The following is a 111,601-nucleotide window of genomic DNA, read 5'->3' on the forward strand; positions in this document are numbered from 1 at the left end:
CGGCTGGAAAGAACGACTCCACCGCGAGCTCCTGCAGCGTGACGTCTACCGGCGTGCCGAAGATGGTTGTGGTGCTGATGAAGCTCAGCACGCCGTTGGGTGTGACCAGCTGAAAGGGCACCACGACGCCTGACAGTTCGGTGTTCGCGGCCGGCGCGTCGTGGCTCACCCTGGGCGTGGGGTAGGCCTCGAGCTCGTCGTGCAGCGCCTGCAGCACGGCATCGCCTGTCGCGGCAATCTGCTGCTGCAGCCGTTCGAGCAAGTGGGCACGCCATTGCGCCAGATTGGCGATGCGGGAGGCCAGCCCGTCGGGGTGCAGGCTCAGGCGCAGCACGTTGACCGGGGCTTGAACCAGTTCCGGCGCTGCGCCGGCCATCAGCATCGGCACCAGTGCGTTGTGCGCCACCAGGTTCCAGTGGCGGTCGACTGCCAGCGCGGGAAACGGCTCGTGGCCCTTCAGCACCAGGTCGACGGCGCGGCGCGCCGCGGCCAGGGCAGGGTCGTCGAGGGAGCGCTGCCGGTACATCGGTGCGAAGCCCGCGGCCACCAGCAGGGCGTTGCGCTCCCGCAGCGGCACTTCCAGTCGTTCGGCCAGGCGCAGCACCATCTCGCGGCTCGGTGCGGCGCGGCCGGTTTCCACGTAGCTCAGGTGGCGCGTCGAAACCTCGGCCTCTTGCGCGAGGTCGAGTTGGCTCAGCCGGCGGTGCGTGCGCCAGTGCCGCAGGTGCGCGCCGAACGGGTCGCGCGCGCCGGGCTGGCCAGCCTTGGACGAATGGGTGCGGGGTGTGTTCATGGCCCGCATTCTGGCGCGGCGCCGTCGGCACGCCATGACCTCCGAGGTTATCGACGCTGTGCCCGCCTTCCGAAATCATTGGGTCCAACGCGGCAGGACAGGCTTGCGGCGTACCACCCGAAGGAGATTCTCATGTCCGTCTTTGCATCCCCCCGTTTCCTCCCCAACGTCATGTGGGCGGACGCCGCTTCATGCGCCGCGACCGGCGCATTGCAGGTGGCTTTCACCGACGCGCTGGCGCGGCTGACCGGCCTGCCGGCACCGCTGCTCATGGGCACAGGCGTATTCCTGCTGGCATATGCGGCGGCCGCAGCCTTCATGGCCACCCGCCGCACGCCGCCCCGCACGCTCATCGGGCTGGTGGTCGTCGGCAACTTCGGCTGGGCCGTGGCCTGCGTGGCGCTGCTGATGAGCGGCCTGTTCGCGGTTACTGCATTGGGCATGGCCTGGGTGCTGGCGCAGGCGCTGTGCGTGGTGGTGCTGGCCGAGCTGCAATGGACGGGCCTGCGCCGGGCCCGCGGCAGCGCGAACATGGCCCTGGCCTGAGCGCAGCGGATGCCGGCAACACCCATTTACCCGGCATTTCTGGCCATGAGGAAGGTGGCACTTGGGGAGCGTTGCAGGGAAGACCGACTACAACAACTGACATCGATCCCTGCTATCTTTGAGGTGCTTCCACGAACAGATCGAACCAACAGGAGTTCCTCAATGGCCAAAGCACCGGCGCACGCCTTTGCGTCCACCCTCAAGACCTTCAAGACCCCGTCCGGCGCATCCGGCAAATACTGGTCCCTGAAGGAGCTGGCCAAGCAGTATCCCTCCGTGAACCGGCTGCCGGTGTCGATCCGCATCGTGCTCGAGTCGGTGCTGCGCAACTGCGACGGGCAGAAGGTCTCGCCCAAGCATGTCGAAGAACTGGCGCACTGGGCGCCCAATGCAGACCGCGTCGATGAAATTCCCTTCGTCGTGACCCGCGTGGTGCTGCAAGACTTTACCGGCGTGCCGCTCCTGGCCGACTTGGCTGCCATGCGCAGCGTGGCTGCCAAGCTCGGCAAGTCGCCCAAGACCATCGAGCCGCTGGTGCCGGTCGACCTGGTGGTCGATCACTCGGTGATGGTCGACTACTACGGCACGCCGAAGGCGCTCGACCTCAACATGAAGCTGGAGTTCCAGCGTAACAACGAGCGCTACCAATTCATGAAGTGGGGCATGCAGGCCTTCGACACCTTCCGCGTGGTGCCGCCGGGCTTCGGCATCGTGCACCAGGTCAATCTTGAATACTTTGCGCGCGGTGTCTACAAGAGCTCGAGCGACAACGCCGAGGTGCCGGTGTACTACCCCGATTCGCTGGTCGGTACCGACAGCCACACGACCATGATCAACGGCGTTGGCGTGGTCGGCTGGGGCGTGGGCGGCATCGAGGCCGAGGCCGCCATGCTGGGCCAGCCGGTCTACATGCTGACGCCCGACGTGGTGGGCTTCGAGCTCACGGGCAAGCTGCGCGAAGGCGTGACGGCCACCGATCTGGTGCTGTATGTCACCTCCATCCTGCGGGCCGAGAAGGTGGTGGGCAAGTTCGTCGAATTCTTCGGACCCGGCGCTGCGTCGATCGGCGTGCCCGACCGGGCGACGATCGGCAACATGGCGCCCGAGTACGGTGCCACCATGGGCTTCTTTCCGGTCGACGAGGCGACTGTCGCTTACTTCGAAGGCACCGGCCGCACCAAGGAAGAGGTCGAGCGCTTCGAGGCCTACTACAGGGCGCAGGGCCTCTTCGGCATGCCGGCGCCTGGCGACATCGATTACACCAAGATCGTCAAGCTCGACCTGGGCACCGTGTCGCCGAGCCTCGCAGGTCCGAAGCGGCCGCAAGACCGCATCGACCTGGGCCACCTGTCGACCAAGTTCTCTGAACTCTTCAGCAAGCCCAACGACGCCAACGGCTTCAACCAGCCGGCCGAGCGGCTCAAGCTGCGTTATCCGCTGACCACGAGCGGCCAGGGCGACGACAACGAAGCCGCGCCGCCGCCGCCCGGCGCACCGCGCGAACTGGTCGAAATGGTGGCCAACCGGTCGACCAAGGCCGCTGCCCATGTGAACGCCACGGCACCGGCGGCGCCCAAGGGCGGCGTGACCATCGGCAACGGCGACGTGCTGATCGCGGCCATTACCTCGTGCACCAACACCTCCAACCCGAGCGTGATGCTCGCGGCCGGCCTGCTGGCCAAAAAGGCGGTGGAGGCGGGCCTCACGGTCAAGCCGCACGTCAAGACCTCGCTGGCGCCCGGTTCCCGCATCGTCACCGAATACCTCGAAAAAGCGGGGCTGCTGCCGTATCTAGAAAAGCTCGGCTTCTACCTGGCCGGCTACGGTTGCACGACCTGCATCGGCAACGCGGGCGACCTCACGCCGGAGATCAACGACGCGATCATCAAGAACGACCTGGTCGGCGCCGCAGTGCTTTCGGGCAACCGCAACTTCGAGGCGCGCATCCATCCGAACCTGAAGGCCAACTTCCTTGCCTCGCCGCCGCTGGTGGTGGCTTTTGCAATTGCCGGCAACGTGATGGTCGACCTGATGACCGAGCCGGTGGGCAAGGGCAAGAACGGCAAGGACGTGTACCTGGGCGACATCTGGCCCACGCCGAAGGAAATCGACGAGAACCTGCGCTACGCGATGAATGCCAAGTCGTTTCGCGCCAACTACGACAAGGTCAAGACCGACCCCGGCAAGTTCTGGAGCAGCATCCAGGGCACCACGGGGCAGGTCTACGACTGGCCCACCTCGACCTACATTGCCGAGCCGCCGTTCTTCGCCGACTTCAAGATGCAGCCGCATGCATCGGACGCGGGCTTCAAGGGCGCGCGCATCATGGCGCTTTTCGGCGACTCGATCACCACCGACCACATCTCGCCAGCCGGCTCCATCAAGGAAAGCTCGCCCGCTGGCATCTGGCTCAAGGCGAACGGCGTGGCCAAGGCCGACTTCAACAGCTACGGCTCGCGCCGCGGCAACCACGACGTGATGATGCGCGGCACGTTTGCCAACGTGCGCATCAAAAACCTGATGATTCCGCCGGACATCAATGGCACGCAGGAAGAGGGCGGCGTCACGCTGTTCCAGCCTGGCAACCAGAAGATGTTCATCTACGACGCCGCCATGAAGTACATGGAGCAGGGCATCCCCACAGTGGTCTTCGGCGGCGAGGAATACGGCACCGGCTCATCGCGCGACTGGGCCGCCAAGGGCACGCAGCTCCTGGGCATCAAGGCCGTGGTGGCGCGCAGCTTCGAGCGCATTCACCGCGCCAACCTGGTCGGCATGGGCGTGCTGCCGCTGCAGTTCCGCGGCGCCGATTCATGGCAGACGCTGGGCCTGACGGGCGACGAGAAAATCGACGTGGTAATTGGCGGCGAACTCAAGCCGCAGATGGACGTGAAGCTGGTCGTGCATCGTGCCGACGGCTCCCACCAGGAAGTGACAGTGCGCCTTCGCATCGACACGCCGATCGAGGTGGACTACTACAAGCACGGCGGTATCCTGCCCTTTGTGCTGCGGCAGTTGCTCAACGACTGATGGCGCAGGGCGTCGGCTTCAGATCGACAAGGCAGGAATCGGCACCTTTTCTTTCAGCCGCTGCGTGAAGTAGCGGTCCTGGTAGTAGCGGATCTTGTCGCACTTGACCGGATGCGGAATGCCCTCGTAGAGGAAGACCTCCGTATCCGGCCCCATGGCCTTGAGCTCCTGCGGCAGCATCAAGGCGCGGCGCTCTTCCGATTCGCTGCGGCTGGTTTCTCTTCCCCGGCTGACGTTTTCTTTCTTGACCGTGGTGTAGCCCAGCATGTCGGAGTAGTCGTTGGCGTCCTGCTGCTCGCGCGGCGCATAGATGATCTGCAAGGCATGGTTCGTGATCAGGGTGCGCGCCACCTCCTTGCCATAGGTGGCGTCCAGCTGAGCCATGCTCTGGATGATGGGCAATAGCCGCATGTTGTAGCCCGCCATGTAGCTCACCGCATTGGCGATGATGTTCACCTTGCCGATGCTGGTGAACTCGTCCATCAGCAGCAGGCACTGGTGCTTGAAGTACATGGCGAGCAACATGCATCCGCCCGCACCCAGAAAGAAGGGCACGTAGGGCACGCCCATGAACATGGGCGGACGGGTGCAGCCGCGGAACATTGCGTTCTTATGCATAGTGGGCCAGCGACTGCACGATGCCGGCGAGTTGGGTCAGCGGGTCGGTCGCGATGCTTGCCGAGCAGCCGCTGCCGCCGCCGACCTTGGAGCTGTCGCCAAGGAAGAGTTTGGCAATCTGGGTGGCCGCGCCGATCAGCAGGGCGCCGATGAAGACTGGAGCAACGTCGCTGATGCGCTTGTGGGCGAATGCAATCTGGTAGCCCGAGAAAATGATGGCGATGGTGACCACCACGATGGATACGGCGTTAAGCACGCCGACGATGGTTTTGACCATCTTGCAGGCGGTGTCCCCGAGTCCGCCGTCTGCCGACCCTGACGTCTGAGCTATGGCCAGGCAAGGCAGGACGACCAGCGCGGCAATGGCGAGATCGCGCAGCGTGCGCGCGTGCGCGCTGCGGGCGGTGGTGTTCACTACGGAGTCCTCGTCGCGCTCCTTCTGGCGCATGTAGACCGTCGGAAAGTTGCCCGTCGGGAACTGCTTGAGGTCGCTCAGCTTGATATAGGTGAAACGGCTGTCGTCGTAGACGTTGACCGGAACCAGCCAGGCAGCGCCGGCGCTGCTGGTGGAAAAGTCATACTCGAAGTTGTAGCTCCGGTCCTTGAGCAGCGCCGTATTGAGCGCGGGGGCCTCGGCGACGCTCTTGGCTTCCTTGCCGAAGGTCATGTCGGCGGGATAGGTGAACTTGATCCGGTACTGGACGCCCGCATTGCGCGCCTGCTCCAGGGTGCGCCAGTCGGTGGCCACGACCTTGAGTTCGAAGATGTACGAATTGGTCGCGGTGCGGATCATCATGTTGGTGTCCACGTCGACGTTCTTCGGCTTCAGGTAGAAGACGTTGTCGCGGCGGCTGAGATCCCATCCGCTGCTGAAGCCCGTGCTGTAGTCGAGGATTTTTTCTTCGGGGCTCAATTCGATCTGGGTGCTGATGCCCAGGCCGGCACGCACGGGGTAGATGCGGTCGGGCTGGTACTCGTACATCTGTACGGTTTGCGCAAAGGCGCACGGCATGGCGCTGGCGACTACCGCGCACGCCGCGGCCATCAGCGCCCGTCGGCGGCGGTTGGACTGTTGTGATTTCATCGGCGACGCGTTCCCTGATTGGCACCTGTCGGCGCGATGGCTGGAGCGGTGGGCGCGGGAGCGCCTGGTACCCCGAAGCCGGGTGGAGGAGGAGTGGTCGGCATAGCGGTTTGCGCAGGCGGAGCCACTGCTTGCGCACTGCCTGCCGCGCCGGCAAGGGCATCGGTGCCCGGCGGGAGCGCCGCGCCGGGCATGGCGGGCATGCTTTCGGCGGGCTTGGGATTGCTCAGGACTTCTTCGGGCGGTGACGACGCGTAATCGGTATCGACGCGATAGTCGGTAACCTGGAAGCCGAGCGGGTTTTCGATTCGCTGCTGCTCGTCCATCGTGAGGTTCGACTTGTAGGTGAACGCCATCGTCACGATCTTGCTGTCCAGAGGCGCCGAGGAGCCGTTCTGCTTGTTGTAGACGTTGCGCTGGAAGCGCACCGTGGCGCCCTTGGGAACTTCACCGCCTCCGCCGCCGATCAGGGTGATGCTCAGGATGCGGACCCGAATGGCTTTGTCCTTGCCGTAGAGCGTGTACGGATTGGCGGGATTTCCCGACGAATACAGGTTGGTGTAGCCGCCGGAGACGTTGCCGGACGACATGGTCAGCACCGTGGTCCAGTCGCGCAAATTCGTGATCGCCAGGTCGTAGGATTCGCGGGCCAGTACGAAGTGGGCAACGTTGCTGCGATTGATCGCTTCGCTCGTGGTGATGCGTTGCAATGCGACGTCGTCCGTCAGGCGCGCGGCGGTGCTGGTGCCCGTGTACGCATCGGCGATGACCAAGTACGGCACTTTCTCTTTCAGTGGCAGCACGTAGAAGTAGCCGCCCAGCAGCACGAGCGACATGACCACCGCAGAGCCCGCAACCCACCAGGCGCGCCGCTCGCTGCGTCGCGCGATGTCCGCAACAGTGAGTTCGAAGTCGACCGATTGACCGATGGCTTCGTCGACGTTCGAAGCCGACGCTTTGTTCTTGAACATCAGCGCGGCTCGGGTGCAGCCGGCGCAGCAGCGCCTGTGGCCTGAACCAGGATTTGCTTGCCGTCCGCCGAAACGGATACGCCCTGCTGAGCGTAGATGGCGCTCAGCTCACCCATGGCAGATTGAAGGTCGTTGGTGCGAACCTTCGCTACGGGTTGGTGAAGGGTGAAGTCGGAACCTATCTGATAGGACAACTGCAGGCCGTTGTCCGACGCCCAGCGCTTCAGCATGGTCCTGAGCGTCGCGTCCATGGGCGAGGCGTAGAACGTATAGGCGGGCGAGAGCGGGATTTCGGTAGCCGCACTCTGGAACCGGTTGACCGGTGTCCAGGAGCCACCATATTCCTTGGGTGCGGGCGCACCGCACCCGACGAGCGTGGCGGCCAGAATGAACAAGGCCGTAGCCGCCGATAGGCGGTTTGTAGCGCGCACACGGGCGCCCCACGCAATAGCTTGCGTTTGGTTAAACACTGCGACTCCCTGAAGTCTTTTTTATGTCCGCCGATCTTAGGTAGATCAGGCGGTCGTGCCGTGCTGCGCTGTGCAGGAGTGCACGAATTGAACGCAATCAGACCGCATATCGTTAACACTTCGGAGCGCTGGCTTCTTCGCCGACAGCACGGGGTTCCTCGTTCTCGCGGATTCGGCGGAGCAGAGGCTTCAGGGGCGCAATTCGTCGACCTCGGGCGGGCAGGGATGGCCCACCGGGACCAGGGATGAGTCCGTTTCAATGATAATTGTTCTCATTGCTGATGATGAACGAGCTCCAACCCGCATGACCATCCCTCTTTCCGTGGCCGCCGCCCCTGCCCATGCTTCTATCCGTCTGGACGAATTACCCAGCCATCAGTGGGCAACGGTATTGGACGTCGCGCGGTCGGCCGACGCCGAAGGGCAAGAATTGGCACTGCGCCTGACCGAAATCGGCTTCGTGCCGGGCGAAGCGGTGCGCATCGTCGCTATCGGCCGTCCGGGTCGCGAGCCGCTCGCCGTCCGGCTGGGCCACACCACCTTCGCGTTGCGCCGCCACGAGGCCGCGCTGATCCATGTGGCACCGGGCCTGCCGGAGGGCGCAAACCATGGTTGAGGCGGTCATCCAGGGGCCGGGGCGCCTTGCCGCCACGGCCCAGCCCTCCCGCGTCGCGCTGCTCGGCAATCCCAACTGCGGCAAGACCGCGCTTTTCAACCTGCTTACCGGCAGCCGTCAAAAGGTTGCCAACTACGCCGGCGTTACCGTCGAGCGCAAGGAAGGCACGCTTCGCACCGCATCGGGCCGGCGCGTGTTCGTGCTCGACCTGCCGGGCGCCTACAGCCTGAACGCGCTCAGCGCCGACGAGGCCGTGACGCGCGACGTGGTCACCGGCAAGAGCAGCGAGCCCTTGCCCGACCTGCTGGTGTGCGTGACCGACGCCACCAACCTGCGGCTCAACCTGCGGCTGGTGCTCGAGGCCAAGCGCCTCGGCTTGCCGATGGTGGTGGCGCTCAACATGACGGACATGGCGAAGAAGCAGGGCATTGCCATCGACACGGCCGTGCTCTCGCGCGAACTGGGCGTGCCGGTCATCGAGACCGTAGGCGTGCACTCCGGCGGCGCGCAAGGCCTGCTCGAAGCCCTGGATTCGCCGGTGGCCGCCGCCGCGCCGCAGCCCTGGCAGGCGCCGGGGCTGGACGACGTGCTTGCCACGCAGCGCGAAGTGCGCCGCATCCTCGGCCTTGCCGTGCGCGAGCCGATGGGAAGCTTGGCCACCAGCGACCGCATCGACCGGGTGGTGATGCATCCCGTGTGGGGCATGCTGGTGCTCGCGGTCACCATGTTCCTGATGTTCCAGGCCGTGTTCAGCTGGGCCAATGTGCCAATGGACGCGATCAAGGCCGCGACCGAAGGACTTGGCGAGCTGTTGAAGACCCGCATGCCCGAAGGCATGCTGCAAAGCCTGCTGGTCGACGGCGTCATTGCCGGCGTGGGCGGCGTGGTCGTCTTCCTGCCGCAGATCCTGATCCTGTTCTTGTTCATCCTGGCGCTGGAAGATTCAGGCTACCTGCCGCGTGCCGCGTTCCTGCTCGACCGGGTGATGGGCACCGTGGGGCTCTCGGGCCGCTCGTTCATCCCGCTGCTTTCGAGCTTTGCCTGCGCCATTCCGGGCGTGATGGCGACGCGCACCATCAGCAACTGGCGCGACCGCATCACCACCATCATGATTGCGCCGCTCATGACCTGTTCGGCGCGCCTGCCGGTCTATGCGCTGCTGATTGCGGCCTTCATTCCGGCGCGCACCGTGGGCGGCGTGTTCAACCTGCAGGGCGTGGTGCTGTTCGCGCTGTATGTCTTCGGCATCGTCTCGGCAATGGCAGTGGCCTGGGTGATGAAGCGCTTCCGCGACAACAAGCAGCATTCGCCGCTCCTGATGGAACTGCCGGCCTATCGCTGGCCCAACCTGCGCAACCTGGCGCTGGGCCTCTACGAGCGGGCATGGATCTTCATCCAGCGCGTGGGCACGATCATCCTCACGCTCACCATCCTCCTGTGGTTCCTGTCGACCTTTCCTTCGCCGCCCGAAGGCGCCACGGGGCCGGCCATTCAGTACAGCCTGGCCGGCATGATCGGGCGCGGCCTGGAGCACATCTTCGCGCCCATCGGCTTCAACTGGCAGATCTCCATTGCCCTGGTGCCGGGCATGGCGGCGCGCGAAGTGGCGGTGGGCGCACTCGGCACGGTGTATGCACTCTCGGCCAGCGGCGACGACGTGGCAGGCCAGCTCGAGCCGCTGATCGCGGGCAGCTGGTCGCTCGCGACGGCGCTGTCGTTGCTGGTCTGGTACGTGTTTGCACCGCAGTGCATCTCGACCCTGGCGGCCGTGAAGCGCGAAACCGGTTCTTGGCGTTATGTGTGGATCATGGCGGGCTATCTCTTCGCGCTCGCCTACGCGGCCTGCTTCATTACCTACCGCGTTGCAGTGGCGCTCGGGGCAGGTTAAAACCTGCAGTGAAAGGTCTGGAAAAGATATGGCACAGCAACTGATCGTCGGTTTGATCGTCGCCGCTGCCGCGTTCTACGCGGTGTGGCGCTGGATGCCCGCGGGCTGGAGGCGCAGCGCCGCCCGCAAGCTCGCGGCCGGGACGCACCGCGCAGGCCTTGTCGATCAGGAACGCGCCGACCAGTTGGCGGCTTCGCTCGCCAAGACCTCGGGCTGCGGCTCTTGCGACAGCTGTGGCAGTTGCGGCCCAAAGGTCACCGACAGGAAAAACGCCGAAGAAGCCGGCCGCGGCCCGCTGTCCACGCACAGCCGCTGAAGGCCGATGCCCGCTCACATCCTCGTCGCCGGGGGCGGCATCGGGGGGCTCGCTACTGCGCTGGCGCTGTCCCGCGGTGGCCATCGCGTCGATATCTTCGAACAGGCGGCCGTGTTCGCCGAAGTCGGCGCCGGCATCCAGATCGGTCCCAATGTCACGCGGCGCCTCCGGCAGCTGGGCTTGGACAAGAGCCTCGATGCCATCGCTGCGCGTCCGGACGCGCTGGTGGTGCAGAGCGCCGGCAGCGGTGCCGAACTGGCCTGTCTGCCGTTGGGCGATGCCATGCACCAGCGCTATGGCGCTCCCTACCTCTGCGTACATCGCGCCGACCTGCATTCGATGCTGCTCGATGCCGTGCGATCGCAAGGCACGGGCACCCTGGTAACCGATGCCCGCATTGCGCAGGTCGAGATGAGCGACGACCTCGTCTGCGTATCGAGCAGTGGCGCGCGCGCCTGGGAGGGCGAGGCGCTGGTTGGCGCCGACGGCCTCTGGAGCGTGGTGCGGCAGCGGCTCGAATCTCCCTCGGCCGCCGAGCCGGCCCGCATCACGGGCCACACGGCCTGGCGCGGGATGGTCGCCCAGGCTGAACTGCCGCAGGCGCTGCGCCGTCGCCGCATCGATGTATGGCTCGGGCCGCGCCTGCATGTGGTGGCCTACCCTGTGCGCGGCGGCGACTGGCTCAATGTGGTGGTGATTGCCGAATCCGCCCCGGCAGGCGATGCGCGCGACTGGGACCAAGCCAGCAGCCTTGTGGCGCTGCAGCAGGCCACCGGCCGCAGCGGCCGCGCCCTGCAAGCCTTGCTCGAAGCAATGCCCAACTGGCGCGCTTGGACCCTCTGCGACCGTGCGCCGCTGACCTCTGCGGCGGACATGGCACACGAGCGCATCGCGCTGGTCGGCGATGCCGCGCATCCGATGGTGCCTTACCTCGCGCAGGGCGCGGGCATGGCCATCGAAGACGCCGTATCGATGGCCGAGGCGCTCGGCGACGGCGGGGCGGCCGACGTGCCGGCCGCCTTTGCCCGCTATGCCGAGGCTCGCTGGCAGCGCAATGCCATGGTGCAGGCAAGGGCGCGGCGCAACGGGCAAGTCTTTCATGCCACCGGACCCATGCGCCTGGGCCGCGACCTTGCCTTGCGCACGCTGGGTGCGCGGCTGCTGGACCAGCCCTGGCTGTACGGAGGCTGAAAGGCCGCTGCGCCCCGGGGCTCTCAGAGCCTGAATGTCTGCAGGTGTTCGATCCGTTCGGCCAACCCCTCGGGGCCGAGATAGTGACCCTGAGAACCGTCGCGCACCTCGAGCAGCGTGGCCTCTAGTTCCGCCAGCATCGCATCGCGCTCGGCGGCGAAGGCGGGCGCCACGTCGATACCGGCCTGCGTGCACGCATCTGCGATCAGGTGTGCGCTTGCGGGCGCGCCGCAGGCCGCGCACTTGACGATGGCGGCCACGTTCGGTTCTGCCCCGTTCGCGAGCAGCGCATGCGTGAGCTCGGGTGAAATCTGGCCGTCGATGTTGCGCAAGGCGTCGCGTGCCACGGGAGCCCCCGCGCGGACCAGCGCCATTGCCGCGGCAAAGGCGCCGTTGCCTATTGCAACGTCCGTGGCCAACGCGCTTCCCTGCTGCGGCCCGTCGAAGCTCAAGCCCGCGGCGGCGAGCTCGGCCACCAGGTCCGCGTCGTCGCTGGCAATGGCATGGTGCAGCGCCGCGCGCGCAGTGGCCGGCAGCCGGCGCAGCGTTCCGTTGGCCAGCGGTGTGCGCCAGTCGATCACCGCGCGGCAATAAAAGCTCACCAGCTTGTCCATCAGGTCGAGGTCCAGGCCGTGGTCCTGGTGCCGATCGTCGAGGTACTGGAGCAGTGCCTGGCCGGAAAAATAATCGCCAGTGGGTGCCAGCGGGTCTTCGTCGAGATGCAGTGCCCCAAAGGCGCTGTACAGGTCGGGCGCGATGGTGCTCACGCCGTCTTCATGCAGGGCATGCGTCCAGGCCGGCGGCAGCCCGTGCTTCCACGCGGTGATGTGGCCGTGCTCGGGTCCGGGCTCGACCACCGCATAAACCCGGTCCAGGTACTCGAAGCCGCCGAAGGGCAGGTGCGTGAGCTTGCCGCTCCAGTCGCGGCCATCTTCTTCGGCTGCCTCTTCGGCCAGCTCCTGCTCATGCTCGATCCAGCCCTGCAGATCGCGATAGCCGTCGCTGCCGTTCCAGAACAGCTCCGACCAGCTGACGGATTCGATGTTGCCGTTCATTGGCAGCGACAGGTCGTAGTCGAGGCGGCCGCCCGCCGTTTGTCGCCACAGTTCGAGCAACGGCTCGGGAACCGGGCCCGCGCACAGCGCCTGGACGGCGGCTATCTGCTGCTCAGGCATCGGTGGCTGCGCGTCGAAGATCACGCGGTCCGCGAACAGGACCACGCCATGTTCGCGCAGGGTAGCAAGCTCTTCGACCGAGAACTGGACATCTTTCATTGGCAGTGCCTCCGTTGATGCCAATGTAGCGCTTTGTGCAAATGGAGCAAGCACTTGCAAGCACTTGCATGGTGGCCCGCGCATGCGGCCCCGCATCAAAGGTCTGTACGCAGCTTCCAGATCTCGGGAAACAGCACCACGTCGAGCATCTTGCGCAGGTAGCTCACGCCGCCCGTGCCGCCCGTGCCGCGCTTGAAGCCGATCACACGCTCGACCGTGGTCACGTGGCGAAAGCGCCAGAGCCGGAAAGCGTCTTCGAGGTCGGTGAGCTTTTCGCCGAGCTGGTACAGGTCCCAGTGGTCGTGCGGATTTCTGTACACCGTGAGCCACGCGGCCTCGACGCCATCGCTCACTTCATAAGGCTGCGTCCAATCGCGCTCCAGATGATCGGCGGGCACCGCAAGGCCGCGGCGCGCCAGCAGCTTCAGCGACTCGTCGTAGAGCGAAGGCGAGCGGTAGGCTTCTTCGACCTGCGCCAGCAGATCGGCCCGGTGCGCATGCGGCTTGAGCATGGCGGCGTTCTTGTTGCCGAGCGCAAACTCGATGCAGCGGTACTGCGCGCTTTGAAAGCCGCTCGAGTTGGCCAGGTAGGGCCGCATGGCGGTGTACTCGGGCGGCGTCATGGTCGAGAGCACGGTCCATGCGCTCACCAGCTGTTCCATGATGCGGCTCACGCGGGCCAGCATCTTGAAAGCGTCGGCCAGTTTTTCTTGCGCGATGCAGGAGGTGGCGGCGCGCAGCTCATGCAGCATGAGCTTCATCCAGAGCTCGCTGGTCTGGTGCTGCACGATGAAGAGCATTTCGTCGTGCGCGGGCGAGAGCGGGTGCTGCGCGTTGAGGATCTGGTCGAGATGCAGGTAGTCGCCGTAGCTCATCGACGCGCTGAAATCCAGCTGCGCTTTTTCTTCGTGAACGATTTTTTCGGTGCTCATGATGCTTGCTGCCGGGTCATCGCCAGACCACTGCGGTGTAGGAAGGGCGGCCCGGTACCGAATCTTTTGCGGGATAGACGAAACGCACGACGTCGTTCTTGCGCTTGAACTCCTGGTAAGTCTCGCCGCCCGGAATGCGGCCCTTTTCGGCTGGCGCGTAGCCCGCGGCGCGCACCTCCTTCACCAGCCGCTCGAAGGCGGCCTTATCGGTCAGCGAGAGCTGGATGTTGTTTTCGCCGGCTCGGCTTTCCGCGTAGGTGGACTTCATGAAGCGGATCGTGTGGTCGTCGACCACCTTGTCGTATTCGATCATGCTGACCTCGGGGGTCACCGTCTTGTCGGCGTAGGAAAAACCTTGGCCCTTGACCTGTTGGCGGAACGCATCGGGCGTGAGGGCCACGAAAGCCTTGAGTTGGTCAAGCGTGTAGCTCGCCTGCTGTGCGAAGGCCGGTGCGGCCAGCATCAGGAGCGAGGCGAAGAGGGTGATCAATTTGTGTTTCATGGGTACGTGCTGCTCAGGTCACTGCATTCTTGCGATTGAATTCTTCGCGCTTCCACTCGCCTGCCTCCAGCACCTGCACCAGGTGCTCGACGGAGTTCCACACATCCTCGAAGCCCAGGTACAGCGGCGTGAAACCGAAGCGCAGGATGTCGGGCATCTGCGAATCGCCTGCGCGGTAGTCACCGATCACGCCGCGCGCAATCAGCGCCTGCACGATGGCGTAGGCGCCTTCATCGCGGCTCAGGCACACCTGCGAGCCGCGGCGCGCATGGTCGCGCGGCGTGACTAGCGAAAGGCCTTGCCCTGCACAGCGCTCTTCGACCAGCGCGATGAAAAGATCGGTGAGCGCAAGCGATTTGGCGCGCAGGGCCGCCATACCGCCCTTGCCGCCATCGAACGCCTCGGCCGCCAGCACCGTATCGAGCCCGCATTCGAGCCCCGCCAGCGCGATGATCGGTTGCGTGCCGCAGAGGTAGCGGCCCACGCCCGGCGCAGGCCGGTAGTGCGGCGTGAATTCGAAAGGCGCCGCATGGCCCCACCAGCCAGACAGCGGCTGCTCGAACTTGCCCGCATGCCGCGTGTGAACCCACACGAATGCCGGTGCACCGGGGCCGCCGTTCAGGTACTTGTAGCCGCAGCCAATGGCGTAGTCGGCATTGCTTTCGTTCAGCGCAACCGGCACCGCGCCTGCGCTGTGCGCGAGGTCCCACACCGTGAGCGCGCCGGCGGCGTGCGCGGCGGCAGTGATGGCCTTCATGTCGTGCATGGCGCCGGTGCGGTAGTTCACGTGCGTGAGCATCAGCACGGCCACGTCATCGGTCAGCACCGCGGGCAACTCGTCCGCGTCGATCAGCTTGAGCGTGAAGCCGCGCTCGCGGCACAGGGATTCGGCGATGTAGAGGTCGGTCGGAAAGTTGCTGCGTTCGCTGACCACCAGTTTGCGGCCGCTGTTCTTTTGCTGCGAGAGTGCCGCGAAGAGCACCTTGTAGAGATTGACCGAGGTGCTGTCGGTGCACACCACTTCGCCCGGTGCGGCGCCGATCAGCCGGGCCACCTTGTCGCCGAGGCGCTGAGGCAGGTCGAACCAGCTGGCCGTGTTCCACGAGCGGATCAGGCCCTGGCCCCATTCCTCGGCGACCACTTCGGCAATGCGTGCCGGCGCGGCCTTGGGCAGTACGCCGAGCGAGTTGCCATCGAGGTAGATCACGCCCGGCGGCAGGGTGAATTGGTCGCGCAGCGAGCGCAGCGGGTCTTGCGCGTCGAGCGCGCGGCAGTCTTCAAGGGTCGTCATTGGGCGGGGGTTCAGCGTGGAAGGTCGCGCAGCACGGCGCGAACGGGAGATGCGTCGGCGCTGACCAGCTTGAGCGGCAGCGCAATGAGTTCGTAGTCGCCCTCGGGTACATCGTCGAGCACAAGGTTTTCGAGCACGCGCAGGTTGAGGCGGCGAATGCGCTGGTGGCTTTCCAACGTCTTGCTGTCGGCCGGGTCGATGCTGGCTGTGTCGATGCCGATGAGCTTGACGCCCATGGCCGCAAGGCGCTCGACCGTGGCGGGCGCATAGGCCGCGAGCTGCGGATCCCACTGGGCGACGGGCATGGCGGCATAGGTGCGCACCAGCACGCGGGGCGGCAGGTCGCTCGCGATCGCATGCGCAATGTGCTCCCACTCGATGAGTGGGCCCTTGGCAATCGCGTGGATCACGCGGCAAGGGCCGAGGAAGGGCGTGAGATCGACGTGGCCGATGGTCTGGCCTTCGGGGTCGTAATGCAGGGGCGCATCCGCATGCGCACCCACGTGCGGCGAAAGCTTGATTTCGCTGACGTTCACCGGGCACCCCGGCGAGATGGTTGCGGCCCAGCGCTGTTGGTAGGGCGTGTCGCCGGGGAACACCGGCGTGCCTTCATGCACGGGCGGCGAGATGTCCCAGATGCGGGGTTGAGGTTGCAAAGAACGCATGGCGCAAAGTTAGCGCCGGGAGCGGGGTCGTGGTGTCGGTTATTTCCAACACACAACGTGACGAGATGATCGGCTCAGGAGGGCAGGGCTGGCAGCCCGTGCCTTGCGCGTGCGCGCTCGCAGGCGTCGCTACCGGCCTGCAGTTCATGGCACGGATTGGGCCGCCATTCGTAGATGCCGCAGGCCACCGAGTGGCCGATCTTGCCGGTCAGCGCGGCGCAGCGCATGGGCGTGTGGTCGGTGCCGCGCATGCGGCAGAGGGCGTCGTTCACTTCGACGGCAAGGCCCGAGGGCACCTTGCCACCGTTGTCGTCGAGTTCGTGGACGCTGAAGTCGACGCGGTAGCTGGCGCAGCAGGCGCCGCATTGCTGGCAATGAGACACGCGGCCGCGCCTTCAGCTTTTTTTCAGAGCCTGCCGAGCAGCAAGAACTCCATCAACGCCTTCTGCGCGTGGAGCCGGTTCTCGGCCTCGTCCCACACCACCGACTGCGGGCCGTCGATGACTTCGGCCTGCACTTCTTCGCCGCGGTGGGCGGGCAGGCAGTGCATGAAGAGGGCGTCCGGCTGGGCGACGCGCATCATGTCTTCGTCGACGCACCAGTCGGCAAAGGCCTTGCGGCGCGCTTCGTTCTCGGACTCGTAGCCCATGCTGGTCCAGACGTCGGTGGTGACGAGGTCGGCGCCGCGGCAGGCTTCCATCGGGTCCTTGAAGACCTCGTAGCTGTCGGCCGACCGCAAGCCAGCTACGGATTGATCAACCTCGTAGCCGCTGGGCGTGCTCACATGCACCTTGAAGCCGAGAATCTCGCTCGCCTGCAGCCAGGTGTTGGCCATGTTGTTGCCGTCGCCCACCCAGGCCACCGTTTTCCCTTGGATCGAGCCGCGGTGCTCGATGTAGGTGAAGATGTCCGCAAGGATCTGGCAGGGATGGAACTCGTTGGTCAGGCCGTTGATCACCGGCACGCGCGAGTGCGCCGCAAAGGTGTCGATCTTGGTCTGCTCGTAGGTGCGGATCATCACCAGGTCGACCATGCGGCTGATCACCTTGGCGCTGTCCTCGATGGGTTCGGCGCGGCCGAGCTGGCTGTCGCCGGTGGTCAGGTGCACCACGCTGCCGCCAAGCTGGTACATGCCCGCCTCGAAGCTCACGCGGGTGCGCGTGCTGGCCTTCTCGAAAATCATTGCCAGCGTGCGGTCGGTCAGCGGCTGGTGCTTTTCGTAGGTCTTGAACTTCTTCTTGATGATCGCCATGCGATCGAAAAGATAGGCGTACTCGTCGGCCGTGAAGTCCGAGAACTGCAGGTAGTGGCGGATGGCGTTCGGCGTGGTGGCGGTCGTCATTGCGCTGCTGGCTCCGACAGGAATGTTTTGACGATGGGCGCGAGGATGGCGACGATTTCGTCGGCTTCGGCAATGCTCAGGATGAGCGGCGGAACGAGGCGGATCACCTTGTCGGCCGTCACGCTCAGCAGCAGGCCGGCATCGCAGGCGCGGTTCAGGATGACGCCGCAGGGCCGGTCGAGCTCGATGCCCAGCATCAGGCCCTGGCCGCGGATTTCCTTCACGCCCGGCAGGCCGCCGATTTCGCGTTGGAGCGCGCTCTTCAGGTGCTCGCCGACCGTGGCAGCGTTTTCGAGCAGCTTGTGCTCTTCCATGATGCGGATGGTTTCCACACCCGCACGCATGGCAAGCGGGTTGCCGCCGAAGGTGGTGCCGTGGTTGCCCGGGCCGAAGATGTTGGCGGCCTTGGGGCCGGCCACCACCGCGCCGATAGGCACGCCCGAGCCCAGGCCCTTGGCCAGCGGCATCACGTCAGGCTTGATGCCGGCCCACTGGTGCGCAAACCACTTGCCGGTGCGGCCCATGCCGCATTGCACTTCGTCGATCATCATGAGCCAGTCGCGCTCGTCGCACAGGGCGCGAACCTGCTTCAGGTAGTCCACCCGCATCGGGTTGATGCCGCCTTCGCCCTGAATGGTTTCGAAGAACACGGCCACCACGTTGGGGTTGCCTTCGGTGGCTTTCTTGAGCGCCTCGATGTCGTTCAGCGGCACGCGGATGAAGCCCTCGACCAGCGGGCCGAAGCCGGCCTGCACCTTCGGATTGCCCGTAGCGGACAGCGTGGCGATGCTGCGGCCATGGAAGGCGGCCTCGTAAACCACGATTTCAGGCCGTTCGATGCCCTTGTCGTGGCCGAACTTACGCGCGAGCTTCAGCGCGGCTTCGTTGGCTTCCAGGCCCGTGCAGCAGAAAAAGGCGTTGGTCAGGCCCGAAAGCTCGGTCAGCTTGGTGGCCAGCTGCTCCTGGCCGGGCACGTGGTAGTAGTTGGAGCTGTGGATCAGCTTGCTGATCTGGTCCTGCAGCGCGGGCACCAGCTCGGGGTGATTGTGGCCCAGCGTATTCACGGCAATGCCGCCAAGGCCGTCGAGATACGCCTTGCCCGAGGTGTCCCAGACTCGGCAGCCCTGGCCGTGCGACAGCGCGATCGGCAGGCGACCGTAGGTGTTCATGACGTGGGGCGAGGTGGGCTGGGCGGTAGCGCTCATTCGGGTTCTCCAGATAGGGAACCGCGGATTCTAGGCGTCCGGTCGGGCAGCTTCATTGAGGATTCCGCATTACAGCAATGCCCTTGGGCCGAGCGGCAAAGTGGCGCGGATAGAATCCCTTGTTGCACTGCAGCACCTGCTTGCGGGCGCCTCATTCAACGATGATTTCCCCCACTGCCAAAGAAATCTTCATCCAGGGCATCACCCATGATGGCCGGACTTTTCGCCCGAGCGACTGGGCCGAGCGGCTGGCCGGCGTCATGTGCTCTTTTCGCCCCGGGGGCGCCTATCCCGGAAGCCACCTGAGCTATTCGCCGTGGTGCGTTCCCACCACCATCAACGGTGTGAAATGCGTGGTTGTGAACCGCGCCCTGCGCGATGCCGAGCCCATGGCCTGGGACTTCTGCGTCAATTTTGCGCGCGACAACGACCTGCAGGTGGCCGAGGCTTGCCTGGTTCCCGACGCGCCCGGCGCACCGCCCAAGACCTGAGCCGGCCCGCCCCGCTTCTTCCACAAAGCGAACGCCCATGAAAAAACCGCCCGAAGGCGGTTTTTTACACTTTGCTGCAGCGCACCCCGATCAAACGGCGGACCGGAGAATTCCGATCCGGGCTTGCCTGACAGGTGTCAGGCGGCTGCCTTTTCAGGCGCGAGGGCGAGGGCCTTGACCTTCGCCGACAGGCGGCTCTTGTCGCGAGCTGCCTTGTTCTTGTGGAAGATGCCCTTGTCGGCGACGGTGTCGACGATGCTCTGGGCCTTCGCGAAGAGTTCGCTTGCCTTGGTCTTGTCGCCGGCCAGAACGGCCTTCTCGACATTCTTCACGGCGGTGCGGTACTTGGAGCGCAGCGAGGTGTTCGCAGCGTTGAGTTTGGTGTCCTGGCGGACGCGCTTACGGCCGGAGGCGAGGCGCGGGTTCTTTTTCTTGGGCTTGGCGGATGCCATGATTTAGTTCCTTAGGTGTCTGAGGATGATGCAGCAAAGCCCTCCATTATAGGCCGGGTTGGGTTTTTCACCGAATCGGGGGCTTGCCGGGCCCTACACTCGCCCCGTGTCACTGCTCAAATCCGCCTCCACCGTTTCCCTTCTGACGCTCGCATCGCGGATCACGGGCCTCGTGCGCGACGTGCTTTTCGCCTCGGTGTTCGGCGTCAGCGCGCTCACCGACGCCTTCAACGTCGCTTTTCGCATTCCCAACCTGTTCCGGCGGGTTTTCGGCGAAGGCGCCTTCAGCCAGGCCTTTGTGCCGGTGCTGGCCGGGCACAAGACCGAGGCCGGGGAAGAGGGCGCCAAGGCGCTGATCGACCACGTGGCCACGCTGCTCACCTGGGCGCTGGTGGTCGTGTGCGTGGCCGGCGTGGTCGGCGCGCCGTGGCTGGTGTGGGCCATGGCCAGCGGGCTGGAGGGCTTCGACGCAGCCGTGGTCATGACGCGCTGGATGTTTCCGTACATCGGCTTCATGTCGCTCGTGGCGCTGGCGGGCGGTGTCCTGAACACCTGGCGCAAGTTCGCGGTGCCGGCCGCCTCGCCGGTGCTGCTCAACATTTCGCTGATTCTTGCCATCGTGGCCGGCGCACCGCTGTTCAGGCGCTACGGCATCGAGCCGATCTACGCGCAGTGCGCGGGCGTGCTGGTCGGCGGCGTGCTGCAACTGGCGCTGCAGGTGCCCGCGCTGCGCGCGCTGGGCCTCATGCCGCGTATCGGCGCAACCTTCGGAGCGCTCCGCGCCGCCTGGACCGACCCGACCACGCGCAAAGTGCTGAAGCTCATGCTGCCTGCCTTGCTGGGCGTGAGCGTGGCGCAGATTTCGCTGCTCATCAATACGCAGATTGCATCGCACCTTGCCACGGGCAGCGTCACCTGGGTGGTCAATGCGGACCGCCTGATGGAGTTTCCGACCGCCATGCTGGGCGTGGCGCTTGGCGTGGTGCTGCTGCCGCAGTTGGCCGGCGCGCGCGCCGCCAAGGACGACGAGCGTTATTCGGCGCTGCTCGACTGGGGCCTGCGGCTGGTGGTGCTGCTCTCGGCGCCGTGCGCCATTGCGCTACTGCTGTTCTCGCAGCCGCTGGTTGCGGTGCTTTTTCACAACGGCGCGTATGGCGCCGAAGACGTGAGGCGCACCACGCTCGCATTGATGGGCTACGGCGTCGGACTGGTCGGCATCGTCGCCATCAAGGTGCTTGCGCCGGGCTACTACGCCAAATACGACATGCGCACGCCGGTGATCATTGCGGTGTCGGTGCTGGTGCTGACCCAGTTGCTCAACGTCTTTCTGGTGCCGGTGCTGCAGCATGCCGCGCTCACGCTCACCATTGGCATCGGCGCGGTGGTCAACGCGATCTGGCTGCTGGTGGGGCTGGTTCGCCGCGGCAGCTACAAGCCCGAGCCGGGCTGGGGCAAGTTCATTCTGCAGGTGGCGGCGGGCACGCTGGTGCTGGCCGCGTTGCTGGCCTGGGGCTCGTACTACTTCGACTGGATAGGCCTTCGGGCACAGCGCTTGCACCGCATCGGGCTGCTGGCAGCGCTGATCGCGGGGGCGGGGCTGCTGTACTTTGCCGTGCTTGCCGCCGTGGGCGTGCGGTTGCGCAGTTTCATGCGCCGTTAAGCCGCAGGTACAACGGCTGACAACAAGGCCAGATCACACCGCCGCCGGCTTCTGCAGCCGCGGCGTTTTTCGTATTGCGCAAGCTGAAAACACCGCCTTGACGCTCCCCGAATGCTCCTCTACAAAGACACATGACGTTCAGCTTTCAGGTTCCCACGGCATTGGCGTATTTCGAGTCGCTGGTGCAGAGCGACGACCACTTTCCGCTGCTCGAGGCTGCCGCCAGCCTCGCGCAGGACGAATACCCCGACCTCGACGTGCAGCAGGTGCTCGGCGACGTCGACCAGTTGCTGGCTCGCCTCAAGCGCCGGCTGCCCGCCGACGCCGCGCCGCTCGCCCGGCTGCGCGCGCTCAACCAGTTCTTCTTCAACGACCTGAACTTCGGCGGCAACGTCAACGACTACTACGACCCGGACAACAGCTACCTCAACGCTGTCCTGCGCACGCGCCGCGGCATTCCCATTTCGCTGGCGGTGCTGTGGATGGAACTGGCGCAGGGCCTGGGCCTGCAGGCGCGCGGCATCGGTTTTCCGGGGCATTTCATGCTCAAGGTCACGCTGCCGAAGGGACAGGTGGTCATCGATCCCTTCACCGGCAAGTCGCTCTCGCGCGAAGAACTCGGCGAGCGGCTGGAGCCCTACAAGCGCAGCAACGGGCTGGTCGGCGATTTCGACGTGCCGCTGGGCCTTTACCTCCAGCCCGCCAGCTCGCGCGAAATCATCGGGCGCATGCTGCGCAACCTGAAGGAAGTGCACCGCGCCCAAGAAGACTGGCAGCGCGCCATCGCCGTGCAAGACCGCCTCATTGCGCTGCTGCCCACCGCCTGGGGCGAATACCGCGACCGCGGCATTGCGCATGCCGAGCAGGGCAACACCGCGGCCGCGGTGCGCGACCTGGAAACCTACCTGGAGCATGCGGAAGACGCGCTGGACGTCGACGTCATCGCGGAGCGAGTGGCTGCCTTGCGCCGAGCGGCCAACTGATGAGCGCGCGGAACGGCGTTGCCGACGCATCCGATCTCGGCACGCTTCACGAATTTCACGGCGTGCAGCCGGTGCTGCCGGTGTCCGACGTCACGCGCGCCGCGCGCTGGTTCCGGGACATCCTGGGCTTCGAGCTCGATTTCATCGCCGGCGAGCCCCCCAGCTACGCACGCGTGAAGAAGGGCGACCGCACCTATGGCGATCCGGTCTACCTGCGCCTGTGGCAATGCAACACGCGCGGCGCCGTACCCTGGCGCGGCGAAATCGTGATCCACGTGGGCAAGGACATCGACGGCCTGCACGCCGCCTATGTGAAGCGCGGCGTCACCGTGGTCGAGCCGCCCACGTCGCAGCCCTGGGGCCTGCGCGAGTTCGCGATCCGCGAACCCGATGGGCATATCCTGCGCTTCTGCGGCTATCTGTCCTGAATTTCTGAAACATAAATTCACAAACGGATCGGCGCGAACGTGTCGATCCGGCTTCCCCTCGTCCGACGTGTGAACAGGAGCGCGCAGTTTTCAACGCCTCCGGCTTCATTCATCAACCTTCAGGAGAAACGACATGCGATTCATGGTTCTGGTCAAGGCCAACAAGGATTCCGAAGCGGGCGTGATGCCCAGCACCGAAGTGCTCACGGCCATGGGCAAGTTCAACGAGGAACTGGTCAAGGCCGGCGTGCTGCTGGCGGGCGAAGGGCTGCATCCGTCTTCAAAGGGCGCGCGCGTGCGCTGCGAAGGCTCCAAGCGTACGGTGATCGATGGCCCCTTCGCCGAGACGAAGGAGCTGCTCGCGGGTTTCTGGCTGCTGCAGGTCAAGTCGAAGGAAGAAGCCATCGAATGGATCAAGCGCAGCCCGTTCCAAGAGGGCGAGATCGAGATCCGCCAGGTGTTCGAGGCCTCCGATTTCGGCGATTCCATGACGCCCGAACTGCTGGCGCAGGAAGACCGCCTGCGCGCCGAGACCGAGGCCCGCAGCAAGGCCGGCAACTGAATGAAACCGCATCAAGGAGACCTGCCATGCGATTCATGCTGCTGATGATTCCCCACGGCTACGAAACAGCCGCACCCGGCACCATTCCGGACGACGTCGAAGCGGTCGGGGCCATGATGGCCTACAACGAGTCGATGCAGAAGGCCGGCATCCTGATCAGCTGCGACGGCCTGCACCCGCCCTCGATGGGTGCGCGCGTGAGCTTTCCGGGCCGCAAGCCCAAGGTGGTCGACGGTCCTTTCGCCGAAGCCAAGGAAGTGCTCGGCGGCTACTGGATCATCGACGTGCCCTCGCGCGCCGATGCGATCGAATGGGCCACCCGCTGCCCCGGCAGCGAAAACGAAGTGATCGAGGTCCGCCAGATCCAGGAGATTGCCGATTACCCGCCAGACGTGCAGGCCCTGACGGCCGAGATGGCGTCGATGCAGGCGGTCAAGAAGGCATAGGGATGAGCGCTGCGGCCCGGGACGAGGCCGCCATTCACCGCACCATCGAGGCGGTGTGGCGCATCGAGTCCGCGAAGATCATTGCCACCGTTGCGCGCATGGTGCGCGACGTGGGCCTGGCCGAAGAGCTGGCCCAGGACGCGCTGGTCTCGGCCCTGGAGCAATGGAGCGAAACCGGCGTGCCCGACAACCCCGCCGCCTGGCTCACTGCCGTGGCCAAGCGCCGCGCACTCGACCGACTGCGCCATCGGCAAATGGCCGAGCACAAGGCCGGCGAGATCGGCCGCGAACTCGACGCACAGCACGAAATGGCGCAGGCCGATTTCGCCGAAGCGGTCGATGCCGCGCTCGACGACGATATCGGCGACGACCTGTTGCGGCTGGTGTTCACCGCCTGCCATCCGGTGCTTGCGACCGAGGCGCGCGTGGCGCTCACGCTTCGCCTGATGGGCGGCCTCACGACGGACGAAATTGCCCGGGCGTTCCTTGTGCCAGAGGCCACCGTGGCGCAGCGCATCGTGCGCGCCAAGCGCAGTCTTCTCGAAGCGCGCGTGCCCTTCGAAGTGCCGCGCCGGCACGAGCTCGAGGCGCGGCTCGCCTCGGTGCTCGAAGTGCTCTACCTGATCTTCAACGAAGGCTATTCGGCCACGGCGGGTGACGACTGGATGCGGCCCGCGCTGTGCGACGAAGCCATGCGGCTCGGCCGGATCGTGGCCGAGCTCGTGCCCGATGCGTCGGAAGTGCACGGCCTGGTGGCGTTGATGGAGATTCAGGCGTCCCGCACGGCGGCCCGTGTCGGCCCGTCGGGCGAGCCGGTGCTGCTGCTGGAGCAGAACCGCGCTCGCTGGGACCACATGCTGATTCGCCGCGGCCTGGCGGCACTTGCGCGTGCGGAGGCTCTTGGCGGAGCCTTGGGGCCCTATGCCTTGCAAGCCGCCATTGCCGCTTGCCATGGCCGCGCGCGAACGGCTGTGGAAACCGATTGGCCTCGCATTGCGGCGTTGTACGACGCGCTGGCCGAGCTTTCTCCGTCGCCTGTCGTCGAGTTGAACCGCGCGGTGGCGCTGTCCATGGCGTTCGGGCCCGCAACGGGGCTGGAGGTGGTGGATGCGCTGCTCGCCGAGCCCGCATTGCAGGGCTATCACTTGCTGCCGGCGGTGCGCGGAGACCTGCTCTTCAAGCTGGGCCGCCGCGACGAGGCGCGCAACGAATTCGATCGCGCCGCCTCGCTCACGCGCAACACGCGCGAGCGGACGCTGCTGCTTGCGCGGGCACGCGCCTGCCTTCTTCCGCCTGCCTGATTGCGCACCGAGCCGCTAGGCGGTCGGCGAAGACGCGGCAGCCGAAGGCGAGCCCGGCAATCCGAACTGATGCCACGCGCGCCGCAATTGCGTGTCCGAGCCGAAGCCCGAGATTTCCGCCGCCCGAGTCACGCTCGCGCCCGAGGCCAGCGCGAGCTGCGCCGCCGCCAGCCGCAGCCGGCGCAGATAGGCCAGGGGCGCCACGCCTGCGTGCTCCACGAACAGCCGCGTCAGGTGCCGCGCCGAGGTGTGGGCCACTTCCGCCATGCGAGGCACGTTCCAGTCGGCCTGGGGCTGCTCGCTGACGGCGTCCTGCACACGGTGCAGGGCGGCATGCAGATGGTTCCGGTAAGCCAGAAAAGGCGAAAGCTCCGGGTCGTGCGGGCCGCGCCGCTGCGCCACCACCATCGTTTGCGCCACTTGGGCCGCGAGCGCTTCGCCGCACACGTCCGCGATGCGGTGCAGCACCAGGTCGATGCCGGTCGTGACTCCCGCGCTGCTGTAGACGGGCGGGTCGATCACGAACACGCGGTTGGCGACCACGTCGCAGCGCGGCTCCACCGAGCGCAACTCGTCCAGGTGATGGTGGTGCGTGGTGGCGCGCCGGCCGGAGAGCGCGCCCGCATGCGCCGCCAGCAGGGCGCCCGCGCACACGGTGACCAGCTCGAGCCGGCCGCGTTCGAAGCGCTGGCCGCGCAGCCAGTGCAGCAGGTCCTGCGTCTCGGCGTTGTCGATCGCGATGAAGTCGCCGGGCAGCCCGACCAGCACCACCCACGCCGGCCCATGCCATTGCGCCGGCAATGGCGCAAGGTTGGCAAGCGCCACGCCCACCGAGCCGACGGAGGTAGGCCGCGGGCTGGCGAATTCGATCTCGAAGCGCTCCGGCTGGCCGGCGGCGCGCAGCCGCTGGTTGGCGATGCGCAACGCCTCGGCAGGCCCAGCCCAATCGAGCACCAGGCTGCCCGGCAGCAGCACGAACACTACGCGGATGGGTGGTTGCCGGAGTTCCATGCGTAGTCCATCTGGCGCGCCGTGCGTTCGGCCAGCGCGCGGCCGGCCAGCCGCTCGACCAGGTACAGGCTCATGTCGATGCCTGCGCTGATACCCGCGGAGCTGACGACGCGGCCGCTGTCGATCCAGCGTTCGCCTTCGCGCACGTCCAGGAGCGGGAACTGTTCGCGCAGGTCTGCAATGTCTTCCCAGTGGGTGGTGACGGCCTCTTGTGTGAGCACGCCGCTTTTTGCGAGCAGGAACACGCCGGTGCATACCGAGGCGACCAGCTGTGCGCCGGCCGCGCATTTCGCGATCCAGCGCAGGGTGGCGGGGCTTGCCATCGGCGCATCGACCACGCCGCCGGGCACGATCAGGAGGTCCGCCGTGGGATTGTCGGCCAGGTCGTGGTCCGCCAGCAGACGCAGGCCGGCACGTGCCTGCACGGGCTGGCCTGCGCTTGCGAGCGCCACGGAGGCGACCTCGAACGGCGCCTCCGTGCCGGGATTCAGGCGCTGGCTGACGCGGCTCGCCGTGGTGAACACCTCGAACGGGCCCGCAAAGTCGAGAGCCTCGACACCGTCGAAGGCAAGGATGAGTACCCGCAGGGTCATGCCGCCACTGTCTCGGCGGAAAGGGCGCCGGCGCGTTCGAGCGCCTGATCCACAGTGCAGACGGTGGCAAACCGGCCGTCCAGCACGGCTGCCGTGCGGGCTTTGATGTCAGCCGCGGCAAGCGGGCGGCCGTCGGGTTGCACCATGTCGAAAGTGAGCGTGGCCTCGGTCACGTAGTCGACCTCCCAGCCCAGGTCGGACGCATGGCGCGTGGTGGTTTCGCAGCATTGCTCGGTGCGGATGCCGCTTACGATGAGCCGGCCGATGCCCTGCTGCGTGAGCCAGATGTCGAGCCCGCTGTTGACCAGCGCGCTGTGGCGGTGCTTGGTGAATGTGGCTGCGGCTTCGAATGCCGCCAGGCCTTCGATCGGCCGCACCAGGCCCGACTCGACGGCGAAAGGGTGGCTTGCGACGGCAGGCTCATCGACATGGAAGACCCGCACGATCGGAATGCCGGCGGCCGCGCATGCTTCGATCAGCGCGTTCTGGGCGGCGAAATAAGGCCGCGCGACATCTTCGGACCAGTAGGCGCGTTGGCGGAAGGATTCCTGCGCGTCGATCACTATCAGACACGATTTCATGGGTATGGGGCTCGAAGGGCGGAGTGAATGATGCCGCCTATTCTTCTGCGCCGCCAGCCCGTGGTCCGCGCCAAAGCGGACCAGAACCGATCAAATCAGGACATCGGAGCTAGACCAGGCCGGCGGCCTGCAGCTCTTTCTTGAGGTAAGCGTAGAAAAGCGGCGCCGCCACCAGCCCGGCCGGGCCGAACACCGCCTCGGCCACGAACATCACCGCCAGCAGCTCCCACACCCGCATTTGCGTGCGGCTGCCGACCACCTTGGCGTTGATCACGTATTCCGCCTTGTGGATGATGATGAGGAACACCAGGCAGGCCAGCGCCGTGATCGGCGAGACGGACAGCGCCACCAGCGTGATCACCGCATTGCAGACCAGGTTGCCCACGATCGGCACTAAGCCGGCCACGAAGGTCAGCGTGATGAGTGCCGGCGTGTAGGGCAGGTGCGGCCCCCAGAGCGGCAGCAGGAACAGCAGGAAGATGGCGGTCAGCAGGGTGTTGAATGCCGCAATCCAGAACTGCGCCGCAACGATCTGCCCGAACGCCTCGCCGAAGATGGTGATGCGGCGGTAGAGCTGCGCGGCCAGGGGCCGGCGCTGCAGGGGAGGCGGCGCAATGGCGGCCAGCCCGCCCACGATGAGGCCCACATAGGCAAACAGCAGGCCGCCCAGCCAGGCGCGCCCCGCCAGCGCCAGCGAGCCGGCCTGCGCCCGGAGGTAGTTGGCGACCACGCGCTGCACCTCGGCCGCTCCTTCCGGCAGGTAGACCGCAATTTCGGGTGGCAGCTTGAGCCGCAGTTCCAACACCGTGCGGGCCGTGTAGTCGAGCAGTTCGCGGTACTGGTCGGGTGCGTCGACGATGTACTCGCGCGCTTGCGACAGCCCCACCGATATCAGCGCGATGGGCGCCAGCAGCACCAGCGTGACCGCCAGTACCCGCGCCAGCACATCGGCACGGGCTTGCGGCAGCCTTGCCCGGCCGAGGCCGCCGCCGATCAGGCGCGCAAAACGGCGGGTGGCGAGAAAGCCGATGCATACGCACAGCAGCCCGGGCAGCAGGTGCTGCCACATCACCAGCAGCAGGGCGGCCGGCATCAGCAGGTAGCTGGCCAGCACCACGTTGCGCGAGGCGGGCTGTGGCTTGGTGTCGATGTTGACGACGAGCGGTTTGGTCATCAGGGACCGGGTGCTGCGCTGGTTGCGAGCCTCGGAAAGAGGATCAACCGACCACCACGGCGGCGCCGGTGCCCCGCTCGGCGATGGTGCCGATCTCGTACACCGCTTCGCCGGCCGTGCGCAGCGTGGCGGCGCAGGCGGCGGCTTCGGCCGCGTCGATCACCACCACCATGCCAATGCCGTTGTTGAAGGTGCGGTTCATCTCGATGTCATCGATGCCGGCCACCTTCTGGAGCCACGCAAAGAGCTCGGTCTGCGGCCAGCTGCCCTTCTTGAGGTGGGCCGCCGTGCCTTCGGGCAGCACGCGCGGAATGTTCTCGAGCAGGCCGCCGCCGGTAATGTGCGCCAGCGCCTTGATCGGGTGCTTGGCCAGCGCCTCGAGCACCGGCTTCACATAAAGGTGGGTGGGCTCCATCACGGCCTGGCGGAAGGGCTTGCCGTCGAGCGTGGCGGGCAAATCGGCACCCGCGCGTTCGATCACCTTGCGCACCAGGCTGAAACCGTTGGAATGCACGCCGGCCGAGGCCAGGCCCAGCACCACGTCGCCGGGCTTGACGTTCTGGCCTGTGAGGATCTTCGATTTTTCGACCGCGCCGACCGCAAAGCCCGCCAGGTCGTATTCGCCGGCCGGGTACATGCCGGGCATTTCGGCGGTTTCGCCGCCGATCAGCGCGCAGCCGGAGATTTCGCAGCCGCGGGCAATGCCGCCGATCACGGCTGCGGCCGTGTCCACGTCGAGCTTGCCGCAGGCGAAATAGTCGAGGAAGAAGAGAGGCTCGGCGCCCTGCACCAGCACGTCGTTGACGCTCATGGCCACCAGGTCGATGCCCACGGTGTCGTGCATGTTCCATTCGAAGGCCAGCTTGAGCTTGGTGCCCACGCCGTCGGTGCCGCTCACCAGCACCGGCTCCTTGTAGCGCTTGGGCACCTCGAACAGCGCGCCGAAGCCGCCGATGCCGGCCAGCACGCCTTCGCGCAGGGTCTTCTTGGCCAGGGGCTTGATGCGGTCGACCAGGGCGTCGCCGGCATCGATATCGACACCGGCATCCTTGTAGCTGAGCGGGGTGGGCGTAGGGGAAGTCATGGTCGGACGATGTCGAGAAAGGGACGGGAAGGAGGCGAAGAGGTGGAGGCGCCGGCAACCGAAGCGGCCGGGCCGATAGAATTCCTCACGATTTTAAGGGCCCCAGCGGCCCCTTCCATGAACCTTCCCGGGATGAAACAGCTCGCGCTCGATATCGGCATTGCGACGGGCCCCAGCTTCGACGCTTTTTTTGCCGGCCCGAACGAGGCGGCGCTGCGGCACCTGCAACTGTGGGTGGGCGGCGCCGGCAATTCGGTGCCGCACTCTCCTGTGCCCACCTATCTGTGGGGCGAAGGCGGCAGTGGCAAGACCCATCTGCTCGAATCGGTGCGTGTCGCACTGCGCGAGCAGGGCGCGAGCGTGGGCTGGCTGCACGCCGGCCTGCTGGAGCCGCCCGAGTTCGACGAGCGCTGGGGCGCCGTGCTGCTCGACGACGTGCACTTGTACACCGCCGTGCAGCAGCACGCGGCCTTCAACTGGTTCGTCAACGCGCAAACCCTGCAGCGCGGCGTGGTGGCCGCCGGCGCTTTGCCGCCGGCCGACCTGTCGCTGCGCGAAGACCTTCGCACCCGGCTGGGCTGGGGCCACGTGTTCCACCTGCAGGTGCTGAGCGAAAGCGAACGCCGCGCGGTGCTGCGCCAGGCGGCCGATGCGCGGGGCGTCATGCTGTCGGACGACGTGCTCGACTACATGCTGCACCGCTTCAGCCGCGACCTGGGCAGCCTGATGGAGCTGCTCACGCAGCTCGACGGTTATGCCCTGCAGACACAGCGCGCGATCACGATCCCGCTGATCCGATCCATGCTCGAAAACGAATAAGAAGAGCTTCAACCAACAATGATCAAGAAATTCATCGACAAGCTGCTCGGCAAATCGGCCGGCGGCGCGCAGGGCAAGAGCCGCTTCGGCAAGCGCCAGGAGGTGCCTGCGGAGGTTCACAAGATCGATCCGGCCCTGGTCGACGAACGCGCGAAAAACGTGGTCACCACGCTCCAGCAGGCAGGCTACGAGGCTTATGTGGTGGGCGGCGCGGTGCGCGACCTGCTGCTGGGCCTGCGTCCGAAGGACTTCGACGTGGCCACCAATGCCACGCCCGAGCAGGTCAAGTCGCTTTTCAGGCGCGCCTTCATCATCGGGCGGCGCTTTCGCATCGTGCACGTGGTGTACGGCCGGGGCCGCGAGCATGAGGTGATCGAGGTCTCGACCTTCCGCGCCTACATGGACAACGCCGCCGCCGAGCAGGTGGCCGGCAACGAGCGCACCAGCAAGGGCGAACTTGCGAGCATGAAGCACGCGGTGGACGCCAGCGGCCGCGTGCTGCGCGACAACGTGTGGGGCCCGCAGGAAGAAGACGCGGCGCGCCGCGACTTCACCGTGAACGCCATGTACTACGACCCGGCCAACCAGATCGTGGTCGACTATCACAACGGCATCAAGGACGCGCAAAAGCTCACCCTGCGGATGATCGGCGACCCGGCCACGCGCTACCGCGAAGACCCGGTGCGCATCATTCGCGCCATTCGCTTCTCGGCCAAGCTCGCGGCACTGGGCTTCAAGATGGAAGCCAAGACGGCGGCCCCGCTGGTCGAGTCGAGCAAGCTGCTGGCCGACGTGCCGCAAAGCCGCCTGTTCGACGAAATGCTCAAGCTGCTGCAAACCGGCCATGCCATTGCCACGGTCGAGCAGCTGCGCAAGCTGGGCCTTGTCACGGGCATCTATCCGCTACTCGATGTGGTGGTGGAGCGTGCCGATTCACCTTTCGTGAAGGCCGCCCTGCAGGACACCGACCGCCGCGTGGGCGAAGGCAAACCCGTGGCGCCCAGCTTCCTGCTGGCCTGCGTGCTGTGGGCCGATGTGCGCGACGGCTGGGCCCAGCGCATCGAAGGCCGGCACGGCCAGCGCCCGCAGCCGCCTTTCCCGGCCCTGCAAGACGCCATCGACGACGTGTTCAACGCCCGTATCGGAGATGTGTCGGGCCGCGGCAAGCTCGCCGGCGACATGCGCGAGATCTGGATGATGCAGCCGCGCTTCGACAAGCGCACCGGCTCCACCCCCTACAGCCTGGTCGAGCAGGCGCGGTTCCGTGCCGCCTTCGACTTCATGCGGCTGCGCGCGGATGTTGGCGAGGTCAGCGAAGCCATTGCCGAATGGTGGCAGGAGTTCAGCACCGCCGACGACGTGCGCCGGCAAGACCTGCTGGAGCAGGTGCGCGACGAACAAAAGACCCGCCAGCGCGTGCGCACGCGCGACCCCGTGGCGCCGAAACCCCGCAGTGAACCGGCTGCCCGCCACCGCCAGGCCGACGCCGAGCCGCGGCAGGGCGACGACGAGGAAGAAGCGGAAGTCGAGGCCGGCGCCGTGCCGCCCGATGGCGAAGCGGCCGCGCCGCGCAAGCGCCGCCGACGCCGCAAGCCGCGCACCGGCGGTGGCGGCAGTAGTGGCGGCGAGGGCGGCGGGAGCGCCGAAGGCGCATGAGCACGTCCGACCTGCCGAAGGACGGCAAGAAGAGTTCCAAGACCAGTGACAAGGCCAAGGCCGCTCCACCGCGCGCGGGCGGTGCCAGGCCCCCGCCGGCCGGCGCCAGGAAGGGCCCGCCCGGCACCCCTCCTGCGCGCCGTGCGCCTGCCCGCGCCCCCACGAGTCGCCCGCGCGGCCCGCGCGAGGACTACCCCACCGTGCAGGCCTTCGTCGCCATCGGCGCCAACCTGGGCGATGCCGAGGCGGCCGTGAAGGCCGCCATGACTGCGATCGGCGCGTTGCAGCGGACCCAGGTGACGGCCCGTTCATCGCTCTATCGCAGTGAGCCGGTGGATGCCGAGGGCCCCGATTTCATCAACGCCGTGGTGGCCGTGCGCACTGGCCTGGACGCCGAGCAGTTCCTCGTTGCGTTGCAGCGCCTCGAGACGCAGGCCGGCCGCGAAAGGCCATTCCCCAATGCGCCGCGCACGCTCGATCTCGACCTGCTGATGCACGGCAATTCGGTGATCGACACGCCGACGCTGACCCTGCCGCACCCCCGCATGCGCGAGCGCGCCTTCGTGCTGAAGCCGCTCGCTGAAATCGCGCCCGACAAGGTGCCGCGCGCTGCGCTGGCACGCGTCACAGGCCAGGTGGTCAAGCGCATCGTCTGAAAAAGGCGGCCGTGCTGCTTTACGTCCTCGATCTCGCCGGTGTGGCGGTCTTCGCGGTCAGTGGAGCACTGGGGGCTGGCCATGCGGGCCTCGACTGGCTGGGCGTGGTGGTGATCGCCTCGGTTACGGCGGTGGGCGGCGGCACGCTGCGCGACCTGCTGCTCGACCGCCATCCGGTGTTCTGGATCCGCGACACCCGCTACGTCTACGTGATCCTGGCGGCAGCGGCGCTCACGATCGCCTGGGTGCACCTGATGCCGCTGCCCGAGCACGCGCTGGCCGTGGCCGACGCGCTGGGCCTCGGCCTGTTCGCCATCACGGGCGCGCAGATCGCCGAAGAGCGGCGCCTTCCGGCGGTCATCGTGATACTGGTCGGCACCATGAGCGGCGCCGCCGGAGGCCTGCTGCGCGACGTACTCACGGCCCGCATCCCGCTGTTGCTGAGCAGCGGCATCTACGGCTCGGCCGCCATCGCGGGAATTGCGGTCTATCTGCTCCTGCAGGCCGCCGGCACGCCGCGCCGCTGGGCGTTTCATGCCGGCCTGCTGCTGATCGTGGTGCTCCGGCTGGGCGGCATCTACGGCGGGTGGCACCTGCCAGTACTGCGTTTGCCGGGCTGAAATCGCGGTCGCCCTGCGGCCTGAAAACCAGTTCGGACGGGGTCGGACCGGCGCGCCCGTTAAACTTCGTCGGTTTTTCATGAAGGCGTCATGAAATTGTGATTGACGCGCCCCAGGAGTTCCAATGTTCGGCAAGCTGCTGCCCCGCGAGGGGAATTTTTTCGAGATGTTCAACCAGCACGCCGAGCGCATCGTCGAAGCGGCGCGGGCGTTCGAGCAACTCGTGGCCAATTACAGCGACGTGCACCTGCGCGAGCAGTACAACCGCGACGTCGACAATGCCGAGCGCGCGGCCGACCGCGTGACGCACGACGTCAACCGGCTCATCCATAAGACTTTCATCACGCCCATCGACCGCGAGCAGATCCACAAGCTCATCAATACGATGGACGACGTGGCCGACCTGATCCAGGATTCGGCCGAGACCATGGCGCTGTACGACGTGCGGCACATGACCGACGAGATCGTCCGCCTCACGGCCCTGAGCGTGAAGTGCTGCGACCGCCTGAAGGACGCCGTCAAGTTTCTCGGCAAGATCGCCGATCCGGCTGTGGCCGAGGCCACGCTGAAGACCTGCGAGGAAATCGACCGCCTCGAATCCGACGCCGACCGCGTGATGCGAAGCGCCATGAGCAAGCTGTTCCGCGAGGAGCCCGACGTTCGCGAGGTGATCAAGCTCAAGGCAATCTACGAGTTGCTCGAGACGATCACCGACAAATGCGAAGACGTGGCCAACGTGATCGAGGGCATCGTCCTCGAGAACTCCTGAGCGGTAGCGATCGATGGCAACGGTTCAGGTCGCCCTCTGGGTGGTGATATTGCTGGTCGCGCTCGCGATCGCCTTCGACTTCATGAACGGCTTCCACGACGCGGCGAACTCGATCGCCACCGTGGTGTCGACCGGCGTGCTCAAACCTGGGCACGCGGTGCTGTTCGCGGCCTTCTTCAACCTGATCGCGATCTTCATCTTTCACCTGAGCGTGGCGGCCACGGTGGGCAAGGGCATTGCCCAGCCTGGGGTGGTGGATGTGCACGTGGTCTTCGGCGCGCTCATCGGCGCCATCAGCTGGAACCTGGTGACCTGGTACTACGGCATTCCGAGCAGCTCGTCGCACGCGCTGATCGGCGGCATCGTGGGCGCCGTGATCGCGAAGACGGGTGCCAGCGGCCTGGTGGCCACCGGCATCTGGAAGACCGTGGCCTTCATCTTCGTTTCGCCGTTCCTCGGATTCGTGCTGGGCTCGATGATGATGGTGGTGGTGGCCTGGGGTTTCCGGCGCGCCACCCCGTCGCGGGTCGACCGATGGTTCCGGCGGCTGCAGCTGGTTTCGGCCGGGGCCTACAGCCTGGGCCACGGCGGCAACGATGCGCAGAAGACCATCGGCATCATCTGGATGCTGCTGATTGCCACCGGCTATGCCACGGCCGGCGATGCGGCGCCGCCCAACTGGGTCATCGTGAGCTGCTACGCCGCCATTGCCCTGGGCACCATGTTCGGCGGCTGGCGCATCGTGAAGACCATGGGCCAGAAGATCACCAAGCTCAAGCCCGTGGGCGGCTTCTGCGCCGAAACCGGCGGTGCGCTCACGCTGTTCCTGGCCACCGCGCTGGGCATTCCGGTGTCGACCACGCACACCATCACCGGCGCGATCGTCGGCGTGGGTTCCGCGCAGCGCGCGAGCGCCGTGCGTTGGGGCGTGGCGGGCAACATCGTCTGGGCCTGGATCTTCACGATTCCGGCGTCGGCTTTCGTGGCCGCAATCGCTTACTGGCTCAGCCTGCAGATTTTCTGAGGCCGGCAGAGCTGGCGCGCGCCAGCTACTGCGAAATCTTCCGGCCTTCTTCGACCTGGTGTTCGAAGTAGCGCTGAAAGCTGAACACGATGCTGGCCATGAGCACGGTGCTGCCGAAGAAGAGCGCAAGCACCACCGCGCCGATGGTGGCCCAGCTCGTGCGGCCCGGCTCGGCATCCGGCGGCGCGCCGGCGTTGAAGCGGGCGTTCCACTTCTCGGGCGTCATAAGGCCATAGATGATGGCCATCAACGCGCAGCCCGCAATGGTGAAGCCCAGCAGCGGAATCAGCACCCAGCTCCAGCCGTCGTCCACGCCGTACATGCGCACGCGCTCCATGCCGTAGAGGCCCAGCGCCGTGGGAATGGGCAGCAGCCAGCCGAGCCAGTCGCCCATGCCGCGCAGGTAGAAGCGGTGCAGGCCCAACGGGCCGCCGAGGAAAGAGAGCCAGGCGGCAACGGTTTTGTTTTTCATTCGGGTTTGGTGGTGCTGCCTTCACCGAGCACTTTTTCCATCAGGACCACATCGCGCCACTCGCCGAACTTCCAGCCGCAGTCCTTGAGCACGCCCACGTGCGTGAAACCGTTGCGGCGGTGCACGCCGACGGAGCCTGCATTGGCCGAATCGCCGATGACCGCGATCAGCTTGCGGACGCCGACCGCTTCGGCGGCCTGTGAAAGGGCGGCCAGGAGCTGCGCGCCAAGGCCCTTGCCGCGCGCGGCTTCGGACATGTAGATCGAGTCTTCCGCCGAAAACCGGTAGGCCGGGCGCGGTTTGAACCAGTTGCAGTAGGCAAAACCCAACACTTCTCCATTTTCTTCGGCAACAAGGTAGGGCAGGTTCTTGCCGAGCACATCGGCACGCCGCGCAGCCATGTCGGCGGCAGAGGGGGCTTCGGTTTCAAAGGTGCCGGTGCCGTTCAGCACGTGGTGGGCATAGATGGCCGTGATGGCCGCGATGTCTTCGTCGCGGCTGGGGCGGATGGTGAGGGTCATGCAGGTCGCAAGCAAACGGCGCAAAGGCCGGAGTTCGGAGAAAACGCAGGTCGGGCTATAATCGCAGGCTTTTCAGCGTGTCGCTGGCCGGGTGGCCATGTCGCGTGTCTCGACGTTGAAAGAACACTGTGAGCGGGCTTCTTGTTTAGAAAACGGGCTTGCTGCACCACCCAAGGATAAATCATGGTCGTCATTCGACTCTCCCGCGGCGGCTCCAAAGGCCGTCCGTTCTTCAACATCGTCGTGTCGGACAAGCGCGTTCGCCGCGATGGCCGTTTCATCGAGCGCCTGGGTTTCTACAACCCGATCGCCAAGGAAAACGAAGAAAGCATCCGTATTGCCCAGGATCGCCTGGCTTACTGGAAGAGCGTCGGCGCACAAGCTTCGCCCACGGTCCTGCGCCTGATCAAGCAAGCCGCTGCCGCGGCCCCCAAGGCGGCAGCCTAAGCTACCCGGCACGGCGATGTTGCCCGCACTCGAAGCCGCCGAATTGCCGGCGGATGCGATCGAGGTAGGACGCATCGCCGATGCATGGGGCATCAAGGGCTGGTTCAAGGTCCTACCCCACAGCGCCCAGCCCGAGGCGCTTTTTTCTTCCAAGCGCTGGTTCCTGCAGGCCCCCGGAGCCTCGGCAACCGCAGCTTTCCGGCTCGCAATCCGCGAAGCCAAAGAACATTCCGACTGCATCGTCGCATCGTCCGAAGACGTGCCTGACCGCAATGCGGCCGAGGCGCTGCGCGGTGCGCGCGTGTTCGTGCCGCGCTCGAGCTTTCCGACGGCGGGCGACGACGAGTACTACTGGGTCGACCTGATCGGCCTTTCGGTGGTCAATCGCGAAGGCGTCACGCTCGGCAGGGTGCGTGAGCTGCTCGCCACCGGCCCGCAGACCACGCTGGTGCTCACGGCCGAAGAAGACGGCAAGACCATCGAGCGCATGGTGCCCTTCGTCTCGGTCTTCGTCGACAAGGTCGACCTGGCTGGCCGGCTGATCACGGTCGACTGGCAGCCCGATTTCTGATTCCGCCGATTCGGGCCCTGCGCGCATGCGCTTCGACGTCCTCACGCTCTTCCCCGAACTGTTCGCGCCCTTGATGGCCAGCGGCGTGACGCGCCGCGCCTACGAGTCCAAGCAGGTCGAGGTCGTGCTGTGGAACCCGCGCGACTTCGCACAAGGCAACTACAAGCGTGTGGACGACCGCCCCTTCGGCGGCGGACCGGGCATGGTGATGATGGCGGAGCCGCTTTCCGCCTGCCTCGACGCGGCGCTGGCCGCGCGCGGGGCGCAAGCGCCGGTGGTGTTGTTTTCTCCCATCGGCGAGGCGCTTAGGCATGAAGCAGTCGAGCGCTGGTCCGCCAGCGAAGGTGCGGTGCTTGTCTGCGGCCGCTACGAAGGCATTGACCAGCGCTTCATCGACACGCGCGTCACGCACCAGATCAGCCTCGGCGATTTCATTCTTTCGGGCGGCGAAATTGCAGCCATGGCGCTGCTCGACGCTGTGGCCCGCCTGCAGCCTGGTGTGCTGGGCGACGAAGCCAGCCACGTGCAGGACAGCTTCAATCCGGCGCTCGACGGTCTGCTCGACTGCCCCCACTACACCCGGCCCGAGCAGTGGAACGGGCAGGGCGTGCCGGCGCCGCTGCTCTCGGGGCACCACGTGCAGATCGAGCGCTGGCGGCGCGACCAGCGGCTGGCGATTACGGCCGCCCGGCGTCCCGACCTGATTGCCGCGGCGCGCGCTGCGGGCCGTCTGAGCAAAGCCGATGAGACGGCGCTGAAAAAAAAGCTATAATCTTGGGTTCCCCGATCCTCTGCCCGGCCGCGCCCGGCTTTCATTGTTCACCCACGGGTGGGCACGGCAATGAAACCAACGGCGCCTTTTGTGTAGCGCGAGCACGATCGAATATCAGGAAATCATGAACCTCATCGAAACCCTCGAGCAGGAAGAAATCGCCCGCCTCGGCAAGAAGATCCCCGATTTCATGCCCGGTGACACGGTCATCGTCAGCGTGAACGTCGTCGAAGGCACCCGCAAGCGCGTGCAGGCCTACGAAGGCGTTGTGATCGCCAAGCGCAATCGCGGCCTCAACAGCGGCTTCACGGTGCGCAAGATCTCCAGCGGCGAAGGCGTGGAGCGTACGTTCCAAACCTACAGCCCTCTGATCGCCGGCATCGAAATCAAGCGCCGCGGCGACGTTCGCCGCGCCAAGCTGTACTACCTGCGCGACCGCAGCGGCCGTTCGGCGCGCATCAAGGAAAAGCTGCCGGGCAAGTCGCAGGCTGCCAAGTAAGCACTGCCTTCTGCCTTGCAAAAAGCCGCCGCTCTGGCGGCTTTTTGCGTTGTTGCGCCGTGCATGCTTCTTGCGGGCTTTCCGTAAAAAGACAGCGCCGCTTTTTTAAGCTCTACTCCTTCACTGAAACTACAGCACTTGACCGACTCCACCGCCCCCATGCAATTTGCCCCCGTCGAACCCGTCAATGCCGTGGTGCCGCCCACGCTGCTGCCGATCGATCCGCGCAAGGCGCCTGTGGTCGGCGGTCCTGACGGCCTGCCTGCCGTCGAACCCGCACAGCTGACGCCCGATGCCCTGCGCAGGCGCTTTGCCACGCCGCCGGAGTGGACGCCCGAGCTTCGTCGCGAGCCGCGCCTGACCGACCGCGCCCCGGCGCAGGCGGCCGTGCTGGTGCCCATCGTGCAGCGCCCGGAAGGCGCGGCCGTGCTGCTGACGGAGCGCACGGCGCATCTGTCGAATCATTCGGGGCAGGTCGCATTTCCAGGCGGCCGCGTCGATCCGGAAGACGCGAACGTCGCGGCGGCTGCGTTGCGCGAAGCCTGGGAAGAAGTGGGCTTGTCGGCCCACTTCATCGAGGTGCTCGGAAGCCTTCCGACTTACACGACCGTTACCTCGTTCGTCGTGACACCCGTGGTCGCGCTGGTGAAGCCGGACTTCGAACTCACCATCAATCCCTACGAAGTGGCATTGGCCTTCGAAGTGCCGCTGGCCTGGCTCATGGACCCGGCCAATCACCGCCGCCACACTGTGCCCGCACCGGACGGCACGCGGCGCGAGTGGTACTCGATGCCTTACCAGGACGGCGCCGAAGAGCGCTTCGTGTGGGGCGCCACGGCCGGCATGCTGCGCAACCTCTATCGCTTTCTCGCCGCCTGACCCTGGCCTGAACCGAGATCGCCGGGCGCTCTCGCTATCATCGAAGGATGAGCTTCTTTGCCATCCTGTGTGCGTTGCTGATCGAGCAGGTGCGGCCGCTCGCCCCCCACAACCCGGTGTATGGCGGCGTGCTGGCATGGACCCGCTGGACAAGCCGCAACTTCGACGCCGGAAAGCCGCATCACGGATGGGTCGCCTGGGGCCTCGCGGTGCTAGTGCCCACACTGTTGACGCTGGGCATTCACTTGCTGCTGGTGTACACGCTGGGGCTGCCTTTTGCGGTGCTCTGGGGCATTGCCGTGCTCTACGTCACGCTCGGGTTCCGGCAGTTCAGTCATCACTTCACGGACATTCGCGATGCGCTCGACGAAGGCGACGAGCCGCTCGCGCGCTCGCTGCTGGCTCACTGGCAAGGCGTTGATGCGGCGGAGCTGCCGCGCAGCGAAATCGTGCGGCATGTGATCGAGCATTCGGTGATTGCGGCGCATCGCCATGTGTTCGGCGTGCTGGCGTGGTTCTCGATACTCGCGGCCTTGGGGCTCGGCCCGGCCGGCGCGGTGTTCTATCGCATGAGCGAATTCGTGTCGCGCTACTGGATGCACAAGAACGGCGCGGCGGTGCAGCCTTCGAGTGTTTCGGTGCAGCGCGCTGCCGATCGCGCCTGGCATGCCATCGACTGGCTGCCCGCGCGGATCACCGCGCTGGGCTTTGCCGTGGTCGGCAGCTTTGAAGAAGCGATCGACTGCTGGCGCAACGACGCGCGGCGTTTTCGGAGCGAGAACGACGGAGTGATTCTTGCGGCGACCTCGGGCGCCGTGAATGTGCGCCTGGGCGGCGGCGCGTTGAGCCCGATTCCGGTGACCGACCCTTTGCCGCGTGCGCAAGCCGGCGATTCGATGGCCGATGGCCGCCGGCCCGACAGCGGCAGCACGCCGGGCCGTGAGCCCGAGCCGGGCCATCTGCGCAGCGTGGTCGGCCTGGTCTGGCGCTCGGTCGTGATGTGGATGGTGCTGCTGGCCTTGCTCACCCTGGCTCGCCTGCTCGGCTGAGCGGCCGGAAACGCCATGACCATTGCAGTGCCGGCCTTCTGGAGCCCGCGCATCGGCGCGCTCGAACCCTATGTGCCCGGCGAGCAGCCGCGCATCGAAAACCTCGTCAAGCTCAACACCAACGAGAACCCGTACCCTCCGTCGCCGCTCGCCGTTGAAGCGATACAGCAGGCGGCGGCGAACGGCCTGGAGCGCTATCCCGATCCCACCTCCCTCGCGCTGCGTGAAGCAGTTGCGCGGCGGCACGGCCTGCAGGCCGATCAGGTCTTTGCGGGCAACGGTTCGGACGAAGTACTGGCGCACGCCTTCTTCGCTTTCTTTCAACAAGCCGAGCCGCTGCTGATGCCCGATGTGAGCTACAGCTTCTATCGGGTCTACGCGCGGCTTTACGGCATCGACTGCGAATTGCTGCCGGTCGACGAAGGCCTGCGCATCGATGTCGATGCCATGGCAGCCAGAGCCCGCCGCGGCTGCGCAGGCCTGGTCATCGCCAATCCCAATGCGCCCACCGGCATCGGGCTGCCGCTCGCGCGCATCGAGCAGCTGCTCGAGGCGTGCCCGGAGCGCGTGGTGCTGGTAGACGAGGCGTATGTCGATTTCGGCGGCGAGAGCGCGTTGCCGCTCGTCGGCAAATATCCGAACCTGCTGGTGGTGCAGACCTTGTCCAAGTCGCGCTCGCTGGCCGGCTTGCGCGTCGGCTTTGCCTGCGGTCAGGCGCACCTGATCGACGCGCTCGTGCGCGTGAAGGACAGTTTCAATTCCTACCCGCTCGATCGGCTTGCAGTCGCGGGCGCCGTAGCGGCCATAGAAGATGAAGCGTGGTTCGAGTCCACGCGCGACAAGATCGTCGATACCCGCGAGGGGCTCAGCCTGCAGCTCGAGGACCTGGGCTTCGAAGTCTTGCCTTCTCAGGCCAACTTCGTGTTTGCGCGGCATCCGGAGCGCGATGCTGCCGAACTGGCGGCGCTGCTGCGCGAGCGTGCGGTGCTGGTGCGGCATTTCAGGCAGCCGCGCATTGCGCAGTACCTGCGCATCAGCATCGGCTCGCGGGAGCAATGCAGCGTGCTGGTGCAGCGGCTGCAGGAAATCCTGGACAGGTCGTGAGCGCCAAGCTCGGTGCGCCTTCAGTAGCGCGGCTGGCTCAGCTCGGCGAAGAGCTCGCCGTAGATCTTGTAGCGCGTGGCGCTGATCGGCCCCGGCTTGGCGGGTGAATCGACATTCGCGATCACGCCGCAGCCTGGCTCGTGCAGGTGGGTGCAGTTGTAGAACTTGCAGTCGTTCGCGTGCTCGGCAATGTCCGGCATCAAGCTCGCGAGCTGCATCGGCTCGATGTGGTTCAGCCCGAATTCCTGAAAGCCCGGCGAGTCGATGAGGCCGGTGGTGCGCGCTTCGTCCACCCAGTACCACGTGGTGCTCGTGGTGGTGTGCTTGCCTGAATTCAGCGCCTGCGAGATCTCGCCGGTCAATGCCGTGGCACCCGGCACCAGCAGGTTGATGAGCGTGCTCTTGCCGGCGCCCGAGGGCCCCAGCACCAGCGTGCTCTTGCCCGCCAGCAATTTCATGAGCGATGCGTAGTCGGCCTCGGCGGACGCCTTGAGCGACAGCGGCAGCACGCCATGGTGCATGCGGCGATAGGGCGCAAGCTTGCTCCAGGCGCGCTCGAAGGGCTCCGCCAGGTCGCTCTTGTTGAGCGCGATGATCGGGGTAATGTGTTCGGCTTCGGCGGCGATGAGCGCGCGCGCCAACTGGTGCTCGGAGAACTCCGGCTCCGCCGCGATCAAGATCAGCACATGGTCGAGATTGGCCGCAAACGACTTGGTGCGGATCTCGTCCTGTCGATAGAAGAGATTGCGGCGCGGAACCACCTCTTCGATGGTGCCTTCGTCTTCGGTCGCTTGCCAGCGCACTCGGTCGCCGACCACGGCCTGGCTCTTCTTGCCGCGTGGATGGCAGATCAGGCGGTCGCCCGCGGGTGTTTCGACCAGGCAATGCCGTCCGTGGCTTGCAATGACCAGCCCGTCGTGAAGAACGCGTGCGGATGTGCCGCCTCCCTTGGGGAGTGTGCGGGGCGGCTTAGCCAACGGCGGGTTTCCTCATCACGGCGCCGGGCTGGCCACGAGGGCGTCGGCTTGGCGTGCGCAATCGAAGTCGGTGACCGAGAGTCCGCCCACGTCGTGCGTGTTGAACCGCACGACGCAACGGTTGTAGTGCACCGACAGGTCCGGGTGATGGTCTTGGGTATGGGCGATGAAGGCCAGCGCGTTCACGAAGGCGATGGTCTCGAAGTAGTTGGCGAAGGTAAAGGTCTTCTCGATGGCGACGTCGGCGCCGTCTCCGGTGAGCTTCCAGCCGTCGAGCTTGGCCAGGCCGGAAACGATCTCGGTGGCGCTCAGTGCGTGGCGTGGAATGGCTTTCCAGTCTTTGGGCTTGAACATGCTGCTCATGGGCTCGGCTTCCGGGGAGAAATATCGTGGTTCAGGCCGCCGTCATGCGCGCAAGGCGCTCGGAGGCCGGAGGGTGGGAATAGTAGAACTTGACGAACACCGGGTCGGGCGTGAGCGTCGATGCATTGTCCTGGTAGAGCTTGAGCAGTGCGGCCGACAGGTCGGCGCTGCTGGTCTGCGCCACGGCATAGGCGTCGGCCTCGAACTCGTGCTTGCGCGAAAGCCGGGCGGGCAGGGGAGCGACGAAGAAGCCGAACACAGGCACCGCAAGCATGAACAGCAGCAGCGCGAGCGCATTGTTCGGCGCCGTGGGCGTCATGTTCGGCTGCACGCCGAGCCCGGTGTAGAACCACACCTGGGTCGACACCCAGCCCAGCAGCGCGAAGCCCGCGAGGCTCAGCGCGAACATTGCTGCAAGCCGCTTCACGATGTGGCGGTGCTTGAAATGGCCGAGCTCGTGCGCGAGCACCGCCTCCATCTCGGCCGCGTTCAGCTGACGCAGCAGCGTGTCGTAGAACACCACCCGCTTGCTCGCGCCAAAGCCCGTGAAGTAGGCGTTGGCATGTGCGCTGCGCCGGCTGCCGTCCATGACGAACAGCCCCTTGGCGCGAAAGCCGCAGCGTGCCATCAGCGCAGTGACGCGTTCCTTGACGGTGGGATCGTCGAGCGGCTTGAACTTGTTGTAGAGCGGTGCGATGAACATCGGGTAGACGATCATCAGCAGCAGGTTGAATCCCATCCAGGCTACCCAGGCCCAGAGCCACCACAGGGTGCCGGCAGCGCCCATGATCCACAGGATCAGCGCCGCAATCGGCAACCCGATGGCCGCGCCGATCAGCGTGGAGACGACGGTGTCGCGCAGCCAGAGGCCGAACGTCATCTTGTTGAAGCCAAAGCGCTCTTCGAGCCTGAAGGTCTGCCAGAGCGTGAAGGGCAGTTCGAGCAGCCCGCCGATCACCGCGAAGGCCGCCAGCAGGGCCAGCTGCTGCACCATGCCGCCGCCCAGCCAGGCGAGAAGCAGCTTGTTGAGCACGTCGAGGCCGCCCAGCAGCGTCCAGCCCAGCAGCAGTGCCGCTCCCCACGCCATCTCGACCATGCCGAAGCGGGCCTTGGCGATGGTGTAGTCGGCAGCCTTCTGGTGGGCGGCAAGCGTGATCTTGTGCTCGAAAGCGGCCGGCACGGCGCCACGATGCCGTGCGACATGGCGCACTTGCCGCGATGCGAGCCAGAACTTCACGAGCAAGCCAAGGACCAGTGCAGCCGCGAAGGCAGTGGTGAAGATGAGCGAATAGGACATGGAGCGTCGAGTTTAGCCCTCGGGTCCGGCCGGCGCAGGCCTTCGACGACAATCCTGCAATGCCCGAATCCCTTGACCCCACGATCGTCACGACCCCGCCGGTCCTGAAGAAAAGCGACCAGAACCTGGTCTGGCTCGACTGCGAAATGAGCGGCCTCGACCCCGAGAAAGAGCGCCTGCTCGAGATCGCCGTGGTCGTGACCGGCCCCGATCTCACCCCCCGCATCGACGGCCCGGTGCTGGTCATTCACCAGAGCGATGCCGTGCTCGACGCCATGGACGCCTGGAACAAGGGCACGCATGGCCGAAGCGGCTTGATCGACAAGGTGAAGGCCTCCACGCTCGACGAAGCCGCGGCCGAGCAGCAACTGCTCGAATTCATTGCCAAATACGTTCCCCGGAGCGGCTCGCCGATGTGCGGCAACACCATTGGCCAGGACCGGCGTTTCCTGGTCAAGTTCATGCCCAAGCTGGAGGCGTACTTTCACTACCGCAACCTCGACGTCAGCACCCTGAAAGAGCTGGCCAAGCGCTGGAAACCCGCCGCCTACAGCGCCTTCAAGAAGCAGCAGGCGCACACTGCGCTGGCCGACGTGCACGAATCCATCGAGGAGCTCGCGCACTACCGGGAAACCTTCTTGAAATTAACGGATTAGGTAAAAACCCCGAGCCGTGTCATAATCGAGGGCTTCGCTGATCGGGGTTTTCCGTTCAGCGTCTCTTGCATCTCCCTATCTTGCACACCGCGCCCGATCGCATCCGCTGATCAAAAAGGGCCGCAGCCTCCGGCGAAAGCCAGAAGTTGAATGTCGTTGGATGGTTGATGTTTTTAACCACCAACGGGGCGCCGCCTACGGCAGCGCTCGCGTTTGAGATTGATATTCACATGACCGACGCTTTTGAAGCGCAGGGCGAGTTCGCGCCTGTGCAATCCACCAACAACAACGAATTTGTCGCTGCCGCGGACACCATGTCCGAAGCGCCGATTCTCGAGGCGCTCGACGCCGCCGCTCCCGAAGCGGCCGTGGCCGAAGAAGCCCGCATTCCCAACGGCTTCATCAAGCTCGGCCTTGCGCCTGAACTGATCGCCGCCGTGGCCGACCTGGGCTTTACCCAGCCCACCACCGTGCAAGACAAGGTGATTCCGCTCGCCATGGCCGGTGAAGCCGGCCAGGACGGCAAGGCCCGCTTCGTCGACCTGATGGTCTCGAGCCAGACCGGCTCGGGCAAGACCGCCGCCTTCCTGCTGCCCGTGCTGCACACGCTGCTCAAGCGCCAGGCCGAAGCCGAAGCCGAAGCCAAGGCCGAGTTCCAGCGCCTGGCCGCTGAAGCCGCTGCCCGCGGCGAGGCCGTGCCCAAGAAGCCGAAGCGCAAGGACCCGACCAACGCCCGCCATTTCAAGGCCGCCACCCCTGGCGCCCTGATCCTGTGCCCCACGCGCGAGCTCGCGCAGCAGGTTGCGCACGACGCTATCGAGCTGGTTCGCCATTGCCGGGGCCTCCGCGTTGCCAACGTGGTGGGCGGCATGCCTTACCAGTTGCAAATCGCCAAGCTGCAGAACGCCGACCTCGTGGTCGCCACCCCCGGCCGCCTGCTCGACCTGCAGCGCTCGTCGCAGCTCAAGCTCGACCAGGTCAAGTTCCTGGTGGTCGACGAAGCAGACCGCATGCTCGACCTCGGCTTCTCGGACGACTTGGCTGAAGTGAACCAGCTCACCATCGAGCGCCAGCAGACCATGATGTTCAGCGCCACCTTCGCGCCGCGCATCCAGCAGCTGGCCCAGCGCGTCATGCGCGAGCCGCAGCGCATCACCATCGACAGCCCGCAAGAGAAGCACGCCAACATCAAGCAATCGCTGTACTGGGCCGACAACAGCCAGCACAAGCGCAAGCTGCTCGACCACTGGCTGCGCGACACCAGCATCAACCAGGCCATCGTGTTCGCCAGCACGCAAGTCGAGTGCGACGGCCTCGCCAACGACCTGCAGCAAGAAGGCTTCAGCGCCGTGGCGCTGCACGGCGCCCTGAGCCAGGGCCTGCGCAACCGCCGCCTGATGGCGCTGCGCCAGGGCCAGGTCCAGATCCTGGTGGCCACCGACGTTGCCGCCCGCGGCATCGACGTGCCGACCATCACCCACGTCTTCAACTTCGGCCTGCCGATGAAGGCCGAGGACTACACCCACCGCATCGGCCGCACCGGCCGTGCAGGCCGCGACGGCCTGGCCATCACGTTTGCCGAGTTCCGCGATCGCCGCAAGATCATGGACATCGAGCAATACAGCCGCCAGCAGTTCAAGGCTGAAGTGGTTGCAGGCCTCGAGCCGCAACAGCGCATGCCGCAATCGCGTCCGCCCATGGGCGAGTACCGCGGCGGCCGCGGCGACAACCAGTCGCGCGACCGCAAGTTCGGCAACGGCGGTGCGGGCGGCGGCGGTGGCTACCGCGGCAACAACGGCGGCGGCTATGCCGGCGCCAGCGGTTTCAACGACCGCAACTCGCGTGGTCCGGCGCAGGGCCAAGGCCCGCGCGGCTTCCAGGGCGGCAACAACGCCGGCTTTGGCGGCGGCCGTGACGACGGTGGCAATGGTGGCGGCGGTGGTTATGGCCGCAAGCCAGGCTGGGGCGACAGCGCCCCGCGCGGCGGCCATGGTCATGGTCACGGTGGTGGCCGCGGCGACGGCGGTTTCGCGCCGCGCGAAGGCTTTGCACCCCGCGAAGGTTTTGCTCCACGCGGCAATGGCGCAGGCCATGGCGGCCCGGGCAAGGTCTTTGTGCCCCGCGACGCACAAAAGCGTGCGTTCAAGCCTACGCGCTGATCCATTCCAGAGCGGCCGACCGGTCGTTTTGCCCCAAAAGAAAGCCCGCGCTTCGCAAGAAGCGCGGGCTTTTTCATTGCGGGTTTCCGTGGAGGCGACAGGCGCGAAATTTGGTTGACACATGAACAGATGAAAAGTAATGTAATAAGGCATTGCTTCCCCGGTCCGTACCGCGGCTGCCGGTTCATCGACATCTGCTTTTCAAATCTCGAATATGAAAATTGCGATTCTTGGTGGTGGTCATGGCGCCTACGCGGCCGCCGCCGACCTGTCCGAAGCCGGCCATGAGGTGCGCCTGTGGCGCCGCGATGCAGCGGCGCTCGAAGCGGTGGTGCAAGCCGGCGCCATCACGCTGAAGGATGCCGACGGCACGCGCGAGGTGCCGCTCGCACTCGCCACCGCCGACATCGCCGCGGCGCTGAAGGGCGCCGAGCTGATCGTTCTTCCCACGCCCGCCATTGCACAGCACGACATCGCGCTGGCCATGGCGCCGCATCTCGTCGACGGTCAGGTCGTCTTTCTGCCGCCCGGCACCTTCGGCAGCTACGTGATGGCGCGAATGGTGAAAGAGGCGGGCAGCCGTGCCGACGTGGCCTGGGCCGAGACCGGCACGCTGCCCTACCTCGCGCGCAAGCACGGCGAGCGCGAAGTGAACGTCACCATCCGCGCCATCCGCCTGCCGACGGGCGTCTATCCGGCCCGCAAGGAAGCCGAGGCGATCGAAGTGATCCGCAAGGCCTATCCCGCCGTGCACGGCTGCGGCGATGCGCTGTCGGGCGCGCTCATGAATGCCGGTCCGGTCATCCATCCGCCACTCATGGTGATGAACGCCGCGCCGCTGCAGCACTTCGAGCGCTGGGACATCCACAACGAAGGCACCCAGCGTGCGGTGCGCGATGTGACCGACCGGCTCGACCGCGAGCGCATGGCCGTGCGCGAGGCCTTCGGGCACAGTGCGCCGCACTATCCGCTGGCCGACCACTACAACAACGACCAGTGGATGTACGGCGATGCGCACAAGCAGCTCGTCAAGTCCGGCGACTGGCGCGAGAACATCGATCTGCATACGCACCGCTACATCACCGAAGACACCGAACTCGGGCTTGCCTTCCTGGCCTCTGCCGCGCGCCATGCGGGCGTGGACGCGCCCATTGCACACGGGTTGCTTGCCATCGTGGGCGGATTTCTCGGCCGCGACCTGCGCCAAGGCCCGCGCACCTTCGAAAGCCTGGGCCTTGCCGGCCTGAGCGCGGCGCAGCTCAAGCAAAGGCTGCACGATGGCGAATGAAGGCGCGCCGCTGCCTCGCTTCGCGGCCGTAGGCGCCGGCCGCATGGGGCGCGGCATCGCGATTGCGTTCGCCTACGCCGGCCACCGCATCTCGTTGATCGATCTTCGCCGGCGCACCGACGAAGCCTGGCAGCGCCTGCAGGGCGAGGCCCGGGCCGAGATTGAAGCAAGCCTTGCGGGCCTGGCGCAACTCGGCGTGATCGATGCAAAGCAGATACAGGCCATCGCCGAACGGGTGAGCCTGGTGAACGCCGCTGAAGCACCGCAGGCTTTGGGCGCAGCAGAGCTGGTGTTCGAAGGCGTGCCCGAAACCATGGAGGCCAAGCGCGAGGCGTTCGAGCAGATCAACCGGCATTGCCGCGACGACGCGATCCTCACCTCCACCACCAGCAGCATTCTGGTCACGCAGCTCGCGGCACTCGTGCGGCTCCCCGAGCGCTTCCTCAACATGCACTGGCTCAACCCGGCGTATGTGATTCCGGTGGTCGAACTCAGCTGCCACCCCGGCACCGATGTGGCCGTGCTCGCACGCACCAAGTCGTTGATGGAACAGATCGGCAAGCTGCCCGTGGTCTGCGGCGCATCGCCGGGCTACATCGTGCCGCGCCTCCAGGCGTTGGTGATGAACGAGGCCGCCCGCATGATCGAGGAGGGCGCCGCCACCGCCGAGGAGATCGACAAGGCCACGCGCTACGGCTTGGGCCTGCGCTTCGCTGCGCTCGGCGTGGTCGAGTTCATCGACTTCGGCGGCTGCGACATCCTGCACCATGCCAGCCGAGAAATGTCGGCCTCGATCGACAAGGGGCGCTACACCGCGCCCGCCATCGTCGATCGCATGGTGGAAGAAGGGCGGCTCGGCCTCAAGACCGGCAGCGGCTTCTACAGCTATGAGGGCCGCGACATCGCCGCCTACCGCCGCGACGTGCTCTCGCGCACGCTCGGCGAACTAAAGCATGCGGGCCTGTGGCGCGCGCCGGCCGACGAGACGCTGTCATGACCATCCGCCGCGCCTTTGCCGACCTGTCGGTGGGGCAGGTGCACTACGCGACGTGCGGCGATGCGGATGCGCCGGCCGTGTTGCTGCTGCACCAGTCGCCGCGCAGTTGGGCTGAATATCGCGCGGTACTTCCATTGATCGGTGCGCGCTATCGGGCCGTCGCAATGGACACCGCGGGCTTCGGCGATTCCGCTGACGGCGGCGTGCCGGCGAGCATCGAGCAATGGGCGCGCGTGGCGTGCGAACTGCTTGAGGCACTGGGCGTCGCGCGCGCCGATGTTGTGGGCCACCACACCGGCGGCGTCGTGGCCATCGAACTCGCGGCCGCCTTTCCCGATCGCGTGCGCGGCCTGGTGCTGTCGTCCACGCCGTACACCGACGAAGCCTTTCGCCGCGCAAGGGCAGAGCGGCCGCCCATCGACGAGGTGGCGCCGAGCCAGGACGGCAGCCATCTCGCGGCACTGTGGCAAAAGCGGCAGGGCTTCTATCCGCCCGACCGACCCGATCTGCTCGAGGCCTTCGTGCTCGATGCGTTGAAGGTCGGCCATCGGGTTGAAGAGGGCCATCGCGCCGTCGCGTCGTATCGCATGGAAGACTGCATCGGCCGCGTGACGCAACCCGCGTTCATCATCCGAGCAACCCACGACCCGTTCGCTGCTCCGCATGCGGCAGAGCTGCAGCACCACTTGCCGCGGGCGCGCATCGTCGACATCGAAGGCGGCATGGTTCCCTTGCCCGACCAGATGCCAGAGGCCTTCGCACGCACGGTGCTCGACTTTCTCTCCACGCTGCCATGAAGGCCGTTCGCATCCACGGTTTCGATGCGGTGCCCGCGCTGGAAGAGGTGCCAGACCCGGTGCACAGGCCTGGCCGGACCATCGTGCGCATGCAGGCGGCCACGGTCGGCCACATCGACCGCACCGTGTGGCGCGGCAGTTTCCTGCGGCATCCACCGCTGCCGTACACGCCGGGCGTGGAAGCCGCCGGCATCGTTGTCGCGAGCGAACGCTACGCCGAAGGCCAACGCGTCTGGCTGCGCGGCAGCGGCCTGGGGACCTTGTTCGACGGCACCTGGTGCGAGCTGATCGATGCGCCCGACGAAGCACTCGGCACGCTGCCCGATGCATTGCCGATGCCCCTCGGCGCTGCGTTCTTTTCGCCCACCACATCGGCATGGGTGGCGCTGCATGAAGTCGCGAGGCTGCAGGCCGGCGAACAGGTGCTGGTGACAGGCGCAAGCGGTGCCGTGGGCTCGCTGGCCGTCCAGCTGGCCATCGAAGCCGGCTGCACCGTGACGGCGGTCGATCCGGATGCCGAGCCTCCACCTGTCGCATGTGCGGACCTGTTGATCGACACGGTCGGAGGAAGCGTCCTTTCGGCGGTGCTGCCCGCCGTGCGGCCCGGTGGCCGCGCCGTGCTCATCGGCTACACGGCAGGCCCCATGCTGCAGCTGGACATCGCGCACTTTCTGCAGCGCGACGTGGCGCTGCTGCCGCTCAACATGTTCAGGCGCGAGGCCGCTGGCCGTGCGGCCGTGCCCGGGTTGCTGGCACGCCTGGCCGATGGCCGTTTGCAACTCGACGTGCGCAGCTTCGCGCTTGCCGATGCCGCCGCGGCTCTCGAGTGGATCGCGCAGCGCGGCCATCGGGGCCGCGCCGTGCTCGTGCCCTAGTCTTCCTCCGGCTCCTCGACCGGCACATGCACGTGCAGATCGATCATCTGCCGCAGGGTCTGCTTGAGTTCTTCGGCACGGCGCAGGCCGAAGGGTTCGAGCACGCGCCGCTCGTGGTCGCGCGCCAGTTCCATCAGGTGCTCCACCGCCTTCAAGCCCTTGCGCGTGATGCGCACCAGCGTGATGCGGCGATCACTCTCATGGGGCAGCCGCTCGACCTGTCCGCGCGCTTCCATGCGGTCCAGCAGGCGCGTGACCGTGGGCTGCTTGGTCACCGTCACTTGCGCAAGCTGACCGATGCTGATCGGCTCGCTGCCGGCAAGCGACGCCATCACGCGCCACTCGGAAACAGAGAAGCCTTGCTGCCGCGCCACCTCGTGGAACTCCGAGGAGATCAGCTGGCTGGCCTGCGCCAGCAGCGCCGGCAGGTAGTCATCGACGAAGCGATGCGTTTCGGGAGGTTGCTCAGCCATGAACGCACCTCATGGCCACGCGCCGCATACCGGCCGCAGGCACGCTGCTTGCATGTCTAGGGTAATTCATGATTGTGGATACATTCATTTGTCAACATTATAGAAAGCGTGATGTGGCACCTGAAGCGCATCCTCCCACGAGAAAGAAGAAGGACCCACATGGCTGAGCGTTCATTCGTCGAAGAAGTCAAGAAGCTGCGACTTTCCGGTGGCGAGGTGTTCCGCGGTGAAGGCATTCTGGCCGTCACCAAGGCCTTGCTCGAATCGGGGGTTTCCTATGTGGCCGGCTACCAGGGCGCGCCCATCTCGCACCTGATGGACGTGCTGGCCGATGCGCAGGACATCCTGGCCGAGCAGGGCATCCGCTTCGAGAACAGCGCAAGCGAAGCCACTGCCGCAGCCACGCTGGCTGCTTCGGTCAACTATCCGCTGCGCGGCGCAGTCACCTTCAAGGCCACCGTGGGCACCAATGTCGCGTCGGACGCGCTGGCCAACCTGGCCTCGGGCGGCGTCACCGGCGGCGCGCTCATCATCGTGGGCGAAGACTACGGCGAAGGCTCTTCCATCATGCAGGAGCGCAGCCACGCGTTCGCGATGAAGTCGCAGATCTGGCTGCTCGATCCGCGGCCCAACCTGCCGAGCATCGTCGATGCGGTGAAAACGGGCTTCGATCTTTCGGAGGCCAGCAACACGCCCGTGATGCTGCAGCTGCGCATCCGCGCCTGCCATGTGCACGGGCACTTCGTTGCAGGCGACAACAAGCGCGCCAAGTTCACGCTGCAAGAGGCGCTGGAGAACCCGCAGCGCGACGTCAGCCGCATCGTGCTGCCGCCCGCGAGCTTTGTGCATGAACAAGAAAAGGTGAAGGACCGCTGGCCCGCCGCCGTGCGCTTCATCGAGGAGCGCAAGCTCAACGAGTTCTTCTCCGAAGACGCCGACGACATCGGCATCATCGTGCAGGGCGGCAGCTACAACACGCTGCTGCGCGCGCTGGAGCGCCTCGGCCTGGCCGACGTGTACGGCAACACCCAGGTGCCGCTCTACGTGATGAACGTGGCCTACCCGGTCATCGAGAGCGAAGTGATCCGCTTCTGCGAAGGCAAGCGTGCGGTGCTGATCGTCGAAGAGGGGCAGCCCAACTTCGTGGAACAGAACCTAGCGACCATCCTGCGGCAAGCGGGCTCCACGACCGTGCTGCACGGCAAGGACATGTTGCCCGTGGCGGGCGAGTACACGGCGTCCGAGCTGCTGAAGGGCGCGCGCACCTTCTGCGAGCGCTACGAGCGGCTTGCACCGCTGCCCGTGCCTGCGCCGGTGCGCAAGGTGATCCCGCTGAAGGAAGTCGCCGCCATCGGCGTCGATGCGGCACCCGAGCCGGCCATGCCGTCCACAGCGCTCGGCGACGTCGTGCATGCGCGCCCGCCGGGCTTTTGCACCGGCTGCCCCGAGCGCCCGATCTTCAGCGCGATGAAGCTGGTCGAGCGCGAACTCGGTGCGCATCATGTGAGTGCCGACATCGGCTGCCACCTGTTCTCGATCTTGCCGCCTTTCAACATCGGCAACACCACCATGGGCTACGGCCTGGGCGGTGCCGGTGCGGCGGCGCTGAATGCACCCGCCGGCAAGCGCGCCATCTCGATGATGGGCGACGGCGGTTTCTGGCACAACGGCCTCACGAGCGGCGTGGCCAACGCGGTGTTCAACAAGAGCGACAACCTCACCATCATTGTCGACAACAACTACACCTCGGCCACCGGCGGGCAGGACATCCTTTCGTCCAACGCCATCAACAAGACCCGCAGCACCGGCCACGAGATCGAGCGTGCCGTGCGCGGCGTCGGCGTGGAGTGGGTAAAAACAATGCGCCGCACCTACGACGTCGCGGGCATGCGCGATGCGCTGAAAGACGCACTCACCACCACCAAGAAGGGGCCGAAGGTCCTCATCGCCCAATCGGAGTGCATGCTCAACAAGCAGCGCCGCGAGAAGCCGCTCGTGCGCAAGGCCATTGCCGACGGCAAGCGCATGGTGCGCGAGAAGTTCGGCGTCGATTCGGATACCTGCACCGGCGACCACTCGTGCATCCGCCTGTCGGGCTGCCCGTCGCTCTCCATCAAGCCCAACCCCGATCCGCTGCGCGTCGATCCCGTTGCCACCGTGCTCGACAGTTGCGTGGGCTGCGGCAACTGCGGAGATGTTTCGCATGCCGCCGTGCTGTGCCCCTCGTTCTACAAGGCGCAGGTCGTGAGCAACCCGACAGGCTGGGACAAGCTGCGCGAACGCGTTCGCGGCGCCGTCATCGGCTGGCTGCAGCGCGGCGAGGCGCGCCGCCGCGAAGCCTATGCCTTCTGAAGCGATGATGACGACCAAGGCCCAACCTATCAAGATCGCGATCCTCGCCATGGGCGGGGAGGGCGGCGGGGTGCTCGCCGACTGGATCGTCGACATGGGCGAAGCCAACGGCTACGTCGCCCAGACCACCTCGGTTCCGGGCGTGGCGCAGCGCACGGGGGCCACCATCTACTACGTCGAGCTCTATCCAGCGGCGCAGGCCGAATCGGATGGCGGCCGCCCCGTGCTGGCGCTGATGCCGTTGCCTGGCGACGTGGACGTGGTGCTCGCATCGGAACTCATGGAAGCGGGCCGCGCGGTGCAGCGCGGGCTGGTCACCAGCGACCGCACCACCCTCATCGCATCCACGCACCGCGTGTTCTCCATTGCCGAGAAAAGCGCGCTGGGCGACGGCCGCGTCGACAGCACGCAGTTGCTCGCGCACACGGCTCGGGCCGCCAAGCGCTTCATCCGCTTCGACATGGCGCAGGCCGCAGAAGCCTCGGGCAGCGTGATCAGCGCGGTGCTGTTCGGTGCGCTGGCGGGATCGGGCGTGCTGCCATTCAGCCGCGCGCAGTTCGAAGCGACCATCGAACGCGGCGGCGTGGGCGTCAAGCCCAGCCTCAAGGCCTTTGGCGGTGCATTCGCTCGCGCGCAGGCCGGCGACGATGGTGAGACACCGCCGGAAGCCGCCGCGGCTGTGCCGACTCCGCAACCACGTCACCCGGCCGTGCGTGCGCTGGTCGAGCGCGTGCAGCGCGACTTTCCGCTCGCCGCGCAAGACTTCCTGCTCGAAGGCGTGCGCCGCCTCATCGACTACCAGGACCCGGCCTATGCCGGCCTCTACCTCGACCGCATGGCTGCCATCGCGGCGCTGCCCGGCGACAGCGCCCACCGCCTGCTGCGCGAAACGGCTCGCCACCTCGCGCTCTGGATGTCGTATGAAGACACCGCCCGCGTTGCCGCGCTCAAGACCCGCGCGACCCGCTTCGAGCGCGTGCGCGGCGAGGCCCGCGTGCAGCCCGGCCAGGTGCTTGCCATCAACGAATACATGCATCCGCGCCTGCAGGAAATCTGCGAGACGCTGCCGGGCGGCATCGGCCGCTGGCTCATGAACTCCACATGGCCGAAGAAGCTCGTCGAGCGCTTCACGCAGCACGGCCGGGTGATCCAGACCAGCTCGCTGCACGGCTACCTGATGCTGCGCATGGTTGCGGCATGCAAGCGCTGGCGCCTGTCGACGATGCGCTATGCCGAGGAAAACCGCCGCATCGAGGAGTGGCTGCAGCGCATTGCCGCCGCCGCGGGGCACAACCCGGAGCTGGCGGTGGAGCTCGCGCAGTGCCAGCGCCTCGTCAAGGGCTACAGCGACACGCATGAGCGCGCCATCCGCAACTACGACACCGTGATGCGCGCGGTGGAACGCGCCGGACCCCGGCTCGCGCCCGCCACCCTGCGCGAACTGCGCGACGCCGCGCTTGCCGACGAGCACGGCCACAAGCTGCAAGCCGCGCTCGCGCAGCACGCACTGGCCTGAAGAGAGACAACGGACGCACGATGACCGCACCCACCGCCACGCTCCAGCTTCGCGTTGCCGAAGCGCGCGAACTCAATCCGCTCATCCGCATGCTGCGCCTGCGCGCGGAAGACGGGCGCCCGCTGCCCGGCTTTGCCGCCGGTGCACACATCCGCGTTCAGGTGAAGTTGCCCGATGGCAAGACCGACTGGCGCCACTACTCGCTGATCAACTTCGCGACAACGCGCAACGCGACGAACGCCCCCACGGAGTATGTGATCGCAGTGCGCAAGGAAGCCGAAGGCCGCGGCGGCTCGCGCTTCATGCACGAGCAGCTGAAAGAGGGCGACACCCTCGCCATCGAGGCGCCGAAGAACGACTTTCCGCTGCACACCGGTCCCGGCGGCTCGGTGCTGGTGGGGGGCGGCATCGGCGTGACGCCGCTGGCCACCATGGCCGCGCGCCGCCGCGCCGAAGAGGCGCCGGTGCGCATGCACTACGCCGGCCGCAGCCGCGACCTGATGGCCTTCCTGCCCGAGCTCCAGGCGCTGCTCGGCGACGACCTGCGCGTGCATGCCGACGCCGAAGCCGGCGCACCGCTCGATATCGATGCGCTGCTCGACGATGTGCCGGCCGGCGACCGCCTCTACGTCTGCGGCCCGAAGGTCATGCTCGACGCCGTGCTGGCCCGCACCCAGGCGCGCGGCTGGGAGCATGACCGCGTGCACTTCGAACTCTTTACGGAGCCGGTCGCGGAAGAGGGCGACCAGCCCTTCGAGGTGGAACTTGCCCAATCGGGCCAGCGCTTCACCGTCGCGGCCGACCAGAGCATTCTCGATTGCCTCATCGACAACGGGTGCGACCCGATGTTCGACTGCAAACGCGGCGAATGCGGCGTGTGCGCCGTGCCAGTGCTCGAAGGCGAGATCGACCACCGCGACTACGTGCTCACCGCCCGCGAGAAGGCGGAGGGCAACGTCATGCAGATCTGCATCTCGCGCGCCAAGGGTGCGCGCCTGGTGCTCGACATGTGAAGGAGCCACGAGAACCATGCCTTCGTACCGAGACAACCCCGAAGCCGTGCGCGCACTCGTGCAGAACGACCGCGTGCATCGCGACCTGTACACCAGCCAGGAACTGTTCGAGCTCGAGCAGGAGCACTTCTTTGCCAACACATGGAACTACGTGGGCCATGAGAGCCAACTGCCCAAGCCCGGCGACTGGATCAGCAACGAGATCGCCGGCCGCCCGCTGATCGTCGTGCGCCACACCGACGGCAGCGTGCGCGCGATGATGAACCGCTGCGCCCACAAGGGCTCGCGCCTGGTGAGCGCACCGTGCGGCAACACCGGCAAGTTCTTTCGCTGCCCGTACCACGCATGGACTTTCAAGACCGACGGATCGCTGCTGGCGATTCCGCTGAAGACCGGTTACGAGAACACGGCGCTGCACGAGTGCGAGTCGGCCAAGGGCCTGACCACGCTGAAGCATGTGCGCAGCTACCGCGGCTTCATCTTCGTGAAGATCAACGATGCGGGACCCGACTTCGACGAGTACTTCGGTGATTCGCTGAGCTCCATCGACAACATGGCCGACCGCTCGCCGGAAGGCGAGCTCGAGATTGCCGGCGGTTGCCTGCGCTTCATGCACCAGTGCAACTGGAAGATGTTCGTCGAGAACCTCAACGACACGATGCACCCGATGGTGGCGCACGAATCGTCGGCCGGCACCGCCAAGCGCATGTGGGCCGACAAGCCCGCCGACGAGCCCAAGCCCATGGCCGTGGAGCAGTTCGTGCCTTTCATGTCCGACTACAAGTTCTTCGAGGACATGGGCATTCGCACCTACGACCACGGCCACAGCTTCACGGGCGTGCACTTCAGCATCCACAGCAAGTACAAGGCAATTCCCGAGTACGACGACGCCATGAAGGCGCGCTACGGCGAAGAAAAAACCGCGCAGATCCTCGGCATGGCACGGCACAACACCGTGTACTACCCGAACCTCACCATCAAGGGTGCGATCCAGGCGATCCGCGTGGTGAAGCCGATCTCTGCCGACAAGACGCTGATCGAGAGCTGGACCTTCCGCCTGAAGGGCGCGCCGCCCGAGTTGCTGCAGCGCACCACCATGTACAACCGGCTCATCAACTCGCCGTTCTCGGTGGTGGGTCACGACGACCTGCAGGCCTACCGCGGCATGCAGGCCGGGCTTCATGCGAGCGGCAACGAATGGGTCAGCCTGCATCGCGACTACGACGCGTCGGAGCTGAAGGGCGGCGAAATCACCACGGGCGGCACCAACGAACTGCCGATGCGCAACCAGTACCGCAGCTGGGTGCAGCGCATGACGGAGACGATGTGATGGCCGGCGCCGAAATCTCGACCCAGATCACCCGCCAGGACCTGATCGACTTCGTCGTGAACGAAGCGCGCCTGCTGGACACCCGTCGCTATGAGGAGTGGAACGCGCTCTTCACCGACGACGCCTTCTACTGGGTGCCGCTGGTGCCCGACCAGGAAGACGGGCTCAACCACACCTCGCACCTCTACGAAGACAAGCTGCTGCGCGAACTGCGCATTGAGCGCCTCAAGAGCCCGCGTGCCTTCTCGCAGCAGCCGCCGAGCCGCTGCCACCACCTGCTGCAGGTGCCGGTGGTCGAGACCTTCGACGCCGAAGGCAACCGCTTCGTGGTGCGCACCGAGTTCCACTACACCGAATCGCAGGGCGATGAACTGCAGTTCTACGTCGGCACCTTCTTCCACTACCTCACGGTGCAAGACGGCGCGCTGCGCATGACGCTCAAGCGCGTGAACCTGCTCAACTGCGACGCGGCGCTGCCTGCCGTGCAGCTCTTCATCTAGGGACGCGATGCAAGACTCCACCGTTTTCGGCACCGTCCATCAAGTCTTTGCGGCAACTGCCAAGCGAACGCCGCAGGCCGAGTTCTTGTTCACCGAGTCGGTGACCGCTGCCGCCTACGGCATTCCGGCCGGTGCCATCCGCTGGGGCGAGGCAGCCGCCGAGGTCGAGCGGCTTCGCACTGCCTACGCGAAAGCCGGCTACGGCCACGGCCATCGAGTGGGGCTGCTGCTGGAGAACCGGCCGGCGTTTCTCTTCCACTGGTTCGCGCTCAACGCGCTGGGCGTGAGCGTGGTGCCGATCAATGCCGAAATGCGTTCGGCTGAACTGGTGTACCTGATCGGCCACAGCGAGATCGGCCTGGCGGTGACGCTGCCTGAACGCGCGAATGATCTGCGCACAGCCGCTGCGCAAGTCGGCGTGCCCTTCGAAACCATGGGACCCGACGACGCTGTGCCCAGAGCCAGCACCGCCGCGCCGCGGTCGCACGAACCCATCGGCGCCGGCACCGAATGCGGCCTGCTCTACACGTCGGGCACAACTGGCCGACCCAAGGGCTGCATCCTGAGCAACGCCTACTTCCTGCGTGCGGGCGAGTGGTACGCGGCGCTCGATGGCGTCTGCAGCATCCGGCCCAATGCCGAGCGCGTCATCACCCCATTGCCGCTCAACCACATGAACGCGATGGCGTTCTCCACCATGGTGGTGCTGGTGGCAGGCGGCTGCCTGGTGCAGCTCGACCGGTTCCATCCGAAGACATGGCTGGCAAGCGCTCGCGAGAGCGGCGCAACCATCGTTCACTACCTGGGCGTGATGCCTGCGATGCTGCTGTCGGCCCCGCCGTCTGCCGCAGACCGCGACCATGCGATCCGCTGGGGCTTCGGCGCCGGTGTGGACCGAAAGAACCATGCACCCTTCGAGGAGCGCTTCGGCTTTCCGTTGGTGGAGGCGTGGGCCATGACCGAGACCGGCGCGGCCGCCTGCATCATGGCCAACCGCGAGCCGCGTTTAGTGGGCACGAGCTGCTTCGGCCGGCAGGAAAACTTCGTGCAGATCCGCCTCGTGGGCGAGGACGGCAGCGACGTCGGTACCGACGTGCCGGGCGAACTGCTCGTGCGCTCGGCCGGCGACGACCCGCAGCGTTATTTCTTCTCCGGCTACCTGAAGGACGAAGAGGCGACGCGTGAAGCATGGGCGGGTGGCTGGTTCCACACAGGCGACCTTGTGCGCCGCGATGCCCAGGGCAACTTCTTCTTCGTCGACCGCAAGAAGAATGTGATCCGCCGCAGCGGCGAGAACATTTCGGCCGTCGAGGTCGAGAGCGTGCTCAACCAGCATCCGGCGGTGAAGACCTCCGCCGTGGCCGCGACGCCCGATGCGGTGCGCGGCGACGAGGTGCTGGCTTGCATCGTGATGCGCGAGGGCGCCGATGCCGCGCAGCGCGAGCAGATCGCAGCGAGCATCGTGCAGCACGCGCTCGCGCAGTTGGCCTACTACAAGGCGCCGGGCTACGTCGCCTTCGTCGATGCGCTGCCGCTCACGCCGTCGCAGAAGATCCAGCGCGGCCAACTGCGAGAGATGGCGCAGTCGCTGCCGGGGCAGGGCCACTGCATCGACACCCGCTCGATGAAGAAAAGACAAGTGGGGCAGGCATGACCAGGCAACGGCTCTCCTACGAAGGCGTTGCGGTCGCCGTGCCCATCACGGTGCCCTACGTGCGTTATTCCACCCGCACCGCGCACTGGTTCATCGGCCAGGCCATCGAGGCGCTGGTCGAGTCCAGCGGCGTCGCCAAGGAGCAGATCGACGGCCTGTGCCTCAGCAGCTTCTCGCTCGCGCCCGACACGGCCGTGGGCGTCACTCAGCACTTGGGGCTTTCGCCGCGCTGGCTCGACCACGTGCCCACCGGCGGCGCCTCGGGCGTGATGTGCCTGCGCCGCGCCGCGCGCGCCGTGCAGGCGGGCGATGCCGACATCGTCGCCTGCGTGGGCGCCGACACCAACCATGTCGACTCCTTCCGCCAGACGCTCGGCAGCTTCAGCAACTTCGCGCGCGATGCGAGCTACCCCTACGGCTCGGGCGGACCGAACTCGATTTTCGCGTTCATCACCGCCAACTACATGCGCACCTACGGCGCCAGGCGCGAAGACTTCGGCCGCATCTGCGTGGACCAGCGCACCAATGCGCTCGGCAATCCGAATGCGATGTTCAAGAAGGCGCTGACGCTGGACGAATACATGGCTGCGCGGCCGATCTCCGACCCCATCCACCTCTTCGATTGCGTGATGCCTTGTGCGGGCGCCGACGCCTTCCTGGTGATGAGCGAGGAGCGCGCGCGCGACCTGGGCCTGCCGCACGCCGTGATCCGCGGCGCCATCGAGCGCCATAACGCCTATGCCGAAGACCCGGTGATGGTGCAGGGCGGCTGGCGCATGGACCGCGACGACCTGTATGCGCAGGCCGGCGTCCAGCCCGCACAACTCGACTTCGTGCAGACCTACGACGACTACCCCGTCATCGTGATGATGCAGTTCGAAGACCTGGGCTTCTGCGAGAAGGGCGAAGGCCCGGCCTTCGTGCAGTCGCACACCATGACTTTCGACGGCAGCTTTCCTAACAACACCAGCGGTGGCCAGCTCTCGGCCGGGCAGGCCGGCGCGGCAGGCGGTTTCCTCGGCATGGTCGAGGCGATCCGCCAGCTGACCGGCCAAGCCGGCAAGCGCGCGGTACCCGACGCGCAGCTGGGCCTCGTCGCCGGCTTCGGCATGGTGACCTACGACCGCTGCCTGTGCACAGGCGCGGTCATCCTGGGGAGACCCGCATGACGATGCCTTTGATGCGCCCCCCGCGCAAGAACCCGGTGCTGCGCACACGGCAGATGAACCTGCCGCCCGGCGCGCGCGGCCGTGTGGCGCTCGGCCTCACCGCAGCCGCCGCCGAAGGCCGCTTCGAGCTGCAGACCTGCGAAGACTGCGGCACCGTGCAGTACCCGCCGCGCGAGGTCTGCCACAAGTGCCTCTCCGCCGCGCTGCGCTGGCGCACGCAGAGCGGCGAGGGCGAACTGCTCGGCAGCACCACGCTGCACCACAGCAACGACCTGTTCTTCCGCGAGCGGCTGCCCTGGCGGCTGGGGCTGGTGCACCTGGATGCCGGTCCGACGCTCATGGTCCACCTGCATGGGGAGGTCGGCGACGCGCCCCAGCGCGGGCAACCCGGAGGGGACGCGCTACCGCGCGTCCGTGTCAGCGCCCGGCTCGACCGCGCCGGCCAAGCCGTTCTCATTGGTTTTCCGAATGAAGGGAGTCCCCACATGGCCGACGACAAGATGCTGCGCGAGATGACCAGCGATCCCAAGTTCCGCAAGGTGCTGGTGACCGACGGCAAGACCGAGACCGGCCAGGCCATCGTGCGTGCGCTGGTAAAAGCCGGCGCCGACATCGTCTGGGTCGGCCATGCCGAGCCCTGGAAGAAGATGGGCGATGGGCTCGACGACATCTCGGCGCTGCCGCAGGTGACGCTCGTGCCGCTCGACCTCACCAACGGCCGCCAGGTGACCGAGCTTGCAGGCTCCATCGGCGGCAAGGTCGACATCGTGATCAACAACGCCGAGGTGCACCGCACCTTCGGCATCGGCGCGCGCCGCGGCACCGATGTGGCCAAGGCCGAGATGGACATCAACTACTTCGGCCTGCTGCGCCTCGCGCAAGAGTTCGGCCCTGCGCTCAAGGGCCGCTCGGCCGACGGCGCCACGGGCGCGACGGCGTGGGTCAACCTGCTGTCGATCTACTCGCTCAGCAACTTCCCGCCGCACGGCACCTTCAGCGCATCGAAGGCGGCGGCGCATTCGCTCGCGCAGTGCCTGCGCGCCGAGATGGGCCCGGCCGGCATCCGCGTGATCAACGTGTTCCCCGGCCCCATCGACGACGAATGGAACCAGCACACGCCGCCGCCCAAGCTGGCGCCCACCGCGCTGGCCAACGCCATCGTGAAGGCGCTGCGCGATGGGGTGGAAGACGTGTACCCCGGCGATGTGGCGCAGGAGTGGCTGGAGCGCTGGCGCGACAACCCGAAGGTGCTCGAACGCGAACTGGCTGCAGGCGGCTGAAGAAGGAACCCACGATGACGACAACCACCGAACTGATGTCCGCCGCCGAGATCCTCGGCGGCCTGGTGACCGCCATGGCGAGCGGCCGCATCCGCGTGATCGACCTCACGCAGACGCTCACACCCGAGTTCCCGCAGATCGCATTGCCGCCTGAGATGGGCCAATGCTGGCCCTTCCGCATCGAAGAAGTGTCGAAGTACGACGAGCGCGGCCCGGCCTGGTACTGGAACAATTTTTCGTGCGGCGAGCACACCGGCACGCACTTCGATGCGCCGATCCACTGGATCTCGGGCCGCGACCTGCCCAACAACTCGGTCGACACCATTCCCGTGCAGCACTTCGTGGCGCCGGCCTGCGTGATCGACTGCTCGGCTGATGTACAGGCGAACGACGATTACCTGCTGAGCGTGGCCGACATCGAACGCTACGAGGCCGCGCACGGCCGCATTCCCAAGGGGGCCTGGGTGCTGATGCGCACCGATTGGTCCAAGCGCAGCGATCCCGAGGCGTACCAGAACTTCGACGAAACCGGCCAGCACACGCCCGGCCCCAGCACCGAGGCCGTGCGCTTCCTGGTGGAGCAGCGCGACGTGCTCGGCTTCGGCTCAGAGGCTATCGGCACCGACGCGGGCCAGGGCTATCACCTGCGGCCGCCTTACCCGTGCCACTACTACATGCATGGTGCAGGCCGCTACGGCCTGCAGTGCCTGAGCAATCTCGACCTGCTGCCGCCATCGGGTGCGGTGCTGATCTGCCCGCCGCTCAAGATCGAGAAGGGCAGCGGCAGCCCGCTGCGCGTGCTGGCTCTGGTGGGAGCGCAGGCATGACGCCGAAGGTCGCTGCCGTCACCGGCGGCAGCGCGGGCATCGGCAAGGCGATCTGCGAAGACCTGCTCGCGCAGGGCTACGAAGTGGTCTCGCTCGCGCGCCGCAAGGCCGAGATTGATCACCCGAAGCTGCACAGCATCGAGGTCGACCTGAGCGATCGGGCGGCGACGGGCGAGGCGGTGCGCGAGCTGGTCGCGCGTTTCGAACCGACCACCATCGTGCACAACGCCGGCGTGATCCGCCCCGCGCTTCTGCCTGAGGTGAAGCTGGACGATCTCGATGCGCTCGTCGACCTGCACCTGGGCTGTGCGATCCAGCTCGTGCAAGGTGCATTGCCCGCGATGCGTGCACAGCGCTTCGGCCGCGTGGTGCTGCTCTCGTCTCGCGCGGCGTTGGGCCTGGCTACGCGAACCAGCTATTCCGCGACCAAGGCCGGCATGCTGGGCATGGCACGCACCTGGGCGCTCGAGCTCGCGGCGGACGGCATCACGGTGAACGTGGTCGCGCCCGGTCCTATCCGTACCGACATGTTCTACGACGTGGTCGAGGCGGGCAGCGAGAAGGAACGCGCGCTCGCGGCCTCAGTGCCCGTCAAGCGCCTCGGCGAATCGACCGACGTGGCACGCGCCGTGCGTTTCTTTGCCGCGCCCGAAAACAGCTTCGTCACCGGGCAGGTCCTGTACGTCTGCGGCGGCACCAGCGTCGGCAGTCTCGCCCTCTAGTTTTTCAGCGTTCGTTTCGTTCATCCATCACACCCTGGAGCACCGCCATGAAAGTCCTGAACCGAATTCGCACCCTCGCGGCCATTGCCGCGGGCCTCGGCGCACTCAGCGCCGCCAGCGCTTGGGCCGCAGATCTCAAGGTCGGCTTCATCACGTCGCTTTCGGGGCCGGTGTCGTCGCTGGGCATTCCCTATGAAAAGGGCATGAAGGCCGCGCTCGCCTACAAGGCCGACCTGGGCGGCCGCAAGATCCAGCTGGTGCAGCTCGACGATGCCTCCGACCCGACGACGGCCGCGCGCAACGCCCGCAAGATGATCGACGAGGACAAGGTCGACGTCATCATCGGCACCGCGGGCTCTCCGGGCGCACTCGCCATTGCCGGCGTGGCGCGTGAAACGAAGACGCCGCTGATCTCCATCGCCAACGCCAACCTGCCAGGCGAAGAGGGCGCATGGATGGTCACGCTGCCGCAGCCAGCGCCGCTGATGGTGAGCGCGGTGGTCGAGCGCATGAAGAAGTCGGGCGTGAAGACGGTGGGTTACATCGGCTTTTCGGATGCATGGGGTGACCTGGTGTACGGCGCGCTGCAAAAGAGCGCAGAGCCGGCCGGCATCAAGATCGTGTCGAACGAGCGCTATGCGCGTGGCGATTCGTCGGTGACCGGCCAGGTCCTGAAGATCGTCGCGCTGCGCCCCGACGCGGTGATCACCGGCACCTCGGGCACACCCGGTGCGCTGCCTTACCTCGCGCTCTCGGAGCGCGGCTACAAGGGCCAGATCTACGGCATGCATGCGCTGATCAACCCCGACTTCGTGCGGGTGGGTGGTGCGTCGGTCGAGGGCTTGCTGGCCCCCACGGGGCCGGTGATCGTTGCCGAGCAGTTGCCAAGCGAGAACCCGATCCGCAAGGTGTCGATAGACTTCCGCGCGGCCTACCAGAAGGCCAACGGCGCACCGCCGACCGATGCCTTCTCTGCCTACACCTTCGATGCGTGGCTGCTCTACCTCGATGCCGCCCAACGCGCGCTCGCCACCAAGGCGGAGCCGGGCACGCCGCAGTTCCGCGAAGCGCTGCGCGACGCCATCGTGAGCACCAAGGAGCTGGTGGGCACGCACTCGGTCTACAACTTCAAGCCGAACGACCGCTATGGCTCCGATGAGCGTTCACGGGTTGTCGTGAAGCTCGAGAAGGGCCAGTGGAAGCTGGTTCCCTGAGATGGGGTTTTCCTGTTCGGGCCGCTGGGGTCATTCATGGTGCGCACCCGTCGACGGGGTGCCTTACTCCGCGAATGTCCCCCGGCCTGCGGCCTCCTCCTTTATTTCGCTGCGCAAGGCACCCCATCGACGTGTGCGTGATCCAGAGCAGTCGTTGATCAGCGGTACACCCACAGCGTACCCAAGTGCACAGGGCATCGGGTGCTCCCCGCAGCGAAATAAAGGAGGAGGGGCGCAGCCCCGGGGGACATTCGCGGAGGGGAGTACCCGGTGGCCTGGGCACTCGCCCTGAGCCCTGAGCCCTGAACAACAGAACGCCCAAACGAAGCAAGAAACAACACAAGCCGGAGCAACCAAGATGAAAAAGAACCTAGTTCGAATCCTCGGCCTCGCCACAGTCGCCATGGCCGCCGCGCAGGCCATGGCAGCCGACCTGAAGATCGGCTTCATCAGCTCGCTTTCAGGCCCCGTCGCTGCGCTTGGCGTGCCCTACGAAAAGGGCATCCGCGCAGCCATTGCGGAGCATCCGGAAATCGGCGGCCGCAAGGTCCAGCTCATCGTGCTCGACGACGCTTCCGACCCCACCACCGCCGGGCGCAACGCACGCAAGCTCGTGACGGAAGACAAGGTCGACGTGCTCATCGGCACTTCCGGCGTACCGGGCGCAATGGCCATAGCCTCCGTGGCGCGCGAACTCAACACGCCGCTCATCTCGCCCACGCCCGTGACCATTGCCGGCCCCGAGGGCGCGTGGACCGTGACCGTGTCGCAGCCGTTCCCGCTCATGGTCGCGGGCGTGGTGGAGCGTATGCAGAAGTCCGGCGTGAAAACGGTGGCCTTCATCGGCTTTTCCGATGCGCTCGGCGACCTGGCCTATGACTCGCTCGTGAAAAGCGCCGAGAAAGCCGGCATCAAGGTGGTTGCGAACGAGCGTTATGCACGCAGCGATTCATCGGTGGCGGGGCAGGTGCTGAAGATCGTCGCGGCCCGGCCCGATGCCGTGTTCGCGGGCAACTCCGGCACGCCCGGTGCGCTGCCCTACATCGCGCTTGCCGATCGCGGCTACAAGGGAAAGATCTACGGTACGCATGGGCTCATCAACGCCGACTTCGTGCGCGTGGGCGGCGCCTCCATCGAAGGCCTGCAGGTGCCGAGCGGCCCGGTGCTCGTGGCCGACCAGCTGCCTGACAGCAATCCCATCAAGAAGGTGTCGATGGGCTTTCGCAACGCCTACCAGAAGGTGAACGGTGCGGTGCCTACCGATGCCTTCTCCTCCTACACCTACGACGCCTACCTGCTGCTGGCCGATGCCGCCTCGCGCACCAAGGGCGAGCCAGGCACGCCGCAGTACCGCACGGCTCTGCGCGATGCCATCGTGAGTACGAAGGAGCTGGTGGGCACGCACGGCATCTACACCTTCAAGCCCGACGACCGCTATGGCTCCGACCAGCGCGGCGTGGTGATCGTGCAGATGAACAAGGGCCAGTGGAAGCTGGTTCCCTGAGAAAAAAACCGAGCGCCCGCCGATGACCAGCTACCGCCATCATCTTGACCGCATTGCCGCCCTGGTGCAGGACGACCGCGTGCACCGCGACCTGTACCTGAGCGACGAGATCTTTGCGCTCGAGCAGGAGCGCCTGTTCGCGAACACCTGGGTCTTCCTGGGCCATGCGAGCCAGGTGCCGGAGGCGGGCGATTTCGTGACGCAGGAGGTCGCAGGCCGGCCGCTCCTTATGGTGCGGCAGCCCGACGGCGCAGTGCATGTCATGTACAACCGCTGCGCCCACAAGGGCACGCAGCTGGTCACGGATGAATGCGGCAATACCGGCCGCTTCTTCCGCTGCCCGTACCACGCGTGGACCTACAAGCTCGACGGCGCGCCGCTCGGCCTGCCGCTGAAGAACGGTTATGAGGGCACCCAGCTCAAGGCCTGCGAATCGGGGCAGGGGCTGTCGGTGGTGAAGCATGCGAAGGTGTACCGCGACTTCGTCTTCGTGCGCCTCTCCGAGGCCGGCCCCTCATTCGAAGATTACTTCGGCGAGGTGCTCGGCGCCATCGACAACATGGTCGACCGCTCGCCGGAAGGCAAGCTCACCGTCGGCGGCGGCGTGCTGCGCAACATCGTCCATTGCAACTGGAAGATGTACCTCGAGAACATCAACGACACGGTGCATCCGATGTCCACGCACGAGTCGGCCACCAAGGCGGCCGAGGCGCTGTGGGAGGGCCACGCGCCCACCGATCCCAAGCCCATGGCGATGGAGCAGATCCTCCCCTTCGGTTCGGGCTACGAATTCTTCGACAAGATGGGTGGCCGCGTGTTCGCCAACGGCCACAGCGTGCTGGGGGTGAACTTCAGCATTCACTCCAACTATGCGCAGTTGCCCGAGTACGAGGCCGCGATGCAGGCCGCGCACGGCGCCGAGCGCGCGGCCGACATCCTGCAGCGCTCGCCGCAGAACTCGGTGCTGTATCCGAGCCTTTCGGTGAAGGGCTCTCCCCAGGCCATCCGCGTCATCCGGCCCCTGGCGGCCGACCGCACGTTGATCGAGGCCTGGAGCTTCCGCGCAGCGGGCGCGCCGGCGCTGCTCTTCGAGCGGGCGATGAGCTACAACCGGCTCGTTTTCTCGCCGATGTCGGTGGTGGCGCACGACGACGTGCACCTGTTCGAAAGCATCCAGCAAGGGCTGCGCGCCGGCGGCAACGAGTGGGTGAGCCTGCACCGCAACTTCGACGCGGCCGAGCTCGCGCAGACCACCATCACCACCAACGGCACCAACGAACTGCTCATGCGCAACCAGTTCCGCGCCTGGGCGAAGGCAATGGCTTTGGAGGCTGCGGCATGACCAGCGACCCGCGCGATTTTGTCGCCCATGAGGCCGCGTTGCTCGACGAACGGCGCTTCGACGACTGGCTGGCGCTCTTTGCCGACGACGGCCACTACTGGGTTCCATTGCTCGGCGCCGCGCAGGCCGATCCGTTCTCCCACAACTCGCTGGCTTACGAAGACCGGCTGCTTTTGCAGCTGCGTGTTGACCGGCTGAAAAATCCGCGCGCGCATTCGCAGCACCCCGCAAGCCATAGCCAGCATGTGCTGCAGCCTTCGCGCATCGAAAGCGAGACGGGCGACGAGGTGCGCCTTCGCACGCCGTTCCTCTACGTCGAAGCGCGCGGTGAATCCCAGATCTTGCTGAGCGGCACGGCCCGCCACCACCTGGCGCAGACGCCCTCGGGCTGGCGCATCCGCCAGAAGCGCATCGACCTGCTCAACGCCGCGCGCGCATTGCCGGCCATCCAGTTGTTCATCTGAGTTTTCCGTTCCTTCCATTCTTTCTCACTGGAGCTACGACATGAAGAGCCTGATGCTGACCTTGACGCGCGGTGCCATCGCCGCGGCGCTGACTGCCTGCGGCGTTGCGAGCGCGCTTGCGGCCGACCTCAAGGTCGGCCTGAGCGTGTCGCTCTCGGGCCCCAACTCTTCGTTGGGCGTGCCATATGCGAAGGGCATGCAGGCCGCGCTGGCCTACAAGCCTGAGATCAATGGCCGCAAGGTGCAGCTCATCGTGCTGGACGACGGCTCCGACCCGACGACCGCCGGGCGCAATGCGCGCAAGCTTGTCGAAGAGGAGAAGGTCGACGTGCTCATGGGCACCTCGGGCGTGCCGGCCGCCATCGCGATGGCGCAGGTGGGCCGCGACGCGAAGACGCCGATGATCGGCCTCACGCCGATCCTGCTCGATGCGAACGAGAACTCGTGGGTCATGACGGTCGCGCAGCCCACGCAGCTGATGATCGATGCCGTGGTCGAGCGCATGAAGCGCAACAACGTCAAGACGGTGGGCTACATCGGTTTTACCGACGCCTGGGGCGACCTGGTCTACAACGCGCTCATGAAGGCCGCGCCCGAAGCCGGCATCAAGGTCGTGAGCAACGAGCGCTACGCGCGCGCCGACGCTTCGGTGACCGGGCAGGTGCTGAAGATCGTCGCGCTGCGGCCCGATGCGGTGATGACCGGCGGCGCCGGCACGCCGGGTGCATTGCCGTTCCTTGCGCTGCAGGAGCGCGGCTACAAGGGCGGCGTGTACGGCCAGCACGGCCTCATCAACCCCGACTTCGTGCGCGTGGTCGGTGCCGCCGGCCAGAACGCACTGATGCCCACCGGCCCGGTGATCGTCGCCGAGCAGTTGCCCGACAACTATCCGACCAAGAAGATCGCCACCGATTTCCGCGCGGTGTTCCAGAAGGTGAACAACGCGCCGACCAGCGATGCCTTCTCGGCCTATTCCTTCGACGGCTGGCTGGTGTTTGCAGATGCCGCCTCGCGCGCCATGAAGAAGGCCGAGCCGGGCACGGCGGAGTTTCGCGTGGCGCTGCGCGATGCCATCTTCAGCACCAAGGAGGTGGTGGGCACGCACGGCGTGTACAGCTTCAAGCCCGGCAGTCTCTATGGCGTGGACGAACGCGCCCGCGTGATCGTCAAGCTCGACAACGGCCAATGGAAGCTCGCACCTTGAACCACCTGATGACGACGACTTTGCCCGGGGGCTTTCTATGACATGGGACGTGGCGCTGATCCTTGTCACCGACGGCCTCGCCAACGGTGCCATCTATCTGCTGGCCGGGCTCGGGCTGGTGCTGATCTTTTCCGTCACGCGGGTGGTCTTCGTGCCGTTCGGCGACATCGCGGCCTTTGCCGCACTGTCGCTCGCGGCCTTCGAAACCGGCCGCGTGCCGCCGACCATTGGCATGGTAGCCGTGCTCACGGCGCTGGCGTTGGCAACGGAAGTCGGCAGCCTGCTGCGGCGCGGTGAAGCCGCCCGCATTCCCAAGGCGGTGCTGATGTGGGGCGTGTTGCCCGCGATTCCCTGCGTGCTGGCGTGGCTTGCGGCAAGGCCGGGCGTGCCGGTGGCGGTGCATATCGCGGTAGCGGTGCTGCTGGTGGTGCCCATTGCGCCGCTGCTCGCAAGGGTGGTGTTCCAGCCGATTGCCGACGCTTCGGTGCTGGTGCTGCTGATCGTTTCGCTGGCGCTGCACTTCCTGCTCTCGGGCCTGGGCCTGTTGTTCTTCGGCCCTGAAGGCTCGCGCACCACGCCGCTCACGAGCGCGGTGTTCACGCTGGGCGATGGGTTCACCGTCAGCGGCCAGGTGGTGCTGATGGTGGGCGCGGCCATTGTGCTGAGCGGGCTGTTCTTCCTCGTGTTCGAGCGCACGGTGGCCGGCAAGGCGCTGCGCGCGACGGCGGTGAACCGGGTGGGCGCGCGGCTGGTCGGCATTCGGCCGGTGCGCACCGCGCTGCTGGCCTACGGTTGCGCCTCTCTGCTGGCGGGGCTCATCGGTGTGCTGATCGCGCCGGTGACGACCATGTACTACGACTCGGGTTTCATCATCGGCCTGAAAGCCTTCGTGGCCGCGATCATCGGCGGGCTGGTCAGTTACCCGATGACGGCCGTGGGCGCGCTCGCGGTCGGCGTGGTGGAAAGCTTCGCGTCGTTCTGGAGCGGGGCGCTGAAAGACGTGATCGTGTTCAGCCTGCTCATACCGGTGCTCATGCTGCGCTCCTTCTTGGCCGCGCATTCCGAAGAGGAAGAAGACGAGGTGGACCAATGATGAACGGCAACCGCAAACGGATGGGCTGGATCGCCCTGGTGGTCGTCGTGCTGGCGCTGGTGCCGGCGGTGGCGGGCAGCTTCACGGTTTCGCTGCTCAACGACATCGGCATCGGCGCGCTGGTGGCGCTCGGGCTGGTGCTGCTCACCGGCGTGGGTGGCGCAACCTCCTTCGGCCAGGCCGCCTTCGTGGGCATTGCGGCCTATGCGACGGCGTGGCTTACGACCACGCAGGGCATGTCGCCATGGATCGGCCTCTTGTTCGCGCTGCTGCTCACCGGGCTGTCGGCCCTTGCCATCGGCATGCTCACGCTGCGGCTCGGCGGACACTTTCTGCCGCTGAGCACCATCGCGTGGGGCCTGTCGATCGCAATGCTGTTCGGGAACGTCGATGCGCTCGGGCGCCACACGGGGCTGTCGAACATTCCGGCGCTGCAGGTCGCGGGCTGGTCGCTGGCCGATCCGCGGTCGATGTACTACCTGATCTGGGTGGTGGTCGGGTTGGCCTGCCTGTTCAGCCACAACCTGCTGCAGTCGCGCCCCGGCCGCGCGATTCGCGGGCTGCGCGGCGGTGCCACGCTGCTGGCCAGCGTGGGTGCAGATGCCTACCGCGTGCGGCTTACGCTGTTTGTGACGGCCGCGCTCTTTGCGGGGCTGGCAGGCTGGCTCTATGCGCACATGAACCGCTTCGTGAGCCCGTCGCCCTTCGACGTGCGCGCGAGCATCGAGTACCTGCTGATGGCGGTGGCCGGCGGGCTCGGGCAACTGGCGGGCGCGCTGGTGGGCGCGGCCTTGGTGCTGGTGCTGAAGAACGGCCTGCAAGACGTGCTGCCCATGCTCACGCAGCGTGCCGGGCAATTGGAGGCGGTGGCGTTCGCGACGCTGTTCATTCTGCTGCTGCACTTTGCGCGGGGCGGTCTCATGGGTTTGCTGCGCCGCTGGACGCGTCGCAGGGCCGGCACGCAGGGGGCATCGCGCTATGAGGCACCCGCGGTCGAACCGCTGCCGCATCGGCAACTGCCCGCGCGCGGCACGCAGGTGCTGTCGGTCAAGGGCGCGGTCAAACGCTTCGGCGGGCTGGTGGCGGTGAACGATGTGAGCTTCGAGGTGAATGCGGGCGAGATCGTCGGCCTGATCGGCCCCAACGGCGCGGGCAAGTCGACGATGTTCAACCTGCTGACCTGCACGCTGCCGATGAGCGCGGGCCAGGTGCGCTTTCTGGAGCACGACATCGCCGGCATGCCGCAGCGCCAGGTGGCTCGGCTGGGGTTGGCACGCACCTTCCAGCACGTGAAGCTGCGGCCGCACATGAGCCTGCTCGACAACGTGGCGCTGGGTGCGCATTCGCGTACGCGCTCGGGTGTCTTGAAAGCCGGCTTGCGGCTGGACCGCACCGAGGAAAGGCAGATCCTGCAGGAGGCGCAGCGCCAGCTCGACCGCATCGGCTTGGGTGACCGCGCGCACGAGCTCGCGGGCAGCCTGCCCCTGGGCACGCAGCGCATTCTCGAAATTGCGCGCGCCCTGGCTGCAGACCCGGTGCTGCTGGTGCTCGACGAGCCCGCGGCGGGCCTGCGCCGCAAGGAAAAGATGGCGCTCGGCGACCTGCTGCGCAAGCTGCGCGAGGAGGGCGTGACCATCCTGATCGTTGAACACGACATGGACTTCGTGATGAAACTGGTGGACCGGCTGGTGGTGATGAACTTTGGCTCCAAGCTCGTGGAGGGCGTGCCGTCCGCGGTGCGCGCGGACGAGCGTGTGCAGGCGGCTTACCTGGGGAGCGTTGTATGAGCGCCGCACGGCCGCCCGAAGGCGCGGGCCCCCTTCAGGGGGTGCGCGAAGTACACGCAGTGACAAGCCTGGGGGTGATGAAATGACCGCGATGCTGGAGATCGGCGATCTGCATGTGTCGTATGGGCAGGTCGAGGCGGTGCGCGGCGTCTCGCTCGACCTGCAGCCAGGGCAGATCATCTCGGTGATCGGCCCCAACGGCGCGGGCAAGACCACGCTGCTGGCCGCCGCCATGGGCCTGCTGCCCTGCAAGGGCACGCTGCGCTTCGAGGGCGAAGACCTGCAAGGGCTCGATGTGGAAGCGCGCGTGGAGCGCGGCCTGTGCCTTGTGCCCGAGAAACGCGAGCTGTTCGGCGAGCTCACCGTGCTCGACAACCTGCAGCTCGGCGCCTATGCCAAGCGGCTGCGTGGCGATGCGATGAAGAAGCGGCTGCAATCGGTATACGACCGGTTTCCGCGGCTCGCGGAGCGCCGCGCGCAGCGCGCCGACACGCTCTCGGGCGGCGAGCGCCAGATGCTGGCGGTGGGCCGCGCACTCATGTCGGCGCCGCGCCTGCTGATGCTCGACGAGCCCAGCCTCGGCCTTGCACCGCTCATCGTGCGAGACATTCTTACCATCGTGCGCAAGCTGCGCGAAGACGGCGTGTCGATCCTGCTGGTGGAGCAGAACGCGCGCGCGGCGCTCGAAACCTCGGACCACGGCTACGTGCTCGAAACCGGCGAGATCGCGCTTTCAGGCGCTTCGGCCGAACTGGCGAGCGACCCGCGGGTGCAGGCCACCTATCTTGGCGGAGGCACGCACGATGACGAGTGAACCGCGCGCAGTGCCCCCGGCACAGCGAACGCTGCCGGCCATGCTGCAGCGGCAGGCGGCAGTGTTCGGTACGCGCCCGTTGCTGCGCATTGCGGGCTCTCGCTGGTCGCATGCCGATGCGGCAGAAGCAGCGGGCGGTCGCGCGGGCGCACTCGCGCAAGCGGGCATCGAGCGCGGAGACCGCGTGGCCGTGATGTGCGGCAACCGCATCGAGTTTCTGGAAACCTTTCTAGGTGCCGCTTGGATCGGCGCTTCGACGGTGCCGATCAACACCGCCTCCATGGGGCCGCAGATCGAGTACTTCCTTTCACACAGCGAAGCGAAGCTGCTGGTCATCGAAGCCGGGTTTCTGAGCCGCCTGCAGGCCGCGGACCTCGGGCGAACGAAGCTCAAGGAAATCTGGATCGTCGGCGAGGCGGCCGGCGGCGAGCCCGCAGCGTGGCTCGCACCGGCCAGCGTGCGCGTGCTGGCGTATCCCTCCGGCGGCCCGGCTGCTGAGCCGGCCGACGTGCAGCCCGGCGATCCGCTGGCCATTCTGTATACCTCGGGCACCACGGGCCCGGCCAAGGGCGTGATCTGCCCGCATGCGCAGTATTTCTGGTGGGGCGTGAACAGCGCCGAGGTGCTCGGCGTGGCGACGGACGACGTGCTGTGCACCACGCTGCCGCTCTTTCATATCAATGCGCTCAACACCTTTGCGCAAGCCGCGCTGACGGGCTCCGAGGTTGTCTTTGAAACGCGCTTCTCGGCCTCGGGCTTCTGGCCTTCGATGGATGCGAACGGCGCCACCGTGGTCTACCTGCTGGGTGCCATGGTGCCGATACTGCTTGCGCAACCCACGGGCGAGGGCGAGCGCAACCATCGCGTGCGCATCGGCCTCGGGCCCGGTGTGCCCGATGCCGCTGGCAAGGCATTTTTCGAGCGCACCGGCGTACGCCTGCTCGAAGGCTATGGTTCCACCGAAACCAACTTTGCCATTGCCACCGCACCCGATTCGCCGCGCGGCGGCGTCATGGGATGGCTTCGGCCCGGATTCCAGGCGCGTGTTGCCGACGAAAGCGATGCGGAGCTGCCCGCGGGAGAAGCCGGCGAATTGCTGCTGCGCGCCGACGAACCCCATGCCTTCGCAAGCGGCTACTTCAACATGCCCGAGAAGACGGTCGAGGCCTGGCGCAATCTCTGGTTTCACACCGGCGACCGCGTGGTGCGCGACGCCGACGGAGCCTTCAGGTTTGTCGATCGCATCAAGGATGCGATCCGCAGGCGCGGCGAAAACATTTCTTCGTTCGAGGTCGAGCAGGTGCTGCTGAGCCATCGCAGTGTTGCGTCGTGTGCGGTGTACCCGGTGCGCTCCGAACTGGCTGAGGACGAAGTCATGGCCGCGCTGGTGCCGCGCGAGGGCGAGCGCATCGATCCGCTGGAACTGATGAGCTTCTGCGAAAGCCGCCTGCCGTACTTTGCGGTGCCCCGCTATGTCGATGTATTGCCTGACCTGCCGCGCACCGAGAACGGCAAGGTTCAGAAGTTCAAGCTGCGCGAGCGCGGGGTAGGCGCGCAGACCTGGGACCGTGCGCTGAACAAGCGATAGGCCACATTCGCTAGAATCGTTCAGAACTAAACATTTCAGGTATGCATGCAAATCCATTGAGCGGCCGCCACGCCCTGGTGACTGGCGCCGCGCGCGGCATCGGAGCCGAAATCGCCCGCACCCTCGCCGCCGAAGGCGCTACGCTGACCTTGCTCGGGCGCGACATCGATTCGCTCCAGCGCGTGGCCGCCTCGCTCCAGGGCCAAGGCCATGGTGTCGTGGCCGCCGACGTGGCCGATGCGCAAGCGGTGCAGGCCGCGTTCGCGCAGGCACGCGCCGGGCGAGGGCCCATCGCAATCCTGGTGAACAACGCCGGCGCCGCGGAAAGCGCTCCTTTTCTCAAGACCTCGGTCGAGCTCTGGCAGCGCATGCTGTCGGTCAACTTGACGGGCAGCTTCTTGTGCGCGCAGGCGGCACTGCCCGACATGCTCGAGGCGGGCTGGGGCCGCATCGTCAACATTGCGAGCACCGCCGGCCAGAAGGGCTATGCCTATGTGGCCGCCTACACAGCGGCCAAGCATGGCGTGATCGGCCTCACGCGCTCGCTGGCGCTCGAAGTGGCCCGCAAGGGCGTGACGGTGAACGCGGTATGCCCCGGCTATACCGACACCGACATCCTGCGCGCGAGCGTCGCCAACGTGGTCGGCAAGACCGGCCGCAGCGAAGCCGATGCATTGGCCGAGTTTTCCAACGTCAATCCGCAGCGGCGCATCGTGCAGCCCGCCGAGGTGGCCGATGCGGTGCGCTGGCTGTGCGGCGAGGGCGCGGCCTCCGTCACCGGGCAGTCGGTATCGGTTTCCGGCGGGGAGGTCATGTAATGCGCAACGATGCCTCGCACGCCGCGCTCAGCGATGCCGAAGAACTCGGCCACGAGGCGCGCGCGGGCCGTGAAGACCACGCCATGCTCAAGCTGTGGCTGCGCATGCTCGCAAGCACCACGCAGATCGAGGCCGAAATTCGGCGCCGGCTGCGCGAGCGCTTCGGCATTTCGCTGGCGCGCTTCGACTACATGGCGCAGCTGTATCGCTACGAAGAAGGCCTGAAGATGCGCGTGCTGTCGCGCTACCTGATGGTGACGGGCGGCAACGTTACCGGCCTCACGGACGAGCTCGAGCGCGACGGCGTGGTGGCGCGCGCACACAGCCCCGACGATCGCCGCTCGTGGATCGTGAGCCTCACGCCCAAGGGCCGCGCCAGCTTCGAGACCATGGCCAAGGAGCACGAGCAATGGATTCTCGAAATGTTCTCGGGCCTCGACATGAAGACCGTCAAGCAGATGCATGCGCAACTCGGGCAGCTTCGCGTGCACGTGATGCGCAGCGAGCCCTCGGGCGAGGAGGGCTGATGACCGCAAGCCAGAAGGAAGCGCCCCAGGCCGATTTCCGCCGCACGCGGATGATCCGCTTTTCCGACTGCGATCCGGCGGGCATCGTGTTCTACCCGCAGTACTTCGTCATGCTCAACGGGCTGGTGGAAGACTGGGTGAGCGAAGGGCTCGGCATCGACTACCACGCGCTCATCTCGGAGCGGCGCGTCGGCTTGCCCACGGTGCGGCTGGAGGCCGACTTTCGCGCGGTGAGCCGCATGGGCGACCAGGTGGCGCTCGGCCTGTCGGTCGAGCGGCTGGGTTCGCGCTCGATCTCGCTCGTCCTGCGCTGCTTCGAGCCGGCCGGCGGTGAACTGCGCATGCAGGTGAAGCAGGTGCTGGTGACGACTTCGCTCGAGAGCCATCGCGCGGTGGAAATTCCGCAAGACTTGCGCGCGGCCATCCTGCGCATGTCGCCTTCTTCTGTTGCCTAAGAAAAGGCTCAGGCCGGCGGCTCTTCGCCAGCGCCGTGTGCGCGCTGCTTGAGCCAGCCGCTGAGCTCTTTTTTCCCCTTTGCGTTGGCCTGGCGCCAGGCCCCGCGCGCGGCCGCAATGAAGCGCTCTTCAGCCGCGTCGGGCACTTCGGAGGCGCGGTCTTCCTCGTCGAGCCAGCCAGTTTCCACTTCGCAATGCCGCTCGATCTGCCGCGCCAGGGTGTCGCCGATCGGCCGCGAGCTCTTGATCTGGCTCCACATGCTGGGGGAGATTTCGATCTTCCTGGCAAAGGCCTGGTCCAGCCCCTTGGCGGGCAGGCCGGCTGCAATGGCCCCTTCGAGAAAGCGGCGGTGCAGCGCAAGAACATTGCGGCGGCGCGCGACGGTGAGATTGGGCACTGTTTGAAAACGACGACGAGGGGACGAGAAACGATTGTCCCGGTTGTCGATGGTGCCGTAAACACTATTTACAGCCTGAAAGAGCAGGAAGCTACAGCCCCCAGAGCGGCAGGCTCAGCGGCTGAAGCCCCCGAAGACGCCGTAGGCGATGATCCCGGCGGTTGCAAGGCCGCCGACGATCAGGCAGATCACCTTGGTGGTGCGGCCGCTGCGGCGGCTTGAACGGGCCCAGTGCTCCGGACCGATCAGGTCGATGGGAACAGTGGGTTTGCCTAAGTCTGACGCCTTTTCCATGACAGGAAATATAGCGTAGCCCGCGGGGCGGAACAAAAAAATACCCGCCGAGGCGGGTGCAACGAGCTTGAGCTTCGAAACTTTATGCGCCCCTGTCGCCGGAGTTCTTGTTCTTCTTGCGATGCATGACAGCAACCCGCAAGATGCCATGCCAATCGCCTTTCCGGCGCGGGACAGGGCCGGATGCTGGTGAAATCACTTTAGAAAAGTGTGAAATATTGCCGTATGGACAAAGAAATCATCACTGAAAGCCTGAAGCGGGCGCTGGAAAGCTGGGTTCGCCACGCTTCCGCCGAACAACTGTGGAGTGTGCTCCAGGCGGGCGGGCTGGGTGCATCCATCGACGTGGAAGGCGATGCCGTTCACGTCCGCGTCGACCTCGGCAAGCCGCCCAACCCGCTGTCGGAACTGGGCCGAACCGACGGGCGCCTGCCGGTCACAGAGGCTTTTCTCGGCGAAAGCGCCATCTGGGGCAAACCGCCTCCGCAGGGCGACGAAACGCGCGAGCAATGGTTCCTGGCGAGCGAGCTGGCCCAGCAGCATGCCCGGCAATACCTGATTGCGGAAGTGGGCGAGAAGCGCGAGCTATTGTCGCGCTTTGTCGAAGGGTGGATGGCGGGTTGAAGGACCGCTGGCCACGGTAAGCGGCGAGGGGCTGTTCAATCCGCCCGGGTAACAAGCACGTCCCCTACCTGCGGCCCGTCGACGATCGCACCGGCCGAGTCGTGCGCCACTTCGATGCCCACGCCGCAGCTATCGGCGTCAATCTCCCACACCCAGCCGTAAAGCTCGCGCGGGCTGCCCTTGGGCGACATGAGCGGCATGTTCATCCGCAGGCCGTGGTTGCTTCCCAGGTTCACCCTGACCATCACGGTCGATTCTTCGGGATCGCTTTCTGCACTGACCTCGATGATCGTGGCCCGCAGCGGTTCGCGGTGAACGAGGGCTTGCAGTGCGGCCGGCAGGTCTTCGAAGGGCGGGGCGGTCGTTCCGTCGGGCTCGTCGGCAGGAAAGGGATCGCTCAACCGCACGGGCCGAAAGTAGTGTTCAGACCGGCCCATCGTTCCATCGGCACCGATGGACGTTGCGATGTCTTCGATGGCCCCTTCCTGCAGCAGCCACGATTCGCCGCCGCTTTGCATGACGTACAAGCGCTCGTCGTTGGCATCGCTGCCGAGTGAATCGTCGTTCAGCTCCACGTCGAGCTGAACAAGGCGGTCGCTGCCCCCCGTTTCGACGATCTCGTACGGCCCGCTGTAGTGCCGCACGCCCACTGCCTCGCCCGTCTTTTCGTCGTTCTCCCAGAAGAGCAGCTGGTAGCCGCCATTGCCGTCGAGCGCGAGCAGCCGGCGCCAGTCGATGTAGGTCGACAGGAAGAGTCCGCTTGGGCGATCGCTGCCTCTTTCCGTGTTCTCGAAGGCCTCGCGGTATTCCGCGGGCATGGCCACGGAAACGCTGTTGGGCGGCGATGCAGGCGGGGCGCTTTCGCGATCGACCTCCGCGCGGAGCTTCTGGTGGAGCGCCAGCGCATCGGTCTTGACGATCTTGAGCATCTGCATGGACAGCAGCGTCGGATCGACGTAGTAGACCTCGCCGGCCGCAAGCGGTCCGGCTTCGCACTGCGCTTTTTCGAGCATGTCCGGGCGGATGAATTCATCGACAAAGTCCGCATCGCTCAGCACGCTGTTGAAGAAATCCACCGCGTCCCAACTGAGGATGCTGGTGCTGCGCGTGACGGGGTTCAGCGTTGCCACGTCCTCGTCCGTTGCGGTGAGCTTCCGGTAGAAGAGCAGGGTGCCGAACGGCGTGATCGCAAACGGCACTCGCACCACGGCATCTTGCGGCGAAGCAACGATCCACCGGTCGAGCGTGGCTTGCCATGCATCCGGATCGATCAGGCAGATCTGCCGGTGTCCGTACAGCCCCAGGCCGTGCTTGCGCCAGAGCTCGAGCATTGCCGCGGGCAGCCGGCCTTCATATCTTTGCAGCAGCTCCTGCGTGGCGGGCACACAGCCGGCATGCGGCGGGTTCGCCTTGATGAATGGATGGAGCTTGATTCGACCGAACATGGACTTCTGTTTTCTCAAGAATGCGATGAGCCCGGATTCTGCGTGAGTCGGCTCCCCTGGGGATTGCGCACGCAAAACCGGCGCGTCATGATCCGCACCCGATGACCGCGCGGCCCCAAGGCCGATTCACCGGCCTGTCACGCAGGGCGCCTAAGTTCCGCTCGCACACCAACCAGGAGACTTGCCTTGAACCACCTGAAGAAGATCTGCACAGCCATGCTCGGCCTGGGCATGTTGTTTGTGGCCGCCACACCGGCCACCGCGCACGAAGAACGCGCGCGCCGACGCGCCGACAACGCGCCGCTGGTCATCGGGCACCGGGGCGGCGCCAACGGCTACCTGCCCGAGCACACGCTCGAGGCCTATGCGCTGGGCATCTCTCTGGGCGCCGACTACATCGAACCCGACCTTGTCGCCACGAAGGACGGCCACCTGATCGCGCGCCACGAGCCCAACCTCATCGACACCACCAACGTGAAGGACCTGCCGCAGTTCGCAAACCGCCGGCGCACGGTGGTGGTCGACGGCGTTCCGACCGATGGCTTCTTTGCCAGCGACTTCACCCTGGCCGAGATCAAGCAACTGCGCGCGGTGCAGTCTTTTCCCGAGCGCGACCAGTCCTTCAACGGCAGGTTCCAGGTTCCGACGCTGGCCGAGGTGATCGACCTGGCCAAGCGCAAGTCGCGCGAAGAGGGCAGGCGCATCGGCATCTATCCGGAGACCAAGCATCCGACCTATCACCAGGCCATCGGGCTTCCGTTGGAAGACCGCCTGCTGGCCGTGCTGAGTGCCGCGGGCTGGAACCAGCGCAATGCGCCTGTCTTCATCCAGTCGTTCGAAACCGCCAATCTTCGTTATCTGCGCAGCAAGACGAGCGTGCGGCTGATCCAGTTGGTGGACGCGAATGACGTCAAGCCCGACGGCTCGCTGGACTTCAGCAAGCCCTACGACAAGCCCTACGACTGGGTCGTGTCCAACCGCGACGGCCAGTTCAAGGATTTGGTGACGCCGCGCGGCCTGCAAGAGGTCAGGGGCTATGCGGACGGTATCGGGCCCTGGAAGCCGTACCTGATTTCAAGCGCCTGCAAGTCGGTACAGAACGGCGCGTGCGCCGACGTGACGGGCGACGGCGTGGTCGACGATCGCGACCGCGTGCTGCTGCCGCCCACCGATGTGATCGCGAATGCGCATCGGCTGGGACTGCTGGTGCATCCGTACACCTTCCGCAGCGAGCAGAAGCGGCTGACCGGCAGCTTCGGCGGCAACCCCGTCAACGAGTACCTCGCGTTCTACGAGGCCGGCGTTGATGGCTTGTTCAGCGATTTCGCGGACACGGCAGTGGCTGCGCGCGCAATGTTCCTGCTCAAGCACGACCCTGACTACGCCGGCTGCCTGGTCAACTCGCGCAAGTGCGAGCGCAACAACGATTGAGGCAGAGGGTCCGCCCCTATCGGTCACCAGGCCGGTGCTTCTTCGGCGACTGCAGAAGCGACCGGCATCGGCTGACTCGGAACCGAAACCGCGGGTGCCAGGCCGATGCCGGCGGCAAACCATCGAAAGGTGTTGGTCTGGTGGTCTCCGCGGCCCGTGGTTCGCACGAACAGATAGCCGGACGTTGCATTGCCCAGCTCGTCGACCGGAATTCCCGCCGATCGAAGCGCAGCGATCTCGCCGCTGGCGCTCATGTCGAGCGGCAATTGCAATGTGATGGTCGCGTTGTGAATGACTTGATTGAGCATTGCATCGGCCTCCGGTAAAAGTCCGCAGCATCCGCCTTGCCATGCTCATCTGTGTGCGGGTGTGCGGTAAAAAATGTGACTTTTTCGCATGTGGCCGCCGCCTCTCAGGAAGCGGTGAGCGCCCCGTGGGAAGTGGGCTGCAGAGGCGGTTGGCGAGTCCGCTGCACGGCGCTGCAAGTGCGGACGCCAAAAAAGAAAAAACCTCCCTGCAGTGAAGCGGGAGGTTTTTCTTTCTTGCAGAAGACCGTCGGCGATTGCGGAACAGTCCCGGCAAAAAAATAGCGCGGGAACCGCGCTACTTCTGGTGTTGGTGGTGGGCCCTGAGTGACTCGAACACTCGACCTACGGATTAAGAGTCCGCTGCTCTACCAACTGAGCTAAGAGCCCTTGCGCTCAAAACGTTGTGCGTTTTTAGGCAAGACCGCAAGTATAGCGTAAAAATTCCGGGGCTCAACGATTTTGTGCGGGGCGGCGGTAGGATTCGTCATCATCGATGGGCCTGGCCCTCAACCAAGGAGATTTTCCATGACCGATCCAATCACCGAGCTGCCGCATGTCGTGATCACCGGGGCCGCGGGTGCGCTGGGCCGCGCGGTGGCCCAGCACTTTCTTGCGCAGGGCGCTCGCCTTGCGCTGATCGATCACCGTGCAGACCATCTGAATGAGGTCTTTCCGGGCCTGGACAATTCACAGCACCTGCTGCTCGCGGGAGACGTGACGTCGCCGTCCGAAATGGCGGACCTGTCGGGCCAGGCGCTCAAGGCTTTCGGCCGCATCGATGCGCTGGTCCACATTGCCGGCGGCTTCGAGATGGGCGAGGCGACTCACGCGCTCTCGCGCGCAAGCTGGGACCGGATGATGAACCTCAACGCCTGGTCTTTCGTTGCGGTCACGCAGGCGGTGCTGCCTTCGATGATCGAGCGCGGCGCCGGGCGCATCGTTGCCGTTACCGCCAAGGTGGCGGCGCGCGGCCTGCCTGCCATGGCAGCCTACATCGCATCGAAGAGCGCGCTGCAGCGGCTGGTGGAAGCCATGGCCGCCGAAGCCGCGCCGCATGGCGTGGCCGTCAACAGCGTTGCGCCCAGCGTGCTCGACACGCCGGCCAACCGGCAGGCTATGCCTGACGCGAATCCCGCGGAATGGGTGTCGACTTCGGTCGCCGCGCAGACCATCGCTTTCCTGGCATCGCCGGCCGCCGCGGCGCTGCATGGACAGCACCTGACGCTCGACACCTGACGCGCGGCACCTGATTCACAAATGAACAAACGCCCTGGCGCAACGCCAGGGCGTTTTGCTTTGCGCCGCCGCAAAGACAGCCGCCAAGCGAGGCAGGCGCTTTGTCATGGGTGCGGCGGGCGGGGGCGGGGCGATTGTCTCCCTCCAGAAGGGGCGCATCGCTCATGTGCGCAGAGCGCGCAATTTCTACAGTGACTCCACGGCAAAACGCTTCGATCCGGTTCGGATGAAAGGCGGCGCCGGTTGGCTACCTCACTGGAGAACACGCATGGAACCGATCGAACTGCTGCCAAGAACCTTCATGAACCTGCTGCGTGAAGACGCCGGCATGTCGTTCATGGAGTTTGCGCTCATCGGCGCGCTGGTGCTGGTTGTGTGCCTTCTCCTGCTGCTGGCGATACGGCGCAGCACCTGAAGTGCCACTGACCCTGTCCATACGGAGCACAGACCTCATGACGGAACTCGACGCTTTCCTCGATCTGCTGATGCTCCTGGCGTCGGACTTCCGCATGGGCGGGCTCTTCGTTCTCCTGGTGATGGCCGCGGTCAGCGATGTGCGCTTCTACCGCATTCCCAACTGGCTCACCTTCGGCGGCGCGGTGTTCGCAATCATCTACGGCACCTTCGCGGCGCGTACGCCGATGACGGGCGCGATGAACGCGCTGGGCGGGCTGGGCACCGGCTTCGCGATCATGCTGCCGTTCTATGTGCTGCGGATCATGGGCGCGGGCGACGTCAAGCTGATGGCGATGGTCGGCGCGTTTCTCGGTCCCCAGCAAACGTTGCAGGCCATCCTGTTCACCTGCATCGCCGGCGGCTTCGCGGCCGTGGCGGTGGCCATTCACCGGCGCCGCCTGGGCCACATGCTGGCCAACGTCAAGGGCGCGGCGCAGGGCATCGTCGTCTCGGGCATTGCGGGCATCCGGCCGAGCGGCGCGATCGACACGCGGCAATCCATCGGAAAGCTGCCTTACGGCATCTGCATTTGCGTGGGGACGATTGCACAGGTCCTGGCGCATCAGTTGGGCTTCGTCTAGCCCGTCCCATCCCTCATCCATTCATCCACGGCGGAGATTCGCATGAAAAACATCAAGGCGCTCGGGCTGCTTCTGCTGGCCCTCCTGACCGGCCTGGCGGCCGCGGTCTACGCAGCGGGCTGGGTCTCCCGACAGGGAGGCATCGCATCCAACAAGGTGGTCGTCGCCGCCGTCGACATCGAACTGGGCAGCCGGGTCAATCCGCAGATGCTGTCGCTGGTCGACTGGCCGAGCGGCTCGCTGCCACCCGGTTCGTTCACGGATGCCAAGTCGCTCGAAGACCGCGTGGTCAAGGTCGGCGTGCTGCGCGGCGAGGCCATCCTCGAAGGCAAGCTCGCGCCGGTCGGCACGCAGGGCGGTCTCTCGGCGGTCATTGCCAGCGGCAAGCGCGCGATGACCGTGCGGGTCAACGACGTGGTCGGCGTGGCGGGCTTTGCGCTGCCGGGCAACTACGTCGACGTGATGGTCAACGCGCAGCAGGACAAGAACCGCGGCGAAGAGGGCCGCCAGATCAGCAAGACCGTGCTCGAAAAAGTGCTGGTGCTGGCCGTGGCGCAAGAGGCCAACCGCGACGACACCAAGCCGAAGGTGGTCAGCGCCGTGACGCTGGAGCTCTCGCTCGAAGACTCCGAAAAGCTCGACCTGGCGCGCAGCGTGGGAACCCTCTCGCTGGTGCTGCGCAACCAGATGGACAAGACCACGGTGGCCACAGCGGGCATCACCAAGGGCCAGTTGTTCGGCGAGAAGGAAATCCTGCCGATCGCCACCACCGTGGCAGCCCGGCCGGCCCCTGCGCGAGTGCCGCGTACGGCTCCCGTGGCGTTGCGGCAATCCGAATGCGTGGAAGTGATCCAGCACGCAGCCCGCTCGCTCACCTGCTTCTGATCACCCAGTCCGGAGGAACCACAAGTGCAATATCTCTCTTCTTCACCCGCCTGGCTGCTGGCGGCGCTCACGGCCCTGGCGACGCCCGGGTTTGCGGCGGAGCTCGCAGCCCCGGCTCCGGCGCCTGTTGCGGCACCCGCGGCACCCGCGCCGGCCGCCGCACCCGCCATGCGCCGCTGCACGGCCATCATTCCGGACGACCAGCCCACCTACGCGGTGCTCGGCAAGTCGGTGGTCATTCCGCTCAAGGCGCGCGTGGCGCGCATCGTGGTCAGTGGGCAGCCACCGAACCGCGCGCCGGCCGCGGCGCCGGCAGGGCAGCCCGCAGCGGCGGCACCCACGGCCGCGAACGCAGGCGACGGCGTGGCCGATGTCGACGTGATGCTGCTGAGCCCGAACGATCTCTTCTTCCGCGGGCGCCAGGCCGGCTCGATGAACGTGGTGCTGCAAAGCACCGACGGCACCTGCTACATCAAGGACGTGGTCGTCACCATCGATCCGGGCGCACTGCAGTCGAAGCTCGCCGAGCTGATGCCTGAAGAGAACCGCATCCGCGTGCGCAGCGCGGAGAAATCGATCGTGCTCACCGGCGAGATCAGCGACGCGCTCAAGCTCGACGACGTGATGAGCCTGGCCATGGCCTACGGTGCCGACGGCAAGAAGGTCGTGAACCTGCTGCGGGTCACGGCGCCGCAGCAGGTCATGCTCGAAGTCAAGATTGCCGAGATCAGCAAGACACTGCTGGACCGGCTGGGCGCGCGCGTCGGATTGAGCCGCTCGGGCAGCGGCGGCCGCGACAGCTATTCGCTGATCTCCAGCTTCCTGAGCGGGGGCGGGGGCCTGATCGAGGCGCTGAGAATCGGCCGCACGTCCATCGGCATCGACGGCCAGAAAGACGACGGCCTGGTGCGCATCCTGGCGGAGCCCAACATCATGGCCATCAGCGGCCAGCAGGCGAGCTTCCTGTCGGGCGGAAAGATCTTCATTCCGGTTGCGCAGAGCGCCGCCGGCGGCGGTGGAACGAACATCACGCTGGAAGAAAAAGAGTTCGGCATCGGGGTCAAGTTCACCCCGACCGTGCTCAACGGCGGCCGGGTCAATCTCAAGATGGTCTCCGAAGTGTCGGACCTGTCGCAGACCGGCTCGCCCTTTACCACCGTGACCGGCGTGACCGCCGTGCTGCCTTCGCTGACGGTGCGCCGCGCCGATACCACCGTGCAGCTCAACGACGGGCAGAGCTTCGTCATTGCGGGGCTCATCAAGAGCAATGTCACCGAGTCCATCAAGCGCTACCCCGGCTTGGGTGAAGTGCCGGTGATGGGCGCACTGTTCCGCAGCACCGAGTTCCAGAACGACCAGACCGAGCTGATGTTCGTGATCACGCCGCGCCTGGTGCGGCCGCTCGCCGAGGTGCCCCGCGTTCCGACCGACAACCACGTCGTTCCGAGCCGCGCCGAGGTCTACCTGAACGGCAGCCTCGAAAGCGCCACCCCGGCACCGGTTGCACCGGCCGGCAATACCCAATGACCCCGATGACACCAGCCAGGAGCACACCATGTTCATCAAGTCGACCACTCTCGCGCTGACGCTGCTGCTGGGCACCGGATGCTCCCACGTCACGCCGAACTACGACGCGCGCTTTGGCGATGCGGTGCGCGATGCCAGAAAGAAGATGACCCTCAATCCCGATGCGGGCAAGGACGGGAATCCGGTTGCCGGCATGGACGGCCGCTCGGCGAGCGAGTCGATGAAGCAATACCACGAGTCTTACAAGACGCCACCGCCTGCGGTGAACGTCATCAACATCGGCGGCCAGATCGGCGGCTCGGCGAAGTGACTGCATCCTTTTTGCGGATTTGTTCCACAGAGTCTTCAGATGGAAAGGAGAGCACCACGAATCTCAATCAACTTTCGTCCCCACCCGTCAATTCTTCAAACCTGATTTCCAACTGTTCAAACCTCGAAAGGAAAGAACCATGAAAAACCTTCTCCAGGCCATCGGCCAATCCACCGACAGCTTCCTGCGCGACGAAGACGGCGCCCAAGTCGTCGAGTACGCATTGATCATCGCGGTCGTTTCGATTGCGCTGGTCGTTGCACTGAAGGCGCTTACCGCCAGCAACGGCAGCTTCTCGACCTTCATCGGTCGCGTGACAACCTGCCTGACTTCGACAACTGGCGGTTGCGTGTAAGTCGCTGGGCGGGCGAGCCGGTAAACCCCGTGCTCGCCGGCTCACTGACCAGATCTGCATTCATCTCAATGAAAAGGAGTAGTCCCATGTTCAAGTCATTCCTGCAGGACGAGAGCGGTGCTCAAGTCGTGGAGTACGCGCTGATCATCGCGGTCGTCTCGATCGCACTGGTGGTTGCATTGAAGGCGCTCACCGACAGCAACGGCAGCTTCTCGACCTTCATCGGCCGTGTTGTCACTTGCCTGACTTCGACGACTGGCGGGTGCGTGTAAGTCGCTGGGCGGGCGAACCGTGGCATGTCTCACGCTCGCCGGCTCACTTCTTGTCAGGTCCGCCTTCTTCTCAAGACACAAAAGGAGTAGTCCCATGTTCAAGTCCTTTCTGAAGGAAGAAAGCGGCGCCCAGGTGGTGGAGTACGCACTGCTCATCGCGGTGATCTCGATCCTGCTGATCATCGCCCTGCAGCCACTGGCAACAGGCACCAGCCTCAGCGATTTCGTCGATCGCGTCTTCACCTGCCTCGGCGGCGTGGAGTGCGAATAAAGCGCAGAGTTTTTTCTTGAACCGCCACCATTGCACAGGAAGCCGATCATGCAAGTCCGCCACCCCGGCCGCCGCCAGCGCGGCGCAATGATCATCACCACTGCACTGGTCCTGCTGTTCCTCCTCGGATTCATGGGCATTGCGCTGGACTTCGGTCACCTGTTCGTCGTGCGGACAGAGCTTCAGACCGCCGTCGACAGTTGCGCGCTGGCCGCCGCGCGCGAGCTCGACAAGCAGGGCAACGCGATCACGCGGGCCCAAAGCGCGGGCCAGACCGCCGGTAACGCGAACCGGGTCAACATGCAGTCGGCCACGTGGAGCGGGGAGGGCCAGCTCGTCCTCGCCGACATCACGTTCCGCGATGCCTCGTATGCGCCCACGGTCGACCCCGCAGTGGCCACCTATGCGCAGTGCGTACACACCCAGCCCAATATCGTCATCTGGCTCATGAAGGCCATGGGGGCCTTCTCCGGCAATGCCGCTGCCTATCCTGCGACAGGCAGCGTCTTCGCCAGCGCAGTGGCCACACGGGCCAGTGCGCAGACCACCTGCCCGATCCCCGTCGCCCTCAAGCCCAAGGCCGGAGGCGTTGCGCCGAACTACGGGCTCAGCGTGGGCGACTGGGTGAAGCTGATCCAGGCGCAGAACGCATCCGCCGGCGGAGAGATCGGTTGGGCCAATCTCGACGGCAGCAACAGCGCCTCGGAAACCGAAGCCGAACTGAACAACCACTGCGGAACGAAAGTGGGCGACACACTCGGCACGCCCGGTGTGCAGACCTCGGTGGTCGATGTCTGGAACCAGCGCTTCGGCATCTACAAGAACAGCGGCGATCCAAGCGTGCAGCGGCCCGACTACACGGGCTACGCCTATACCGCCGCCACCTGGCCCGCGCAGTCCAACGCCTTTGGCGACTTCCTGGCCAAGCGCGCGGCCTTCTCTTCCTGTGCCGCTACCGGCAAGGTGAAGGACTGCGAAGACCTCACCGGGCTTTCGCTCAACAGCTTCCAGAAGCTGGCCACCTCGGGCAACGTCACCGGAGGCCACAAGCAATATGGGCTGGACCGGCGTGTGGTCACCGTGCCGGTGATCGACGGCGGCGGACGTGTCATCGACTACGCCTGCATGCTGATGCTGCAGCCGCTGACCATTCCGATGAGCGACACATGGCTCGAGTTCCGCGGCAATGCGGGTGCGGCCGGCAGCCCCTGCACCACCAGCGGACTCGCCGGTGGCACGGCCGGGCCCCTGGTGCCCGTTCTGGTGAGGTGAAGCGAATGAAAAGGCCTACGAACCACAAGCAGCGCGGCGCGGCGCTGGTCGAGCTGGCGCTCATCACGCCGCTCCTGCTGCTGCTCACCTTCATCACGACCGAGTTCGGCCGGGCGATGTACGAATACAACCTGGTCGTCAAGTCGACGCGCGATGCGGTTCGCTACCTGTCGGTCCAGACGCCTGGCACGCACATCACCGAGGCGCGCAACCTGATGGTGTTCGGCAACACCGCCGGCACCGGTACGCCGCTCGCGCGCGGCCTGAGCCTTTCGAATGTGCCCGCGGACAGCTGCTGCACCTGGCAGTCGGCGGGGGCCAACCCGCTCATCACCACGGTGACGGTGCGCATCAGCAGCTACACCTTCCATTCGCTCTTTCCTTCGGTGATGGGCCTCGCGTTTGCCGATGCGAACGGCAACATCGTTTTCAGCGACATCACCGCCACCATGAGGGCTCCATCATGAGACACCGCACATCGGGGGCGACCACCGTGGAGTTTGCGCTGGGCCTGCTCATCTTTCTCATGCTGCTGTTGGGCATCGTGGACTTTTCGCGGATGCTGTTCACATGGAGCATGGCCAGCGAGGCCACGCGTGCCGGCGCGCGCTATGCGGTGGTCTGCGACGATACCGCCCAGCAGGCGCTGGTGCTGGCCCGCATGCAGGCCTTGCTGCCGCAGATCACTGCCGTGAGCGTGGCCTGGACACCGGCCAGCTGCACGGCCGCCACCTGCCAGGGCGTCACGGTGGGCATCACCGGGCTCAACTACCAATGGATCTCGCCCATCGTCGGTGCCGCTGCGCCGCTCATCCCGATGCCGAGTTTTTCCACCTTCCTGCCGCGTGAGGTGATGCGCAAGGACCCCCACAGCCCGACCATTTGCTCGTAGAGACGAAACGGAACCCGCCATGAAGATCTCCATCATCTCCCCCAATGCCGGCCATCTGCAGGACATGCGCAAGGTGCTCGAGGCCCGCTCCCATGTGGTCTCGCCGTTCGAAGGCGGCAAGAGCCGCATGCAATGGGTGGTCGAACGATCGGCACCCGAGCTCCTGCTGGTGGACGGCATGTGCTGCGACCCTCATGAGCTGGCGATGGTGGAGCAGCTCACCATGCGCCATCCCGCGATTGCGGTGGTGCTGCTGTGCGCCATGCAGACGCCGGAGTTCCTGATTCTTGCCATGCGTTCGGGCGTGCGCGAAGTGCTGCCTTCGCCGCCCGAGCCCGCGGCGCTGGAGGCGGCCGTGGAGCGCATTGCGCTCAAGATGGCCGGCACGCAGGCGCGCGAGCCGGGGCAGGTGGTGGCGTTCATGCCGTGCAAGGGCGGCAGCGGCGCCACCTTTCTTGCGACCAACATCGGGCATCAGCTCTCCATGCGCCGCTCGGTGCTGCTGATCGACCTGAACCTGCAGTTCGGCGATGCGCTGTCCTACGTGTGCGACCTGCGGCCCACTTCCACGGTGGCCGACGTGGCGCGCGACATCGGCCGGCTCGATGCCTCCTTGCTTGCCGCCAGTGCGGTGAAGGTGGCGCCGGGCTTCAGCATTCTTGCCGCGCCGGAAGACCTTTCGCGTGCCCTGGAGGTCAAGGCCGAGCACATCGATGCCATCCTGCAGGTGGCCGTGGCGCAGTACGACTTCGTGCTGTTCGACCTTGGCCTGCGCGTCGATCCGCTCGCCATCCGTGTGATGGACCGCGCGGACCGCATCTTTCCGGTGCTCCAGCCCAGCCTGCCGCACATCCGCAACGTGACGCGTCTCATGCAGATGTTCAAGTCGCTCGGCTACCCGGCCGGCAAGGTCGAGCTGCTGGTCAACCGCAGCGCGGGCGGCACGGAGATCGGCTTGTCCGATATGCGCCGTTCACTCGGCGGGGCCACGCTGGTCAGCGTGCCCGACGGCGGCAAGGACGTGGACGCCTCGATCAACCGCGGCGTGCCGCTGGCGGAGATGTCGCGCGGCAGTGCGCTCTGCAAGCGGCTGGTTGAAATTGCCCACACGCTCAGTCCGCGCCAGAAAGAAGCGCCGGGCTTCATCGGCCGGCTCTTCCGCCGCGCCTGACGCCCGCTTTGCATCGCCGCGAATCTTCTTCCTCCAACAGCAAGGCAGGTCCACATGTCATTCAGAGAACAGCTCAATGCGATCGAAGCCGAGCCGGTCGCGCGCCCCACGGTTTTGCCCGTGGCCGATGCCGCGCTTTCATCCTTTGCCTCGGACTCCTACAAGCTCCTGAAGGAGCGAATGCACCTGAAGCTGCTGGACCGCTTCGACCTGGCGGTGCTCGAAACCCTGAAGCCCGAGGTGCTGCGCCACGAGATCTCCACGATGGTTGCGCGGCTGCTGCAGGAAGAACCCGAGGCGCTGAACGACATCGAGCGGCGTACGCTCATCCGCGACATCCAGCACGAGATGCTCGGCTTCGGGCCCATCGAGCTGCTGATGGCGGACCCCACCGTGTCGGACATCCTGGTCAACTCGCACGACCAGATCTATGTCGAGCGCAAGGGCCGGCTGGAACTCACGGACGTGAGCTTCACCGACGAGAAGCACCTGCTGCGCATCATCGACAAGATCGTTTCGCTGGTGGGGCGGCGCATCGACGAATCCAGCCCCATGGTCGATGCCAGGCTGCCGGACGGGTCGCGTGTCAATGCGGTGGTGGCACCGGTGGCGCTGGATGGCCCGATGATGTCGATTCGCCGCTTCGCGAAGATCCCGCTGAAGATGGAGAACCTGGTGGACGACCTCAAGACGCTCACGCCGCAAATGGCGCTGATGCTCGAGGGGCTGGCCAGCTCGAAGATCAACATGCTGATCTCCGGCGGCACCGGCGCCGGCAAGACGACGCTGCTGAACATTTTGTCGGGCTTCATTCCCGTCACCGAACGCATCATCACCATCGAGGACGCGGCCGAGCTCCAGTTGCAGCAGCCGCACGTCGCCCGCATGGAAACCCGGCCAATGAACATCGAAGGCAAGGGCGAGATCACGCAGCGTGCGCTGGTGCGCAACGCGCTGCGCATGCGGCCCGACCGCATCGTCATCGGCGAAGTGCGCGGCGCAGAGGCGGTCGACATGCTGCAGGCCATGAACACCGGCCATGAAGGCTCGCTGACCACCATCCACGCCAACAGCCCGCGCGATGCGCTGGCGCGGCTGGAGAACATGATCAGCATGGCCAACCTGAACCTTCCGCATCATTCCGTGCGCCAGCAGATCGCCTCGGCCATCACCGTTGTGATCCAGGTCCTGCGCATGGTCGACGGCCGCCGCAAGGTCACCAGCATCCAGGAGATCACCGGCATGGAGGGCGAGGTGGTCACCATGCAGGAGATCTTCGCGTACCGCCAGACCGGCATGGGCCCCGATGGCCGCGTGCGCGGCTACTTCCATGCCACCGGCGTGCGGCCGAAATTCGTCGAGCGCCTGCACTCCTTCGGCGTGGTGCTGCCCGACACCATGTTCGATCCCGACAAGCACTACGAATAAGGAGCCTCTCATGTTTCAGAACCTGGTTGGCGACACGCTCATTACCCTGTCGGTGCTGGTCTTGGTGACGGTGCTGCTGGTGATCGAAGGCCTCTACATGCTCTGGCGCGCATACCGCGGCCCCGATGCGCAGAAGATCGGCAAGCGGCTGCAGGCGCTGTCGGCCGCCAGCGACCGCGTTGCGCAAACCCGGCTCGTGAAGGACCGGGTGCTCAGCGACGCACCGTGGATGCAACGCGTTCTGCTGAAGCTTCCGCGGGCCCACCGCCTGGACCGCTTCATTCTCCAGGCCGGGCTGGAGTGGACGGTATCCCACGTGCTGTTGGCCTGCGCGCTGTCGGGCATGGTCGTTTTCGCGGCGATGGTGTCGCTCGCAAACCAGCCCGCCTGGATCGCCTTGCTCGTGGGCGCAGCCGGCGCGGCGGTGCCGCTGCTCTACCTGAATCACCGGCGCAGCCGCCGCCTGGCGCATCTTGAGCGGCAATTGCCGGACGCACTCGACCTGGTGACGCGCGCACTGCGCGCGGGCCATTCGTTCGCGAGCAGCGTGCAGATGATCGGTGAGGAAATGTCCGAGCCCATCGCCGGCGAGTTCCGCATGGTGGCCGACGAGGTCGGCTTCGGCGTTTCGCTGCAGCAGGCGCTCACGAACATGAGCGAGCGCGTTCCGCTTACCGACCTTCGCTACTTCGTGGTGTCGGTGCTGATCCAGCGCGACTCCGGCGGCAACCTGACCGAGGTGCTCGGCAACCTGAGCAAGCTCATCCGCGACCGCCTCAAGCTGCTGGCGCGGGTGCGGGTGCTGTCGTCGGAAGGGCGCCTGTCGGCCTGGATCCTCGGGCTTATGCCCTTCGCCCTTGCAGTGCTCATGAACACCTTCAATCCGGAGTTCATGTCGCCGCTGTGGACCGATCCGATCGGCATCACGGCAGTCAAGTACATGCTGGGCTTGATGGTGATCGGCGTGCTGATCCTGCGCAAGATTGTGAAGATTCGTGTCTGAAGGAGAAATGCCATGCTGCTTCCCATCCTCGTTTTCGTGACCGTGTCTCTTGCCATCGGCGGATTCGCGGTCTGGATGCTACCCACGCGCACCGAGCAGCGCCTGAGGGCGGTGGCGCCTTCTTCGGGCAAGTCGGCCTGGACCGAAACCGCCGTCAAGATCGTCGGCCCTTTCGCACAGCTGTCTTCGCCCACGGGCGATGGCGAGACGTCTCCGCTGCGGCTGAAGTTCCTGAACGCGGGCATCCGCCACCCGGACGCGAGCCTTTTCTACTTCGGCTTGAAGACGCTGCTGCCGCTGGGCTTTGCGGGGCTCGCCTTTGTGGCGGTACGCGCGGCAGGCGCGGACGACGGAGTCACGACCTTGCTGTGGCTGGCGGTGGTGGCGTTGTTCGGCTGCTATCTGCCCAACATCGTGCTGCGCATGATGATCAAGGAGCGACAACGCGACATCTTCGAGAATTTCCCCGATGCCGCCGACCTGATGCTGGTGTGCGTCGAGGCAGGCCTGGGGCTGGACGCCGCGCTGGTCAAGGTCACGGAGGAAATTCGCGTCAAGAGCGAGGCCCTGGCGCAGGAGCTGCACTGGACCAACCTCGAGATGCGCGCAGGCGGCACGCGCGAGAAGTCGCTGCACAACCTTGCGCTTCGTACCGGCGTGGAAGAAATCGGAACCTTCGCGACCATGCTGACCCAGGCCGACCGCTTCGGCACCAGCGTGGGCGAGTCGCTGCGCGTGTTCTCGGACGACCTGCGCCACAAGCGCCAGGTTCGCGCGGAAGAGCTTGCCGCGAAGGTCCCGACCAAGATGCTGCTGCCGCTGGTGCTGTGCATCTTTCCATGCATCTCGATGGTCATCCTGACGCCCGCGGCCATCCGGGTGATTCGCATCATTTCGCCGATGCTCAGTGGCGGGCTTTGAAGCCTCGGCGCCCGCTCAGTGGGGCGCGGCAGCGTCGAGCTGGTGCTTGATGGCGTAGATGTACAGCTCGAGCCGGTTCGCCACGCCCAGCTTCTGGTAGATCGACGTGAGATGGTTGCGGAACGTGTGCTCGGTCACGAAGAGCCGCGAAGCCAGCGTCTTGTTGGGGGCGCCGCTGCCCTGGACGACCGCCTGGATGACCTGCCGCTCTTTGTGCGTGAGGCTGGCCAGCCTGGCTGCTTCGGGGTTGACCTTCGCGGGCTTCCTGGGCGCGGTCAGTTCCGAGAAAACACGGCTCATGGCCTGCGGGTCGACGCACAGCTCGCCCTTGTGCACGCGCTCGATCGCGTCGAGCACCTGCTCCGCGGAAGCGTCCTTGTGCAGCACGCCCCTTGCGCCGCGCAGCACTGCGAGATCCAGCGTCTGCTGGCTGCGCTCGCCGGTGAGGATGAGCGCACGCGACACCTCGTTCGACAGCAGCATCGGAAGAATGTCCAGCGCAGACCGGCCACCCAGGTCCAGGTCGAGCACGATCACGTCGGGCGCGAATCGCCCGGTTCGCTCCAGCGCGTCTTCGCAGCAGTTGGCTGTGGCAACGACCTTCATGCGCGGCTGCTCGCCGTCGATCAGTCTCGACAGGCCCCACAGCATGGTCTGGTGGTCGTCCACCAGCATGACGCCGATGGGCTGGGTGGTGGTAGCGGGTTGCATGGTTGCACCTCTTCCTTCTTCATCAGATGGGTATTTCGACCAAAACGGCCGTGGCGCCGCCCGCGCCCTGGGTGACTTGCGCGCGGCCGCCAAGGGCCGCCGCGCGTTCGCTGATGGAGCGGGGGCGGAAGTTCGCGAACTCCGTGCCGCAGCTCTCGTTTTCGATCCGGATGTGCAGCTTGCCGTTCGTGCAGCCGATACGGATGCAGCCGCGATGTGCGTGCGTGTGCTTGCAGATGTTGTTCAGCCCCTCGCGCACCAGCTGAAGCACTTCGGCCGTCATCCGGTCGTCCAGGTGGACGTCGCTTTCAAGCAGGATCGCGATGTCGATCCCATAGAGCGTCTTGATGCGCGCCGCCTGCTTGTGCAGGTGCGGAAGAATGAATTCGCAGCGCGCGTCGCCGCCGTGCTTGACGGCGCCGGCATAGCGCCGCAGGTCCGTCACCACGCTCTCGGCCATGCTGGCCAGCTTTTCAAGGTCGTCGATCAGCGGGTTGTCGGCCGCCGCCTTCTTGCGCAGGGCGCTCAGCCCCAGCTTGAGGCCGATGTAGGGCTGGATTGCCGTGTCGTGCAGGTCCAGCGAGATCTTCAGGCGCTCCTTCGAAGCCGCTTCCGAAGCCATCCGGTCCAGCACCTCGATGGTTTCGATGACCGGGAAGACGTGTCCCATGATGTGCGCCAGGAACAGCGCGTCGGACTTGCGGAATTGCCCGTCGCGAGACGACACGAAGACCCGGCCCTCGCCCAGCCGCATCGGCAGCGGTGCGCTCATGAAGGAGCGGGCCTCCAGCATTGCGGCAACGGCCGAACTGCGGCGTGCTCCGTGTTCGTCCAGCGCAAACCAGCGGTGGTTGCGCGGCTCGCAGGCATGGCCCTCGGCCCGCAGCCAGTTCAGCGGCCAGGGCCGGCGGTTGTTCAGCACGATGCGTTCTCCGGACAGCGCCATGAGCGGCGAGTCGGAAATGCGGTTGATCGTCTCGACGCTGACGGCGTCCGCCGCATCGCCTTCCTTGAGCGTGCGCATGACCCAGCTGCCGGTTTCCGAATCCCGCATCAGCAGGATGCAGTGGCTCGCCTTGAAGAAGTCGAGCGTTCTTTCCATGGTGCTGGCAATCGTGCGGTTCACGCCGAACCGGGGGTTCGACAGCCGGCTTACCTGGCCCAGCAGCGAGAGGCGCCGCCGCAACTCGACCTTCGATCCACCCCAGTGGCCGATCATGTGCCCCAGCGCCAGCAGGAACGTGGTGCGCATGAGCAACTGCGGCGTGTAGGTGTCGGTACCGGTGGCCAGGCTGCAGGCGGCGAACGACGCCACGGAGGCCATCGTCACCCTGGCGCCTTCTTCATAGCCCCAGCGGAACGACGAAGTGAGGATGACGAAGAAGTAGAAGAGAAAGTAAAGGCTCGGAAGACCGCCCGTTACGAATATGAGCACCGTGAACCACAGCACATCGAACCAGTGGATCGCCTTGCCCCGGAAATAGCGCTGTCCTGTGCGTGTGCAGATGTAAACACTGACGCTGTAGAGCAGGTAGCTGGCGAATGCCAGCCACATGGGGCTGCTGATGTGCCTTTGTGCCTCGCCTGCGTCAACCGCGACCGCCAGCACGGCGGAGATCGACAGCACCAGCCGCATCCTTGCAACCATGACCGCGTCGGCGGTAAGGTTGAAGTCGGTCCCGCAGTCCGGGTCGAAGGAGGTGGCTGGCACGGCGTTGTTCCAGTACGTTGAGCAATCTCATGCTCCGCTGGTGTGTCCGGAGGGCCGCCAGCCTTGGCGTTCCGGAAAATTGAGTACTGGGCCCGCTCTGTTCACGTTTGATACCAAAGGTTTAATGTGAAGATTTCACAATACTACTTTGGTAGTCAAATGCAATACTTTGTTTCTGTGCTTACGCGGGTAATTTTGTTACCAAATGAAAACTTTCGTCCTCTTTTATGTAACTGTAACCGGCGGCTGGTGAAGGGCGCAACAGCGATAAACCGGAGTCAACGCCAGTGCAAGAAAAGAGGGCTCGGAAGAAATCCGAGCCCTTTTTGCATGGGTGTTGGTGGAGAGGATGAGGATCGAACTCACGACCTCCGCATTGCGAACGCGGCGCTCTCCCAGCTGAGCTACCCCCCCAACGCAGGCCGGATTTTAACCAGAACACCCCTGCAAGCGCATGCGGCAAACCCAGGATGCGCCAAGATGCACGGTCTCCAAAAAAGAAGGAAGCAGGAACCGCATGGCATCGCACGACCCCGCCTGGCTGGAAGGCATGTACAACAACCTCGCGAGGGTGAAAGACCACCCTGCGTACTTCAAGCGATGGGCAGGCGATTCCGTTGCCGCGCGCGAGGCTCTCGCCGGCCGGATCGACGTGCCCTACGGCCAGGGCATCAACGAAACGCTCGACATCTTTCCCGCCCCCGTGCCCGGTGCGCCGGTGCTGGTGTTCATTCATGGCGGCTATTGGCGTGCGATGGACAAGCGCGACCATTCCTTCATTGCGCCCGCATTCAACGACCGCGGCGTGTGCGTGGTCATGCCCAACTACGCGCTGTGCCCCGGAACGGCGGAGCAGCCCGTGACCGTGCCGGGCATCCTCATGCAGATGGTGCGTGCGCTCGAGTGGACCTGGCGGAACGCCGCGAGCTTTGGCGCGGACCCGTCGCGCATTACCGTGGCCGGGCATTCGGCCGGCGGTCACATGGCGGCCACGCTGCTCGCCTGCAACTGGAAGGCGGTTGCGCCCGATCTTCCGGCGCAAGTGGTGCGCAATGCGTTGTCGATCTCGGGCCTTTACGACCTTCGGCCGCTGCAGCGCACGCCGTTCCTCGCGAACGTGCTCAAGCTCAGCGATGCGGACGCGTTGCGCGCCAGCCCGGCGCTGTGGCCGGCCCCGGCGCGCGGCCAGCTGCATGCGGTGGTGGGCGGCGATGAGAGCGAGGAGTTCCTGCGCCACAACGAGTTGATCCGCGAGGCATGGGGCCGCAACACCGTGCCCGTGTGCGAAACGCTGCCGGGCCTGAACCACTTCAGCGTCGTCGATGCGCTGGCCGATCCCGCCCACAGCTTGCATCGGCAAGCGGTGCAACTCCTGGAGGCTTGACCGCCCGGCCGGGCAGGGCGCCTACATCAGCAGGTGCTCGCCCGCGTTGTCGCCGCCCAGCGTGACGTAGTTGACCTTGCGGATGTCCATCAGCGTGCGGCCGCCCGCGTAGCTGATGGAGCTCTGCACGTCCTGCTCCATCTCGACCAGCGTCTCGGCCAGCTTGCCCTTGATGGGCTCGAGGATGCGCTTGCCCTCGACGTGCTTGTACTCGCCCTTGTTGAAGTCGCTGGCCGAGCCGTAGTACTCCTTGAAGAGCACGCCGTCGACTTCGACCGTCTTGCCCGGCGATTCCTCATGGCCCGCGAAGAGCGAGCCGATCATCACCATTGACGCGCCGAAGCGCACGCTCTTGGCAATGTCGCCGTGGTCGCGAATGCCGCCGTCCGCAATGATCGGCTTGGTGGCCACGCGCGCGCACCACTTGAGCGCGCTGAGCTGCCAGCCACCCGTGCCGAAACCTGTCTTGAGCTTGGTGATGCACACCTTGCCCGGGCCGATGCCAACCTTGGTGGCATCTGCGCCCCAGTTCTCCAGGTCGATCACGGCTTCGGGCGTGCCAACGTTGCCGGCAATCACGAAGGAACCCGGCAGCTTCTGCTTCAGGTAGCCGATCATGTTCTTCACGCTGTCGGCATGGCCGTGCGCAATGTCGATGGTGATGTATTCGGGCACCAGGCCCTCGGCCGCCAGCTGGTCGACCGTGTCGTAGTCGGGTTTCTTCACGCCCAGCGAGATGGAGGCGAACACGCCCTTGCCCTGCATTTCCTTGACGAACTTGACGTTGTCCAGGTCGAAGCGGTGCATCACGTAGAAGTAGCCGTTCTGCGCAAGCCAGAGGCAGATCGACTCGTCGACCACCGTCTTCATGTTGGCCGGCACCACCGGCAGGCGGAAGCTGCGCGCGCCCAGCGTCACGCTGGTGTCGCACTCCGAGCGGCTTTCCACGCGGCACTTGCGCGGAAGCAAAAGGATGTTGTCGTAATCGAAAATCTGCATGACCAGGCTCCTGAAAAGGAATCGTTGAAACGAACGAATGAGCGCTTGGTCCGGCCGGTTTCCGGGGCGTTTCGGAAAAGAAACGCCCACAAAAAACCGGACGCAAGAAACTTGGGCCCGGTGATTGATTTTACGCAGGGTGTCGAAGGCAGGTCTTCCAGTTCTTCATATAACCCGCATACGAGTTGGTTTCTACAATCGACGGATGTTGTTTAACGAACCTGCGGCTGATGCCAACCCCCTGGAACTGCCGCTGCTGCAGAACCTGAACCCGGAGCAGCGCGCCGCGGTCACCCTTCCCGCGGGCAATGCCCTCATCCTGGCCGGCGCCGGCTCGGGCAAGACCCGGGTGCTGACCACCCGCATCGCCTGGCTGCTCCAGACCGGCCAGGTCTCCGCCGGCGGCATCCTGGCCGTGACCTTCACCAACAAGGCCGCCAAGGAAATGATGACGCGGCTCACGGCCATGCTGCCGGTCAATGTGCGGGGCATGTGGATCGGCACCTTCCACGGCTTGTGCAACCGCCTTTTGCGCGCGCACTGGAAGCTGGCCAACCTGCCTTCCACCTTCCAGATCCTCGACACGCAAGACCAGCTTTCGGCCATCAAGCGGCTGATGAAGCAGTTCAACGTGGACGACGAGCGCTTTCCGGCCAAGCAGACGCAGTGGTTCATTGCGGGCGCCAAGGAAGACGGACTGCGCCCGCGCGACGTGGAAATCCGCAGCGACGACGACCGAAAGAAGGTAGAGCTGTACCAGCTCTACGAAGAACAGTGCCAGCGCGAAGGCGTGGTCGATTTCGGCGAGCTCATGCTGCGCAGCTACGAACTGCTGCGCGACAACGACCCGGTGCGCGAGCACTACCAGCGGCGCTTCCGCCATATCCTGATCGACGAGTTCCAGGACACCAACCGGCTGCAGTACGCGTGGATCAAGATGCTTTCGGGCAACACGGTGGCGGGCCAGTTCACGCCCGGCCAGAACAGCGTGATTGCAGTGGGCGACGACGACCAGAGCATCTACGCCTTCCGCGGCGCGCGCGTGGGCAACATGGCCGACTTTGTGCGCGAGTTCGACGTGCAGCACCAGATCAAGCTCGAGCAGAACTACCGCAGCTACAGCAACATTCTCGATTCGGCCAACGAGCTCATCAGCCACAACAAGAAGCGCCTGGGCAAGAACCTGCGCACCGACCAAGGCCCCGGCGAGCCGGTGCGCGTGTACGAGTCGCCCACCGACCTGGCCGAGGCGCAGTGGATGGTCGAGGAAATGCGCCAGCTCGTGCGCGACGGCTTCGACCGCAAGGAAATGGCCGTGCTCTACCGCAGCAATGCGCAGAGCCGGGTGATCGAAACGGCGCTTTTCAATGCCTCGGTACCGTACCGCGTGTACGGCGGGCTGCGCTTCTTCGAGCGGGCTGAAATCAAGCACGCGCTGGCCTATCTGCGCCTGCTCGAGAACAAGGACGACGACACCAGCTTCCTGCGCGTGGTCAACTTTCCGCCGCGCGGTATCGGCGCGCGCACGCTCGAGCAGCTGCAGGACGCGGCGCGCACGGCCGGCCGCTCGCTGCACGATGCGGTGAGCGTTGTCGGCGGCAAGGCGGGGGCGAACCTTACGGGCTTCGTCGCCAAGATCGACGTGCTGCGCGAGCAGACGCAGGGCGTCAGCCTGCGCGAGATCATCGAGCTGGTGCTCGACCACAGCGGCCTTGTCGAACACTACAAGGCCGACCGCGAAGGCGCCGACCGCATCGAGAATCTGGAAGAACTGGTGAACGCGGCCGAGAGCTTCGTCACTCAGGAAGGCTTCGGCCGCGATGCGGTGGCACTGCCCATCGACGAACTGCGGCAGTCGCCCGCCAGCCAGGGCATTGACCTGACCCGCCCCGTGGTCGACGAGCCGCTGGCGCCCGACGCCGAAACCGGCGAAACGCTGAGCCCGCTGGCCGCGTTCCTCACGCACGCGGCGCTCGAATCGGGCGACAACCAGGCACAGGCCGGGCAGGACGCCGTCCAGCTGATGACCGTTCACGCGGCCAAGGGCCTGGAGTTCGACTGTGTGTTCATCACCGGCATGGAAGAGGGCCTGTTCCCGCACGAAAACTCGATGAGCGATTTCGAAAGCCTCGAGGAAGAGCGCCGCCTGATGTACGTGGCGATCACGCGGGCGCGCAAGCGCCTGTACCTGAGCCATTCGCAAACGCGCATGCTGCACGGCCAGACGCGCTACAACGTGAAGAGCCGCTTCTTCGAAGAGCTGCCCGAGGGCGCGCTCAAGTGGCTCACGCCCAAGAACCAGGCGTTCACGCCGTCGGCCTTCGGCTACGGCGGCGGCTATGCGAGCACCCGCGGCGGTGGCGGCAGCTACAGCAGCGGTGGCAGCTACGGCGGCAGCAAGGACACCTTTGCGAGCCCGCCGGTGCCGCCGCAGAAAACCGCACCGTCGCACGGCCTGCGGTCGGGCATGCAGGTGTTCCACAACAAGTTCGGCGAAGGCACCGTGCTGTCGCTCGAAGGCACGGGCGACGATGCGCGCGCGCAGGTCAAGTTCACGCGGCATGGCGTCAAGTGGCTTGCGCTGTCGGTCGCCAAGCTCACGCCGGTGTAAGCGCCGCCAAGTTTGCTATTAAACAAATAGCTGACCGTGCAATAGCCACGGGCGTTTGCGGCGGTTTTTAAAGAGGCAATCGCCGTACACTCCATGCTCGCCAAAAACAAGGGGAGCTGAGGATGTGGTTCATTGGCATGATTGCCGGCCTTTTCATAGGGGCCATCGCAGAGTCGGTTCCGGCTGCGCTGATATTGGCCGTCGTCGGAGCTTTCGCGCTGCCGAAAATCGTCGGCAAGAAGAGCACCGCCGAGCCTGAGCGCACCGAGGCCGAGCGCGCGCAGCCTCCCGGCATTGCATCCGCGTCCGGCACCGCTGCGTCAACGGCCCCGGCGGGCGGCATGCTGAAGCTGCAGCAACGCGTGGCCGAACTCGAACAGCGCGTGAGCATGCTCGAGCGGCGGCTCACGCAGGGCGCTGGCGAAGCGGCGCCTGCCGATGAACAATCCATCTCCGCAGCGAGTGCTTCCGCAACGCTGGTGGCGCAGCCGGTTCCCATTGCCCTGCCGGCCACACCGATCCCGCCAGCCACGCCGAACCCCATCGCACGGCCCGCGCAGGCGGCCGCAGCCGCCGCAGCCGCGGCGCGTGCCTCGATGCCGGGCACGTCGCCCGCGGCTGCCGAGCCAGCGCCCGCGCCTGCTCCGGCCAAGCCGCCGGTTGCCATGCCGGCGCCCCGGCGCCTGCCTCCCCCGCCGCCTCCGCCGACGATCCCGCTGCGCGAGCGCTTGCCCGCACCCATCGCCAACCTGATCTTCGGCGGCAACATGCTGGTGAAGCTCGGCGTGCTGATCCTTTTCCTGGGGCTCGCCTTTTTGCTGCGCTACACGGCTGAACGCGTCACAGTGCCTGTCGAGCTGCGCTATGCCGCCGTGGCGCTGGTGGGCGCGGGCCTGCTGGCACTGGGCTGGTTCCTGCGCCGCAAGCGCACCAGCTATGCGCTGATCCTGCAGGGCGCCGGCATCGGCATTTTCTATCTGACGACGCTCGCGGCGATGAAGGTGCACGAGCTGCTGCCACCGACGGCCGGCTTCGCTTTCCTGTTCGGCGTGGCCGCGCTGAGCGCGGTGCTGGCGGTGCTGCAGAACGCACCGCTGCTGGCCATTGTTGCGGCGCTCGAGGGTTTTGCGGCGCCGGTGCTTGCCTCCACCGGGCAGAACCGGCCCGTGGGCCTCTTCACCTACCTGCTGGTGCTCGACGTCGGCATTGTGCTGATCGCCTGGTTCAAGGCCTGGCGGGTGCTCAACCTGATCGGTTTTGTCGGCACCTTCACGCTGGCTGCGGGCTGGGCGCAGAAGTACTACACAGACGACCAGTACGGCATCGTGCAGCCGTTCCTGCTGGTGTTCTTCCTGATGTTCGTCGCGGTGGGCCTGCTGTTCGCGCGCCGCACGCTGTTCGACGCACCCGTGCAGCCCGCAGAGCCGCTGGCCACCCGCGCGCTCGACACGCTGCGGCGCGCGGGCCGCGTCGACAGCTCGCTGGTGTTCGGCACGCCGATGGTCGCGTTCGGCATGCAGTACCTGCTCATGCAGCCGTGGGAATACGGCGCCGCCTTCTCGGCGATGGCGCTCGCGGCCTTTTACCTGGTGCTGGGGCGGCTGGTGTTCGCCACACAGCCCAAGGGCCTGGCGCTGCTTGCGGAGGCCTACGCCATCGTGGGCGTGATCTTCGGCACGTTGGCCATTCCGCTCGGCCTCGAAGGCCGCTGGACGGGCGCGGCCTGGGCGGTCGAGGCAGCTGGCATGTACTGGCTGGGCGCGCGGCAAGGGCGCGTGTATGCGCGGGCGTTCTCGTTCCTGGTGTTCGCCGGTGCGGTGTGGAAGTTGCTCGAAGCCACGCAACTCGATGCGGCGCCGGGGCATCCGCTGCTGCAGGGTTCGGTGATCGGCCCGATGCTGGTGGCGGTGAGCGCGTTCGCAATGTGGGCCATTCACCGGCGCGCCAAGCTCGACGAGGGCAACGGCTGGGAAGCGCTGGTGGGCACCGCCTTGCCGTGGCTCGGCATGGGCGCGCTCACGCTGCTGCTGTGGCAGTGGTTCACGCCGCCGTGGGCGGCGGCTGCGACGGCTTTGCTCGCCTCCGCCGCTTTTGCGGTGGCGGTGCGCTTCAAGCTCCGGCCGCTGGCTTTCGTGACCTATGGCATGCAGGCGCTGGCGGTGGCTGGCTTCATTGCCACCCTGCATCGCGCGGCCGATGTGCGCGGCAGCGCCGACGAGGTGCTTGCAAGCGGCTGGCAGGGCGCGGTGGCGGCAAGCCTCATTGCGCTGAGCCTGCTCGGCAGCGCCGCATGGTCGATGCTGCAGGCGCACCGCGCCGCATTGGCACGCGGCATTCAGCCGGTGTGGTCACTCGGCAATGCCGTCGCGGTGATCGCCGGCGTGGGCCTGCTGCACCTCGCAATGCTGTTCCAGGTGAGCCTGGCACAGGCCGCGCTGCTGTGGCCGCTCACGGCCACGGTCGTGCTCTGGGTGGCGCTGCGCATTGCGCACAAGCCGCTCGCGGCACTAGCCGGCTTGCTGCAGGTTGTCTCGGCGCTGCTGTATGTCTTCGGCCAGATCTGGATCTTCGACGGCAGTACACCGCCCGCGGCCTTCGCGCACCTGGGCTTCTGGACACCGGTGGTGCTGGGGCTCGCAGCCCTGCTGGCCGGCGCGTGGATGAGCGGCGAGGCATGGCGGTGCGCCACCGAAGGCGCCACCACGGCCAAACGCACGCGCTGGAACAACGACTGGTGCGCCAACCCGGCCGTGCTGTGGGCACCGGTGATCTGGGGGCTGGGCTGGTGGCTATTCGGCTGGCTTGCCGAAACCGCCGCAGTGCTGCAGCGCAACGCAATGGCCGGCCATGTGGCCGCGGCTGCTCTCGCCGTCGTGCTGGTCACTTCGGCGCTGTCGGCCGTGGTGGCGCACCGGCGCGGCTGGCCGCAGTTGGGCCAGGCCACGTTGGCCACGCTGCCGGGCCTGGTGCTGATCGCGGCCTACGGTGTGGCCTTGGCTGCGCCGCTGGTCTACGTGCCTTCGAGCGCGCTGGGCTGGGCGGCCTGGCCGCTGGCGCTGCTGTGGCACCTGCGGCTGCTGCATGCGCAAAAACGCTGGCTTGCTCCGGCGGCGCTGGCGCCTTTCCACCTGGCGGGTTTCTGGTTCTTCCTGCTGCTGGCAGCGCGCGAATGCCAATGGCAGCTGGGGCGCATCGGCGCGGAATGGTCGAGCTGGCAGCTGCTGGGCTGGGCCATGGTTCCCGCCGTCGCGCTCTGGCTGCTGTGCTCGCGCGCACTGCTGCAACGCTGGCCGCTCTCCGAGTACCGCGCCGCGTACCTCGAGTTCGCGGCAATGCCGGTGGCGGCCTACCTGCTCGCATGGGTGTGGGTGACCAACGGAACGAGCCCGGGCAATGCCGCGCCGCTGCCCTATGTGCCGCTGCTGAACCCGCTGGAACTGGCGCAGTGGCTGGTGCTGTTTGCGCTGGTGCTCTGGTGGCGGGCCTTGCCGCAAGGGTCGTTCGCGCGCGTGCAGCCGATGGTGGCAAAGGGCGTGCTCGGCGTTACCGGCCTGGCGCTGCTGACCGGCGCGGTGCTGCGCACCTGCCACCACTATGCGGGCGTCGAGTGGCGCTTCGATGCGCTCTACGCATCGTGGCTCACGCAGGCGGCGCTCTCAATCACCTGGGCGATCTGCGGCGTGATCGCGATGGTGCTCGGCCACTCTCGCGGCGTGCGCACGCTGTGGGTCGGCGGCGCCGCGTTGCTGGGCGTTGTGGTGCTGAAATTGTTCTTCGTCGAACTGGCGGACAGGGGAGGCCTGTTCCGCATCGTGTCGTTCATTGCGGTGGGTGCATTGCTCCTGCTTGTAGGTTATTTCGCCCCGGTGCCGCCGAAGAAAAACGAAATGGAGAAAGATGTGTTGGCCGAAGGAGGTGCAGCATGAAAACGGGTGCGAAGCCCTTGCGCCATGTGGTGCGAATTGGTCTGGCCGTGGCGTTGGCAACGGCCGGGTTCGGTGCTGCCTGGGCGCAGCCTCCCGCCACCGCGCCGATTGCCCTGCAAGGCAGCGGGCCGTACCACCGGCTCACGCTGCCGCTCGGCATTCATGCCCACGCCGCATACGGCGATCTGCGCGACCTGCGGGTTCGCAATGCGGCAGGCAACGCGGTGCCCTATGCATGGCTGCGCAACGAGGCGGCGGAGCCTCGCCTTGCCTCGAAAGACGTGCCGATTTTCGCGCTGCCTGCAAGCGCGGCGGATGCATCTGAAGACGCAGCGTTGAGCTTCAAGGTGCGTCCCGACGGCTCCCTGGCGCTCGCCCGCAAGCCGGCGCGCAAGCAAGACGACGCCGCGCAATGGCTCATCGATGCGAGCCAGCTCAAGGGCAGCCTGCTGCAGGCGCGCTTCGAAATGGCGCCCGAGGCGCGCGGCCTGTTCGCCTTCAGGCTCGAGGCCAGCGACGACCTGCGGAACTGGCGGCCCATCGGGGGCGAAGAGCAACTGGTACGGCTGGCGCATGGCGGACAGACCATCGAGCGGCTGGCCGTCGACCTGGACAACGTGCAAGCACGGTTCCTGCGCCTGCGCTGGAGCGACCCGAAGAACGGCGCACCGCTGACCAGCGTGGCGATCGACAGCGTGCAAGAGGTGGAACCCGTCGCGCCGCTCGAATGGTCGGGCGCGCTGAGGCCGGAGCGCTGCGGCACCGACCATTGCGACTACGCGTTGCCGCGCGGCGTTCCGGTCGAAAGCCTCCGCGTCGACCTGGCCGACGTCAACACGCTGGCGCAGGTCGGGATTTCAGGCTTGCCTGCTGCCGTTCCGTCGGTTGCCTCCGAGCCGCCGCGCGTGTCGCGCAATCCGCTGTATGCCTTGCGGCACCAGCAGCGTCGGCCGGCATCGTCTTCTTCAGGCACGCCGGGCGAAGTGCCGCTGCTCGACACCGTGGTGTATCGCCTCGCGCAGGCCGGCGGCGAAGCGCGCTCGCCGCTGCTGGCGCTCGACGGCACGAGCTATTCGCACCTGCGGCTTCGCACCTCGGGCCCGGTGAGCCTGCTGGGCGCAACGCCTCCGACGATTTCGGTAGCCGCCACGCCGCGCACGCTGGTGTTCCTGGCACAAGGCGCCGCGCCGTTCTCGCTCACGTGGAGTACGGCATCCGAAAAGAACGCAGTGCAGGGTAGCGCGCCGGGCGCGGCCCTGGCGCTGGCTACGCTGGTGCCGGGCTACAACCCGAACAAGCCCGTGGCGGCAGACCAGGCCACCGTTGCGTTGCCGCCGCCGCCGGTGGCGGCCGTCGATGCCGTGGTGGCAGCTACGGCGCAGCTGCCGGTGCCCACGCAGCCGGATCCCTCGCGCAAGTGGTGGCTGTGGGGAGCGCTGGGCGTCGGCTTTCTGCTGCTGGCCGGCATGGCATGGTCGCTTTTCGCCAGCCTGCGCAAGGACCGGGCTCCGGCCGGTTGACGAAGAGACTCCGGCCCGCGGGCCGGGGGCTCGCCTCAGTTCGGGTCGAAGCTGTCGCGGAAGGTGAACCAGGTCGAGCTCATCGACATGGCCGCGAGCACCAGCGCCGAGCCCACGATCAGCACATTGCCGATGGCCGCGGCGGCGCCGCCTCCGCCCACCGAACCGACACCGATCAGCACCGTGGCCACCAGGCCCATGCCGATGCCCGCCAGCAGGAACACGCCGAGCCATGCGAGGCCGAACAGCGCATAGGCGCCGAAGTTGCGAAACACCGCGACCACGCTGAAGAAGATGCTCTTCACCGGCTCCACGCCATGCCAGTGCACCAGCGCCGGCGCATGCCACATGGCCAGCGACAGAGGCAGGTTCAGGCACATCAGGAACATGCGCGCCACCTGGAAGTCGCTGCTCGCCATGATCTCGGGCGTCAGCGCTTCGTCGAGCAGGTAGGCCTTGGCCAGCTGCCCGCCGTCGATGAACGAGGTCAGCAGCACCGCGAACACGAAGTACACCGCGGAGATCACACCCAGCTTGACCAGCGAGCGCCATTCGGTGCGCATCGCGGCAATCACTGCCACGAACATGGCGGAGCCGGTGGGGCGCTGTGCGTGGCCGGTGGTGCCGATGCCCTCGGCGTTGTCGGTGTAGGCGATCGAGGTGGCAACCATCAGCCCCAGCGTCATGAAGGGCAGCAGCACCGGCGCCAGCACGCTGCCGAGCAGCGGCAGCAGCGACACCGTCGAGATCAGCGCCATCAGCAGGAAGAACAGCGAAATGAAGGCGAGTGGCTGCCGCCAGAAGGTCTTGAGTCCGAGGCGGACCCATGTAGCGCCGGTTCGCGCCGGCACGAGGTTGAGTTTCATTTTTAAGGGTCAGGCGGCCAGCGGCTCGAGCGATTGCGCCATGGCATGCGGATGGGAGGCGCGCCCGCGCAGCACGCGCTCGAAGTGGGCGGGATCGTGCGGCTTCAGCATGCTGGCTTCGCGCGGAAGATGAAAGTCCCAGAGCCGCGAAATCCAGAAGCGCAATGCCGCAGCGCGCAGCATGGCGGGCAGCAGGGCGCGTTCGGAGGCATTCAGCGGACGCACGGTTTCGTAGGCGGACAGCAGCGAGTCCGCGCGTTCGGCGTCGTGCTCGCCGGTGGGCAGGTCGATGGCCCAGTCGTTCAGGCACACCGCGAGGTCGAACAGCCAGGTGTCGGTGCCTGCAAAGTAGAAGTCGAACACGCCGGTCAGGCGCGGCGCCGCGGCGGCGTCGTCGCCGGTTGCGAACATCACGTTGTCGCGGAACATGTCGGCATGCACCGGGCCGCGCGGCAGTGCGGCATAGGCCGAAGTATCGGCCACATGGTTCTGGTAGGCCAGTTCGGCGCGCAGCAGTGCGGCTTGGGACTCGTCGATGTAGGGCAGCACCACGGGAACGGTCTCGTTCCACCACGCCAGGCCGCGCAGGTTCGGCTGGATGCGCGGAAAGTCGCGCGCCGCCAGGTGCATGCGCGCCAGCATTTCGCCCAGCTGGGCGCAATGCGCAGTGCCCGGCGCCAGTTCGCTGCGGCCCGAGAGCCGTTGCACCAGTGCGGCCGGCTTGCCCGCCACCTTGAGCAGCAGCTCGCAAGGCGCGTTCGCGGGAATCGTCAGCGCATGGCCCGACGGCGGCGCAATGGCCGGGTCGGCCACGGGTTCCGGCACCGGCAGGCCGCGGCCTGCCAGGTGCTTCATGAGACAAAGGTAGTAGGGGAGCTGCTCGGCGCTGAGGCGCTCGAACAGGGTCAGCACGAACTCACCGGTTTCGGTGGTGGCGAAGTAGTTGGTGTTCTCGATGCCGCCCTCGATGCCGCGCAACTCGCGCAGCGGGCCCAGGCCCAGGCGCTGCACGAGCGCGTCTGCCTCGCCGAATTCGACTTCGGTAAAAACTGCCATGGCGGTGCTCAGCGCTGCGCTGACGATTGAACGCGCAGCACGGTCAGAACTTCATCACGTTCCAGACGCGCGGGCCGTTGCCGTTCGAGTCGGCCGAGCCCGGGCGTGCGGTGCCTGCGTCGTTGGGCAGCACTTCATAGCCGGGCACGTTGGCCTTGGGCTTCACGTTGATGCTTTGCGTGCGGCCGCCGTAGCGGACCTCGTCGACCGAAGCGCCGCTGTCTTCGGTGTGGATGTGCTCGACCTTCTGGTTGCGTCGGCCGTCGGGTTGCTCCTGATTTTGTAGCGGCTCGGCGGGTGCAGGCGCCCGGGCGGGTGCGGACTGCGCCTGAACGGCGGCAAAAGGAGCGGCAAAGGCCAGCGCCAGCAGAATGCGGCGGGCGACCAGGAGTGTGGGGCTAGGCATGCCAGGATTGTAGGCTTGGCGCCGCTTTCGAGGTGTCGGTCGCCAGCGTACGCCGCCGTGGTTCAGGGCGCCGCGCCGGGCACGGCAAAATGGCCTGATGACCGACAAGAAAACGCTGCTGCTCGTCGATGGCTCGAGCTATCTCTACCGCGCCTTCCATGCCATGCCCGACCTGCGGGCCGTGCCCGGCGACCCGAAGAGCCCGGCCACCGGCGCCATCCGCGGAATGATCAACATGATGACGGCGCTGCGCCGCGAGGTTCGCGCGGACTACGCGGCCTGCATCTTCGACGCGCCGGGCAAGACGTTCCGCGACGACCTGTATCCCGAATACAAGGCCAACCGCTCGCCGATGCCCGACGACCTGCGCAGCCAGATCGACCCCATCCACCAGGTGGTGAAGCTCATGGGCTGGCCCGTGCTCTGCGTGCCCGACATCGAGGCCGACGACGTGATCGGCACGCTGGCCAAGACGGCCGCGGCGCAGGGCGTCGAAGTGATCGTGTCCAGCGGCGACAAGGACCTGAGCCAACTGGTGGACGAGCACATCACCATCATCGACACGATGAACGGCAAGAAGCGCGACGTGGCCGGTGTCACGGCGGAATTCGGTGTGCCGCCCAACCTGATGATCGACTACCAGACGCTGGTGGGCGACGCGGTCGACAACGTGCCCGGCGTCGAGAAGGTCGGCCCCAAGACAGCGGCCAAATGGTTGCTCGAATACGGTTCGCTCGACGCGCTGATCGAACGCGCCGCCGAGGTGAAGGGGCAAGCTGGCGAGAACCTCCGCAAGGCACTCGACAAGCTGCCGCTGAGCCGCCAGCTCGTCACCATTCGCACCGATTGCGACCTGGCCGGGCACGTCGCCGGACTGCCTTCGCTCGAAGGGCTGCCCGTGGGCGCGCCGCAAACGGCCGAGCTCAAGCCCTTCTACGAAAAGTTCGGCTTCAAGAGCCTCGTCAAGTCGCTCGAGGCCATGGAAGTGCCGCCCGAGCTGATCGAGGAAAACATCAAGAAGCAGCAGGCCCGTGGCGGCGCTGCGAGTGCCGACCAGGGCGGCCTGTTCGATGAATCGTCGAACCTGGGCGCCATCGAAGCTGCATCGCCCGCGAGCAACCTGAAGTACGAAACCATCACGACCTGGGAGCAGTTCGACGCGTGGCTCGCAAGGCTGGAGGCGGCCGACCTGGCCGCCATCGACACCGAGACCACGTCGCTCGATGAAATGGTTGCGCAGATCGTGGGCGTGAGCTTCAGCGTGGAGCCCGGCGAGGCGGCCTACGTGCCGCTGGCGCACAACTACGGCGATGCGCCCGCACAGTTGCCCATCGACGAAGTGCTCGCCAGGCTGAAGCCGTGGCTCGAAAACCCCGAGAAGAAAAAGCTCGGCCAGCACATCAAGTACGACCGCCACGTGTTCGCCAACCATGGCATCGAAGTGCAGGGCTATGCGCACGACACCATGCTGCAAAGCTATGTGCTCGAAGCGCACCGGCCGCACGGGCTCGCGAGCCTGGCCGAGCGCCACCTGGGGCGCAGCGGCATTTCATACGAAGACCTGTGCGGCAAGGGCGCGCACCAGATTCCGTTCAGCCAGGTCGAAATTGCCAGGGCCGCCGAGTATTCATGCGAGGACAGCGACCAGACGCTCGACGTTCACCTGGCACTCTGGCCCCAGATCGAGCGCGACGAAAAGCTTCGCTTCATCTATCAGCTCGAAATGGATTCGAGCGAGGCGCTCTACCGCATCGAGCGCAACGGCGTGCTGATCGATGCGCCCACGCTCGCCGCGCAAAGCCATGAGCTCGGCACGCGCATCATGGCGCTGGAGCAAGAGGCCTACGAGATCGCCGGGCAACCGTTCAACCTGGGTTCGCCCAAGCAGATCGGCGAGATCTTCTTCACCAAGCTGGGCCTGCCGGTGATCAAGAAAACGCCGAGCGGCGCGCCGAGCACCGACGAAGAAGTGCTCGAGAAGCTGGCCGAGGACTATCCGCTGCCGGCCAAGATCCTGGAGCACCGCGGCCTGTCCAAGCTCAAGGGCACGTACACCGACAAGCTCGGCCAGCTGGCCAACCCGCGCACCGGCCGCGTGCACACGCACTATGCGCAGGCAGTGGCGGTTACCGGGCGGCTGTCGAGCAACGATCCCAACCTGCAGAACATTCCGATCCGCACGCCCGAAGGCCGCCGCGTGCGCGAAGCTTTCATTGCGCCGCCCGGCAGCGTGATTGCAAGCGCGGACTACTCGCAGATCGAGCTGCGCATCATGGCGCACATCAGTGGCGACGAGTCGCTGTTGCGCGCGTTCCGCGAAGGCATCGACGTGCACCGCGCCACTGCGGCGGAGGTGTTCGGCTCCACGCCCGACCAGGTGTCGAGCGAACAGCGCCGTTATGCCAAGGTGATCAACTTCGGGCTCATCTACGGCATGAGCAGCTTCGGGCTGGCGCGCAACCTGGGCATCGAGACCAAGGCCGCGGCTTCGTACATCGAGCGTTACTTTGCGCGCTATCCGGGCGTGAAGGCCTACATGGACGAGACCAAGGCGCTCGCGAAGGAAAACGGCTATGTCGAGACCGTGTTCGGCCGGCGCCTGTACCTGCCCGAGATCAATTCGCCCAACGGCCCGCGCCGCGGCGGCGCCGAGCGCGCGGCCATCAACGCGCCCATGCAGGGCACGGCGGCCGACCTGATCAAGCTCAGCATGATCAAGGTGCAGGACGTGCTCGACGCCGAGAAGCGCGCCACCAAGATGATCATGCAGGTGCACGACGAACTGGTGTTCGAAGTGCCCGAGGCCGAGGTCGAATGGGTGCGCACCGAAATCCCGCGCCTGATGGCCGGCGTGGCCGAGCTGAAGGTGCCGCTGCTAGCCGAGATCGGCATCGGCCCCAACTGGGACAAGGCCCACT

The 111,601-nt window shown here is 66.1% G+C and carries 113 protein-coding genes and 2 tRNA genes (3 of these 115 only partly in view); 77 read left to right on the top strand and 38 right to left on the bottom strand.

Going from position 1 to position 111,601, the window contains the following annotated elements; translation table 11 throughout:
* Positions 1-793, bottom strand: the 5' portion of a protein-coding gene (locus V9K97_RS07070; protein ID WP_337317209.1) for a helix-turn-helix domain-containing protein. It extends 50 nt beyond the left edge of the window; 793 of the gene's 843 nt are visible here — the first part of the coding sequence; the start codon lies at positions 791-793; the stop codon falls past the left edge of the window.
* A 132-nt stretch (positions 794-925) separates the two neighbouring features.
* Between V9K97_RS07070 and V9K97_RS07075 the strand changes: the two genes are divergently transcribed.
* Positions 926-1,339, top strand: a complete 414-nt coding sequence (locus tag V9K97_RS07075; protein WP_337317210.1) for a hypothetical protein — start codon at positions 926-928, stop codon at positions 1,337-1,339.
* Positions 1,340-1,501: 162 nt separating this feature from the next.
* Positions 1,502-4,369 (top strand): aconitate hydratase, encoded by a 2,868-nt coding sequence (locus V9K97_RS07080; RefSeq protein WP_337317212.1) that lies wholly within the window; start codon positions 1,502-1,504, stop codon positions 4,367-4,369.
* A gap of 18 nt (positions 4,370-4,387) precedes the next feature.
* Here the strand turns inward: V9K97_RS07080 and V9K97_RS07085 are convergent, their stop codons facing one another.
* Genes V9K97_RS07085 through V9K97_RS07100 form a run of 4 tightly spaced genes read right to left on the bottom strand, consistent with a single transcriptional unit; the run spans position 4,388 to position 7,437 of the window.
* Positions 4,388-4,972, bottom strand: a complete 585-nt coding sequence (locus tag V9K97_RS07085; protein ID WP_337317213.1) for a type IV secretory system conjugative DNA transfer family protein — start codon at positions 4,970-4,972, stop codon at positions 4,388-4,390.
* Between the two features lie 7 nt (positions 4,973-4,979).
* Entirely contained in the window at positions 4,980-6,071 is a 1,092-nt protein-coding gene (locus V9K97_RS07090) for a TrbG/VirB9 family P-type conjugative transfer protein (RefSeq protein ID WP_337317214.1), read from the bottom strand.
* Positions 6,068-7,042, bottom strand: coding sequence for a virB8 family protein (locus tag V9K97_RS07095; RefSeq protein ID WP_337317216.1), 975 nt, complete (start codon positions 7,040-7,042; stop codon positions 6,068-6,070). The genes V9K97_RS07090 and V9K97_RS07095 overlap by 4 nt, the downstream gene beginning before the upstream one ends.
* Positions 7,042-7,437, bottom strand: a complete 396-nt coding sequence (locus V9K97_RS07100) for a TcpQ domain-containing protein (RefSeq protein ID WP_337317217.1) — start codon at positions 7,435-7,437, stop codon at positions 7,042-7,044. The genes V9K97_RS07095 and V9K97_RS07100 overlap by 1 nt, the downstream gene beginning before the upstream one ends.
* A gap of 379 nt (positions 7,438-7,816) precedes the next feature.
* Between V9K97_RS07100 and V9K97_RS07105 the strand changes: the two genes are divergently transcribed.
* Genes V9K97_RS07105 through V9K97_RS07120 form a run of 4 tightly spaced genes read left to right on the top strand, consistent with a single transcriptional unit; the run spans position 7,817 to position 11,523 of the window.
* The gene (locus V9K97_RS07105) at positions 7,817-8,128 is read left to right on the top strand and encodes a FeoA family protein (protein WP_337295530.1); all 312 of its coding nucleotides are present in this window, start codon (positions 7,817-7,819) and stop codon (positions 8,126-8,128) included.
* Entirely contained in the window at positions 8,121-10,016 is a 1,896-nt protein-coding gene (gene feoB, locus V9K97_RS07110; protein WP_337317218.1) for a ferrous iron transporter B, read from the top strand. The genes V9K97_RS07105 and feoB overlap by 8 nt, the downstream gene beginning before the upstream one ends.
* Before the next feature lie 28 nt (positions 10,017-10,044).
* Entirely contained in the window at positions 10,045-10,332 is a 288-nt protein-coding gene (locus tag V9K97_RS07115) for a DUF6587 family protein (protein WP_337317220.1), read from the top strand.
* Positions 10,333-10,338: 6 nt separating this feature from the next.
* Positions 10,339-11,523 (top strand): FAD-dependent monooxygenase, encoded by a 1,185-nt coding sequence (locus V9K97_RS07120; protein ID WP_337317221.1) that lies wholly within the window; start codon positions 10,339-10,341, stop codon positions 11,521-11,523.
* Positions 11,524-11,546: 23 nt separating this feature from the next.
* Here V9K97_RS07120 and V9K97_RS07125 read toward each other — a convergent pair whose 3' ends face one another.
* The 8 genes from V9K97_RS07125 to V9K97_RS07160 form a co-directional block, all read right to left on the bottom strand.
* Positions 11,547-12,797: an SMI1/KNR4 family protein gene (locus V9K97_RS07125; RefSeq protein WP_337317223.1), complete on the bottom strand. Its 1,251-nt coding sequence runs from the start codon at positions 12,795-12,797 to the stop codon at positions 11,547-11,549.
* Positions 12,798-12,892: 95 nt separating this feature from the next.
* Complete coding sequence (gene kynA / locus V9K97_RS07130; RefSeq protein WP_337317224.1) at positions 12,893-13,729, bottom strand: tryptophan 2,3-dioxygenase; 837 nt, start codon at positions 13,727-13,729, stop codon at positions 12,893-12,895.
* A gap of 16 nt (positions 13,730-13,745) precedes the next feature.
* Positions 13,746-14,231 (bottom strand): hypothetical protein, encoded by a 486-nt coding sequence (locus V9K97_RS07135; RefSeq protein WP_337295525.1) that lies wholly within the window; start codon positions 14,229-14,231, stop codon positions 13,746-13,748.
* A gap of 13 nt (positions 14,232-14,244) precedes the next feature.
* Positions 14,245-15,522: a kynureninase gene (gene kynU, locus V9K97_RS07140; protein WP_337317226.1), complete on the bottom strand. Its 1,278-nt coding sequence runs from the start codon at positions 15,520-15,522 to the stop codon at positions 14,245-14,247.
* A gap of 11 nt (positions 15,523-15,533) precedes the next feature.
* A complete protein-coding gene (gene kynB / locus V9K97_RS07145) occupies positions 15,534-16,187 on the bottom strand; it encodes an arylformamidase (RefSeq protein WP_337317227.1) in 654 nt (217 codons plus the stop codon).
* Between the two features lie 74 nt (positions 16,188-16,261).
* Positions 16,262-16,570, bottom strand: a complete 309-nt coding sequence (locus V9K97_RS07150; RefSeq protein WP_337295523.1) for a YkgJ family cysteine cluster protein — start codon at positions 16,568-16,570, stop codon at positions 16,262-16,264.
* Between the two features lie 23 nt (positions 16,571-16,593).
* Positions 16,594-17,529: an ornithine carbamoyltransferase gene (gene argF, locus V9K97_RS07155; RefSeq protein ID WP_157612854.1), complete on the bottom strand. Its 936-nt coding sequence runs from the start codon at positions 17,527-17,529 to the stop codon at positions 16,594-16,596.
* Complete coding sequence (locus V9K97_RS07160; protein ID WP_258504824.1) at positions 17,526-18,734, bottom strand: aspartate aminotransferase family protein; 1,209 nt, start codon at positions 18,732-18,734, stop codon at positions 17,526-17,528. Before V9K97_RS07160 ends, argF begins: the two co-directional genes overlap by 4 nt.
* Before the next feature lie 161 nt (positions 18,735-18,895).
* Between V9K97_RS07160 and V9K97_RS07165 the strand changes: the two genes are divergently transcribed.
* On the top strand, positions 18,896-19,225 hold the full coding sequence (locus V9K97_RS07165; protein WP_258504825.1) for a DUF3579 domain-containing protein: 330 nt from the start codon (positions 18,896-18,898) through the stop codon (positions 19,223-19,225).
* Positions 19,226-19,362: 137 nt separating this feature from the next.
* On the opposite strand, the gene rpsT is transcribed toward V9K97_RS07165, so the two are convergent.
* Positions 19,363-19,677: a 30S ribosomal protein S20 gene (rpsT, locus tag V9K97_RS07170; RefSeq protein ID WP_007831346.1), complete on the bottom strand. Its 315-nt coding sequence runs from the start codon at positions 19,675-19,677 to the stop codon at positions 19,363-19,365.
* Positions 19,678-19,783: 106 nt separating this feature from the next.
* Here rpsT and murJ point away from each other — a divergent pair, with 106 nt between their 5' ends.
* From murJ to V9K97_RS07200, 6 genes are all read left to right on the top strand, one after another.
* Positions 19,784-21,337, top strand: coding sequence for a murein biosynthesis integral membrane protein MurJ (gene murJ, locus V9K97_RS07175; RefSeq protein WP_337317229.1), 1,554 nt, complete (start codon positions 19,784-19,786; stop codon positions 21,335-21,337).
* Positions 21,338-21,468: 131 nt separating this feature from the next.
* Entirely contained in the window at positions 21,469-22,320 is an 852-nt protein-coding gene (locus V9K97_RS07180) for a SirB1 family protein (RefSeq protein WP_157612858.1), read from the top strand.
* Positions 22,320-22,748 carry a bleomycin resistance protein gene (locus V9K97_RS07185; protein WP_337317230.1) on the top strand — a complete coding sequence of 143 codons (429 nt, stop codon included), beginning with the start codon at positions 22,320-22,322 and terminating at the stop codon, positions 22,746-22,748. Before V9K97_RS07180 ends, V9K97_RS07185 begins: the two co-directional genes overlap by 1 nt.
* A 133-nt stretch (positions 22,749-22,881) precedes the next feature.
* A complete protein-coding gene (locus V9K97_RS07190) occupies positions 22,882-23,310 on the top strand; it encodes a YciI family protein (RefSeq protein WP_337295518.1) in 429 nt (142 codons plus the stop codon).
* A 26-nt stretch (positions 23,311-23,336) separates the two neighbouring features.
* Entirely contained in the window at positions 23,337-23,756 is a 420-nt protein-coding gene (locus V9K97_RS07195) for a YciI family protein (protein WP_258504832.1), read from the top strand.
* 2 nt (positions 23,757-23,758) lie between these two features.
* Entirely contained in the window at positions 23,759-25,057 is a 1,299-nt protein-coding gene (locus V9K97_RS07200; RefSeq protein WP_337317232.1) for an RNA polymerase sigma factor, read from the top strand.
* A 15-nt stretch (positions 25,058-25,072) separates the two neighbouring features.
* Here the strand turns inward: V9K97_RS07200 and V9K97_RS07205 are convergent, their stop codons facing one another.
* The 5 genes from V9K97_RS07205 to purM all read right to left on the bottom strand — a co-directional run bounded on the left by V9K97_RS07205 (position 25,073) and on the right by purM (position 29,500).
* Complete coding sequence (locus tag V9K97_RS07205; RefSeq protein WP_337317233.1) at positions 25,073-26,068, bottom strand: GlxA family transcriptional regulator; 996 nt, start codon at positions 26,066-26,068, stop codon at positions 25,073-25,075.
* Positions 26,038-26,661, bottom strand: coding sequence for a DJ-1/PfpI family protein (locus V9K97_RS07210; RefSeq protein ID WP_337317235.1), 624 nt, complete (start codon positions 26,659-26,661; stop codon positions 26,038-26,040). Before V9K97_RS07210 ends, V9K97_RS07205 begins: the two co-directional genes overlap by 31 nt.
* The gene (locus tag V9K97_RS07215) at positions 26,658-27,242 is read right to left on the bottom strand and encodes a cysteine hydrolase family protein (protein ID WP_337317236.1); all 585 of its coding nucleotides are present in this window, start codon (positions 27,240-27,242) and stop codon (positions 26,658-26,660) included. Before V9K97_RS07215 ends, V9K97_RS07210 begins: the two co-directional genes overlap by 4 nt.
* 109 nt (positions 27,243-27,351) lie before the next feature.
* Positions 27,352-28,416 carry an AI-2E family transporter gene (locus tag V9K97_RS07220; RefSeq protein ID WP_258504840.1) on the bottom strand — a complete coding sequence of 355 codons (1,065 nt, stop codon included), beginning with the start codon at positions 28,414-28,416 and terminating at the stop codon, positions 27,352-27,354.
* A 43-nt stretch (positions 28,417-28,459) separates the two neighbouring features.
* Positions 28,460-29,500 carry a phosphoribosylformylglycinamidine cyclo-ligase gene (gene purM / locus V9K97_RS07225; RefSeq protein WP_258504841.1) on the bottom strand — a complete coding sequence of 347 codons (1,041 nt, stop codon included), beginning with the start codon at positions 29,498-29,500 and terminating at the stop codon, positions 28,460-28,462.
* 132 nt (positions 29,501-29,632) lie between these two features.
* On the opposite strand from purM, the gene hda reads away from it, so the two are divergent.
* The 6 genes from hda to V9K97_RS07255 all read left to right on the top strand — a co-directional run bounded on the left by hda (position 29,633) and on the right by V9K97_RS07255 (position 35,044).
* Positions 29,633-30,319 carry a DnaA regulatory inactivator Hda gene (gene hda / locus V9K97_RS07230; RefSeq protein WP_278189369.1) on the top strand — a complete coding sequence of 229 codons (687 nt, stop codon included), beginning with the start codon at positions 29,633-29,635 and terminating at the stop codon, positions 30,317-30,319.
* A gap of 18 nt (positions 30,320-30,337) precedes the next feature.
* Complete coding sequence (pcnB, locus tag V9K97_RS07235; protein WP_337317239.1) at positions 30,338-31,975, top strand: polynucleotide adenylyltransferase PcnB; 1,638 nt, start codon at positions 30,338-30,340, stop codon at positions 31,973-31,975.
* Positions 31,972-32,631 carry a 2-amino-4-hydroxy-6-hydroxymethyldihydropteridine diphosphokinase gene (gene folK, locus V9K97_RS07240; RefSeq protein ID WP_274708794.1) on the top strand — a complete coding sequence of 220 codons (660 nt, stop codon included), beginning with the start codon at positions 31,972-31,974 and terminating at the stop codon, positions 32,629-32,631. Before pcnB ends, folK begins: the two co-directional genes overlap by 4 nt.
* Before the next feature lie 11 nt (positions 32,632-32,642).
* Complete coding sequence (locus V9K97_RS07245; RefSeq protein WP_337317241.1) at positions 32,643-33,251, top strand: trimeric intracellular cation channel family protein; 609 nt, start codon at positions 32,643-32,645, stop codon at positions 33,249-33,251.
* Positions 33,252-33,375: 124 nt separating this feature from the next.
* Complete coding sequence (locus tag V9K97_RS07250; protein WP_012746613.1) at positions 33,376-34,020, top strand: DUF47 domain-containing protein; 645 nt, start codon at positions 33,376-33,378, stop codon at positions 34,018-34,020.
* Between the two features lie 13 nt (positions 34,021-34,033).
* Positions 34,034-35,044 carry an inorganic phosphate transporter gene (locus V9K97_RS07255; protein ID WP_258504846.1) on the top strand — a complete coding sequence of 337 codons (1,011 nt, stop codon included), beginning with the start codon at positions 34,034-34,036 and terminating at the stop codon, positions 35,042-35,044.
* Positions 35,045-35,069: 25 nt separating this feature from the next.
* On the opposite strand, the gene V9K97_RS07260 is transcribed toward V9K97_RS07255, so the two are convergent.
* Together V9K97_RS07260 and V9K97_RS07265 are read right to left on the bottom strand one after the other, a co-directional pair.
* The gene (locus V9K97_RS07260) at positions 35,070-35,516 is read right to left on the bottom strand and encodes a TM2 domain-containing protein (RefSeq protein WP_258504847.1); all 447 of its coding nucleotides are present in this window, start codon (positions 35,514-35,516) and stop codon (positions 35,070-35,072) included.
* On the bottom strand, positions 35,513-36,037 hold the full coding sequence (locus V9K97_RS07265; RefSeq protein WP_337317242.1) for a GNAT family N-acetyltransferase: 525 nt from the start codon (positions 36,035-36,037) through the stop codon (positions 35,513-35,515). The genes V9K97_RS07260 and V9K97_RS07265 overlap by 4 nt, the downstream gene beginning before the upstream one ends.
* Positions 36,038-36,220: 183 nt before the next feature.
* Here V9K97_RS07265 and rpsP point away from each other — a divergent pair, with 183 nt between their 5' ends.
* The 7 genes from rpsP to hisC all read left to right on the top strand — a co-directional run bounded on the left by rpsP (position 36,221) and on the right by hisC (position 41,358).
* Positions 36,221-36,484 (top strand): 30S ribosomal protein S16, encoded by a 264-nt coding sequence (gene rpsP / locus V9K97_RS07270; protein ID WP_028259818.1) that lies wholly within the window; start codon positions 36,221-36,223, stop codon positions 36,482-36,484.
* 16 nt (positions 36,485-36,500) lie between these two features.
* Entirely contained in the window at positions 36,501-37,055 is a 555-nt protein-coding gene (gene rimM / locus V9K97_RS07275) for a ribosome maturation factor RimM (protein ID WP_337317244.1), read from the top strand.
* A 25-nt stretch (positions 37,056-37,080) separates the two neighbouring features.
* Positions 37,081-37,827 (top strand): tRNA (guanosine(37)-N1)-methyltransferase TrmD, encoded by a 747-nt coding sequence (gene trmD / locus V9K97_RS07280; RefSeq protein WP_258504852.1) that lies wholly within the window; start codon positions 37,081-37,083, stop codon positions 37,825-37,827.
* 124 nt (positions 37,828-37,951) lie between these two features.
* Positions 37,952-38,326 (top strand): 50S ribosomal protein L19, encoded by a 375-nt coding sequence (rplS, locus tag V9K97_RS07285; protein WP_126749215.1) that lies wholly within the window; start codon positions 37,952-37,954, stop codon positions 38,324-38,326.
* 159 nt (positions 38,327-38,485) lie between these two features.
* Positions 38,486-39,205 carry a CoA pyrophosphatase gene (locus tag V9K97_RS07290; RefSeq protein WP_258504854.1) on the top strand — a complete coding sequence of 240 codons (720 nt, stop codon included), beginning with the start codon at positions 38,486-38,488 and terminating at the stop codon, positions 39,203-39,205.
* 47 nt (positions 39,206-39,252) lie between these two features.
* A complete protein-coding gene (locus tag V9K97_RS07295; protein ID WP_337317246.1) occupies positions 39,253-40,254 on the top strand; it encodes a CobD/CbiB family protein in 1,002 nt (333 codons plus the stop codon).
* A gap of 15 nt (positions 40,255-40,269) precedes the next feature.
* On the top strand, positions 40,270-41,358 hold the full coding sequence (hisC, locus tag V9K97_RS07300) for a histidinol-phosphate transaminase (RefSeq protein WP_337317248.1): 1,089 nt from the start codon (positions 40,270-40,272) through the stop codon (positions 41,356-41,358).
* 20 nt (positions 41,359-41,378) lie between these two features.
* On the opposite strand, the gene rsgA is transcribed toward hisC, so the two are convergent.
* Genes rsgA through V9K97_RS07315 form a run of 3 tightly spaced genes read right to left on the bottom strand, consistent with a single transcriptional unit; the run spans position 41,379 to position 43,995 of the window.
* Positions 41,379-42,335: a ribosome small subunit-dependent GTPase A gene (gene rsgA / locus V9K97_RS07305; RefSeq protein WP_337317250.1), complete on the bottom strand. Its 957-nt coding sequence runs from the start codon at positions 42,333-42,335 to the stop codon at positions 41,379-41,381.
* Between the two features lie 15 nt (positions 42,336-42,350).
* On the bottom strand, positions 42,351-42,698 hold the full coding sequence (locus V9K97_RS07310) for a 4a-hydroxytetrahydrobiopterin dehydratase (RefSeq protein WP_258504861.1): 348 nt from the start codon (positions 42,696-42,698) through the stop codon (positions 42,351-42,353).
* Between the two features lie 31 nt (positions 42,699-42,729).
* Entirely contained in the window at positions 42,730-43,995 is a 1,266-nt protein-coding gene (locus V9K97_RS07315; protein WP_337317252.1) for a M48 family metallopeptidase, read from the bottom strand.
* A gap of 59 nt (positions 43,996-44,054) precedes the next feature.
* On the opposite strand from V9K97_RS07315, the gene orn reads away from it, so the two are divergent.
* The 6 genes from orn (at position 44,055) to V9K97_RS07345 (ending at position 50,767) form a co-directional block, all read left to right on the top strand.
* Positions 44,055-44,651: an oligoribonuclease gene (orn, locus tag V9K97_RS07320; protein WP_258504864.1), complete on the top strand. Its 597-nt coding sequence runs from the start codon at positions 44,055-44,057 to the stop codon at positions 44,649-44,651.
* A 230-nt stretch (positions 44,652-44,881) separates the two neighbouring features.
* Positions 44,882-46,810 (top strand): DEAD/DEAH box helicase, encoded by a 1,929-nt coding sequence (locus V9K97_RS07325; RefSeq protein WP_337309166.1) that lies wholly within the window; start codon positions 44,882-44,884, stop codon positions 46,808-46,810.
* Positions 46,811-47,024: 214 nt separating this feature from the next.
* Positions 47,025-48,098, top strand: a complete 1,074-nt coding sequence (locus tag V9K97_RS07330) for an NAD/NADP octopine/nopaline dehydrogenase family protein (RefSeq protein ID WP_337317254.1) — start codon at positions 47,025-47,027, stop codon at positions 48,096-48,098.
* The gene (locus tag V9K97_RS07335) at positions 48,088-49,095 is read left to right on the top strand and encodes a 3-hydroxybutyryl-CoA dehydrogenase (protein WP_337317256.1); all 1,008 of its coding nucleotides are present in this window, start codon (positions 48,088-48,090) and stop codon (positions 49,093-49,095) included. The genes V9K97_RS07330 and V9K97_RS07335 overlap by 11 nt, the downstream gene beginning before the upstream one ends.
* Positions 49,092-49,892 (top strand): alpha/beta fold hydrolase, encoded by an 801-nt coding sequence (locus V9K97_RS07340; RefSeq protein ID WP_337317258.1) that lies wholly within the window; start codon positions 49,092-49,094, stop codon positions 49,890-49,892. The genes V9K97_RS07335 and V9K97_RS07340 overlap by 4 nt, the downstream gene beginning before the upstream one ends.
* The gene (locus V9K97_RS07345) at positions 49,889-50,767 is read left to right on the top strand and encodes a quinone oxidoreductase family protein (protein ID WP_337317260.1); all 879 of its coding nucleotides are present in this window, start codon (positions 49,889-49,891) and stop codon (positions 50,765-50,767) included. The genes V9K97_RS07340 and V9K97_RS07345 overlap by 4 nt, the downstream gene beginning before the upstream one ends.
* Here the strand turns inward: V9K97_RS07345 and V9K97_RS07350 are convergent.
* Positions 50,764-51,240 (bottom strand): MarR family winged helix-turn-helix transcriptional regulator, encoded by a 477-nt coding sequence (locus V9K97_RS07350; protein ID WP_126749203.1) that lies wholly within the window; start codon positions 51,238-51,240, stop codon positions 50,764-50,766. The two genes, V9K97_RS07345 and V9K97_RS07350, sit on opposite strands and share 4 nt — an antisense overlap.
* 159 nt (positions 51,241-51,399) lie before the next feature.
* Between V9K97_RS07350 and V9K97_RS07355 the strand changes: the two genes are divergently transcribed.
* From V9K97_RS07355 to V9K97_RS07460, 22 genes are all read left to right on the top strand, one after another.
* The gene (locus V9K97_RS07355; RefSeq protein WP_337317262.1) at positions 51,400-53,592 is read left to right on the top strand and encodes an indolepyruvate ferredoxin oxidoreductase subunit alpha; all 2,193 of its coding nucleotides are present in this window, start codon (positions 51,400-51,402) and stop codon (positions 53,590-53,592) included.
* 7 nt (positions 53,593-53,599) lie between these two features.
* A complete protein-coding gene (locus tag V9K97_RS07360) occupies positions 53,600-55,108 on the top strand; it encodes an indolepyruvate oxidoreductase subunit beta family protein (protein ID WP_337317350.1) in 1,509 nt (502 codons plus the stop codon).
* A 20-nt stretch (positions 55,109-55,128) separates the two neighbouring features.
* Positions 55,129-56,121 (top strand): PDR/VanB family oxidoreductase, encoded by a 993-nt coding sequence (locus V9K97_RS07365; protein WP_337317264.1) that lies wholly within the window; start codon positions 55,129-55,131, stop codon positions 56,119-56,121.
* 16 nt (positions 56,122-56,137) lie between these two features.
* Complete coding sequence (locus V9K97_RS07370) at positions 56,138-57,451, top strand: aromatic ring-hydroxylating dioxygenase subunit alpha (RefSeq protein WP_337317266.1); 1,314 nt, start codon at positions 56,138-56,140, stop codon at positions 57,449-57,451.
* A complete protein-coding gene (locus tag V9K97_RS07375) occupies positions 57,451-57,951 on the top strand; it encodes an aromatic-ring-hydroxylating dioxygenase subunit beta (protein WP_337317268.1) in 501 nt (166 codons plus the stop codon). The genes V9K97_RS07370 and V9K97_RS07375 overlap by 1 nt, the downstream gene beginning before the upstream one ends.
* Before the next feature lie 7 nt (positions 57,952-57,958).
* Positions 57,959-59,605, top strand: a complete 1,647-nt coding sequence (locus V9K97_RS07380; protein WP_337317269.1) for an AMP-binding protein — start codon at positions 57,959-57,961, stop codon at positions 59,603-59,605.
* Entirely contained in the window at positions 59,602-60,774 is a 1,173-nt protein-coding gene (locus V9K97_RS07385) for a thiolase family protein (RefSeq protein WP_337317271.1), read from the top strand. Before V9K97_RS07380 ends, V9K97_RS07385 begins: the two co-directional genes overlap by 4 nt.
* A complete protein-coding gene (locus tag V9K97_RS07390) occupies positions 60,771-62,054 on the top strand; it encodes an SDR family NAD(P)-dependent oxidoreductase (protein WP_337317273.1) in 1,284 nt (427 codons plus the stop codon). The genes V9K97_RS07385 and V9K97_RS07390 overlap by 4 nt, the downstream gene beginning before the upstream one ends.
* 14 nt (positions 62,055-62,068) lie before the next feature.
* On the top strand, positions 62,069-62,881 hold the full coding sequence (locus V9K97_RS07395) for a cyclase family protein (protein WP_337317275.1): 813 nt from the start codon (positions 62,069-62,071) through the stop codon (positions 62,879-62,881).
* The gene (locus V9K97_RS07400; protein WP_337317277.1) at positions 62,878-63,603 is read left to right on the top strand and encodes an SDR family oxidoreductase; all 726 of its coding nucleotides are present in this window, start codon (positions 62,878-62,880) and stop codon (positions 63,601-63,603) included. The genes V9K97_RS07395 and V9K97_RS07400 overlap by 4 nt, the downstream gene beginning before the upstream one ends.
* A gap of 47 nt (positions 63,604-63,650) precedes the next feature.
* Positions 63,651-64,817 (top strand): ABC transporter substrate-binding protein, encoded by a 1,167-nt coding sequence (locus tag V9K97_RS07405; RefSeq protein ID WP_337317279.1) that lies wholly within the window; start codon positions 63,651-63,653, stop codon positions 64,815-64,817.
* Positions 64,818-65,175: 358 nt separating this feature from the next.
* A complete protein-coding gene (locus V9K97_RS07410) occupies positions 65,176-66,321 on the top strand; it encodes an ABC transporter substrate-binding protein (RefSeq protein ID WP_258504888.1) in 1,146 nt (381 codons plus the stop codon).
* A gap of 22 nt (positions 66,322-66,343) precedes the next feature.
* Positions 66,344-67,663 carry an aromatic ring-hydroxylating dioxygenase subunit alpha gene (locus tag V9K97_RS07415; protein WP_337317281.1) on the top strand — a complete coding sequence of 440 codons (1,320 nt, stop codon included), beginning with the start codon at positions 66,344-66,346 and terminating at the stop codon, positions 67,661-67,663.
* On the top strand, positions 67,660-68,127 hold the full coding sequence (locus tag V9K97_RS07420; RefSeq protein ID WP_258504891.1) for an aromatic-ring-hydroxylating dioxygenase subunit beta: 468 nt from the start codon (positions 67,660-67,662) through the stop codon (positions 68,125-68,127). The genes V9K97_RS07415 and V9K97_RS07420 overlap by 4 nt, the downstream gene beginning before the upstream one ends.
* A gap of 40 nt (positions 68,128-68,167) precedes the next feature.
* Positions 68,168-69,331 carry an ABC transporter substrate-binding protein gene (locus V9K97_RS07425; RefSeq protein ID WP_258504892.1) on the top strand — a complete coding sequence of 388 codons (1,164 nt, stop codon included), beginning with the start codon at positions 68,168-68,170 and terminating at the stop codon, positions 69,329-69,331.
* 37 nt (positions 69,332-69,368) lie between these two features.
* Complete coding sequence (locus V9K97_RS07430) at positions 69,369-70,424, top strand: branched-chain amino acid ABC transporter permease (RefSeq protein WP_337317284.1); 1,056 nt, start codon at positions 69,369-69,371, stop codon at positions 70,422-70,424.
* A complete protein-coding gene (locus V9K97_RS07435; protein ID WP_337317352.1) occupies positions 70,424-72,211 on the top strand; it encodes a branched-chain amino acid ABC transporter ATP-binding protein/permease in 1,788 nt (595 codons plus the stop codon). The genes V9K97_RS07430 and V9K97_RS07435 overlap by 1 nt, the downstream gene beginning before the upstream one ends.
* 82 nt (positions 72,212-72,293) lie before the next feature.
* Positions 72,294-73,025 carry an ABC transporter ATP-binding protein gene (locus V9K97_RS07440; RefSeq protein WP_157612906.1) on the top strand — a complete coding sequence of 244 codons (732 nt, stop codon included), beginning with the start codon at positions 72,294-72,296 and terminating at the stop codon, positions 73,023-73,025.
* A complete protein-coding gene (locus V9K97_RS07445) occupies positions 73,015-74,613 on the top strand; it encodes an ATP-dependent acyl-CoA ligase (RefSeq protein ID WP_337317286.1) in 1,599 nt (532 codons plus the stop codon). The genes V9K97_RS07440 and V9K97_RS07445 overlap by 11 nt, the downstream gene beginning before the upstream one ends.
* A 41-nt stretch (positions 74,614-74,654) precedes the next feature.
* Entirely contained in the window at positions 74,655-75,431 is a 777-nt protein-coding gene (locus V9K97_RS07450; protein WP_258504901.1) for an SDR family NAD(P)-dependent oxidoreductase, read from the top strand.
* On the top strand, positions 75,431-75,958 hold the full coding sequence (locus tag V9K97_RS07455) for a MarR family winged helix-turn-helix transcriptional regulator (protein WP_258504903.1): 528 nt from the start codon (positions 75,431-75,433) through the stop codon (positions 75,956-75,958). Before V9K97_RS07450 ends, V9K97_RS07455 begins: the two co-directional genes overlap by 1 nt.
* Entirely contained in the window at positions 75,958-76,413 is a 456-nt protein-coding gene (locus tag V9K97_RS07460) for an acyl-CoA thioesterase (protein ID WP_337295483.1), read from the top strand. Before V9K97_RS07455 ends, V9K97_RS07460 begins: the two co-directional genes overlap by 1 nt.
* Before the next feature lie 8 nt (positions 76,414-76,421).
* Here V9K97_RS07460 and V9K97_RS07465 read toward each other — a convergent pair whose 3' ends face one another.
* Both V9K97_RS07465 and V9K97_RS07470 read right to left on the bottom strand, forming a co-directional pair.
* Complete coding sequence (locus V9K97_RS07465; RefSeq protein ID WP_337317287.1) at positions 76,422-76,811, bottom strand: hypothetical protein; 390 nt, start codon at positions 76,809-76,811, stop codon at positions 76,422-76,424.
* Positions 76,812-76,925: 114 nt separating this feature from the next.
* Complete coding sequence (locus tag V9K97_RS07470) at positions 76,926-77,105, bottom strand: hypothetical protein (RefSeq protein ID WP_157612912.1); 180 nt, start codon at positions 77,103-77,105, stop codon at positions 76,926-76,928.
* A 225-nt stretch (positions 77,106-77,330) separates the two neighbouring features.
* On the opposite strand from V9K97_RS07470, the gene V9K97_RS07475 reads away from it, so the two are divergent.
* Entirely contained in the window at positions 77,331-77,729 is a 399-nt protein-coding gene (locus V9K97_RS07475; RefSeq protein WP_337317288.1) for a hypothetical protein, read from the top strand.
* A 35-nt stretch (positions 77,730-77,764) separates the two neighbouring features.
* Here the strand turns inward: V9K97_RS07475 and V9K97_RS07480 are convergent, their stop codons facing one another.
* Positions 77,765-79,174 (bottom strand): GAD-like domain-containing protein, encoded by a 1,410-nt coding sequence (locus V9K97_RS07480; protein ID WP_337317289.1) that lies wholly within the window; start codon positions 79,172-79,174, stop codon positions 77,765-77,767.
* A gap of 186 nt (positions 79,175-79,360) precedes the next feature.
* On the opposite strand from V9K97_RS07480, the gene V9K97_RS07485 reads away from it, so the two are divergent.
* Positions 79,361-80,605 carry a glycerophosphodiester phosphodiesterase gene (locus V9K97_RS07485; RefSeq protein ID WP_337317290.1) on the top strand — a complete coding sequence of 415 codons (1,245 nt, stop codon included), beginning with the start codon at positions 79,361-79,363 and terminating at the stop codon, positions 80,603-80,605.
* A gap of 23 nt (positions 80,606-80,628) precedes the next feature.
* Here the strand turns inward: V9K97_RS07485 and V9K97_RS07490 are convergent, their stop codons facing one another.
* Both V9K97_RS07490 and V9K97_RS07495 read right to left on the bottom strand, forming a co-directional pair.
* The gene (locus tag V9K97_RS07490; protein ID WP_258504913.1) at positions 80,629-80,913 is read right to left on the bottom strand and encodes a hypothetical protein; all 285 of its coding nucleotides are present in this window, start codon (positions 80,911-80,913) and stop codon (positions 80,629-80,631) included.
* 311 nt (positions 80,914-81,224) lie between these two features.
* Positions 81,225-81,300 (bottom strand) — tRNA-Lys (locus V9K97_RS07495).
* A gap of 138 nt (positions 81,301-81,438) precedes the next feature.
* Here V9K97_RS07495 and V9K97_RS07500 point away from each other — a divergent pair.
* From V9K97_RS07500 to V9K97_RS07575, 16 genes are all read left to right on the top strand, one after another.
* Positions 81,439-82,149: an SDR family NAD(P)-dependent oxidoreductase gene (locus V9K97_RS07500; protein WP_337317291.1), complete on the top strand. Its 711-nt coding sequence runs from the start codon at positions 81,439-81,441 to the stop codon at positions 82,147-82,149.
* A gap of 268 nt (positions 82,150-82,417) precedes the next feature.
* Complete coding sequence (locus tag V9K97_RS07505) at positions 82,418-82,564, top strand: hypothetical protein (protein ID WP_337317292.1); 147 nt, start codon at positions 82,418-82,420, stop codon at positions 82,562-82,564.
* Between the two features lie 37 nt (positions 82,565-82,601).
* Positions 82,602-83,186 carry an A24 family peptidase gene (locus V9K97_RS07510; protein ID WP_337295478.1) on the top strand — a complete coding sequence of 195 codons (585 nt, stop codon included), beginning with the start codon at positions 82,602-82,604 and terminating at the stop codon, positions 83,184-83,186.
* Between the two features lie 42 nt (positions 83,187-83,228).
* A complete protein-coding gene (cpaB, locus tag V9K97_RS07515; RefSeq protein WP_258504918.1) occupies positions 83,229-84,071 on the top strand; it encodes a Flp pilus assembly protein CpaB in 843 nt (280 codons plus the stop codon).
* A gap of 24 nt (positions 84,072-84,095) precedes the next feature.
* Positions 84,096-85,598, top strand: a complete 1,503-nt coding sequence (locus V9K97_RS07520; protein ID WP_337317294.1) for a type II and III secretion system protein family protein — start codon at positions 84,096-84,098, stop codon at positions 85,596-85,598.
* Positions 85,599-85,626: 28 nt separating this feature from the next.
* The gene (locus V9K97_RS07525; RefSeq protein WP_258504923.1) at positions 85,627-85,908 is read left to right on the top strand and encodes a hypothetical protein; all 282 of its coding nucleotides are present in this window, start codon (positions 85,627-85,629) and stop codon (positions 85,906-85,908) included.
* A 139-nt stretch (positions 85,909-86,047) separates the two neighbouring features.
* Positions 86,048-86,263, top strand: coding sequence for a Flp family type IVb pilin (locus tag V9K97_RS07530; protein WP_258504925.1), 216 nt, complete (start codon positions 86,048-86,050; stop codon positions 86,261-86,263).
* Between the two features lie 86 nt (positions 86,264-86,349).
* Complete coding sequence (locus V9K97_RS07535; protein ID WP_258504927.1) at positions 86,350-86,535, top strand: Flp family type IVb pilin; 186 nt, start codon at positions 86,350-86,352, stop codon at positions 86,533-86,535.
* Positions 86,536-86,629: 94 nt separating this feature from the next.
* A complete protein-coding gene (locus V9K97_RS07540) occupies positions 86,630-86,806 on the top strand; it encodes a Flp family type IVb pilin (RefSeq protein ID WP_258504929.1) in 177 nt (58 codons plus the stop codon).
* A 48-nt stretch (positions 86,807-86,854) separates the two neighbouring features.
* Positions 86,855-88,078 (top strand): pilus assembly protein TadG-related protein, encoded by a 1,224-nt coding sequence (locus V9K97_RS07545; RefSeq protein WP_337317296.1) that lies wholly within the window; start codon positions 86,855-86,857, stop codon positions 88,076-88,078.
* Positions 88,079-88,083: 5 nt separating this feature from the next.
* Positions 88,084-88,545 (top strand): TadE/TadG family type IV pilus assembly protein, encoded by a 462-nt coding sequence (locus V9K97_RS07550; RefSeq protein WP_337317297.1) that lies wholly within the window; start codon positions 88,084-88,086, stop codon positions 88,543-88,545.
* Positions 88,542-88,970 carry a TadE/TadG family type IV pilus assembly protein gene (locus tag V9K97_RS07555; protein WP_126749168.1) on the top strand — a complete coding sequence of 143 codons (429 nt, stop codon included), beginning with the start codon at positions 88,542-88,544 and terminating at the stop codon, positions 88,968-88,970. The genes V9K97_RS07550 and V9K97_RS07555 overlap by 4 nt, the downstream gene beginning before the upstream one ends.
* Positions 88,971-88,989: 19 nt before the next feature.
* Positions 88,990-90,141 carry an AAA family ATPase gene (locus tag V9K97_RS07560; RefSeq protein ID WP_337317299.1) on the top strand — a complete coding sequence of 384 codons (1,152 nt, stop codon included), beginning with the start codon at positions 88,990-88,992 and terminating at the stop codon, positions 90,139-90,141.
* Positions 90,142-90,195: 54 nt separating this feature from the next.
* Positions 90,196-91,569: a CpaF family protein gene (locus V9K97_RS07565; protein ID WP_337317300.1), complete on the top strand. Its 1,374-nt coding sequence runs from the start codon at positions 90,196-90,198 to the stop codon at positions 91,567-91,569.
* Positions 91,570-91,579: 10 nt separating this feature from the next.
* Positions 91,580-92,572, top strand: a complete 993-nt coding sequence (locus tag V9K97_RS07570) for a type II secretion system F family protein (RefSeq protein WP_337317302.1) — start codon at positions 91,580-91,582, stop codon at positions 92,570-92,572.
* A 12-nt stretch (positions 92,573-92,584) separates the two neighbouring features.
* Positions 92,585-93,493: a type II secretion system F family protein gene (locus V9K97_RS07575; RefSeq protein ID WP_258504941.1), complete on the top strand. Its 909-nt coding sequence runs from the start codon at positions 92,585-92,587 to the stop codon at positions 93,491-93,493.
* A 15-nt stretch (positions 93,494-93,508) separates the two neighbouring features.
* Here the strand turns inward: V9K97_RS07575 and V9K97_RS07580 are convergent, their stop codons facing one another.
* The 3 genes from V9K97_RS07580 to V9K97_RS07590 form a co-directional block, all read right to left on the bottom strand.
* Positions 93,509-94,204, bottom strand: a complete 696-nt coding sequence (locus V9K97_RS07580) for a response regulator transcription factor (RefSeq protein ID WP_337317303.1) — start codon at positions 94,202-94,204, stop codon at positions 93,509-93,511.
* A gap of 22 nt (positions 94,205-94,226) precedes the next feature.
* Positions 94,227-95,915: a sensor histidine kinase gene (locus V9K97_RS07585; protein WP_258504944.1), complete on the bottom strand. Its 1,689-nt coding sequence runs from the start codon at positions 95,913-95,915 to the stop codon at positions 94,227-94,229.
* A 338-nt stretch (positions 95,916-96,253) separates the two neighbouring features.
* Positions 96,254-96,329, bottom strand: a tRNA-Ala gene (locus V9K97_RS07590).
* A 103-nt stretch (positions 96,330-96,432) separates the two neighbouring features.
* Between V9K97_RS07590 and V9K97_RS07595 the strand changes: the two genes are divergently transcribed.
* On the top strand, positions 96,433-97,299 hold the full coding sequence (locus tag V9K97_RS07595) for an alpha/beta hydrolase (protein ID WP_337317305.1): 867 nt from the start codon (positions 96,433-96,435) through the stop codon (positions 97,297-97,299).
* 21 nt (positions 97,300-97,320) lie between these two features.
* Here the strand turns inward: V9K97_RS07595 and V9K97_RS07600 are convergent, their stop codons facing one another.
* Entirely contained in the window at positions 97,321-98,298 is a 978-nt protein-coding gene (locus tag V9K97_RS07600; protein WP_337317306.1) for a GMP reductase, read from the bottom strand.
* A 205-nt stretch (positions 98,299-98,503) separates the two neighbouring features.
* On the opposite strand from V9K97_RS07600, the gene V9K97_RS07605 reads away from it, so the two are divergent.
* The 3 genes from V9K97_RS07605 (at position 98,504) to V9K97_RS07615 (ending at position 106,355) form a co-directional block, all read left to right on the top strand.
* Positions 98,504-100,909: a UvrD-helicase domain-containing protein gene (locus tag V9K97_RS07605; protein WP_337317308.1), complete on the top strand. Its 2,406-nt coding sequence runs from the start codon at positions 98,504-98,506 to the stop codon at positions 100,907-100,909.
* 122 nt (positions 100,910-101,031) lie between these two features.
* A complete protein-coding gene (locus V9K97_RS07610; RefSeq protein WP_337317309.1) occupies positions 101,032-104,835 on the top strand; it encodes a DUF2339 domain-containing protein in 3,804 nt (1,267 codons plus the stop codon).
* The gene (locus tag V9K97_RS07615; protein WP_337317311.1) at positions 104,832-106,355 is read left to right on the top strand and encodes a DUF3999 domain-containing protein; all 1,524 of its coding nucleotides are present in this window, start codon (positions 104,832-104,834) and stop codon (positions 106,353-106,355) included. The genes V9K97_RS07610 and V9K97_RS07615 overlap by 4 nt, the downstream gene beginning before the upstream one ends.
* A gap of 35 nt (positions 106,356-106,390) precedes the next feature.
* On the opposite strand, the gene V9K97_RS07620 is transcribed toward V9K97_RS07615, so the two are convergent.
* From V9K97_RS07620 to V9K97_RS07630, 3 genes are read right to left on the bottom strand one after another with little or no spacing between them, the layout of a single operon-like run.
* Positions 106,391-107,221, bottom strand: coding sequence for a BPSS1780 family membrane protein (locus tag V9K97_RS07620; protein ID WP_337317312.1), 831 nt, complete (start codon positions 107,219-107,221; stop codon positions 106,391-106,393).
* 9 nt (positions 107,222-107,230) lie between these two features.
* Entirely contained in the window at positions 107,231-108,277 is a 1,047-nt protein-coding gene (locus tag V9K97_RS07625; protein WP_337295462.1) for a homoserine kinase, read from the bottom strand.
* 43 nt (positions 108,278-108,320) lie between these two features.
* A complete protein-coding gene (locus tag V9K97_RS07630) occupies positions 108,321-108,683 on the bottom strand; it encodes a hypothetical protein (RefSeq protein WP_258504958.1) in 363 nt (120 codons plus the stop codon).
* A gap of 97 nt (positions 108,684-108,780) precedes the next feature.
* On the opposite strand from V9K97_RS07630, the gene polA reads away from it, so the two are divergent.
* Positions 108,781-111,601, top strand: partial view of a DNA polymerase I gene (gene polA / locus V9K97_RS07635; protein ID WP_337317313.1) — the 5' portion only. It continues 2 nt past the right edge of the window; only the first 2,821 of its 2,823 coding nucleotides appear in the window; the start codon lies at positions 108,781-108,783; only part of the stop codon is in view: it crosses the right edge, with 1 base visible at position 111,601.
* Positions 111,559-111,601: the 3' end of an MFS transporter gene (locus V9K97_RS07640; RefSeq protein ID WP_337317315.1), read on the bottom strand. It continues 1,505 nt past the right edge of the window; 43 of the gene's 1,548 nt are visible here — the last part of the coding sequence; the start codon falls outside the window, past its right edge — the gene reads right to left on this strand; it ends in the stop codon at positions 111,559-111,561. The two genes, polA and V9K97_RS07640, sit on opposite strands and share 45 nt — an antisense overlap.

The organism is Variovorax sp. CCNWLW186, from assembly GCF_037203865.1.
Classification (GTDB): Bacteria; Pseudomonadota; Gammaproteobacteria; order Burkholderiales; family Burkholderiaceae_C; genus Variovorax.

Coding starts and splice junctions, on each gene's coding strand:
- cpaB (WP_258504918.1), top strand. CDS start 83,229: ATGAAAAACATCAAGGCGCTCGGGCTGCTTCTGCTGGCCCTCCTGACC.
- V9K97_RS07455 (WP_258504903.1), top strand. CDS start 75,431: ATGCGCAACGATGCCTCGCACGCCGCGCTCAGCGATGCCGAAGAACTC.
- V9K97_RS07385 (WP_337317271.1), top strand. CDS start 59,602: ATGACCAGGCAACGGCTCTCCTACGAAGGCGTTGCGGTCGCCGTGCCC.
- V9K97_RS07390 (WP_337317273.1), top strand. CDS start 60,771: ATGACGATGCCTTTGATGCGCCCCCCGCGCAAGAACCCGGTGCTGCGC.
- orn (WP_258504864.1), top strand. CDS start 44,055: ATGCCCGAATCCCTTGACCCCACGATCGTCACGACCCCGCCGGTCCTG.
- V9K97_RS07560 (WP_337317299.1), top strand. CDS start 88,990: ATGAAGATCTCCATCATCTCCCCCAATGCCGGCCATCTGCAGGACATG.
- argF (WP_157612854.1), bottom strand. CDS start 17,529: ATGACGACCGCCACCACGCCGAACGCCATCCGCCACTACCTGCAGTTC.
- V9K97_RS07540 (WP_258504929.1), top strand. CDS start 86,630: ATGTTCAAGTCCTTTCTGAAGGAAGAAAGCGGCGCCCAGGTGGTGGAG.
- V9K97_RS07460 (WP_337295483.1), top strand. CDS start 75,958: ATGACCGCAAGCCAGAAGGAAGCGCCCCAGGCCGATTTCCGCCGCACG.
- folK (WP_274708794.1), top strand. CDS start 31,972: ATGAGCACGTCCGACCTGCCGAAGGACGGCAAGAAGAGTTCCAAGACC.
- V9K97_RS07425 (WP_258504892.1), top strand. CDS start 68,168: ATGAAGAGCCTGATGCTGACCTTGACGCGCGGTGCCATCGCCGCGGCG.
- V9K97_RS07220 (WP_258504840.1), bottom strand. CDS start 28,416: ATGACCAAACCGCTCGTCGTCAACATCGACACCAAGCCACAGCCCGCC.
- V9K97_RS07435 (WP_337317352.1), top strand. CDS start 70,424: ATGAACGGCAACCGCAAACGGATGGGCTGGATCGCCCTGGTGGTCGTC.
- V9K97_RS07570 (WP_337317302.1), top strand. CDS start 91,580: ATGTTTCAGAACCTGGTTGGCGACACGCTCATTACCCTGTCGGTGCTG.
- V9K97_RS07250 (WP_012746613.1), top strand. CDS start 33,376: ATGTTCGGCAAGCTGCTGCCCCGCGAGGGGAATTTTTTCGAGATGTTC.
- V9K97_RS07260 (WP_258504847.1), bottom strand. CDS start 35,516: ATGAAAAACAAAACCGTTGCCGCCTGGCTCTCTTTCCTCGGCGGCCCG.
- V9K97_RS07490 (WP_258504913.1), bottom strand. CDS start 80,913: ATGCTCAATCAAGTCATTCACAACGCGACCATCACATTGCAATTGCCG.
- V9K97_RS07325 (WP_337309166.1), top strand. CDS start 44,882: ATGACCGACGCTTTTGAAGCGCAGGGCGAGTTCGCGCCTGTGCAATCC.
- V9K97_RS07475 (WP_337317288.1), top strand. CDS start 77,331: ATGGACAAAGAAATCATCACTGAAAGCCTGAAGCGGGCGCTGGAAAGC.
- V9K97_RS07500 (WP_337317291.1), top strand. CDS start 81,439: ATGACCGATCCAATCACCGAGCTGCCGCATGTCGTGATCACCGGGGCC.
- V9K97_RS07125 (WP_337317223.1), bottom strand. CDS start 12,797: ATGAAAGATGTCCAGTTCTCGGTCGAAGAGCTTGCTACCCTGCGCGAA.
- V9K97_RS07340 (WP_337317258.1), top strand. CDS start 49,092: ATGACCATCCGCCGCGCCTTTGCCGACCTGTCGGTGGGGCAGGTGCAC.
- V9K97_RS07430 (WP_337317284.1), top strand. CDS start 69,369: ATGACATGGGACGTGGCGCTGATCCTTGTCACCGACGGCCTCGCCAAC.
- V9K97_RS07095 (WP_337317216.1), bottom strand. CDS start 7,042: ATGTTCAAGAACAAAGCGTCGGCTTCGAACGTCGACGAAGCCATCGGT.
- V9K97_RS07295 (WP_337317246.1), top strand. CDS start 39,253: ATGAGCTTCTTTGCCATCCTGTGTGCGTTGCTGATCGAGCAGGTGCGG.
- V9K97_RS07205 (WP_337317233.1), bottom strand. CDS start 26,068: ATGGAACTCCGGCAACCACCCATCCGCGTAGTGTTCGTGCTGCTGCCG.
- V9K97_RS07405 (WP_337317279.1), top strand. CDS start 63,651: ATGAAAGTCCTGAACCGAATTCGCACCCTCGCGGCCATTGCCGCGGGC.
- V9K97_RS07190 (WP_337295518.1), top strand. CDS start 22,882: ATGCGATTCATGGTTCTGGTCAAGGCCAACAAGGATTCCGAAGCGGGC.
- V9K97_RS07380 (WP_337317269.1), top strand. CDS start 57,959: ATGCAAGACTCCACCGTTTTCGGCACCGTCCATCAAGTCTTTGCGGCA.
- V9K97_RS07375 (WP_337317268.1), top strand. CDS start 57,451: ATGGCCGGCGCCGAAATCTCGACCCAGATCACCCGCCAGGACCTGATC.
- V9K97_RS07505 (WP_337317292.1), top strand. CDS start 82,418: ATGGAACCGATCGAACTGCTGCCAAGAACCTTCATGAACCTGCTGCGT.
- V9K97_RS07480 (WP_337317289.1), bottom strand. CDS start 79,174: ATGTTCGGTCGAATCAAGCTCCATCCATTCATCAAGGCGAACCCGCCG.
- kynA (WP_337317224.1), bottom strand. CDS start 13,729: ATGAGCACCGAAAAAATCGTTCACGAAGAAAAAGCGCAGCTGGATTTC.
- V9K97_RS07530 (WP_258504925.1), top strand. CDS start 86,048: ATGAAAAACCTTCTCCAGGCCATCGGCCAATCCACCGACAGCTTCCTG.
- V9K97_RS07080 (WP_337317212.1), top strand. CDS start 1,502: ATGGCCAAAGCACCGGCGCACGCCTTTGCGTCCACCCTCAAGACCTTC.
- V9K97_RS07255 (WP_258504846.1), top strand. CDS start 34,034: ATGGCAACGGTTCAGGTCGCCCTCTGGGTGGTGATATTGCTGGTCGCG.
- V9K97_RS07180 (WP_157612858.1), top strand. CDS start 21,469: ATGACGTTCAGCTTTCAGGTTCCCACGGCATTGGCGTATTTCGAGTCG.
- rpsP (WP_028259818.1), top strand. CDS start 36,221: ATGGTCGTCATTCGACTCTCCCGCGGCGGCTCCAAAGGCCGTCCGTTC.
- kynB (WP_337317227.1), bottom strand. CDS start 16,187: ATGCGTTCTTTGCAACCTCAACCCCGCATCTGGGACATCTCGCCGCCC.
- V9K97_RS07215 (WP_337317236.1), bottom strand. CDS start 27,242: ATGAAATCGTGTCTGATAGTGATCGACGCGCAGGAATCCTTCCGCCAA.
- V9K97_RS07605 (WP_337317308.1), top strand. CDS start 98,504: ATGTTGTTTAACGAACCTGCGGCTGATGCCAACCCCCTGGAACTGCCG.
- V9K97_RS07595 (WP_337317305.1), top strand. CDS start 96,433: ATGGCATCGCACGACCCCGCCTGGCTGGAAGGCATGTACAACAACCTC.
- rimM (WP_337317244.1), top strand. CDS start 36,501: ATGTTGCCCGCACTCGAAGCCGCCGAATTGCCGGCGGATGCGATCGAG.
- V9K97_RS07610 (WP_337317309.1), top strand. CDS start 101,032: ATGTGGTTCATTGGCATGATTGCCGGCCTTTTCATAGGGGCCATCGCA.
- V9K97_RS07210 (WP_337317235.1), bottom strand. CDS start 26,661: ATGACCCTGCGGGTACTCATCCTTGCCTTCGACGGTGTCGAGGCTCTC.
- V9K97_RS07165 (WP_258504825.1), top strand. CDS start 18,896: ATGATTTCCCCCACTGCCAAAGAAATCTTCATCCAGGGCATCACCCAT.
- V9K97_RS07335 (WP_337317256.1), top strand. CDS start 48,088: ATGGCGAATGAAGGCGCGCCGCTGCCTCGCTTCGCGGCCGTAGGCGCC.
- V9K97_RS07525 (WP_258504923.1), top strand. CDS start 85,627: ATGTTCATCAAGTCGACCACTCTCGCGCTGACGCTGCTGCTGGGCACC.
- V9K97_RS07565 (WP_337317300.1), top strand. CDS start 90,196: ATGTCATTCAGAGAACAGCTCAATGCGATCGAAGCCGAGCCGGTCGCG.
- feoB (WP_337317218.1), top strand. CDS start 8,121: ATGGTTGAGGCGGTCATCCAGGGGCCGGGGCGCCTTGCCGCCACGGCC.
- V9K97_RS07360 (WP_337317350.1), top strand. CDS start 53,600: ATGACGACCAAGGCCCAACCTATCAAGATCGCGATCCTCGCCATGGGC.
- V9K97_RS07625 (WP_337295462.1), bottom strand. CDS start 108,277: ATGGCAGTTTTTACCGAAGTCGAATTCGGCGAGGCAGACGCGCTCGTG.
- V9K97_RS07310 (WP_258504861.1), bottom strand. CDS start 42,698: ATGAGCAGCATGTTCAAGCCCAAAGACTGGAAAGCCATTCCACGCCAC.
- V9K97_RS07075 (WP_337317210.1), top strand. CDS start 926: ATGTCCGTCTTTGCATCCCCCCGTTTCCTCCCCAACGTCATGTGGGCG.
- V9K97_RS07350 (WP_126749203.1), bottom strand. CDS start 51,240: ATGGCTGAGCAACCTCCCGAAACGCATCGCTTCGTCGATGACTACCTG.
- hda (WP_278189369.1), top strand. CDS start 29,633: ATGAAACAGCTCGCGCTCGATATCGGCATTGCGACGGGCCCCAGCTTC.
- V9K97_RS07115 (WP_337317220.1), top strand. CDS start 10,045: ATGGCACAGCAACTGATCGTCGGTTTGATCGTCGCCGCTGCCGCGTTC.
- purM (WP_258504841.1), bottom strand. CDS start 29,500: ATGACTTCCCCTACGCCCACCCCGCTCAGCTACAAGGATGCCGGTGTC.
- V9K97_RS07555 (WP_126749168.1), top strand. CDS start 88,542: ATGAGACACCGCACATCGGGGGCGACCACCGTGGAGTTTGCGCTGGGC.
- V9K97_RS07185 (WP_337317230.1), top strand. CDS start 22,320: ATGAGCGCGCGGAACGGCGTTGCCGACGCATCCGATCTCGGCACGCTT.
- V9K97_RS07535 (WP_258504927.1), top strand. CDS start 86,350: ATGTTCAAGTCATTCCTGCAGGACGAGAGCGGTGCTCAAGTCGTGGAG.
- V9K97_RS07440 (WP_157612906.1), top strand. CDS start 72,294: ATGACCGCGATGCTGGAGATCGGCGATCTGCATGTGTCGTATGGGCAG.
- V9K97_RS07160 (WP_258504824.1), bottom strand. CDS start 18,734: ATGAGCGCTACCGCCCAGCCCACCTCGCCCCACGTCATGAACACCTAC.
- V9K97_RS07370 (WP_337317266.1), top strand. CDS start 56,138: ATGCCTTCGTACCGAGACAACCCCGAAGCCGTGCGCGCACTCGTGCAG.
- V9K97_RS07195 (WP_258504832.1), top strand. CDS start 23,337: ATGCGATTCATGCTGCTGATGATTCCCCACGGCTACGAAACAGCCGCA.
- rpsT (WP_007831346.1), bottom strand. CDS start 19,677: ATGGCATCCGCCAAGCCCAAGAAAAAGAACCCGCGCCTCGCCTCCGGC.
- V9K97_RS07620 (WP_337317312.1), bottom strand. CDS start 107,221: ATGAAACTCAACCTCGTGCCGGCGCGAACCGGCGCTACATGGGTCCGC.
- V9K97_RS07420 (WP_258504891.1), top strand. CDS start 67,660: ATGACCAGCGACCCGCGCGATTTTGTCGCCCATGAGGCCGCGTTGCTC.
- rplS (WP_126749215.1), top strand. CDS start 37,952: ATGAACCTCATCGAAACCCTCGAGCAGGAAGAAATCGCCCGCCTCGGC.
- V9K97_RS07470 (WP_157612912.1), bottom strand. CDS start 77,105: ATGGAAAAGGCGTCAGACTTAGGCAAACCCACTGTTCCCATCGACCTG.
- V9K97_RS07120 (WP_337317221.1), top strand. CDS start 10,339: ATGCCCGCTCACATCCTCGTCGCCGGGGGCGGCATCGGGGGGCTCGCT.
- V9K97_RS07615 (WP_337317311.1), top strand. CDS start 104,832: ATGAAAACGGGTGCGAAGCCCTTGCGCCATGTGGTGCGAATTGGTCTG.
- V9K97_RS07085 (WP_337317213.1), bottom strand. CDS start 4,972: ATGTTCCGCGGCTGCACCCGTCCGCCCATGTTCATGGGCGTGCCCTAC.
- V9K97_RS07200 (WP_337317232.1), top strand. CDS start 23,759: ATGAGCGCTGCGGCCCGGGACGAGGCCGCCATTCACCGCACCATCGAG.
- V9K97_RS07355 (WP_337317262.1), top strand. CDS start 51,400: ATGGCTGAGCGTTCATTCGTCGAAGAAGTCAAGAAGCTGCGACTTTCC.
- hisC (WP_337317248.1), top strand. CDS start 40,270: ATGACCATTGCAGTGCCGGCCTTCTGGAGCCCGCGCATCGGCGCGCTC.
- V9K97_RS07315 (WP_337317252.1), bottom strand. CDS start 43,995: ATGTCCTATTCGCTCATCTTCACCACTGCCTTCGCGGCTGCACTGGTC.
- V9K97_RS07105 (WP_337295530.1), top strand. CDS start 7,817: ATGACCATCCCTCTTTCCGTGGCCGCCGCCCCTGCCCATGCTTCTATC.
- pcnB (WP_337317239.1), top strand. CDS start 30,338: ATGATCAAGAAATTCATCGACAAGCTGCTCGGCAAATCGGCCGGCGGC.
- V9K97_RS07450 (WP_258504901.1), top strand. CDS start 74,655: ATGCATGCAAATCCATTGAGCGGCCGCCACGCCCTGGTGACTGGCGCC.
- V9K97_RS07575 (WP_258504941.1), top strand. CDS start 92,585: ATGCTGCTTCCCATCCTCGTTTTCGTGACCGTGTCTCTTGCCATCGGC.
- V9K97_RS07330 (WP_337317254.1), top strand. CDS start 47,025: ATGAAAATTGCGATTCTTGGTGGTGGTCATGGCGCCTACGCGGCCGCC.
- V9K97_RS07290 (WP_258504854.1), top strand. CDS start 38,486: ATGCAATTTGCCCCCGTCGAACCCGTCAATGCCGTGGTGCCGCCCACG.
- V9K97_RS07395 (WP_337317275.1), top strand. CDS start 62,069: ATGACGACAACCACCGAACTGATGTCCGCCGCCGAGATCCTCGGCGGC.
- V9K97_RS07630 (WP_258504958.1), bottom strand. CDS start 108,683: ATGCCTAGCCCCACACTCCTGGTCGCCCGCCGCATTCTGCTGGCGCTG.
- V9K97_RS07400 (WP_337317277.1), top strand. CDS start 62,878: ATGACGCCGAAGGTCGCTGCCGTCACCGGCGGCAGCGCGGGCATCGGC.
- V9K97_RS07345 (WP_337317260.1), top strand. CDS start 49,889: ATGAAGGCCGTTCGCATCCACGGTTTCGATGCGGTGCCCGCGCTGGAA.
- V9K97_RS07135 (WP_337295525.1), bottom strand. CDS start 14,231: ATGAAACACAAATTGATCACCCTCTTCGCCTCGCTCCTGATGCTGGCC.
- V9K97_RS07365 (WP_337317264.1), top strand. CDS start 55,129: ATGACCGCACCCACCGCCACGCTCCAGCTTCGCGTTGCCGAAGCGCGC.
- V9K97_RS07090 (WP_337317214.1), bottom strand. CDS start 6,071: ATGAAATCACAACAGTCCAACCGCCGCCGACGGGCGCTGATGGCCGCG.
- V9K97_RS07265 (WP_337317242.1), bottom strand. CDS start 36,037: ATGACCCTCACCATCCGCCCCAGCCGCGACGAAGACATCGCGGCCATC.
- V9K97_RS07415 (WP_337317281.1), top strand. CDS start 66,344: ATGACCAGCTACCGCCATCATCTTGACCGCATTGCCGCCCTGGTGCAG.
- V9K97_RS07445 (WP_337317286.1), top strand. CDS start 73,015: ATGACGAGTGAACCGCGCGCAGTGCCCCCGGCACAGCGAACGCTGCCG.
- kynU (WP_337317226.1), bottom strand. CDS start 15,522: ATGACGACCCTTGAAGACTGCCGCGCGCTCGACGCGCAAGACCCGCTG.
- V9K97_RS07550 (WP_337317297.1), top strand. CDS start 88,084: ATGAAAAGGCCTACGAACCACAAGCAGCGCGGCGCGGCGCTGGTCGAG.
- V9K97_RS07410 (WP_258504888.1), top strand. CDS start 65,176: ATGAAAAAGAACCTAGTTCGAATCCTCGGCCTCGCCACAGTCGCCATG.
- V9K97_RS07600 (WP_337317306.1), bottom strand. CDS start 98,298: ATGCAGATTTTCGATTACGACAACATCCTTTTGCTTCCGCGCAAGTGC.
- V9K97_RS07545 (WP_337317296.1), top strand. CDS start 86,855: ATGCAAGTCCGCCACCCCGGCCGCCGCCAGCGCGGCGCAATGATCATC.
- V9K97_RS07580 (WP_337317303.1), bottom strand. CDS start 94,204: ATGCAACCCGCTACCACCACCCAGCCCATCGGCGTCATGCTGGTGGAC.
- V9K97_RS07510 (WP_337295478.1), top strand. CDS start 82,602: ATGACGGAACTCGACGCTTTCCTCGATCTGCTGATGCTCCTGGCGTCG.
- trmD (WP_258504852.1), top strand. CDS start 37,081: ATGCGCTTCGACGTCCTCACGCTCTTCCCCGAACTGTTCGCGCCCTTG.